This window comes from Actinomadura sp. K4S16 (genome assembly GCF_008327685.1).
Classification (GTDB): domain Bacteria; phylum Actinomycetota; class Actinomycetes; order Streptosporangiales; family Streptosporangiaceae; genus Spirillospora.
Window position 1 is genome coordinate 1 of the sequence record NZ_BDDE01000019.1, and the last position, 110857, is coordinate 110857.

Annotated in this window: 113 protein-coding genes (1 of these 113 cut by a window edge); 60 read left to right on the forward strand and 53 right to left on the reverse strand. The window is 72.1% G+C overall.

Annotated elements, in window-relative coordinates:
* The 3 genes from K4S16_RS30080 to K4S16_RS30090 form a co-directional block, all read right to left on the reverse strand.
* A partial coding sequence (locus K4S16_RS30080; protein ID WP_149262445.1) for a CHAT domain-containing protein occupies positions 1-3089 on the reverse strand: 3089 nt, incomplete at its 3' end.
* A 189-nt stretch (positions 3090-3278) separates the two neighbouring features.
* The gene (ddaH, locus tag K4S16_RS30085; protein WP_149262446.1) at positions 3279-4118 is read right to left on the reverse strand and encodes a dimethylargininase; all 840 of its coding nucleotides are present in this window, start codon (positions 4116-4118) and stop codon (positions 3279-3281) included.
* Positions 4119-4261: 143 nt separating this feature from the next.
* Positions 4262-4747, reverse strand: a complete 486-nt coding sequence (locus K4S16_RS30090) for an ATP-binding protein (protein WP_149262447.1) — start codon at positions 4745-4747, stop codon at positions 4262-4264.
* A 154-nt stretch (positions 4748-4901) separates the two neighbouring features.
* Between K4S16_RS30090 and K4S16_RS30095 the strand changes: the two genes are divergently transcribed.
* Positions 4902-6200 carry an XRE family transcriptional regulator gene (locus K4S16_RS30095; RefSeq protein WP_149262448.1) on the forward strand — a complete coding sequence of 433 codons (1299 nt, stop codon included), beginning with the start codon at positions 4902-4904 and terminating at the stop codon, positions 6198-6200.
* Positions 6201-6906: 706 nt separating this feature from the next.
* Entirely contained in the window at positions 6907-8127 is a 1221-nt protein-coding gene (locus tag K4S16_RS46840; RefSeq protein WP_149262449.1) for a DUF5753 domain-containing protein, read from the forward strand.
* 239 nt (positions 8128-8366) lie between these two features.
* Here K4S16_RS46840 and K4S16_RS30105 read toward each other — a convergent pair whose 3' ends face one another.
* On the reverse strand, positions 8367-8915 hold the full coding sequence (locus tag K4S16_RS30105) for a hypothetical protein (RefSeq protein ID WP_149262450.1): 549 nt from the start codon (positions 8913-8915) through the stop codon (positions 8367-8369).
* Positions 8916-9449: 534 nt separating this feature from the next.
* Here K4S16_RS30105 and K4S16_RS30110 point away from each other — a divergent pair.
* Positions 9450-9788, forward strand: a complete 339-nt coding sequence (locus tag K4S16_RS30110; RefSeq protein ID WP_149262451.1) for a PadR family transcriptional regulator — start codon at positions 9450-9452, stop codon at positions 9786-9788.
* Positions 9785-10339, forward strand: a complete 555-nt coding sequence (locus K4S16_RS30115) for a hypothetical protein (protein WP_149262452.1) — start codon at positions 9785-9787, stop codon at positions 10337-10339. Before K4S16_RS30110 ends, K4S16_RS30115 begins: the two co-directional genes overlap by 4 nt.
* 21 nt (positions 10340-10360) lie before the next feature.
* Here the strand turns inward: K4S16_RS30115 and K4S16_RS30120 are convergent, their stop codons facing one another.
* Entirely contained in the window at positions 10361-11884 is a 1524-nt protein-coding gene (locus K4S16_RS30120) for a CdaR family transcriptional regulator (protein WP_149262453.1), read from the reverse strand.
* Positions 11885-12018: 134 nt separating this feature from the next.
* Here K4S16_RS30120 and K4S16_RS30125 point away from each other — a divergent pair, with 134 nt between their 5' ends.
* Both K4S16_RS30125 and K4S16_RS30130 read left to right on the forward strand, forming a co-directional pair.
* A complete protein-coding gene (locus K4S16_RS30125; protein WP_149262454.1) occupies positions 12019-13257 on the forward strand; it encodes an FAD-binding oxidoreductase in 1239 nt (412 codons plus the stop codon).
* Positions 13258-13324: 67 nt separating this feature from the next.
* Positions 13325-13927 (forward strand): hemerythrin domain-containing protein, encoded by a 603-nt coding sequence (locus K4S16_RS30130; RefSeq protein WP_149262455.1) that lies wholly within the window; start codon positions 13325-13327, stop codon positions 13925-13927.
* Between the two features lie 88 nt (positions 13928-14015).
* On the opposite strand, the gene lpdA is transcribed toward K4S16_RS30130, so the two are convergent.
* Positions 14016-15419 carry a dihydrolipoyl dehydrogenase gene (gene lpdA, locus K4S16_RS30135; RefSeq protein ID WP_149262456.1) on the reverse strand — a complete coding sequence of 468 codons (1404 nt, stop codon included), beginning with the start codon at positions 15417-15419 and terminating at the stop codon, positions 14016-14018.
* Positions 15420-15775: 356 nt separating this feature from the next.
* On the opposite strand from lpdA, the gene K4S16_RS30140 reads away from it, so the two are divergent.
* Positions 15776-16459 carry a hypothetical protein gene (locus tag K4S16_RS30140; RefSeq protein ID WP_149262457.1) on the forward strand — a complete coding sequence of 228 codons (684 nt, stop codon included), beginning with the start codon at positions 15776-15778 and terminating at the stop codon, positions 16457-16459.
* Positions 16460-16550: 91 nt separating this feature from the next.
* Complete coding sequence (locus K4S16_RS30145) at positions 16551-17960, forward strand: MFS transporter (RefSeq protein WP_235037169.1); 1410 nt, start codon at positions 16551-16553, stop codon at positions 17958-17960.
* Between the two features lie 15 nt (positions 17961-17975).
* Here the strand turns inward: K4S16_RS30145 and K4S16_RS30150 are convergent, their stop codons facing one another.
* Both K4S16_RS30150 and K4S16_RS30155 read right to left on the reverse strand, forming a co-directional pair.
* A complete protein-coding gene (locus K4S16_RS30150; RefSeq protein WP_149262458.1) occupies positions 17976-18362 on the reverse strand; it encodes a hypothetical protein in 387 nt (128 codons plus the stop codon).
* A 1-nt stretch (position 18363) separates the two neighbouring features.
* A complete protein-coding gene (locus K4S16_RS30155; RefSeq protein WP_149262459.1) occupies positions 18364-18669 on the reverse strand; it encodes a helix-turn-helix transcriptional regulator in 306 nt (101 codons plus the stop codon).
* Positions 18670-18871: 202 nt separating this feature from the next.
* Between K4S16_RS30155 and K4S16_RS30160 the strand changes: the two genes are divergently transcribed.
* Genes K4S16_RS30160 through K4S16_RS30175 form a run of 4 tightly spaced genes read left to right on the forward strand, consistent with a single transcriptional unit; the run spans position 18872 to position 23062 of the window.
* Positions 18872-20305, forward strand: a complete 1434-nt coding sequence (locus K4S16_RS30160; RefSeq protein ID WP_235037170.1) for a family 2B encapsulin nanocompartment shell protein — start codon at positions 18872-18874, stop codon at positions 20303-20305.
* Entirely contained in the window at positions 20302-21672 is a 1371-nt protein-coding gene (locus tag K4S16_RS30165) for a family 2B encapsulin nanocompartment shell protein (protein WP_149262461.1), read from the forward strand. The genes K4S16_RS30160 and K4S16_RS30165 overlap by 4 nt, the downstream gene beginning before the upstream one ends.
* Before the next feature lie 16 nt (positions 21673-21688).
* The gene (locus tag K4S16_RS30170; RefSeq protein ID WP_149262462.1) at positions 21689-22768 is read left to right on the forward strand and encodes a family 2 encapsulin nanocompartment cargo protein polyprenyl transferase; all 1080 of its coding nucleotides are present in this window, start codon (positions 21689-21691) and stop codon (positions 22766-22768) included.
* Positions 22769-22828: 60 nt separating this feature from the next.
* Entirely contained in the window at positions 22829-23062 is a 234-nt protein-coding gene (locus tag K4S16_RS30175) for a hypothetical protein (protein ID WP_149262463.1), read from the forward strand.
* A 43-nt stretch (positions 23063-23105) separates the two neighbouring features.
* On the opposite strand, the gene K4S16_RS30180 is transcribed toward K4S16_RS30175, so the two are convergent.
* Positions 23106-24323 carry an ABC transporter substrate-binding protein gene (locus K4S16_RS30180; protein ID WP_149262675.1) on the reverse strand — a complete coding sequence of 406 codons (1218 nt, stop codon included), beginning with the start codon at positions 24321-24323 and terminating at the stop codon, positions 23106-23108.
* Positions 24324-24612: 289 nt separating this feature from the next.
* On the opposite strand from K4S16_RS30180, the gene K4S16_RS30185 reads away from it, so the two are divergent.
* The 5 genes from K4S16_RS30185 to K4S16_RS46570 all read left to right on the forward strand — a co-directional run bounded on the left by K4S16_RS30185 (position 24613) and on the right by K4S16_RS46570 (position 30261).
* Positions 24613-27165 (forward strand): nitrate- and nitrite sensing domain-containing protein, encoded by a 2553-nt coding sequence (locus K4S16_RS30185; protein ID WP_149262464.1) that lies wholly within the window; start codon positions 24613-24615, stop codon positions 27163-27165.
* Between the two features lie 6 nt (positions 27166-27171).
* A complete protein-coding gene (locus K4S16_RS30190) occupies positions 27172-27549 on the forward strand; it encodes a DUF742 domain-containing protein (protein WP_149262465.1) in 378 nt (125 codons plus the stop codon).
* Positions 27530-28186 (forward strand): ATP/GTP-binding protein, encoded by a 657-nt coding sequence (locus tag K4S16_RS30195; RefSeq protein WP_149262466.1) that lies wholly within the window; start codon positions 27530-27532, stop codon positions 28184-28186. The genes K4S16_RS30190 and K4S16_RS30195 overlap by 20 nt, the downstream gene beginning before the upstream one ends.
* Positions 28187-28199: 13 nt before the next feature.
* Complete coding sequence (gene galT, locus K4S16_RS30200; protein ID WP_149262467.1) at positions 28200-29249, forward strand: galactose-1-phosphate uridylyltransferase; 1050 nt, start codon at positions 28200-28202, stop codon at positions 29247-29249.
* Positions 29250-29907: 658 nt separating this feature from the next.
* The gene (locus tag K4S16_RS46570) at positions 29908-30261 is read left to right on the forward strand and encodes a hypothetical protein (RefSeq protein WP_149262468.1); all 354 of its coding nucleotides are present in this window, start codon (positions 29908-29910) and stop codon (positions 30259-30261) included.
* Between the two features lie 84 nt (positions 30262-30345).
* Here the strand turns inward: K4S16_RS46570 and K4S16_RS30210 are convergent, their stop codons facing one another.
* From K4S16_RS30210 to K4S16_RS30250, 9 genes are all read right to left on the reverse strand, one after another.
* Positions 30346-31278, reverse strand: a complete 933-nt coding sequence (locus K4S16_RS30210) for a LamG domain-containing protein (RefSeq protein WP_235037171.1) — start codon at positions 31276-31278, stop codon at positions 30346-30348.
* A 61-nt stretch (positions 31279-31339) separates the two neighbouring features.
* On the reverse strand, positions 31340-33433 hold the full coding sequence (locus tag K4S16_RS30215) for a sorbosone dehydrogenase family protein (protein ID WP_149262469.1): 2094 nt from the start codon (positions 33431-33433) through the stop codon (positions 31340-31342).
* Between the two features lie 86 nt (positions 33434-33519).
* Positions 33520-34809, reverse strand: a complete 1290-nt coding sequence (locus K4S16_RS30220; RefSeq protein ID WP_149262470.1) for a hypothetical protein — start codon at positions 34807-34809, stop codon at positions 33520-33522.
* Entirely contained in the window at positions 34806-35636 is an 831-nt protein-coding gene (locus tag K4S16_RS30225; RefSeq protein ID WP_149262471.1) for a sugar phosphate isomerase/epimerase, read from the reverse strand. The genes K4S16_RS30220 and K4S16_RS30225 overlap by 4 nt, the downstream gene beginning before the upstream one ends.
* Before the next feature lie 16 nt (positions 35637-35652).
* Complete coding sequence (locus tag K4S16_RS30230; RefSeq protein WP_149262472.1) at positions 35653-36768, reverse strand: dihydrodipicolinate synthase family protein; 1116 nt, start codon at positions 36766-36768, stop codon at positions 35653-35655.
* Positions 36765-37916 (reverse strand): Gfo/Idh/MocA family protein, encoded by a 1152-nt coding sequence (locus tag K4S16_RS30235; protein ID WP_149262473.1) that lies wholly within the window; start codon positions 37914-37916, stop codon positions 36765-36767. The genes K4S16_RS30230 and K4S16_RS30235 overlap by 4 nt, the downstream gene beginning before the upstream one ends.
* A gap of 112 nt (positions 37917-38028) precedes the next feature.
* The gene (locus tag K4S16_RS30240) at positions 38029-38850 is read right to left on the reverse strand and encodes an ABC transporter ATP-binding protein (RefSeq protein ID WP_235037172.1); all 822 of its coding nucleotides are present in this window, start codon (positions 38848-38850) and stop codon (positions 38029-38031) included.
* Between the two features lie 20 nt (positions 38851-38870).
* On the reverse strand, positions 38871-39893 hold the full coding sequence (locus tag K4S16_RS30245; protein WP_149262475.1) for an ABC transporter substrate-binding protein: 1023 nt from the start codon (positions 39891-39893) through the stop codon (positions 38871-38873).
* Between the two features lie 128 nt (positions 39894-40021).
* Positions 40022-40891 (reverse strand): ABC transporter permease, encoded by an 870-nt coding sequence (locus tag K4S16_RS30250; RefSeq protein WP_149262476.1) that lies wholly within the window; start codon positions 40889-40891, stop codon positions 40022-40024.
* Positions 40892-41034: 143 nt separating this feature from the next.
* Here K4S16_RS30250 and K4S16_RS30255 point away from each other — a divergent pair, with 143 nt between their 5' ends.
* Positions 41035-42093, forward strand: a complete 1059-nt coding sequence (locus K4S16_RS30255; RefSeq protein ID WP_149262477.1) for a LacI family DNA-binding transcriptional regulator — start codon at positions 41035-41037, stop codon at positions 42091-42093.
* Between the two features lie 105 nt (positions 42094-42198).
* Positions 42199-43323, forward strand: a complete 1125-nt coding sequence (locus tag K4S16_RS30260) for a mandelate racemase/muconate lactonizing enzyme family protein (RefSeq protein ID WP_149262478.1) — start codon at positions 42199-42201, stop codon at positions 43321-43323.
* Positions 43324-43345: 22 nt separating this feature from the next.
* Here K4S16_RS30260 and K4S16_RS30265 read toward each other — a convergent pair whose 3' ends face one another.
* A complete protein-coding gene (locus K4S16_RS30265; RefSeq protein ID WP_149262479.1) occupies positions 43346-43840 on the reverse strand; it encodes a DUF3237 domain-containing protein in 495 nt (164 codons plus the stop codon).
* A 29-nt stretch (positions 43841-43869) separates the two neighbouring features.
* Positions 43870-44337 (reverse strand): ester cyclase, encoded by a 468-nt coding sequence (locus K4S16_RS30270; protein ID WP_200842209.1) that lies wholly within the window; start codon positions 44335-44337, stop codon positions 43870-43872.
* 128 nt (positions 44338-44465) lie between these two features.
* Between K4S16_RS30270 and K4S16_RS30275 the strand changes: the two genes are divergently transcribed.
* A complete protein-coding gene (locus K4S16_RS30275; protein WP_200842210.1) occupies positions 44466-45092 on the forward strand; it encodes a TetR/AcrR family transcriptional regulator in 627 nt (208 codons plus the stop codon).
* 94 nt (positions 45093-45186) lie between these two features.
* On the opposite strand, the gene K4S16_RS46575 is transcribed toward K4S16_RS30275, so the two are convergent.
* A complete protein-coding gene (locus tag K4S16_RS46575) occupies positions 45187-45315 on the reverse strand; it encodes a hypothetical protein (protein ID WP_268843285.1) in 129 nt (42 codons plus the stop codon).
* Positions 45316-45511: 196 nt separating this feature from the next.
* On the opposite strand from K4S16_RS46575, the gene K4S16_RS30280 reads away from it, so the two are divergent.
* Complete coding sequence (locus tag K4S16_RS30280; protein ID WP_149262481.1) at positions 45512-46039, forward strand: NADAR family protein; 528 nt, start codon at positions 45512-45514, stop codon at positions 46037-46039.
* Positions 46040-46076: 37 nt separating this feature from the next.
* Here K4S16_RS30280 and K4S16_RS30285 read toward each other — a convergent pair whose 3' ends face one another.
* The 4 genes from K4S16_RS30285 to K4S16_RS30300 form a co-directional block, all read right to left on the reverse strand.
* Complete coding sequence (locus K4S16_RS30285) at positions 46077-47156, reverse strand: DUF6461 domain-containing protein (RefSeq protein WP_149262482.1); 1080 nt, start codon at positions 47154-47156, stop codon at positions 46077-46079.
* 296 nt (positions 47157-47452) lie between these two features.
* On the reverse strand, positions 47453-48391 hold the full coding sequence (locus K4S16_RS30290; protein ID WP_149262483.1) for a hypothetical protein: 939 nt from the start codon (positions 48389-48391) through the stop codon (positions 47453-47455).
* The gene (locus K4S16_RS30295; protein WP_235037173.1) at positions 48388-48987 is read right to left on the reverse strand and encodes an RNA polymerase sigma factor; all 600 of its coding nucleotides are present in this window, start codon (positions 48985-48987) and stop codon (positions 48388-48390) included. Before K4S16_RS30295 ends, K4S16_RS30290 begins: the two co-directional genes overlap by 4 nt.
* A gap of 167 nt (positions 48988-49154) precedes the next feature.
* Complete coding sequence (locus K4S16_RS30300) at positions 49155-51302, reverse strand: germacradienol/geosmin synthase (RefSeq protein ID WP_149262485.1); 2148 nt, start codon at positions 51300-51302, stop codon at positions 49155-49157.
* Between the two features lie 112 nt (positions 51303-51414).
* On the opposite strand from K4S16_RS30300, the gene K4S16_RS30305 reads away from it, so the two are divergent.
* The 5 genes from K4S16_RS30305 to K4S16_RS30325 all read left to right on the forward strand — a co-directional run bounded on the left by K4S16_RS30305 (position 51415) and on the right by K4S16_RS30325 (position 57180).
* Complete coding sequence (locus K4S16_RS30305; protein ID WP_149262486.1) at positions 51415-51786, forward strand: phage holin family protein; 372 nt, start codon at positions 51415-51417, stop codon at positions 51784-51786.
* An 84-nt stretch (positions 51787-51870) separates the two neighbouring features.
* On the forward strand, positions 51871-52395 hold the full coding sequence (locus K4S16_RS30310; protein ID WP_149262678.1) for a 2Fe-2S iron-sulfur cluster-binding protein: 525 nt from the start codon (positions 51871-51873) through the stop codon (positions 52393-52395).
* The gene (locus K4S16_RS30315; RefSeq protein ID WP_149262487.1) at positions 52392-53366 is read left to right on the forward strand and encodes a xanthine dehydrogenase family protein subunit M; all 975 of its coding nucleotides are present in this window, start codon (positions 52392-52394) and stop codon (positions 53364-53366) included. The genes K4S16_RS30310 and K4S16_RS30315 overlap by 4 nt, the downstream gene beginning before the upstream one ends.
* On the forward strand, positions 53363-55420 hold the full coding sequence (locus K4S16_RS30320) for a xanthine dehydrogenase family protein molybdopterin-binding subunit (RefSeq protein ID WP_149262488.1): 2058 nt from the start codon (positions 53363-53365) through the stop codon (positions 55418-55420). The genes K4S16_RS30315 and K4S16_RS30320 overlap by 4 nt, the downstream gene beginning before the upstream one ends.
* 95 nt (positions 55421-55515) lie before the next feature.
* Positions 55516-57180 (forward strand): L-lactate permease, encoded by a 1665-nt coding sequence (locus K4S16_RS30325; RefSeq protein ID WP_149262489.1) that lies wholly within the window; start codon positions 55516-55518, stop codon positions 57178-57180.
* A gap of 14 nt (positions 57181-57194) precedes the next feature.
* Here the strand turns inward: K4S16_RS30325 and K4S16_RS30330 are convergent, their stop codons facing one another.
* Positions 57195-57440 (reverse strand): DUF2630 family protein, encoded by a 246-nt coding sequence (locus tag K4S16_RS30330; RefSeq protein ID WP_149262490.1) that lies wholly within the window; start codon positions 57438-57440, stop codon positions 57195-57197.
* A gap of 122 nt (positions 57441-57562) precedes the next feature.
* On the opposite strand from K4S16_RS30330, the gene K4S16_RS30335 reads away from it, so the two are divergent.
* The 3 genes from K4S16_RS30335 to K4S16_RS30350 all read left to right on the forward strand — a co-directional run bounded on the left by K4S16_RS30335 (position 57563) and on the right by K4S16_RS30350 (position 59343).
* On the forward strand, positions 57563-57976 hold the full coding sequence (locus tag K4S16_RS30335; RefSeq protein ID WP_149262491.1) for an STAS domain-containing protein: 414 nt from the start codon (positions 57563-57565) through the stop codon (positions 57974-57976).
* 217 nt (positions 57977-58193) lie between these two features.
* Entirely contained in the window at positions 58194-59078 is an 885-nt protein-coding gene (locus tag K4S16_RS30345) for an acetate uptake transporter family protein (protein WP_149262493.1), read from the forward strand.
* Positions 59079-59157: 79 nt separating this feature from the next.
* Complete coding sequence (locus K4S16_RS30350; RefSeq protein ID WP_149262494.1) at positions 59158-59343, forward strand: hypothetical protein; 186 nt, start codon at positions 59158-59160, stop codon at positions 59341-59343.
* A 63-nt stretch (positions 59344-59406) separates the two neighbouring features.
* On the opposite strand, the gene K4S16_RS30355 is transcribed toward K4S16_RS30350, so the two are convergent.
* Positions 59407-60621, reverse strand: a complete 1215-nt coding sequence (locus K4S16_RS30355; RefSeq protein WP_235037175.1) for a CdaR family transcriptional regulator — start codon at positions 60619-60621, stop codon at positions 59407-59409.
* A gap of 98 nt (positions 60622-60719) precedes the next feature.
* Between K4S16_RS30355 and K4S16_RS30360 the strand changes: the two genes are divergently transcribed.
* Positions 60720-61661 carry an SGNH/GDSL hydrolase family protein gene (locus K4S16_RS30360; protein WP_149262495.1) on the forward strand — a complete coding sequence of 314 codons (942 nt, stop codon included), beginning with the start codon at positions 60720-60722 and terminating at the stop codon, positions 61659-61661.
* Between the two features lie 103 nt (positions 61662-61764).
* Here the strand turns inward: K4S16_RS30360 and K4S16_RS30365 are convergent, their stop codons facing one another.
* The 6 genes from K4S16_RS30365 to K4S16_RS30390 all read right to left on the reverse strand — a co-directional run bounded on the left by K4S16_RS30365 (position 61765) and on the right by K4S16_RS30390 (position 66285).
* Entirely contained in the window at positions 61765-62223 is a 459-nt protein-coding gene (locus K4S16_RS30365; protein WP_149262496.1) for a S26 family signal peptidase, read from the reverse strand.
* Complete coding sequence (locus K4S16_RS30370) at positions 62220-64178, reverse strand: ABC transporter ATP-binding protein (protein ID WP_235037176.1); 1959 nt, start codon at positions 64176-64178, stop codon at positions 62220-62222. The genes K4S16_RS30365 and K4S16_RS30370 overlap by 4 nt, the downstream gene beginning before the upstream one ends.
* Entirely contained in the window at positions 64175-64744 is a 570-nt protein-coding gene (locus K4S16_RS30375) for a redoxin family protein (protein ID WP_149262497.1), read from the reverse strand. The genes K4S16_RS30370 and K4S16_RS30375 overlap by 4 nt, the downstream gene beginning before the upstream one ends.
* A gap of 25 nt (positions 64745-64769) precedes the next feature.
* The gene (locus K4S16_RS30380) at positions 64770-65312 is read right to left on the reverse strand and encodes a MauE/DoxX family redox-associated membrane protein (protein ID WP_149262498.1); all 543 of its coding nucleotides are present in this window, start codon (positions 65310-65312) and stop codon (positions 64770-64772) included.
* Positions 65313-65434: 122 nt separating this feature from the next.
* Complete coding sequence (locus K4S16_RS30385; protein ID WP_149262499.1) at positions 65435-65638, reverse strand: hypothetical protein; 204 nt, start codon at positions 65636-65638, stop codon at positions 65435-65437.
* A 116-nt stretch (positions 65639-65754) separates the two neighbouring features.
* Positions 65755-66285 carry a redoxin domain-containing protein gene (locus K4S16_RS30390; RefSeq protein ID WP_149262500.1) on the reverse strand — a complete coding sequence of 177 codons (531 nt, stop codon included), beginning with the start codon at positions 66283-66285 and terminating at the stop codon, positions 65755-65757.
* Positions 66286-66505: 220 nt separating this feature from the next.
* Here K4S16_RS30390 and K4S16_RS30395 point away from each other — a divergent pair, with 220 nt between their 5' ends.
* The gene (locus tag K4S16_RS30395; protein ID WP_149262501.1) at positions 66506-67306 is read left to right on the forward strand and encodes a maleylpyruvate isomerase family mycothiol-dependent enzyme; all 801 of its coding nucleotides are present in this window, start codon (positions 66506-66508) and stop codon (positions 67304-67306) included.
* Positions 67307-67318: 12 nt separating this feature from the next.
* Here the strand turns inward: K4S16_RS30395 and K4S16_RS44555 are convergent, their stop codons facing one another.
* The 4 genes from K4S16_RS44555 to K4S16_RS30410 all read right to left on the reverse strand — a co-directional run bounded on the left by K4S16_RS44555 (position 67319) and on the right by K4S16_RS30410 (position 69876).
* Complete coding sequence (locus K4S16_RS44555; RefSeq protein WP_160161077.1) at positions 67319-67693, reverse strand: type II toxin-antitoxin system PemK/MazF family toxin; 375 nt, start codon at positions 67691-67693, stop codon at positions 67319-67321.
* Positions 67693-68337, reverse strand: a complete 645-nt coding sequence (locus K4S16_RS44560; RefSeq protein ID WP_160161078.1) for a type II toxin-antitoxin system antitoxin SocA domain-containing protein — start codon at positions 68335-68337, stop codon at positions 67693-67695. Before K4S16_RS44560 ends, K4S16_RS44555 begins: the two co-directional genes overlap by 1 nt.
* Before the next feature lie 175 nt (positions 68338-68512).
* The gene (locus K4S16_RS30405) at positions 68513-69007 is read right to left on the reverse strand and encodes a nuclear transport factor 2 family protein (protein WP_149262502.1); all 495 of its coding nucleotides are present in this window, start codon (positions 69005-69007) and stop codon (positions 68513-68515) included.
* Positions 69004-69876, reverse strand: coding sequence for a TIGR03619 family F420-dependent LLM class oxidoreductase (locus K4S16_RS30410; protein WP_149262503.1), 873 nt, complete (start codon positions 69874-69876; stop codon positions 69004-69006). Before K4S16_RS30410 ends, K4S16_RS30405 begins: the two co-directional genes overlap by 4 nt.
* Positions 69877-70055: 179 nt before the next feature.
* On the opposite strand from K4S16_RS30410, the gene K4S16_RS30415 reads away from it, so the two are divergent.
* Positions 70056-71024, forward strand: coding sequence for an IclR family transcriptional regulator (locus tag K4S16_RS30415; RefSeq protein ID WP_235037177.1), 969 nt, complete (start codon positions 70056-70058; stop codon positions 71022-71024).
* A 37-nt stretch (positions 71025-71061) separates the two neighbouring features.
* Here K4S16_RS30415 and K4S16_RS30420 read toward each other — a convergent pair whose 3' ends face one another.
* The gene (locus K4S16_RS30420) at positions 71062-71676 is read right to left on the reverse strand and encodes a flavin reductase family protein (protein ID WP_149262504.1); all 615 of its coding nucleotides are present in this window, start codon (positions 71674-71676) and stop codon (positions 71062-71064) included.
* 284 nt (positions 71677-71960) lie between these two features.
* Here K4S16_RS30420 and K4S16_RS30425 point away from each other — a divergent pair, with 284 nt between their 5' ends.
* From K4S16_RS30425 to K4S16_RS30465, 9 genes are all read left to right on the forward strand, one after another.
* Positions 71961-72830 (forward strand): alpha/beta fold hydrolase, encoded by an 870-nt coding sequence (locus tag K4S16_RS30425; protein ID WP_149262505.1) that lies wholly within the window; start codon positions 71961-71963, stop codon positions 72828-72830.
* Entirely contained in the window at positions 72827-74521 is a 1695-nt protein-coding gene (locus tag K4S16_RS30430) for an FAD-binding protein (RefSeq protein ID WP_149262506.1), read from the forward strand. Before K4S16_RS30425 ends, K4S16_RS30430 begins: the two co-directional genes overlap by 4 nt.
* The gene (locus K4S16_RS30435) at positions 74518-75537 is read left to right on the forward strand and encodes a ferredoxin--NADP reductase (RefSeq protein ID WP_149262507.1); all 1020 of its coding nucleotides are present in this window, start codon (positions 74518-74520) and stop codon (positions 75535-75537) included. Before K4S16_RS30430 ends, K4S16_RS30435 begins: the two co-directional genes overlap by 4 nt.
* Positions 75538-75559: 22 nt before the next feature.
* A complete protein-coding gene (locus K4S16_RS30440) occupies positions 75560-76744 on the forward strand; it encodes an acyl-CoA dehydrogenase family protein (RefSeq protein ID WP_149262508.1) in 1185 nt (394 codons plus the stop codon).
* 106 nt (positions 76745-76850) lie between these two features.
* Positions 76851-77762, forward strand: coding sequence for a VOC family protein (locus tag K4S16_RS30445; protein WP_149262509.1), 912 nt, complete (start codon positions 76851-76853; stop codon positions 77760-77762).
* Between the two features lie 5 nt (positions 77763-77767).
* Positions 77768-79234 (forward strand): FAD-dependent oxidoreductase, encoded by a 1467-nt coding sequence (locus K4S16_RS30450; protein ID WP_149262510.1) that lies wholly within the window; start codon positions 77768-77770, stop codon positions 79232-79234.
* Between the two features lie 10 nt (positions 79235-79244).
* Complete coding sequence (locus K4S16_RS30455) at positions 79245-80141, forward strand: LLM class F420-dependent oxidoreductase (RefSeq protein WP_149262511.1); 897 nt, start codon at positions 79245-79247, stop codon at positions 80139-80141.
* Positions 80138-80602, forward strand: a complete 465-nt coding sequence (locus K4S16_RS30460) for a nuclear transport factor 2 family protein (protein WP_149262512.1) — start codon at positions 80138-80140, stop codon at positions 80600-80602. The genes K4S16_RS30455 and K4S16_RS30460 overlap by 4 nt, the downstream gene beginning before the upstream one ends.
* A gap of 23 nt (positions 80603-80625) precedes the next feature.
* On the forward strand, positions 80626-82215 hold the full coding sequence (locus tag K4S16_RS30465) for an AMP-binding protein (protein WP_149262513.1): 1590 nt from the start codon (positions 80626-80628) through the stop codon (positions 82213-82215).
* 573 nt (positions 82216-82788) lie between these two features.
* Here the strand turns inward: K4S16_RS30465 and K4S16_RS30470 are convergent.
* Genes K4S16_RS30470 through K4S16_RS30485 form a run of 4 tightly spaced genes read right to left on the reverse strand, consistent with a single transcriptional unit; the run spans position 82789 to position 85767 of the window.
* Positions 82789-83577: an SDR family oxidoreductase gene (locus K4S16_RS30470; protein WP_149262514.1), complete on the reverse strand. Its 789-nt coding sequence runs from the start codon at positions 83575-83577 to the stop codon at positions 82789-82791.
* Positions 83574-84380 (reverse strand): SDR family NAD(P)-dependent oxidoreductase, encoded by an 807-nt coding sequence (locus K4S16_RS30475; RefSeq protein WP_200842211.1) that lies wholly within the window; start codon positions 84378-84380, stop codon positions 83574-83576. The genes K4S16_RS30470 and K4S16_RS30475 overlap by 4 nt, the downstream gene beginning before the upstream one ends.
* The gene (locus K4S16_RS30480) at positions 84377-84613 is read right to left on the reverse strand and encodes a ferredoxin (RefSeq protein ID WP_149262515.1); all 237 of its coding nucleotides are present in this window, start codon (positions 84611-84613) and stop codon (positions 84377-84379) included. The genes K4S16_RS30475 and K4S16_RS30480 overlap by 4 nt, the downstream gene beginning before the upstream one ends.
* Complete coding sequence (locus K4S16_RS30485) at positions 84610-85767, reverse strand: Rieske 2Fe-2S domain-containing protein (RefSeq protein ID WP_149262516.1); 1158 nt, start codon at positions 85765-85767, stop codon at positions 84610-84612. The genes K4S16_RS30480 and K4S16_RS30485 overlap by 4 nt, the downstream gene beginning before the upstream one ends.
* Before the next feature lie 143 nt (positions 85768-85910).
* On the opposite strand from K4S16_RS30485, the gene hsaA reads away from it, so the two are divergent.
* Positions 85911-87077 (forward strand): 3-hydroxy-9,10-secoandrosta-1,3,5(10)-triene-9,17-dione monooxygenase oxygenase subunit, encoded by a 1167-nt coding sequence (gene hsaA / locus K4S16_RS30490; RefSeq protein WP_149262517.1) that lies wholly within the window; start codon positions 85911-85913, stop codon positions 87075-87077.
* Between the two features lie 41 nt (positions 87078-87118).
* Here the strand turns inward: hsaA and K4S16_RS30495 are convergent, their stop codons facing one another.
* The 3 genes from K4S16_RS30495 to K4S16_RS30505 form a co-directional block, all read right to left on the reverse strand.
* Entirely contained in the window at positions 87119-88228 is a 1110-nt protein-coding gene (locus tag K4S16_RS30495) for a ferritin family protein (protein ID WP_149262518.1), read from the reverse strand.
* Between the two features lie 173 nt (positions 88229-88401).
* Positions 88402-89568: a serine aminopeptidase domain-containing protein gene (locus K4S16_RS30500; protein ID WP_149262519.1), complete on the reverse strand. Its 1167-nt coding sequence runs from the start codon at positions 89566-89568 to the stop codon at positions 88402-88404.
* The gene (locus K4S16_RS30505) at positions 89565-91085 is read right to left on the reverse strand and encodes an FAD-binding protein (protein ID WP_149262520.1); all 1521 of its coding nucleotides are present in this window, start codon (positions 91083-91085) and stop codon (positions 89565-89567) included. The genes K4S16_RS30500 and K4S16_RS30505 overlap by 4 nt, the downstream gene beginning before the upstream one ends.
* 205 nt (positions 91086-91290) lie before the next feature.
* Here K4S16_RS30505 and K4S16_RS30510 point away from each other — a divergent pair, with 205 nt between their 5' ends.
* From K4S16_RS30510 to K4S16_RS30520, 3 genes are read left to right on the forward strand one after another with little or no spacing between them, the layout of a single operon-like run.
* Positions 91291-91953 carry a TetR family transcriptional regulator gene (locus K4S16_RS30510; protein ID WP_235037178.1) on the forward strand — a complete coding sequence of 221 codons (663 nt, stop codon included), beginning with the start codon at positions 91291-91293 and terminating at the stop codon, positions 91951-91953.
* A 48-nt stretch (positions 91954-92001) separates the two neighbouring features.
* A complete protein-coding gene (locus tag K4S16_RS30515; RefSeq protein ID WP_149262522.1) occupies positions 92002-92751 on the forward strand; it encodes an SDR family NAD(P)-dependent oxidoreductase in 750 nt (249 codons plus the stop codon).
* 16 nt (positions 92752-92767) lie between these two features.
* Positions 92768-93544: an SDR family oxidoreductase gene (locus K4S16_RS30520; RefSeq protein ID WP_149262523.1), complete on the forward strand. Its 777-nt coding sequence runs from the start codon at positions 92768-92770 to the stop codon at positions 93542-93544.
* Positions 93545-93614: 70 nt separating this feature from the next.
* Here the strand turns inward: K4S16_RS30520 and K4S16_RS30525 are convergent, their stop codons facing one another.
* The gene (locus K4S16_RS30525) at positions 93615-94535 is read right to left on the reverse strand and encodes a 3-oxoacyl-ACP reductase (RefSeq protein WP_149262524.1); all 921 of its coding nucleotides are present in this window, start codon (positions 94533-94535) and stop codon (positions 93615-93617) included.
* A gap of 174 nt (positions 94536-94709) precedes the next feature.
* Here K4S16_RS30525 and K4S16_RS30530 point away from each other — a divergent pair, with 174 nt between their 5' ends.
* The 4 genes from K4S16_RS30530 (at position 94710) to K4S16_RS30545 (ending at position 100354) form a co-directional block, all read left to right on the forward strand.
* A complete protein-coding gene (locus tag K4S16_RS30530; RefSeq protein ID WP_149262525.1) occupies positions 94710-96308 on the forward strand; it encodes an acyl-CoA synthetase in 1599 nt (532 codons plus the stop codon).
* 92 nt (positions 96309-96400) lie between these two features.
* A complete protein-coding gene (locus K4S16_RS30535; protein WP_149262526.1) occupies positions 96401-97561 on the forward strand; it encodes a steroid 3-ketoacyl-CoA thiolase in 1161 nt (386 codons plus the stop codon).
* 7 nt (positions 97562-97568) lie between these two features.
* Positions 97569-99746 carry an acyl-CoA dehydrogenase gene (locus K4S16_RS30540; protein ID WP_149262527.1) on the forward strand — a complete coding sequence of 726 codons (2178 nt, stop codon included), beginning with the start codon at positions 97569-97571 and terminating at the stop codon, positions 99744-99746.
* Positions 99743-100354 (forward strand): PaaI family thioesterase, encoded by a 612-nt coding sequence (locus K4S16_RS30545; RefSeq protein ID WP_149262528.1) that lies wholly within the window; start codon positions 99743-99745, stop codon positions 100352-100354. Before K4S16_RS30540 ends, K4S16_RS30545 begins: the two co-directional genes overlap by 4 nt.
* Before the next feature lie 37 nt (positions 100355-100391).
* Here the strand turns inward: K4S16_RS30545 and K4S16_RS30550 are convergent, their stop codons facing one another.
* Entirely contained in the window at positions 100392-100736 is a 345-nt protein-coding gene (locus tag K4S16_RS30550; protein WP_149262529.1) for a hypothetical protein, read from the reverse strand.
* Positions 100736-101185, reverse strand: coding sequence for an ATP-binding protein (locus K4S16_RS30555; RefSeq protein WP_375708353.1), 450 nt, complete (start codon positions 101183-101185; stop codon positions 100736-100738). The genes K4S16_RS30550 and K4S16_RS30555 overlap by 1 nt, the downstream gene beginning before the upstream one ends.
* A 99-nt stretch (positions 101186-101284) precedes the next feature.
* On the opposite strand from K4S16_RS30555, the gene K4S16_RS30560 reads away from it, so the two are divergent.
* The 4 genes from K4S16_RS30560 to K4S16_RS30575 all read left to right on the forward strand — a co-directional run bounded on the left by K4S16_RS30560 (position 101285) and on the right by K4S16_RS30575 (position 102892).
* Positions 101285-102094, forward strand: a complete 810-nt coding sequence (locus K4S16_RS30560) for a helix-turn-helix transcriptional regulator (RefSeq protein WP_149262531.1) — start codon at positions 101285-101287, stop codon at positions 102092-102094.
* The gene (locus K4S16_RS30565; protein ID WP_149262532.1) at positions 102091-102279 is read left to right on the forward strand and encodes a DUF397 domain-containing protein; all 189 of its coding nucleotides are present in this window, start codon (positions 102091-102093) and stop codon (positions 102277-102279) included. Before K4S16_RS30560 ends, K4S16_RS30565 begins: the two co-directional genes overlap by 4 nt.
* A 72-nt stretch (positions 102280-102351) precedes the next feature.
* On the forward strand, positions 102352-102540 hold the full coding sequence (locus K4S16_RS30570; RefSeq protein WP_149262533.1) for a DUF397 domain-containing protein: 189 nt from the start codon (positions 102352-102354) through the stop codon (positions 102538-102540).
* A gap of 70 nt (positions 102541-102610) precedes the next feature.
* The gene (locus tag K4S16_RS30575) at positions 102611-102892 is read left to right on the forward strand and encodes a hypothetical protein (protein WP_149262534.1); all 282 of its coding nucleotides are present in this window, start codon (positions 102611-102613) and stop codon (positions 102890-102892) included.
* 29 nt (positions 102893-102921) lie between these two features.
* Here the strand turns inward: K4S16_RS30575 and K4S16_RS30580 are convergent, their stop codons facing one another.
* The gene (locus K4S16_RS30580; RefSeq protein ID WP_149262535.1) at positions 102922-103206 is read right to left on the reverse strand and encodes a hypothetical protein; all 285 of its coding nucleotides are present in this window, start codon (positions 103204-103206) and stop codon (positions 102922-102924) included.
* 327 nt (positions 103207-103533) lie between these two features.
* Here K4S16_RS30580 and K4S16_RS30585 point away from each other — a divergent pair, with 327 nt between their 5' ends.
* Complete coding sequence (locus K4S16_RS30585; protein WP_235037187.1) at positions 103534-104010, forward strand: Imm26 family immunity protein; 477 nt, start codon at positions 103534-103536, stop codon at positions 104008-104010.
* 33 nt (positions 104011-104043) lie between these two features.
* On the opposite strand, the gene K4S16_RS30590 is transcribed toward K4S16_RS30585, so the two are convergent.
* On the reverse strand, positions 104044-104505 hold the full coding sequence (locus K4S16_RS30590; protein ID WP_149262537.1) for a hypothetical protein: 462 nt from the start codon (positions 104503-104505) through the stop codon (positions 104044-104046).
* A 64-nt stretch (positions 104506-104569) separates the two neighbouring features.
* Between K4S16_RS30590 and K4S16_RS46580 the strand changes: the two genes are divergently transcribed.
* The 3 genes from K4S16_RS46580 (at position 104570) to K4S16_RS30600 (ending at position 105705) form a co-directional block, all read left to right on the forward strand.
* Positions 104570-104692 (forward strand): hypothetical protein, encoded by a 123-nt coding sequence (locus K4S16_RS46580; protein ID WP_268843286.1) that lies wholly within the window; start codon positions 104570-104572, stop codon positions 104690-104692.
* Between the two features lie 160 nt (positions 104693-104852).
* Complete coding sequence (locus K4S16_RS30595) at positions 104853-105041, forward strand: DUF397 domain-containing protein (RefSeq protein ID WP_149262538.1); 189 nt, start codon at positions 104853-104855, stop codon at positions 105039-105041.
* A gap of 88 nt (positions 105042-105129) precedes the next feature.
* Positions 105130-105705, forward strand: a complete 576-nt coding sequence (locus K4S16_RS30600; protein WP_160161079.1) for a Type 1 glutamine amidotransferase-like domain-containing protein — start codon at positions 105130-105132, stop codon at positions 105703-105705.
* Between the two features lie 13 nt (positions 105706-105718).
* On the opposite strand, the gene K4S16_RS30605 is transcribed toward K4S16_RS30600, so the two are convergent.
* The gene (locus K4S16_RS30605; protein ID WP_149262540.1) at positions 105719-106462 is read right to left on the reverse strand and encodes a translation initiation factor IF-2; all 744 of its coding nucleotides are present in this window, start codon (positions 106460-106462) and stop codon (positions 105719-105721) included.
* Between the two features lie 92 nt (positions 106463-106554).
* Positions 106555-106962, reverse strand: coding sequence for a MerR family transcriptional regulator (locus K4S16_RS30610; RefSeq protein ID WP_149262541.1), 408 nt, complete (start codon positions 106960-106962; stop codon positions 106555-106557).
* Positions 106963-107052: 90 nt separating this feature from the next.
* Here K4S16_RS30610 and K4S16_RS30615 point away from each other — a divergent pair, with 90 nt between their 5' ends.
* Entirely contained in the window at positions 107053-108060 is a 1008-nt protein-coding gene (locus K4S16_RS30615) for an SDR family NAD(P)-dependent oxidoreductase (RefSeq protein ID WP_160161080.1), read from the forward strand.
* 130 nt (positions 108061-108190) lie between these two features.
* On the opposite strand, the gene K4S16_RS30620 is transcribed toward K4S16_RS30615, so the two are convergent.
* Complete coding sequence (locus K4S16_RS30620; RefSeq protein ID WP_149262543.1) at positions 108191-108697, reverse strand: DUF4240 domain-containing protein; 507 nt, start codon at positions 108695-108697, stop codon at positions 108191-108193.
* A gap of 106 nt (positions 108698-108803) precedes the next feature.
* Between K4S16_RS30620 and K4S16_RS30625 the strand changes: the two genes are divergently transcribed.
* Entirely contained in the window at positions 108804-110225 is a 1422-nt protein-coding gene (locus tag K4S16_RS30625) for an ATP-binding protein (RefSeq protein ID WP_149262544.1), read from the forward strand.
* Between the two features lie 121 nt (positions 110226-110346).
* Positions 110347-110857, forward strand: the 5' portion of a protein-coding gene (locus K4S16_RS30630; protein WP_149262545.1) for an SDR family oxidoreductase. 281 nt of this gene lie beyond the right edge of the window; 511 of the gene's 792 nt are visible here — the first part of the coding sequence; its start codon is at positions 110347-110349; its stop codon lies off the right edge, out of view.

Sequence of the window (110857 nt, forward strand, 5' to 3'; positions counted from 1 at the left end):
AGAGCAGCGTGGACTCGGGTGGCGGCGGTCTGGAGGTTGCCAGTGCGGATGAGTGCTGTGGCTTCCCGGTCGAGCAGTCTGAGTCGGCTGCGGTGATCGTGTGGGGTCAGCGGGATGATTTCGCCGAGGAAGGCGGTGACCGATAGTTCCCCGAGTTGGGCAGCGATGGCCACGGCGGCTTGGTAGGCGTAGCCAGCGAGGTCGTCGTACTCCCGGAGCGCGGCGTGATGTCGCGCGATGTCGAGTAGATCCTCGTAGCTGCCTCTTCCGTCTTGGAAACGCGCGTTGCGCATGGCCAGCGCGCGGCGGTGGCGTTGGTCGGACTGATCAGACTGATCGACTTGGTGCAGGTTGGCTGCCGCGGCGATCCAGGGGTGCATGACGATCTCGCTGTCGGGGGCGGGGGACAGCAGGGTGAGGTCGGTCAGCCGATGGATCGCGATGGTGACCCGGCGTTGCCGGTCAAGGGTGGGAGCGTCGTGGAGCGCGCGGGTGAGGTCGAGGGGGGACATCGGTGCGGTGCTGACGGCAGCCTGCAGCAGGACCTCGATCTGCTCTTCGGTGAGCAGAGTGAGGAGGTGGCCCAGCAGGATGTCCCGGGTTCCCAGCAGCATGGCCTCGTCGACGGCCTGGGCGAGGGGGCGGGTGCCGGTGAGGACGATGCCCTGGGACGTGGCCAGGTCGCGGAGTTTACGAGTGACGTCGAACAGGTTCCCGCGGCCATGGCTGAGCAGGGCGTTGACGAACTCGATCAGCCGAGGGTGCCCGCCGATCGCCCCCACCAGGACACGACGATCCTCGGGCGGCAGGGTGGCGAGTTTGGGCATGCGGAGCAGCATCCGTCGCAGCTCGGCCGTCGAGAGCGGCGGTAGCGCCACCTGATGTAGCAGGCTCATGTCCGGCAGCGGATAGCGGCATGTGACCAGAATCTTCCCGCGCTGTGCCTGTTCGCACATGGCGGTGAAGATGTCGGCGAACCCCGGGTCGGTGAAAGCAGTGCCGTCGTCGGTGAGGTTCTGCTCGAAGTCGTCGAACACCACCAGCAGCGGCACCTGGCGCAACACCTGCCCGATGATCGCGACCTTGCCAGTGTCCTCCACCCCCGGGTCGGTCAGCACCTGCACGGCCTGCTCGAACCCGGTCTCCCCCCGCATGGCCTGGGCGACCGTGTTGATCAGCTCGGAGGGGTTCCACACACCGGTGTGAACAGCGGTCAGCCAGCCCTCATCGCCCAACCGGGTCTTGGCCCGCCCTGCCAGCGCGGTCTTACCAATGCCGCCGACTCCGGTCAGCACCACTCCGGCCACCGCCCCGTACTCACGGGCGCGGGGCCCGCCCCTCAGAACCGTCATCGTGGTCCGTAACTGCGGCCGCCGCCCGACCAGTGCCCCCAGCGGCAACTCCGCCACACTGCTACCCGCCGGAGGCCGCGTAGGTTGCGACAACGGCTGCGCCGCCCCGCCCGCGAGGCGGAGCGGCAGGTCATCGCCCGCCGACAGCAGAACGGCGGTCCCATATTCCGGTAGTGGCCGACTGGCAAGGTCGATCCGCTGCCTTGCAGCCTCCACGGCGGCGCGGGCTCGGCCCAGGGCCTGGGCGGGCGTAACGGACGGATCGCCGGCCAGCGCACTGTAGAAACGTGCGGCCAGGGAGGTGGCGTAGGAGTCGGTGACCGATGCCTGCATGGCCAGTACCCGGTCCGCCCCCCGCTCCACCAACAGCTCAGCGAGGCCCGGTCCTCCGTCACCGGTGGCCGCCGCGGCGGCACAGGCGGAGATCACCACCAGCGGCAGCGGGTTCTCACCCGCCCGCAGCACCTCCACCGTCCCGGCGGCGTCCACCTGTTCGGGGCGACCGTCCTCATCACACAGCTCCACCATGGTCGGTGAACCGTGCGCTGACAGGTGCAGGACGTGATACTGATCCTTTTGCAGGGCCGTAGCGATCTGCTGGGAGCTGGCCACCTCGAGCACCCGCACCTGCGCCCCATGCTGCTCGTGGGCATCGGCGACCGCGTCCAGCACCGCCTGCATCTCCGCCTCGACGTCCAACGGGGCACTGCGCGTCGAGCCCTCGTCGGGTGCCGAAACCGCCACCAGGATCTTCAACGGCCCCGGCAACGGACCCACCACCGCACCACCGGCACCGGGCACACGCCGCCGCACCCGCACCGCCGACATCGTCACCAGTGGGGCACCCGCCAGCCGCACCAGCTCCACCGGCAGGTCCGCCACCGACCGATCCAGCTCGAATACCACATCGACGGCTGAACCCAGCGGCGACGACATCACCAACCGCTCCAGATGCGCCGCAGTCTCCTCGGACCACAGCACCCCGGCCAGCGCCTCGCCCGCCTCAGCCAACCGCCGCTCCGCCATCGCGGCCGGGCCGCCCAGCGCTCTCCACACCCCGCCCAACCCCAACGGGAGCGCTCCCTCCCGCACCCCCAGAACACCGCCGGCCACCTGCGTCTCGGACCGGACTCGGCCGCTCTCAACGCCGACCCGCACCAGTACCTGATGCACCAACCCCGCGCCGACACGGGCAGGACCCGTCACCGAAGACGGCGGCTGAGAACGCGGCGGCAACGTGGGCACCGACCCGAGCGGCGGCGCGGTCTCGTACGGCTGGCCGGTCAGCAACCGCACCAACCGTTCCACCCCGGCCGCCGTGAATTCAGACACCTCGAAAGATGAGGATGTCTCAGCATCAAGGAAGTCGGGGATTTCTTCCTTCGAACGGCCGGGAAGCACGACGGGCAGGATCCGTTTCACATACGTCGGATAATCCCGGTAAAGCAGCTTGATCAAATGCCGCTTCTCCCAGCGCACCCCACGCCGCTCATCTGGCGGCGCGTCGTCGTCGGCCGCCCGCCGGTACTCCGGCGACGCGATCACCATGACGAAGTCGGCCGCCTGAACCTCGGTGCGCATCCATGTAGGCCAGTCCTGGCGCTCCTCCGCCGCCGGAAGATCCAACCGCGCATCGATCCCCTGAGCGCGCAACAATGTCCAGAACTCCCGCACCGACTCCTGATGCTCGTCAGAATCGTGCGCGTACGAAATGAACACCCGGACGCGATCCGACATGGCCACCCCCCGCCACAACGTCGTGACGCAACAGGCTAACTAGCCAACACCGCCAGCACAGCCAAATACAACGCACACAACCGAAACCGGCCACCCGTAAACAAGATCGAAATTATGGGGGAGGTGGACAGTTCCGACTCGCGACTGTTCGGCGGAGGTATCGGCGGGGGGTAGCCGACTGGGCAGCGCTCAGGAGCGGAGCTCCAGCGTGCAGCACTTCGGGCCGCCGCCCGCCTTGCGCAGCTCGGACAGGTCGACCGGGAGCGGCTCGTACCCGTGGACCCGCAGGGTGTCGATCAGCTCGACCGCCTCGGCGTTGATGACGACGTTGCGCCCGTCGCACACGGCGTTGAGCCCGAGCACGGCCGCGTCCGCCTCGCTCGCGAGGACCGCGTTCGGGAACAGCCGCTCCAGCACCGCCCGGCTGCCGGGGGAGAACGCGCCGGGGTAGTAGGCCACGTTGTCGCCGCCGAGGGGGAACAGCGCCGTGTCCAGGTGGTAGAAGCGCGGGTCGACGAGCCGGAGCGTCACCACCGGGCGGCCGAGGAACTCCTGCGCCTCCTGGTGCGCGGCGATGTCCGTCCGGAACCCCGTCCCGGCCAGGATGACGTGGTCGAGCGTGAGGAAGTCGCCCTCGCCCTCGTTGGTGTGCTGCGGCTCCAGCAGCTCGGAGAACCCGTTCTCCAGCAGCCACTTCGCGTACGCGGGCCCTTCGGCGTGCCGCTCCGGGTGCGTGAACTTCGCCCCGTACACACGTCCGCCGACCACCAGCGCCCCGTTGGCCGCGAACACCATGTCGGGCAGCCCCTCGATGGGGTCGATGAGGCTCACCTCGTGCCCGAGCGCGAGGTACGCCGCCCGCAGCTCCTCCCACTGCGCCACGGCCTTCGCCGCCTCGGCGCCGGCCACCGGGTCCATCCACGGGTTGATCGCGTAGGTGACGGCGAAGTGCTCCGGACGGCACATCAGGTAGTGCCTCCGCAGCGCGGTCCGGACGGCGGTCGGCTCCATTGCCGGCATGACGGTCATACGTGTCTCCAGGAACGTCCGAAGGGGGGATCGACTCAGCGAAAGCCTAAGAACGAAGGCCGCGCAATCCAATGCGCCAATCTTGCTCTGACCTGGTACTTCGTTGCGTCTTCCGGCTCTTCGTGCACGATTCGTTGCGCAGCTCAGCGGCCTCGGCCCCGGCCCGCCGCCCCAGACCCGCGCACCTCCAGCACCTGCGCCCACCACACGGTTTTGCCGCCGTCCGCCCCGGGGTGCCACCCCCACCGGTCGGCGGACGCGGCGACGATGGCCATGCCCCGATGCCCCTCGTCGGTGTCGGACGCCGCCATGAGCCGGGGCAGCCCCGGCTCGGGGTCGGTCACGTCCACGCGCAGCACCCCGTCCATCACCCGGAGCCGGACCTTGACCACCCCGCCGGCCCGCAACTCGTCCCGCACATGCCGGACGGCGTTCGTGACGAGTTCGGACGTCAGCAGCACCGCCACATCGATGTCGGCCTCGGCGACGCCCCACCCGTCCAGCGCGTCCCGCACCGCCCGCCGCGCCGCCCCCGGCGCCCGATCGGACAACCCCCATACATACGTCCGCGCCCGCCTCGCCCGCGTGATGCCGCCCCGCCGCAGCAGTGTGCTGATACGGCCGTCCATGCGCCTCGACCTCCGTTGTCCCGCTTCCGAGCGCGGGACGCGAATGTCCCGCGTAACTCAGTGAAACCGCGCGCACACGGACCGAGAAAGGCGACAATGGGGCCGTAGGAGGGACACAAGTCCGCTCGCGCCTCTCCGGTCGAAGGGTGCCCCCGTGACTGAACAGCCGCGCCCGCCATGGGCCGTACGCCTGGAAGCCGAACGCCGCGCACGCGGCTGGGGCCCGTTCAAAGCCGCCCGCCGCCTCTACGCCGCCGCCGGGATCGACCACCCGGACGCGAGCCAGGTCAAGAACCTCTCCCGGCAGATCAACCGGCACGAGAAAGGCGAGGTCTTCCCGTCCGACTGGGGCTCCGCCTACGCCACTGCGTTCGGTCTTGAGGAGAAGGACCTCTTCGGCCAGGAATCGCCCGTTTGCCCGACGGGTACCAAAGAACCGAGCGCCACTCCCGACGATCGGACCGACGACGTGAAACGCCGCGCAGCACTCCAATTACTCGCCGCCCTGGGCGCCGGAACGGCGATCCCTCCCGGAGCCCTGGAGCAGATCCTCTCCAGCATCGACCGCGCCCTCGATCGGCCCGTCGACCTGGAGGAATGGGAGAGCGCGATCCGCGAGTACGGCTTTCTCATCAACCGCCAGCCGGTCGGCTCGCTGATCAACGACCTGACCGCCGACATCATCGGCATCGGCGAACTCCTCAATCGCGGCGACGCGCCGCGTTCAGACCTGCTGCGCATCAGCGCGGGGCTGTCGTCGCTGCTGGCGATCGAGTTCGGTGACATAGGCAACCGGAGGGGTGCCCGCCTGACGTGGGGGACGGCGCGCCGGGCCGCCGACGCCTCCGGCGACCGCGACCTCCAGGTCTGGATTCGGGCGCGCGAAGCCGAGGAGGCTTTCTGGTTCGGGCTCTCACCGCAGGAGATAAGAGCCCGCACGGCCGAGGCCATCGCGATCGCTGATGGAAGGCCCAGCGGTGGCCTGCCAAGGGCCTACGCCGTGCGTGCCAGCGTCGCCGCGGAGCACGGAGACAGGGAAGCCGCCCGCAAGACGATGAACGACCTTTCGGAGTTGTTCGAGAACCTGCCGGACTCGGTGACGGAGGACCCGGCCACCTTCGGGTGGAGCGAAGCGCGCTTCCGCTGGAACGAGGCGTACATCTACACGTTGATGGGGGACGCCAAGGCCCGCCAAGCCGTGGACGACGCCCGCAGCCTCTACCCATCCGGAACCCTCGGCCCGATCGCCAACCTCGACGTCATCGAGGCAATGGGCGCCGTCCACAGCGGAGAGGTCGACGCAGGGCTCGCCCAGACCCTCACCACCCTGCAGGACCTGCCAGTGAGCCCCGCCCGCCGACGCATGACCGCCCAGATCCTCCACACACTCCCCGAGCGGGCGCGTGCCCTGCCTGCGGCACGAGAGCTGCGCGCACTGACCACCGTCACCTGACAGACCGCAGCCCGAAGCCGAGTCGTGGGATGTCTCTCCTCCCTGAGCTGTGTGAGGGCAGCACGACAGTGACGCCGCTCTGGATCGTCTAACAGGAGTTTGGAGTCGTGCCGGGCGGCAACGGTCCAATAGGCCTTCATGCCACAACCTCCATCCTCGTGTGCGAGGCGGTGATTGTCGGACTCCATGCGCTCAGTCCGCCGGCCCTGCTGGAGTCCAGGGCAGGCCAGTACTCATTCCCTTCCTTACGCTATGCCCGGCCTCATCTGGCCCGAATAAAGGAGATCAGCCCGGCGGCCGCTCCTGTAACGGCGACAGAGACCGAGGCTCCCATGATGAGAGCGCCCGCCGCAGACGATCCGCCCCATCGCCACACCACGAAGGCAGCGACCATGCCCGTGATGCCACCACTCAGCATCACATTAACCATCAGCAGTACCCGCACGATGAGCCGACAAGTCGTTGGGCTTCCGTACCACCAGTCGAAGAGCCTGTGCCGGTCGGGAGGGAGTTCTGGATGTTGCATGCCACCTCGCTGTGTCCAGGTCCCGGCGCCGCTGTGGCGCCGACTAGATCCAGATAGCCAGCCCGGGTGGTTGTTGCACCATGTCGCAACGACCACTTCGAGGGGGTGTTGCGGAAGATGGCAACGTTGGCTTAGTGAATCGAGTGGAACACTGAAGGTGCGGCCGCCGATGATGGACGCATGGCCGACATCGTCTCCCGGTACGCATCTGACCCGTCAACCTCGGGCAGGTTGAAGCCCCTGGACCCTAGGCTCAGCCCGGAGATACGGGTATGGGCCGAAGCGCTGCGCATGCTGTGGTTTCAGGTGGGGATGTCACAGAATCGCTTTGCCCACACCTATCACTTCGATAAGGGGACTATTTCACGCTACCTCAGTGGTACTCGCGTTCCCGGAGACCAAGCGTTTCTAGATCGTCTGTTGGCTATCAAAGCTGAGAAGGATCAAAAGGTATCCCCTGAAGTTCGCGCCCACCTGGCCGCGCTGCAAATGGAGGCACTGCAAGTTGCTCATCCGCAGGGGTACCGAGTGCGGATGGTCCGCGACGAGCTACACATCGCAGTCGTAAGCCAGCGTGCGGCTGAACGCTATGCTACGCAGCTGGAAGAGCAGCTTGCCGAACGCATTCGCCGCCACGATGGGCTGGAGGTCGCGTGGGACGCAGACCGTGCTGCCATGCAAGCCGAGCGTGACCGTCTCGAGGCTGAGATTATCGACATCACCAGCCAGCTGGACCACGCCCGTCGCCGCGCCACCGAGGCCGAACGTCGTTGCCAGCATCTTGAACAGCTTCTAGATCACTTCGAAACCTCCCGTAGCAACGCAGATGGCGTCCTATCCATTGAACCTCAGACGCTCATGGGTCTGGAGGAGTCTGCAGGGTTGATCCGCACATATGAACTGCAGTTGGTCCCAGGGCTACTGCAGTGGGAGGCGTATGCGCGTGCGGTGATACGCCTGAGCGGCAACGGAGCTGCCGAACACGAGATCGACCAGCGAGTGGAACTGCAGTTGCAACGTCAGGAACGCCTCACGGGCCCGGACGCGCCGCGCCTGTGGGCCGTGGTGGACGAGGGGGCGCTACGGCGCCCCATCGGCGGACCTGAAGTGATGCGGGGCCAGTTCGAGCACCTCATCGAGATGTCGAAACTGCCCAACGTCACCATCCAGATCATGCCGTTCAGGGTCGGAGGCCACAAGGCCAAGGGGGGCGGCTTCACGATTTTTCGACCCGAGCAGAAACTGCCGGACGTGGTTTACGTTGAGACCCTCACCGGCGAAATGTACCTGGATAAACCCAATGATGTCGACAGCTACCTGCAGGCCATGGAACGCCTGTGCGTCGACAGTGCGACCCCGGAGCGCACCGTCGAGCTTCTCAAGCATCTTCTTGATATGTGACCTGCGGCGGCGACGGGGCTTTCTGGTGCATACAAATGATTCGGTTCGCCTATTTTCAATGAGCTGACTCCAACCTCCATTGGCGTGGGGGGCGAGGGTGAGGATGGCCTGGTTGATGGTGGTCAGGTGGCTGGGCGAGCAGCGGCCTTCTGCGCGATGTGCCAGTGCGCAACGCGCCATGCGGCAGGGCCGGGGGCGGGGCTCGGCTCGCAGGTGCCGGCCCCGCCGTCGGCGTCCGGTTACTTGATCGGCTTGAGTTGCGTGTAGCGGATCAGCGGCGCGTCGCAGTGGCCGCCGGTGCCCTTGTCGAAGTCGAACCAGAACTCGATGGCGTTCTCGCCCATGCGGCCCCGGCCGATGGAGGTCCACTGGACCAGCTTGCCCTTGTGCCACTTGCTGTCCTCGACGGCGTTGCTCCCGGTGTAGCCGGGGCCGCCGGACAGGCGCCACTTGCCGGTGCTCTCATGGACGGCCAGCAGCGACCTGACCATCGAGTTCTTGTGGTTGCCCTTGGTCTTCTGGATGGCGTACCCCCACTCGACGACCGTGACGAGCGGGCGGCTCTTGGTCGGCTTGCCGTCGGTCTTGATGTAGCCCTTCCCCCAGCGCCCCTTCGCCTTGCAGGTGGCATAGGCGATGTACTTGGGCTTGCCGACCTTGGCCACGGTGACCTTCCCGGTCCCCGCGCCGGCGCCGGACGGGGAGGCGGAGGCCACCGGAGCGGCCGCCACCAGGCCCGCCGTGGTGAGCGCGGCAGCGGCGAGCGGCACGAACTTCTTCATCGACACGCTTGTTCTCCTCGAACGTATCTATGATCGCCACGCGTTTCCCGGAGGGCGCGGGCGATCGACGGCACGTCGATTATCGAGAGCGAAATCCACCCACCCCAGGGCCTCGGGTACCATTAATCAATGGGATCTCCGGCACTATCGACTCCACTGCCGGACGAAGGTTTCGTCCCAGGTGAACGATAGTGCGTGACGGCGCGTCCACAGCCCGCCACTGCCGCGTGACGCTCGCGTGAGACGCTTTCCTGTCATTGGTCGCGAATTAACTCACGGTTCACCGAAAATGTGCCCAGAGAGCGGAAGTAGGAATATAGGGGAGAGGTGAGAAAGCCGGTTCGTGAACACGTGCCGGTCTGATGCGAAATGGCCCCGAGGGGCCTTGACATCCGAAAGAGCGGCCAAGCGGCCCACGGCTGCGCCTGTTTCGACGCGTCCCTGTGCGGGCTCGCAGGCGCAGCGGTCCGGCCTGCTGAACTTGTCCATCGTTCAGGTCCTAGCTGGACGAGACATGTAGTTAGACGATATATATGCCGTATGAGTCGACCGATGCGGGAGCAGAGCTACCTGATCCTGCTCGCTCTCGCCCCTGAACCTCTGTACGGCTACGGCATCATCAGCGCGGTCGGGGAGTTGTCGGAGGGGCGGATCAAACTCGCCTCGGGCACCCTGTACACCGCCCTGGACCGGCTCGGCACCGAGGGTCTGGTCGACGTCCACCGCGAGGAGGTCGTGGACGGGCGGTTCCGCCGCTACTACACCCTCACCGGAGCCGGCCGCCAAGCCGTCGAAGCCGAGACCGAGCGCCGCGCCGCGTTGGCCGCCCGCGCCCGATCTCGCCTCTCCCTGCCCCGCATCTCCCCGGAGCTGGCATGAGCACTCGGTACGAGAACCGCTGCCGCCTTCTGCTGCGCGCCTACCCGCGCCACTACCGCGAGATCCGCGGTGCCGAACTGCTGGGCACGCTTCTGGACGCCGCCGAACCCGGACGCTCCACACCCACGCTGCGGGAATCATGGGCCGTCATCCGCGGCGGGCTGGCCACCCGACACCGCGTGCGCCCTCCCCTGCGCCACCTTCTTGCCTACCGTCTCCGGGGCAAGCGCGTTCCGTACAAGTATCGCTGGTGGGTCCGGGATGACATCTTGAGCCAGTGGGCCTCCGTACGCCTGCCGCTGTTGTGGGGGGTGTTCGTGTTGTCGCTGATGCTGTGGGATGGCTACTCCATCCGCAGGATCGCCATCGCGGCCATGGTCCAGACGCTAGGGATCGCTCTAATACTTTGGCGTGCGCGGCGCTATGGACCCGATCGATCCGATCGGGAACTGCTGTGGAAACACGAGTTCCTGCCTGACGGAACCCCCTTCGAGGCCTCTCGGCCGCAGCCGCCCGCACCCGCATCGGGAACGTCGCCCACTCCCGAATGACCGTTCCAGCCGACTTGCGGGCTATTCGAGGGTGGTCAGTTGGAGGCGGAGGGCCAGGCGTTTCTGGGGGGTCGACAGGTCTACGGGGGTGACCTCTGCCATGCGGCGTAGGCGGTGGCGGAGGGTGTTGGGGTGGACGTCCAGGGCCTGGGCCGTTCCCTTGGGGTCGCCGTAGTGGTCCAGCCACGCGGCGAGGGTCGGGAGGTAGGACGTTCCGTGCTTCTCGTCGTGGGCGCGCAAGGCCGGTAGGGGGCCGCCCAGGAGGTCGGTGCCGACGGCCTTTCTTGCGCGTTCCACGACTACGGCCTCCCAGGCGTCCTCCAGGAGGGCCGTTCCAGGGGTGAGGCGACCGGATGCGACTAGCGCGGCGAGTTCGGTGGCCTCGGTGCGGGAGCGGGGGAGGTCGGCGGGGGAGCGGGCCAGGCCGCCCGCCGCCGCGTAGAGGGTGCGGTCGTGCGCGCGGGCGCGGGAAAGGACGTCGCGCAGCCAGGGCATCGTGCCTGACTCGGCGGTGTCGCGGCCGGGCTCCGTCACCACCGCGAAGACCGTGCCGGCCAGGTCGGTGAGGAGGGGGCGGTGCCAGCCGTAGCGGCGGGTCAGGGCGTCCCACAGGTCGAGGCGCTGGCGGATGTCCTCGGGTTCGGCCTGGTTGCCGAGGACGGCCACGCGCCAGGGCGGCGGCGCCGGGACGGGCTGGGAGCCGTCCTGGAGCGCGGCGCGCAACTGGTCCGCCGAGACGCGGCGGGCGACGCCGGCCTCGGCGCGGAGGCGGAGCAGGTGCAGGGCCAGGACGGAGGCCAGGTCGGCCAGCCGCAGGACGCGGTCCGGGGGGATCGGCGTGCGCGCCACCACCCAGATCGAGCCGAGCCATTCGCCGCCGGCGCGGACCGGGATGACGAGGCGGGGCAGCATCCCGTCCGGTCCCGCGGGGACGAGGACGGGGGCGCTCGACCGGGCCAGCTTGCGGAACACGCCGGAGGCCCGCAGATGAGCGATGACCTGCGGCGGGACGCGGCGGCCGACGATCGTGGAGACGCGGGCCGGGTCGGTGCTGTCCTGGCGGCCCGAGTAGGCGAGGACGCGGGAGCGCGCGTCCTCCAGCGTCACCGGGGCGTCGGCGATCTCCGCCGCCGTGTCGGCCAGGGCGAACAGGTCGTCCCGCGGTCCGGACGGTCCCGGGAACGGTGCGGCGGCGCGGTCGATGGCGCCGCGCGCCAGCCAGATGACGTGCGTCCAGGACGCGTCCCGCTGGAGTTCCATGAGCGCCGGCTCCAGGCGGCGCGCCGCGGCCGCCACCTCGGCGGCCCCGGCGAGGGGCGACTTGAGCACGACGCCGCTCGCTCCCGCCGCGTCTGCGCGTTCCAGGAGCGCGACGGCGCCCGCCGGGTCCGTGACGCCCGCGCCGAGGACGATCTCGCCCGGCCGTCCGGCCGCCTCGCCCGGTTCGGCCAGCACGACGTCGTGCACCTGCGCGTCCCGGCCGGGCGCGACCAGGCGCAGCAGCCCCGGGCCCAGCGCGTCGACCAGGCCGGTCACGCTGATCATGCGTTCTCCTCCCTTTCCTCCATTGTGCGCTTCGCATCATGGTCGTCGTCCAGATTGGCCGAATGCGACAGGGGCATCGGCGGGCGGACGCATCACCATCGAAGTGACGTGATTCACGAAGGAGAGGAGAGGTCATGGCGCGCCGAGTCGCCGTCGTGGGGGCGGGCATGGTCGGTCTGTCCACCGCATGGTTCCTGCAGGAGCACGGCGACGACGTCACCGTGTTCGACCGGCGGGACGTCGCGGCCGGAGCGTCCTGGGGCAACGCCGGGTGGCTGACCCCCGGCCTGGCGACCCCGCTTCCCGAACCGGCCGTCCTCTCCTACGGCGTGCGCGCGGTGCTCAGCCCGTCGTCGCCGGTCTACGTCCCGCCGAGCGCGAACCCGCGCCTGCTGCGGTTCCTCGCCGGGTTCGCCCGCAACAGCACGGCGGCCCGGTGGCGGCGCGCGATGGAGGCGCTGGTGCCGATCAACGGCCGGGCGCTGCCGAGCTTCGACGCCCTGCTGGACGGCGGCGTCCGCGCGGAGACGAACGATGCCGGCTCCTTCCTCGCCGCGTACCGGACGGCGGACGAGCGCCGCGTCCTGCTGGAGGAGATCGAGCACATCCGCGCGGCGGGCCAGGAACTGGAGTACGAGGTCCTGACCGGCGACGAGGCGCGCCGGGTGGAGCCCGCGCTCTCGGACGAGATCGGCGCCGCGATCCTGCTGCGCGGCCAGCGCTTCATCAACCCCGGCGTGTTCGTGCACGCCCTCGCCGACTCCGTCCGCGACCGCGGCGGCAAGATCCGCGCGGGGGTGGAGGTCACCGACATCCGCGACGAGCCGGGCGGCGTGGCCGTCCGCACGGGCGGCAGCGACTTCGAGGCGTTCGACGCGGTGGTCCTCGCGAGCGGCGTGTGGCTCGGCGATCTCGCCCGGCGGTTCGGCGTCGGCGCGCTCGTCCAGGCGGGCCGCGGCTACAGCTTCAGCGTGCCGATGGAGCGCGTCCCGGACGGCCCGGTGTACTTCCCCGCGCAGCGGGTCGCGTGCACGCCGCTCGGCGACCGGCTCCGCGTCGCCGGGATGATGGAGTTCCGCCGCCCGGAGGCGCCGCTCGACCCGCGCCGGATCAGGGCGATCACCGAGGCCGCGCGCCCGCTGCTGCACGGCGCCGACCTGGACGCCCGGCAGGACGAGTGGGTCGGGTCGCGCCCCTGCACCCGCGACGGCCTCCCGCTGATCGGCGCCACCCGGTCGCCGCGGGTCTTCGCCGCGGGCGGCCACGGCATGTGGGGCATCACGCTCGGCCCGGCCACCGGGAGCCTCCTCGCGGAGATGATCGCGACCGGCCGCCGCCCCCGCGAGCTGGACCCGTTCGACCCGCTCCGCTGACCCCCCGGTTCTCTCCGGTTCGTCACCTTTCCTCCGGCCGCTCCGTCAATGCGGTGAAGGAGGAACGATGAGCGAATACGACTGGACCCTGATGTACGCCATGCACGACGCGTTGAGGAGGGAACTGGAGCACCTCGCCAAGGTCACCGCGCGCGAGGACGACGACCCCCGCCGCCTCCTCGCCGCGGCGGCGGGCTGGGAGCTGTTCAAGACGGCCCTGCACGCCCACCACACCGCCGAGGACGAGGCCCTCTGGCCCGTCGTCCGGAAGGCCCTCGACGGCCGCGGCGACGACCTGGCCCTCCTGGACGCGATGGAGGCGGAGCACGCCGCCGTCGACCCCCTGATCGAGGCCATCGACACGGGCGCCGAACCCGTGGGCGAACTCGTCGACGCCCTCGCCACCGCCCTCACCGCGCACCTCGCGCACGAGGAGAAGGAGGCCCTGCCGCTGCTCGACGCCACCCTGACCCTGGAGCAGTTCCAGAACTTCGGCCAGGCCCACGGCCGCCACGTCGGCCCGAACGGCCCGCGCGTGCTCCCCTGGATCCTCGACGGAGCGGACGAGGCGACGGTGGCGACCTCGCTGGCCGTCCTGCCCGAACCGGCCCGCGCCGCGTTCGAGACGCAGTGGCAGCCCGCCTACCGGGCCCTGAAGCGCTGGCCCTGACCCCGGAAGAACCCTAGAGAAACGGCGAGGCCGCCGCCACGGACGAACCGTGGCGGCGGCCTCGCGCCGTAGCGCCGGAGCGCCGGAATCAGAGGTTGATCATGTGCCCGGCCAGGCCGTGCACGGCCTCCTTCATGGCCTCGCCCAGGGACGGGTGGGCGTGCACGTTGCGGGCGACCTCGTTGACGGTGAGGTCCCACTGCTGCGCCAGGGTCAGCTCCGGCAGCAGCTCGGTCACCTCGGGGCCGATCATGTGCGCGCCGAGGATCTCGCCGTACTTCGCGTCGCTGATCACCTTCACGAAGCCCTCGCCCTCGCCGAGGCCGAGGGCCTTGCCGTTGGCGCTGAAGGGGAACTTCGCGGTCTTGACGTCGAAGCCCTGCTCCTTCGCCTGCGCCTCCGTCCAGCCGAACGAGGCGACCTGCGGCTGGCAGTAGGTGGCGCGCGGGATCATCACGTAGTCGAGCTCCATGGTCTCGGCGTCGGCGATGGTCTCGGCGGCGACGATGCCCATGGCCTCGGCGGCGTGCGCGAGCATCAGCTTCGCGGTGACGTCGCCGATGGCGTAGATGTGCGGGACGGACGTGCGGCAGCGGCCGTCCACGTCGATCGCGCCGCGCTCGGTCAGCGCGACGCCGGTCTTCTCCAGCCCGTAGCCCTCCACGTTCGGCTGGAACCCGATCGCCTGGAGCACCTTGTCGGCCTCCAGCACCTGCTGCGCGCCGTCCTTGCCGGTGACGGTGACCTTGACCTTCTCGCCCGAGTCGTCGATCGCGTCGACCCGGGTCGAGGTGAGGACGTCCACGCCGAGCTTGCGGTACCGCTTCGCCAGCTCCTTGGACACCTCGGCGTCCTCGTTCGGCACCATCCGGTCGAGGAACTCGACGATCGTGACCTTCACCCCGTAGTTGTGCAGCACGTAGGCGAACTCGACGCCGATGGCGCCCGCGCCCGCGATGACGATGCTGCCCGGCAGCTCGGAGCTGAGGATCTGCTCCTCGTAGGTGACGACCCGCTCCGACAGCGACGTGCCCGGCAGCAGCTTGGTGTGCGCGCCGGCCGCGATGATGCAGTTGTCGAACGTCACCGTCTCGCTCGACCCGTCCTGCCGGGCCACCTGCAGGGTGTTCGGGTCGGTGAACGTGCCGCGCCCGTCATAGGACGTGATCTTGTTCTTCTTCATCAGGAACTGGACGCCCTTGACGAGCTTGTCCGACACCTGGCGGCTGCGCTGGTAGGCGACGCCGTAGTCGAAGGACACGCTGCCCTCGACGTTGATCCCGAAGGTCTTCTGCTCCTGGGTGAAGATGTGCGCCAGCTCGGCGTTGCGCAGCAGCGCCTTCGAGGGGATGCAGCCGACGTTGAGGCACACCCCGCCCCAGTACCTCTCCTCGATGATCGCCGTCTTCAGCCCCAGCTGTGCCGACCGGATCGCGGCGACATAACCACCCGGGCCCGCGCCCAGGACCACGACGTCAAAGTGTTCGCTCATATCAATGGACGATATTCGCCGCGACCACGTGCTCGCATCCCGGCGGGCGCACCAGAGAGGGGCATCACGCGGCGCGGTCGCACCGGACGGCGGCGCGGCGGTCCGGGGGCGGCGCGCGGGGGCGCCGGGTCGGATGCGGCCGTCACATCCTGTTAGGGTTTCGGCAAGGTCTCCCTCCGATCACGATCCGCGGGAGCCCGTCGAACGACAGGGCGGCGCGCAAGGGGCGCGAGCCCGGAGCCGTCCCGGCCGCGGAGCCCGGCGGCGTCCCCTGGAACGGCGGAGCCACGGCGCCGGAACACCGCGCCCCGGCCCGGTCGTCGCCCCGGTTCCCAACCGAGTGGAGGAGAAGGCGAGTGAGGATCCCCAAGCGCGTCAACACCGTCCTGGACTGGGTGGAAGAGCACCTGCTCGCGCTTGCGGTCGTCGTCGCGCTGGTCGTCGTCGCGCTGGTCGCCACGCTCGCGCCCCCGGCCGTCGGCCTCCCGGTCGCCGGGTTCGTCCTCGGCGCCGCCGCCGGCGGCCTCCTCGTGCACGTCCGGCTGAGCCGCCGCATCGCCCGCGCCCGCTCCGACAACGACAACCTGCTCCGCGAGAACGGCGCGCTGCGGCACCGCAACACCGTGCTCGCCAGCGGGGTGATCACGCGGGAGGCGCAGGAGACGCAGGCGCTCGTCGCCATCCCCGAGGACGACCTGCTCGACGAGCCGGCCGACCCGCAGGCCACCACCACCCTCGACGAACTGCTGGACGGCGATCCGCAGCGCACCGACGAGCTGTCGGGCGGCGACCCGCAGCGCACCGACGAGCTGCCGGGCGACCCGGGGAGCACCGGCGAGCCGTCCGCCCGGAGCGAGGCCCCGCCCCGCAGCGGCGGCGCGCGAAACGATGATCCGCTGGGCGGCGACCCGCAGCGCACGACCGTCCTGCCGTCGCTGCCGGACGACCTCCTCGGCGGCGCCGGCGACGCGGGAAACGGGACCGCCGCGGACGACGACGAGGACACCGCGCGCACACCGCGCAAGTCCCGGAAGGCGTGACCGCGAAGGCGTGACCAGGGCCTTCTGCCGCACCGTCAGCGGAGCCTCACTCCGGTGTTACTTCCGCTGATCTTCGGGCAGAAGGTCGGCCGTGGACGACTCGACCAACGCGCGGCAGGGAGCGGATCCGGGACGCGGACGCGAGGGCGCCGGCCCGCCGGAGGGCGCGGAGCCCCACGAGGGCGCCGTCCGCAAGGCGGTGATCGCCTCGGCGATGGGCAACTGCATCGAGTGGTTCGACTTCGGCGTGTTCAGCGCCGGGGTGATGACCGCGATCATCGGCACGGTGTTCTTCCCGGAGGACGCGGGCGGCAGCGCCACGCTGCGCTCGTTCGCGCTGGTCGCGGCGGCGTTCCTCGCCCGTCCGTTCGGCGGGCTGTTCTTCGGGCCCATGGGCGACAGGCTCGGCCGCAAGCGGGTGCTGGCGGCCACCATCATCCTGATGTCGGGCTCCACGTTCGTGATCGGCGTGCTGCCCGGGTACTCCACGATCGGGATGGCCGCGCCGCTGCTGCTGCTCGCCGTGCGGCTCGTCCAGGGCTTCTCGACGGGCGGCGAGTACGGCGGCGCCGCCACGATGATCGCCGAGTACGCGCCGACGAACCGGCGCGGGTTCTACGGCGCGTTCCTGGAGTTCGGCACCCTCGGCGGCTACATCCTGGGCGCCGGGCTCGTGCTGGGGATCGACCTCGCGCTCAGCGAGGGCGCGATGCACGAGTGGGGCTGGCGCATCCCGTTCCTGATCGCGCTGCCGCTCGGCGCCGTCGGGCTCTACGTCCGGACGCGGATCGAGGACACCCCGACCTTCCAGCACATGGAGGCGGAGGGCAGGAAGGCCCGGTCGCCGCTCAAGGAGACCGTGGAGCACCACTGGCGCACCATCCTGAGGCTGATCGGGATCGTGGTCCTGCTGAACGTCGCCGTCTACACGCTGCTGACGTTCATGCCGTCCTACCTCGTCGACTTCCTGGACATGGACGACACCACATCGCAGCTCACCACGATCGGCGTGGAGGCGGCGATGATGGCGGTGATCCTGCCGCTGGGCGCGCTGTCGGACCGGGTCGGCCGCAAGCCGCTGCTGGTCGCCGCGGCGACCGGCTTCCTGGTGCTGTCCTGGCCGGCGTTCGCGCTGATGCAGACGCACGACCCGGCGGGGGTCGCGGTCGGCTACGCGATCATCGGCGGGCTGCTGGTCCTCATGCTGGCGGTGATCGGCGCGACGTTCCCGGCGATGTTCCCGACGAAGGTGCGGTACGGGGCCTTCGCGATCGGCTACAACATCTCGACGTCGCTGTTCGGCGGCACGGCGGCCGTGCTCGTGGGCTCGCTGATCGACGCCACGGGCTCCAACTACGTCCCGGCCTACTACCTGATGATCGTCGCGCTGGTCGCGCTGCTGCCGATCCTCAGGATCCCCGAGACGGCCCGGGTGCCGATCGACCAGGCCGGGGAGGAGAACGCCCCGGAACCGGTGGGCGCCGGGACGCGGCGAGGGTGAGGTGGGGACCGGTGGTCAGCGCTGCGCCGCCCGCAGGCGCGCGTAGACGGCGTCGATGACGGTCCAGCCGTCGAGCTCGACGCGGGAGCCGAAGTCCTCGCCGCGCTCCACCACGACGTCGACCAGCGCGCGGACGACGCTCGGCTTGTGCAGGTTGAGCATGGACTCGTCCTCCGCGCGGCACACGCTTCCGCTGTGCGTGTAGGGGCCGCCGTCCGGGACGATCCTGCCGGGCCCTTCCCGGAAGACGACGTTGATGTTCCCCGGACGCCCGTCCTTGCTGAGAAGCAGGACCTCACGGCAGCCGTGGATGCCCTCCTCGTCCCTCTCATGCTGGTGCCCCACCACCCATCGGTAGGTGTCGGCGCCTACCAGGAGCCTGCGGTAACGGCGGCGTCCCATGTCATTCCGCCGCGTCGAGGTGCTCTTCGAGGGCGTCCAGGCGCGACGCCCAGGCGCGCCTGTAGGGGGCCAGCCACGCGTCCACCTCGGCGAGGGGTTCCAGGCGGACCTCGTAGACGCGGCGCTGCGCGTCCTGGCGCGCCTGGACGAGACCCGCGTCGCGAAGCACGCGCAGGTGCTTGGACGTCCCCGGCTGCGTGAGCCCCAGCCGCTCGACGAGCTCGCCCACCGGGCGCGGACGTTCCAGCAGCAGGTCCAGGATGCGGCGGCGGGCCGGCTCGGCGAGCACGGCGAACGCGGATGTCATGGCGTCATCATAACCGCCTGCGTATATGCCTAAGAATGCATATTGCGGGGGAAGTCGCGTACCGGTGCGACTTGTGTGGCCCGAGGGCGAATCAGAGGTGGAGTCCATGGCTGCTTGCAACCGTCTCATTACCGTCTGTAGCGTCACCGGTGGCCAAAGGCCGCCATCCCCTCGGACCCACGACGAATCGGTGGTGTGTGACGTGACGGAACAGCAGCTCCAGGACCAGCAGCAACAGGACCACCGGCTGAGCCTCGGCACCGACGCCGCGCGGAACCTCGCGACCACGACCAAGTCCGTCCCGCAGATGCAGGGCATCACGTCGCGGTGGCTGCTGAAGCTGCTGCCCTGGGTGCAGGCCTCCGGCGGCACCTACCGCGTCAACCGGCGGCTCACCTACACGCTGGGCGACGGCCGGGTCACGTTCGTCACCACCGGCGCCGACATCCGCGTGATCCCGCGCGAGCTCGGCGAACTGGCCCCGCTGCGCGGCTACGACGACGAGGTGACCCTGGGCGCCATCGCGGGGCGCTTCACCCAGCAGGAGTACGCGCCCGGCGACGTCGTCGTCGAGCGCGGGCATCCCGTCGACCGCGTCGTCCTCGTCGCGCACGGCAAGCTCAGCAAGATCGGCGCCGGCGAGTACGGCTCCGACGCGGTCCTCGGCACGCTCGCCGACGGCGACTTCTTCGGCGAGCAGGCCCTCGTCGCGACGCAGGCGGGCGAGGAGCCCCCGACCTGGGAGCACACCGTCAAGGCCGTGACCACCTGCACGATCCTCAGCATGAGCCGGGCCGACTTCCAGGAGACGCTCGGCCAGTCCGCCTCCCTCCAGGCGCACCTGGAGGAGTACCGGACGAGCCCCCCGCGCGCCCACAACGCGCACGGCGAGGCGGAGATCGAGGTGGCCTCCGGGCACGACGGCGAGCCCGTCCTGCCGAGCACGTTCGTCGACTACGAGGCCTCGCCCCGCGAGTACGAGCTGAGCGTCGCGCAGACCGTGCTGCGCGTCCACACCCGCGTCGCCGACCTCTACAACCAGCCGATGGACCAGATCGAGCAGCAGCTCAGGCTGACCATAGAGGCGCTGCGCGAGCGGCAGGAGCACGAGATCGTCAACAACCGCGACTTCGGCCTGCTGTACAACACCGACCTCTCCCAGCGCGTCCACACCCGCTCCGGCCCGCCCACGCCCGACGACATGGACGAGCTGCTCACCCTCGTCTGGAAGGACCCGGCGTTCTTCCTCGCCCACCCGAAGGCGATCGCCGCGTTCGGCCGCGAGTGCAGCGCCCGCGGCGTCTACCCCGACAGCGTCGACGTCGGCGGCCACAAGGTGCCCGGCTGGCGCGGCGTGCCCATCTTCCCGTGCAACAAGATCCCCATCAGCCGCACGCTCACCAGCTCGATCCTGCTGATGCGGACCGGCGAGGCGGCGCAGGGCGTCGTCGGGCTGCACCAGGTCGGCCTGCCCGACGAGTACCAGCCGGGCCTGTCGGTCCGCTACATGGGCGTCGACGAGAGGGCGCTCATCAACTACCTGGTCAGCACGTACTACTCGGCGGCCGTCCTGGTGCCCGACGCGCTCGGCATGCTGGAGTCGGTCGAGGTCGCGCACGGCGGTGCCGGCGCGTGACGCGGGAACGGCCGGCCCTCTCCACCCGGGCCGCGCGCAACCTCGCCACGACGACCAAGTCCGTCCCGCAGACGCAGGGCACCACCCCGCGGTGGCTGCTGTCGCAGCTGCCGTGGGTGCGGGCGGACGCCGGGTCCTACCGGGTGAACCGCCGGCTCACCTACCGGCTCGGCGACGGCCTCGTGACGTTCGTCAACGACGGCGCGGCGGTCCGCGTCGTCCCGCCCGAACTGGCCGAGCTGCCGCCGCTGCGCGGCCTGCCCGACCCCGCGGTCCTGGACGGTCTCGCCGCGCGCTTCGAGCAGCGCGAGTACCGGCCCGGCGAGGTGATCGCGGAGTCGGGCGGGCCCCTCGACGCGGTCCACCTCGTCGCGCACGGCAAGGTCGAGCAGACCGCGCCCGGCGCCTACGACGCCGAGAGCCGGGTCGGGGTCCTCGCCGACGGCCGGTTCTTCGGCGCCGACGCGCTGCTCGGCGAGCCGGGGGAGTGGGCGCACACGTTCCGCGCGCTCACCCCCGTGATCGTCCTGACGCTGCCGCGCGGGGCGATCGCCGAGCTGACCGAGCGGTCCGCGCCGCTGCGCGCGCACCTGGAGGAGTACCGGGCCGCGCCCGTCCCGCCGCAGACCAGGCACGGCGAGGCGGCGATCGAGGTGGCGTCCGGGCACGGCGGCGAACCCGTCCTGCCCGGCACGTTCGTCGACTACGAGGCCTCGCCCCGCGAGTACGAACTGGCCGTCGCCCAGACGGTCCTGCGCGTCCACTCCCGGGTCGCCGACCTCTACGGCGAGCCGATGGACCAGGTCGAGCAGCAGCTCAGGCTGACCATCGAGGAGATCAGGGAGCGCCAGGAGCACGAACTGATCAACAACCCCGACTTCGGCCTGCTGCACAACGCCGACCTGCGCCAGCGCATCCAGACCCTCGGCGGCCCCCCGACCCCCGCCGACATGGACGAGCTGCTCGCGCGGCGCCGCAAGACCCGGTTCTTCCTCGCCCACCCGAAGACGATCGCCGCGATCGGCCGGGAGTGCACCCGCCGCGGCGTGTACCCCGAACCCGTCGAGGTCGAGGGACGCCGCGCGCACGCCTGGCGCGGCGTCCCGATCCTCCCGTCCGACAAGATCCCCATCTCCCCGACCGGGACCAGCTCGATCCTCGCGCTGCGCACCGGCGAGGACGACGAGGGCGTCATCGGCCTGCACCGCACCGGGCTGGAGGGCGAGGTCCGGCCGGGCCTGTCGGTCCGGTTCACCGGCATCGACGACCGGGGGCTGCTGACCTACCTGGTCAGCGCCTACCACTCGGCCGCCGTGCTGGTCCCCGACGCCCTCGGCGTCCTGGAGAACGTCGAGATCGCCCGCTGAGGAGAGGGGACACGCCATGCCCGCCTGGAGAGACGACCCGGCCGTGGTCGGCTGCGACCACCGCACGGAGCCGCGGCACCGCCCCCGGACCGCGGCGGAGGTGCTCACCTGGAGCCGCCGCCTGCTCGACCCCGCGCTGCGGCACGTGGTCGAGGCCATGCCGGACGCGTCGCGCTCCACCGCGGGCTTCCACTTCGGCTGGCGCGACGAGCGCGGCCGCCCGGCCGCCGGGGCGGGCGGCAAGGCGATCCGGCCCGCGCTCGCGCTGCTGGCCGCGGAGGCGGTCGGCGGGACGGTCCAGGCCGCCCTGCCGGCCGCCGTGGCGGTCGAGCTCGCGCACAACTTCTCCCTCATGCACGACGACGTGATGGACGGCGACCTCACCCGCCGGCACCGCCCCACCGCCTGGGCCGTCTTCGGCGCCAACGCCGCGATCCTCACCGGGGACGCGCTCCTCGCCGCCGCCTACGAGCTCCTCGCCGAGGAGCCGTCCGCGGTGGTCGCGCGCGGCGTCCGCATCCTCGCCCGCGCCGTCCTCGACCTGGTCGAGGGCCAGCGCGCCGACCTGGCGTTCGAGGAGCGCGCGGACGTCACGCTCGACGAGTGCCTGGCCATGGCCGCGGGCAAGACCGGCGCGCTGCTCGGCGCCTCCTGCGCGCTCGGCGCCGTGTACGGGGGCGGCACCGCCGGGCAGGTGGCGCGCCTGCGCGCCTTCGGTGAGCGCCTCGGGCTCGCCTTCCAGCTCGCCGACGACCTGCTCGGCATCTGGGGCGACCCGGCGGTCACCGGCAAGCCCGTCCACGCCGACCTGCGCCGCCGCAAGAAGTCGCTGCCCCTCGTCGCGGCCCTCACCTCGGGCGGCGCCGCCGGCGACGAGCTCGCCGCGCTCTACCTGCGCGACACGCCGCTCACCGACGAGGAGGTGGTCCGCGCCGCCGGCCTCGCCGACGCGGCGGGCGGCCGCTCCTGGGCCGCCGCCCGCGCCGACGAGCTCCTGGCCGAGGCCCTCGCCGAGCTGGACGCCGCCGACGCCGCCCCCTGCGCCGCCGCCGAACTGCGCGCCCTCGCCCACCACACCGCCACCCGCGACCACTGACTCCCGCCACGTGCGGAAGGCCGCTTCTCGATCGATCGTTTGTTCGAGTAGGGTCGAGGCGTGCAGGCTCTCGAACACGTCCCGTTTCTGTGTCCGGCGGGGCACAGGCTCCACCCGGGCCGGGTCATCGTCGGCTGGTCGCCGTGCGTCTGCCCGCCCTGCGACAGGCGGGGCCGCGGGCTGCGCGGCCACCGCACCTACCTGTGCCTCGACTGCAAGGACGAGCACGTCACGACGAAGTGCTACCTGCCCCACCACGTCCCGTCGGAGGGCGCGGAGTACCGCTGGCCCTGACGACCCGACCCGACCCGCGGGCCCGGGGCCGGGGCGGAGCGGCTCAGCCCTTGATCTGGGTCCAGGCCTGGGCCCAGCGGGAGTAGTCCACGCACTTGCTTCCACGGTCGTCGCCGCAGTCCTTCACCGGGGTCTTCCAGAACGCCAGGCGCTTGTAGAACTCCGGGTCGCCGACGTGGTAGGTCGAGCAGAAGCCCTTGGCGGTGTACCCGCACGCCTTGGGGTTGGCGGGCGCCTCGCCGAACCACTGGGCCACCTCCGCCTGCACCTTCGGCGTGGTGATCCAGCTCATCCACTTGTACATGCAGGTCGGGTGCTGGGCCTTCGAGGAGATCATCCAGGTGTCGGACCAGCCGGTCGCGCCCTCGGTCGGGATCGTCGTGGCGACCGGTGCCTTGTCCGTCATGGCCAGGTTCGCGGTCACCTGCCAGGCGGTGCCGGCGTAGTTGTAGCCGCTCTTGAACGACTGGAGTTCGTCCAGGTAGTTCGCCCAGTACTGGTTGACGTTCGGACGCTGCTGCTTCAGCAGGTCGACCGCCGCGTCGAACTGCTTCTCGTCCAGCTCGTACACGTCGGTGATCTTCAGGTCGGGGCGGTGCGTCTTGAGGTAGAGCGCCGCGTCCGCGATGTAGATGGGGGAGTCGTAGGCGACGACGTGCCCGGCCGCGGGGGAGTTCTTGTCCCACACCACGTTCCACGACGTCGGACGCTGCGTGATCTTGTCCGTCCGGTACATCAGCATGTTGGCGCCGTAGCCGTGCGGAATGCCGTACATCTGCCCGCGGACGGAGTTGTACGGCTGGTTCTTCAGGTACTTGGCGACGTCCTCCCAGTTCGCGACCAGGCCGGTGTTGACGGGCGCGACCGTCCCGCCGTAGATGAGCCGGAGGCTCGCGTCGCCGGACGCCGACACGCCGTCGTACTGCCCGGTCTTCATCAGCGCGACCATCGAGTCGGAGGTGTCAGCGACCTTCGTGTAGACCTTGCAGCCGGTCGCCTTCGTGAACGGCTTGACCCAGTCGACCTTCGGGTCGTTCGTGCCGTTCTCGGCGTACCCCGCCCAGGCGACCAGGTCGAGCCGGCCCTCCGGGGTGCCGAGTTCCTGCAGCATCGGGACGTCGGGCGGCGCGGCGGTCCCGCCGGAGTCGCCGCTGCAGGCGCCGGTCAGCGCCGCCGCGACCAGTGCCCCCGCGGCGAGGAGGGCCCGGCGGGGACGGGCCGGAGAGCGCACGGTCGTCGTCGCTTCTGGGGTACGAGCCATCACGCTGAGGCATCGTAGGGGTATTTTGGGCCATCCGTCGCCACAAAACGTGATGATCTGGAAACTGTCGACACATAGCGGCCGACCGTCCTAGGCTCTCCTGCGTTCCGCGCGAGCCGCTCCGCGCAGTCGACGCCCGCCCGCCACCCGCCACCTGCCCGTCCCGTCCGCCCCGAGTGAAGGTTCAGCCGCAGTGCCAAATCGAGGCCGCACCACGGACTCGTCCGCCGGTCACCGGCGGGCTCCCAAGGCCGCGCGTTTCCGGTCCATCCGCTTCAAGGTCGTCCTGATGGTCACCGTGTCGGTGGTCTCCCTCGGCGTGCTGTGGGCGTTCGCCGCGAGCATCGCCCTCGGCGAGGGGCTCAACCTCCGCCACGTCAAGACCGTCCAGGACCACTACGGCTACCCGTCGGGCGCGCTCGGCAGCGCCCTGCAGGCCGAGCGGCGCCTGTCGATGGTGTACCTCGGCGGCCGCGCGGAGGGCGACCGCGCCGCCATGGAGTCCGGCCGCCTGGTCACCGACCGGCAGGCCGAGCTGTTCCGCCGGCTCGCCAGATCCGAGGCCGTCCAGGGCGCCGCCTCGCAGGACGCCCGGCGCATCGCGAACAAGATCCTCACCGAGCTGGACGGGCTGGACGACCGGCGCCGCGCCATCGACGCCGGGCGCCTGAACCGGGCGCGCGCCTTCGCCGACTACACGACCCTGCTCGGCGACGTCGGCGCCCTGCAGGGCTCACTCGCCACTCTGAACAACTCCGAGGTCGCCAAGGACGCCCGCAACGAGGCGTCGCTGACCCGGGCCCGCGAGGCCCTCGCGCAGGAGGACGCGCTGCTGGCGGGCGCGATCGCCGCCGGCAGGATCACCCCCGACGAGCACGCCCAGTACACCAAGCTCGTCGGGACGCAGCGCACCCTCTACACCTACACCGCGGCCGAGCTGCGCTCGCCCGACCAGTCCTACTACCAGCGCATCGTCGGGATGCCCGAGTACGGCCGGCTGCGGACGCTGGAGGACCACTTCGTCGCCTCGCCCCGGCTGGTCAACTCCGCCGGCACGGCCGGCGTGCTGTGGAAGACCACCGCCGACTCCAACCTCACCCGGCTGCGCGGCCTCGAACTGGCGGTCTCCGCGGGCGCCGAGGAGCGCGCCCAGCCGATCTCCGAGGGCATCATCACCCGCGTCGTCCTCGCGGGCGCGCTCGGCGTGGTCGCGGTCATCGCGACCCTCGTCCTCGCGATCTGGGTCGCCCGGTCGGTCATCCGCGAGCTGGCCCGGCTGCGCCGCGAGGCGATCGACCTGGCCGACGTCCGGCTGCCCGGCGTGATCCGCCGGCTGCGCCGCGGCGAGGAGGTCGACGTGGCCGCCGAGGCGCCGCCGCTGTCGTTCGGCACCCGCGAGATCGACCAGGTGGGCGACGCGTTCAACGCCGCGCGCCGCACCGCGATCCAGAGCGCGGTCGAGGAGGCGACGCTCCGCCGCAACGTCAGCGACGTGTTCGTCAACCTCGCCCGCCGCAGCCAGACGCTGCTGCACCGCCAGCTCAAGCTGCTGGACTCGATGGAGCGGCGCATCGAGACCCCCGACGACCTGGAGGACCTGTTCCGGGTCGACCACCTCGCCACTCGCATGCGCCGGCACGCCGAAGGCCTGATCATCCTGTCCGGGCAGGCGCCCGGCCGCGGCTGGCGCAGCCCCGTCGCGATCGTGGACGTCGCCCGCGCCGCCGCCTCCGAGGTCGAGGACTACACCCGGGTCAACGTCGCCCCGATGACCCGCGCCGCGATCGTCGGCCCGGCCGTCGCCGACGTCATCCACCTGCTCGCCGAGCTGATCGAGAACGCCGCCACGTTCTCGCCGCCGCACACGACCGTCCAGGTGCACGGGCAGGCCGTCTCGCACGGCTTCACGCTGGAGGTCGAGGACCGCGGCCTCAGCATGGACGAGCCCAGCCTCGCCGCCGCCAACGAGCGGCTCGCCACCGCCGCCGAGTTCGACCTGTCCGACAGCGCGCAGCTCGGCCTGTTCGTCGTCGGGCGGCTGGCCCGCCGGCACGGCATCAAGGTCACCCTGCGGACGTCCCCCTACGGCGGCATGACCGCGATCGTGCTGCTGCCCGAGGAACTCGTCGTCCCCGACGAGGGCGACACGGTGAGCGGCGCGCCCGCGCTCACCACCCGCCGCGCGGAGGACGCGCTCGTCCCCGTCGGCACAGTCGTGGGCGGCGGCCGCGGCGGCCCGCAGGCGGCGCTGGACGGCGGCGAGGGCGGGTCCGTGCTGCACCTGCCGTCCGGGCGGCACGCCGCGCCGTCCCCGCAGCCTCCGCAGTCTCCGCCGCAGGAGCCGCTCGCCCAGCCCGCGCGCCCCTTCATCCCCCCGGCCGCCCCCGCGCCCCCGCACTCGGCGCCGTCGCCGATCCAGTCCTCCATGCAGTCCTCCGCGTCGAACGGGGAACCGGACGCGCTGACCGGGCCCATCCCGGTGTTCGAGGAGCCGATGCAGGGCCCGGCGCCGTCGCCCCGGTCGGCGCCCTCGCCGTGGGGCGACCCGCCGTCCGAACCCGCGTCGCCGCCGCCTCCGCCCCCGCCGAGCGTGCCGCGCTCGCCCCGCGAGGTCCGGCGCCGTCCCCCCGGCGCGTCGCCCGGCGAGAAGCCCTCGCTGCCGAAGCGCGTCCGGCAGGAGAACATGGCCTCCCAGCTGCGCGAGGACCGCTCCGCGCCCGCCGAGCCGGCGCCGGCCGCCCGCGCCGACCGGACGCCCGAGCAGCTGCGGTCGATGATGTCGTCCATCCAGCAGGGCACCCGGCGCGGCCGCGCCGAGTCCCTCGACACCGAGGAATCGTGACGGACCATGACCGGTCCTGGCAACGAATGGCTCGATGACGAGGCCGGCCCGATCGTCCGGTCGTACGCGCTCACCCGCGGGCGGGCCAGGCCCGCGACCGGTGAGGCCTTCGACATGATCACGATAGTCTCGACCGCGGCGCGGCCCCGCTCCGGCTCGCCCGGCATCGGCCCCGAGCATCTCGACATCCTGGAGATGTGCCTGCAACCGCAGCCGGTGGCGGAGATCGCGGCGCGGATGCGGCTGCCGCTGGTCGTCGTGCGGGTGCTGCTCGGCGACCTGCTCCACCACCGGCTCATCACCGCCACCCGTCCCCAACAGGAGAGCACGCTCTCCAAGGAACGTCTGCTGAGGGAAGTGCTCCATGGTCTCCAAGCCCTCTGAGAACGCCGGCGCGGCCGCCGGAGGGAGCGCGGGGCCGTCCCCCCACGAGGGGTCCGCCCCGGCGACCCCCGTCGCGGTGAAGATCCTCGTCGCCGGGGGCTTCGGCGTCGGCAAGACCACGCTCGTCGGCTCCGTCAGCGAGATCCGCCCCCTCCAGACCGAGGAGCTGCTCACCGACCGGGGCGTCGGCGTCGACGACACCGAGGGCGTCGAGCAGAAGACGACCACCACGGTCGCCATGGACTTCGGCCGCATCACGATCCGCGACGGCCTCGTGCTGTACCTGTTCGGCACGCCCGGCCAGGACCGGTTCTGGTTCATGTGGGACGAGCTGTCCTTCGGGGCGCTCGGCGCCGTCGTGCTCGCCGACACCCGCCGCCTCGCCGACTGCTTCCCCGCCGTCGACTACTTCGAGAACCGGGGCCTGCCGTTCGTCATCGCGGTGAACTGCTTCGACGACGGCTACGACTACACGCCCGCGGAGATCCGCGAGGCGCTCGACCTCAATGAGAACACTCCGGTCGTGCTGTGCGACGTCCGGGAGCGCACGTCCGGCAAGGAGGTGCTGACGACGCTGGTCAGGTACCTGCTGTCGGTGCACGAGGAGGAGACGCGCGCAGGCGCCCCGGCGCTGTAGGCTGCCGGTCGAGATGAACCGGACAAAGGCGCGGCTCTCGGACGGCCGCGAGATCGTCTACTACGACGAGTCGCCCGGCCGGGCGCCCGTCGCCGACCCGCGCGGCCTCCCGCCGGTCGAGCCGGTGTGCGAGGTCCGCCGCGACCCGCTGACCGGCGACCACGTCACGATCACCGCGCACCGCAACACGCGGACGTTCCTGCCGCCCGCAGACCAGTGCCCCCTGTGCCCCGGCGGCCCGGCCTCGGAGATCCCCGACCCGTCCTACGACGTCGCCGTGTTCGAGAACCGCTTCCCGTCCTTCGACGTCCGCACCCCGCCGGTGCCGCCCTCGATCGACGGGGTGGAGCGGTCCCGCGGCGCCGGGCGCTGCGAGGTCGTGTGCTTCACCGACGACCACTCCGCGTCGATGTCGCTGCTGCCCGTCTCCCGCGTCCGGACGGTGATCGACGCGTGGGCCGACCGCACCGCCGAGCTGTCGGCGATCCCCGGCGTCGCGCAGGTCTTCGCGTTCGAGAACCGCGGCGTCGAGATCGGCGTGACCCTGCACCACCCGCACGGCCAGATCTACGCCTACCCGTTCGTGACCCCGCGCACCGAGCGGATGCTGGCGTCGGCCGCCGCGAACCCGGACCTGTTCGGCGACCTGCTGAAGGCCGAGCGCGCCGGCAGCCGCGTCGTGCTGTCCGGCGAGCACTGGACGGCCTACGTCCCCGCCGCCGCCCGCTGGCCGGTCGAGGTGCACCTGACGCCGCACCGCCACGTCCCCGACCTGGCCGCCCTCGACCCGGGGGAGCGCGACGAGCTGGCCGTCCTCTACCGGGACCTGCTGCGCCGCTGCGACGCCCTCTACGACACGCCGCTGCCGTACGTCGCGGGCTGGCACCAGGCGCCGGTCGGCGAGGGCCGCGACCTGCTCCGCCTGCACCTGGAGCTGTTCTCGATCCGCCGTGCCGCCGACAAGGTCAAGTACCTGGCGGGCTCGGAGTCGGGCATGGCCGCCTGGATCAACGACGTCCCCCCGGAGGACGTCGCCGCCCGCCTGCGCGCCGCCGGCGGATGACGGGCGTCACCATCGGGTGACACGCGCGGCCGACGGGTAACACGGGCCTCACCCGCCCGTTTTCGCGACTGCGTGGAACGATCTGCGCCGGGTGGCCTACGCTCCCACGCATGCCGGAAAGCGTGCTGGCGGGCCCGTTGGCGCGCGGGTCCTTCGACGGCGTCGCCGCCACCGCGGAGCGACCGCCGCTGGCCTTCACGTCCCGCGTCGGGCAGGGCGTGAACACCGGCCAGGCGTGGGACCTCGCGGCCGGCGCGCCGCTCGGGCCGCCCATCCCCGACTTCCCCGCAGACCGGGCCGACTGGGCGTTCGGCGTCCCCGCCGGGTCGCCGACCGTCGCCTGGACGCACCGTGACCGCCTCCACGTCCACGACCTCGGCACGGGCCGCGACGTCACCCTGGACGCCCACCCCGACCTGCTCGGCCTCGCCGTCCACCACGGCCGCGCCGCCGTCGTCGCGGTCTTCGGCCCGGCCAGCGACGCCGAGGTGGCGGTGTGGGACGCCCTCACCGGCGACCGGCTCGCCGGCTTCCACCTCTGGCTCGGCCACGGCAGCGCCGTCGACCGCCGCCTCCTGCACGCGACGCCCGCGACGGGCCCCCTCGTAGCCCTGACCGGCGACTCCGCGACCTGGAACGCGGCGAGGAGATCGCCGCCGTGCCGACCGCCGCCGGGACCCTCGTCCCGTCTCCGGACGGCCTCGTCCTCGTCTGCCCGACCCCGGATGACCTGGGCGTGCACGGCCTGGACGGTGCCCGCATCGCGTCCCTGTCCGTCCCCGCCCCCGTCGACCAGACGGCCGCGGCCCTGGTCGACGGTCACCTCCTGGTGGCCGCCGTCCTCCGGGACGCCCCCGACACCCTCTTCGCCTGGAACACCGCCGCGCCGGCCCCGTCCCACCGCGTCAAGCTTCCGGCCCCCGCGAACGACCTGGCCCTGGCCCCGGACGGCACTCTCCTCGCGGCCACCGACACCGCCCTCTACACCGCCCGCCCCCACGGGAATCGCTGAGCACACGAAACAGGGCCGGGGGGGTGGGCCCGGCCCTGTCGGCGAGTGGTAGCCGCCGGCGCGCAGGGCGCCGGCGGCGGCTTGTCACTGCTTCGCGAACCTGTACTGGATGGCCGCCTCCTTCGCGGTGATGGCGCGGTCGAGGAACATCAGGCCGTCCATGCGGCAGTTGCAGGGGTTCTTCTCCGCGGTGTTCTGCGGGAAGCTGCCGCCGATCTTGATGCCGCGCGGGTCCGTGGCGGACGTGACGTCGGGCTCGGGCTCGCCTTCGAGGCCCCACGGGTCGCCGGCCGTGGTGTAGAAGCCTTCCAGCGGCCTGCCGTCCTTGTAGAGCGCCATTTCGCCGGTGTCGTAGTCGAACGTCGCGGCGAGGTGCACCCAGGTGTTCTGCGGGAGGATGCTCCGCCAGTCCTCGCTCGCGGCGAACGTCTGCGACTTCGAACCGTCCACGCGGCGGCCGAGCGCGACGACGTGCAGGGTGCCGGAGACCTCGATGATCTCCAGCAGCGCGCGCACGGCGTGCCCGTCGGAGTCGCCTGTGAGCAGGCCGGACAGGCCGACCGCGTTGTAGACGTCGCTCGGGTTCGACGTCTCGGTGTTGGGGCTCGGGTTCGTGCCGGTCATCTTGAACCAGCCCGCGAGGGTCGCGCCCTTGGCGGAGCTGAACGCGTGCAGGGACGGGACGCCGGTCGCCGAGTAGATCCCGGCCTTCCAGTCGTCGTTGCCCTTCGCGGCCGGGTTCACCTGCCCGAGCTGGATGGCGTGCCGCCGCGCGCCGTCCCGGACCCGCATGTCCGCGCCGCCGTTGATGAGGTTGATCGTGGTGCCGGACCGTCCGCTGTCGGCCTCGCGGGACGGGTCGCCCGGGACGGGGTGCTCGAAGTCGTAGTAGGAGACGAGGTTCTTCTTCAGGGGCGGGAAGACGCCGCCGGTCGAGGCGCTGGCCGGTGCTGCGACGCAGAGCGAGGCGCCCAGCAGCGCGGTGGTGAGTGCGGCGGTGCCGCGGCGGATCATCATGTCGACTCCTTGGAGTCCTCCGGGCGGGCGCCGCGAGCCGGCGCCCGCCCGGAGGAGGCCGTTACTTCGCCTGGGTTCCGCGGACCGTCAGGTCGCGGAGCCGGCCGATGTTGTCGAACGAGCCGAAGCCCACCCGGCCGGAGCCGAGGGTCCTGTCGAGGGCGGTGAAGACCGGCTTGGACGACCCGTCCACGTAGACGGCGATCTCACCGGTGTCCGCCCGGCGGTCCACCCGGACGCGGTGCCACGCCTCGTCGGTGATGGCCGGCGGGGCGCCGTGCGACCGGTTGGCGTTCCACTGCTGGTCGATGCGCAGCCGGTCGGCGCCGTTCACCAGGAAGATCCCGTTGTGCGGGTAGATGGTGTTGTCGCTGGACAGGTGCGCGTAGTAGAAGTGCGTGTCGTCCTGGTAGCCGAAGACGACGATCACGTCCCGGTTGCTGACCGACACCGGGGTGTCGAGCCGCACCTTCGCGTCGATCCGCGCCGAGGTCAGCACCGGCCCCTTGTCGAGCACCGCGTACTCGAACGGGCGGCGCGGCCCGGGGCGCTGCTGGCCCTCCTCGGCGAGGATGACCTGGTCGCCGGGGAACTCCCACTTGGACGGCGTGACGGGCGCCCAGTTCTCGGCGTCCATCGCGTTCCCGATGCGGACCGGGCCCGCCGCGCCGGCCGCGACCCGCTTCGTCCCGACCACCTTCCAGATCTTGCCGTTGGCCTTGGCGAGCAGGTAGGGCTCGCCCTGCGCGTCCGACCCGTACCGCAGGTCGACGCGCTGGTCACCGGCCAGCTCCCGCATCGTGACGGGCTTGCCGGAGGTGTCGTAGGCCGCCAGCTCGTAGATCTGCGCGCGGTTCCTGCCGGTCGCGTCGTGCTTCATCTCCGACTCTTCGGTGTACATGAGCCGGCCGTCCACGATGTCGGTGAACAGGTACTTGCCGCGCAGCGCGGGCAGTCGCGCGCCCCGGTACACGTAGCCGCCGGAGATGGCGTGGCCCACGTCGCTGCTGCAGTTCCAGTCGGCGGGCGGGTCGTGGTCGTAGGCCGCGAGCGGGTACTCGTAGTCGTACTTGTCGTCGTCGGCCGGCAGCGGGTACAGGTGGCAGCGGTCGTCCTTGCGGAACGTGAACGCGCCCTCCCGCTCGCTCCACCCGATGTTCGCGCCGGGGTAGAGCTCGTGGATCGACTCGATCTCGTGCTCGCCGATGTGCGCGAGGAACATCCGGTGCGTGCCGCCGGTGTCCCAGCTGAACCGGTGCGGGTCGCGCATGCCGTAGGCGTAGATCTCGCCGACCTTGCCGGGCTGCCCGGCGTAGGGGTTGTCGGCGGGGATGCCGTACTTGCCGTTCGCGCTGTCGTTCCCGGCCGGGTCGATCCGCAGGACCTTGCCCTGGGGGACGGCGAGGTTCTGCGGGTCGCCGCCGTTGTCGCCGACGTTGCCGTTGCCGCCGTCGCCGACCGACAGGTAGAGCTTGCCGTAGTCGGCGTCGCCCGGACGGGCGTTGGGGTTGAAGTCGATCTGCTGGAGGTTGTGGATGCGGCCGGCGAACCCGATGCGCAGGAGTTCGCGGTGCGTCCCGGAGAACGTGTCCGCCTTCGGGTCGTCCGCCGTCCACTCGTCGATGACGCCGTGGTAGCCGGTCTTCGGCTGCGGGGTGAGGTCGGGCGTCTTGGTCTTGAGCGCGTTGCCCGCCTCGACGTGCGCGGTGTAGAACTTCCCGTTCTTCCGGAAGTCGGGGTGGAACGCGACGAATCCGAAGCCCTGTCCGAGTCCGGCCTGGGAGAAGAAGTCGGGCGCGAACGTGGCGGCGACGTCCAGGTAGACGTGCGGGGTGCGGGTCTTCTTGTCGAGCAGGTACAGGTTGCCGTTCAGGTCGGGCACGTACAGGCGGCCCGAGTGGTCGGGGACCTCACCGACGTAGTTGATGCGGTTCCACCGCAGCAGCCGCGGGTCGGTGGGGGTGCCCGTCGGCGTCGACTTCGGCAGCTGCGCGACCTCCTGGAGGACGAGGCCGAGGCCGGACGGGGCGGGGTCTTCGGGGATCGGGTCGAGGATCGGCGCGTCGTCGCGCGCCTGCGCCGCCGGGGGGACGGTGAGCAGCGGCAGCAGCAGCGCCGCGATCGTGAGGAGACACCAGCTGAGTTTTCTTCGCATTCCGGCCGTCCTAGGGTGGGGATCGGTGGCAGGAAAGCGCTTTCTGGAAGCGCTTTCCAGAACGTACGACCGGTCTCGCCCGCACGTCAAGGACGAATTTCGGGCCAGCCGGATGTGGACATCGCGTCATGACCGCGTCCGCGGGAAGCCCGGTGGAACCACGCGTGGACCGCCGTCGCGGCCGCGGAGACGACGAGACCGACCGGGGCGGCGGCCGCATGGCCCGCCAGGGTCAGCGCCACGGCCGCCGCGGCTCCGGGGGCCCAGATCCACGTCGCCACGGGCCGTCCCGCGCGCCCGCGCCGCCGCGCGAACTCCGCCGCCATCGGCGGGACGAGCGCCGGCAGCGCCGCCGCCAGCACCGTCAGCCATTCGAGCAGCATCCGGTCGACCCGGAGCGCCGCGAGCACCGCCCCGGGCACCGCGATCGCCAGCACCGCCACGACCCGCCGCCCCTCCACCCGCCGCGCCGGGGCGGGATCGGGTGGGTGGGGGAGGAAGCGGGTGACGGCGAGGGCGCCGGAGTGGACGGCGGCGAGCGTCGGGGCGATGACCGACGCGGCGACGAACAGGTTCGCCGCGGGCAGGCCGTCCGGTCCGGCGAGCACGGCGACCACGTCGGTGGATCCGCTGGCCGCCGCGACCCCGGCGCCGACGACGGAGGCCCCGAGCGCGGGGACGACGAGGAGCGCGACGCAGGCCGCGAGGTCGCCGCGGCCGCGCAGGCCCACGGTGAAGTCGGGGGCCCGCACGGCGAACACCGACACGTACCCGATGTATCCGGCGAGGTCCGCGGCGAGGAGGCCGGGCGGTCCGTCCCGGGCGAGCGACACCGGCGACGCGGGCGGCGCGAGCTTCACCGCGACGATGCCGATCAGCGCGACGGCGGTCAGGGTGGTGACGACCGCGACCGCGTTCCACCGGCCGCCGCCGGCGACCAGCACCGCGACCGTGGGGACGGTCAGCGCGGCGACGCCCACCGCGTCCGGGACGCCGCCGAGCGCCGCGGCGGCCGCCCCGCCGAGGCCGACGTTGAAGCCGAACCAGCCGGCCATCGCGACCGCGAGCAGCGCGGTGAAGGCGCGCTCGGCGACCGGGGGCAGGTAGCGGGGCGCGAGCTCCGCCATCCCGGCGTTCTCCCCGGCGGGCTCCCGCAGGCCGAGCCGTCCCTGCGCGGCGAGCAGCGCCGCCATCACGGCGCCGCCCACCACCAGGACCGGGACGGGCAGCGCACCGCCGTGCCGCCCGCCGATCTGCGCCCCGAGGACGAGCGCGCCGGGCGCCGTCCCGATGCCGAGCCACGCCCCGGCCGCCGCCCGCCACGTCCGGCCGCCGCCGGCCCCGGACGTGCGCGGGCGCGCCGGAGCGGACGTCACGCCCCGTGTTCCTTCAAGGCGGGTTCCTTCAGGACGTGCTCCCCGAAGCGGGCCAGCGTGAGGGCGAGGGCCTCGGGGCCCGGCATCGCCCACAGCGCGTCGTTGAAGATCTCCACCTCGATCGGGCCGGTGTAGCCGGTGGCGTCCACGGCCTCGCGGAACCGGCGCAGCTCGACGCATCCGTCACCGAGCATGCCGCGTCCGGTGAGGGCGCCCTCGGGCAGCGGCGTGACCCAGTCGGCGACCTGGAACAGCGAGATCCGGCCCTCGGCGCCCGCGCGGGCGATGCCGTCCCACGCAGCCGGGTCCCACCACAGGTGGTAGGTGTCGACCATGACGCCGACCTGGGCGGACGGGAAGGGCGCCGCCAGGTCGAGCGCCTGGCCGAGGGTGGAGACGACGCACCGGTCCGAGCAGAACATCGGGTGCAGCGGCTCGATCGCGAGCTGGACGCCGTGCTCGCCCGCGAAGGGCGCGAGCTCGGCCAGGACGTCGGCGACGCGCGAGCGCGCCCCGTCCAGATCGCGGGAGCCCTCCGGCAGGCCGCCGCTGACCAGGCACAGGGCGGGCGCGCCCAGCTCGGCGGCCTCCTCGACGGCGCGGCGGTTGCTCTCCAGCGCGTCCGGCTCCTGGAAGAACCCGCCCCGGCACAGGGACGTGACCGCCAGCCCGTGGTCGCGCATGAGCTTGCCGGTGCGGGCCAGGCCGTACTCGGCGACGGGCTCCCGCCAGAGCCCGACGCCCGTCACCCCGGCGGACGCGCAGCCGGCGGCCAGCTCCGGCAGGGCCCAGTACCGGGTCGTCCACTGGTTGAGGCTGAACCTCATCAGGCGCCTCCCCTCATCACGCGGCTCCCTGGACGGTCAGCCACGCGCGCATCCGGTGCGCCGCGAGGCCGGGGTCGGGGAAGAGGCCGGCGGCGTCGGCGAGCTGGAAGAGGCGGACCATGTGCGGCACGGAACGCGCGGTCTCCAGCCCGCCGACCATCCGGAAGTGCCGCTGGTGGCCGGTCAGCCAGGCCAGGAACACCACCCCCGTCTTGTAGTAGTAGGTGGGGGTCTCGAAGAGGTGCCGGGCCAGCGGCACCGTCGGCTCGAAGATCTCCTCGTAGGACGCGGTGTCGCCGTCGTCGAGCGCGTGCAGTGCCGCAGCGGCGGCGGGCGCGATCGGGTCGAAGATTCCGAGCAGCGCGTCGCTGTGCCCCTCGGCATCGCCCCGGATCAGCTCCGGATAGTTGAAGTCGTCCCCGGTGTAGAGCCGGACGCCGGACGGCAGCCGGCGGCGGAGGTCGACCTCGCGCCCCGCGTCCAGCAGCGAGATCTTGACGCCGTCGATCCGGGACGCGTGCTCGCCGATCAGGGCGAGCAGCGCCCCGGCCGCGACGTCGAGGTCGTCCGAGCCCCAGTAGCCCTCCAGCGCCGGGTCGAACATCGGGCCCAGCCAGTGCAGCACGACCGGCCGCTCGACCTGCGCGAGCAGCCGCCCGTACACCGAGGCGTAGTCCTCCGGGCCGTTCGCCGCGGCGGCCAGGTGGCGGCTCGCCATCAGCACCGGCACCGCGGCCACGGACTCGATGACGGCCAGTTGCTCCTCGTAGGCGGCGGCGATCTCCGCCAGGGACGCGGGCCCCGGCGGCAGCTGGTCGGTGCCCGCGCCGCAGACGATCCGGCCCCCTTCTGAAAGCGCTTCCTCACCGCTCCGCACGATGAGCTCGCGGGTCGTCGTCCAGTCCAGGCCCATGCCGCGCTGGGCGGTGTCCATCGCCTCGGCGACGCCCAGCCCGTAGGACCACAGGTGCCGCCGGAACGCGAGCGTCGCGTCCCAGTCCAGCGACTCGCCGCCCGCGACCACGTGCGCGGCCGCGTACGCGACGCGCGACGTGCTGGGCCCGGCGGGCGGCTTGTAGGTGCGCGGCTCGCTCATCGCGTGGCCGGGCGCCCCGGGCAGATCGATCTTCATGGCGTCAGCTCCGGGACGTCCAGCCGGCGGCCTTCCCGCCACGCCCGGAGGCCGAGTTCGGCGAGCTGGACGCCGCGCGCCCCGGCGTAGAAGTCCCAGGGGAAGGGGCCGTCGTCGGCGACGTGCCGCAGGAACATCTCCCACTGGGCCTTGAAGCCGTTGTCGAACTCGGTGTTGTCGGGGATCTCCTGCCACTGGGAGCGGAAGTCCTCGGTGGCGGGCAGGTCGGGGTTCCACACCGGCTTGGGCGTCATCGAGCGGTGCTGGACGCGGCAGCGCCGCAGCCCCGCGACCGCCGAGCCCTCGGTGCCGTCGACCTGGAACTCCACCAGCTCGTCGCGGAACACCCGCGTCGCCCAGGAGGAGTTGATCTGCGCGACGATCCCGCCGTCCAGCTCGAAGATCCCGTAGGCGGCGTCGTCGGCGGTGGCCTCGTAGGGCTTGCCGTGCTCGTCCACCCGCTCGGGGATGTGGGTGGCCCCGAGCGCCTGCACCGAGCGCACCGGCGCGATCACCCCGTCCAGCACGTACCGCCAGTGGCAGAACATGTCCAGGATGATCCCGCCGCCGTCCTCGACGCGGTAGTTCCAGCTCGGCCGCTGCGCCTCCTGCCAGTCGCCCTCGAAGACCCAGTAGCCGAACTCGCCGCGGACCGACAGAATCCGCCCGAAGAACCCGCCGTCCACCAGCCGCTTGAGCTTGAGCAGCCCCGGCAGGAACAGCTTGTCCTGGACGACGCCGTGCTTGACCCCAGCCTCGTCGGCGAGCCGGGCCAGCGCGACCGCGGTCTCCAGGTCCTCGGCGAGGGGCTTCTCGGTGTAGATGTGCTTGCCCGCCGCCACCGCCGCGCGGATCGCGTCGACCCGCGCGCTGGTGACCTGGGCGTCGAAGTAGACGTCGGTGTCCGGACGCGCCAGCGCCTCGGCCAGGTCGGTCGTCCACGCCGTCAACCCGTGCCGCTCCGCCAGCTCGCGCAGCTTCGCTTCGCTGCGTCCCACCAGCACGGGCTCGGGCCACAGCACGGTGCCCTCGGCCGTGCGCACCCCGCCCTGCTCCCTGATCGCGAGGATCGAGCGGAGGAGATGCTGGCGGTACCCCATCCGGCCGGTGACGCCGTTCATGACGATCCCGATGGACCTGCGTGCCATCCCGTTCCTTCCTAGCCTGTCGTGTGTCGTGTGCTGTGCGCCTTGCTCGGCGCGCGCCCGGTCGGCCGGCCGCGGCTCCGCCCCGGTCGGCCGTCCGCCGCGCCCGGCCTGGTCAGTCGGCCGCGGCGCCCGCGCCGAGGAGGCCCCGGACGCGGTTGGTGACGCGGGCGAACTCCGGGCGGGCCATGGTGGCGGCGTAGTCGCGCTCCGGGGGCAGGTCGACATCGATGATCTCGGCGATCGAGCCGGGCCGGTCGGTCATCACCACGACGCGGTTGGCCAGGTAGGCCGCCTCCGCGATCGAGTGCGTGACCAGCAGGACGGTCGTGCCCGTCTCCCGCCAGATCCGGTTCATCTCGATGTTGAGCTGCTCGCGGGTGAGGGCGTCGAGGGCGCCGAACGGCTCGTCCATCAGCAGGACGCGCGGCTCGTGCAGCAGGGCGCGGCACAGCGCGACCCGCTGCTGCATTCCGCCGGACAGCTCGTGCGGCAGCGCGTCCTCGAAGCCCTTCAGGCCGGTCATCTCGATCAGCTCGGCGGTCCGCCTGCGCGCCTGCTCGGCCGGCATCTTGCGCATCTCCGCCTGGAGCAGGATGTTCTTGCGGGCGCTGCGCCACTCCAGCAGCGCGGCCCGCTGGAACACGTAGCCGATGTCGTGGCGCGGGCCCGCGACCTTCTCGCCGCGCAGCCGCACGTCCCCGGTCGAGGGCTTCAGCAGCCCCGCGACCAGCTTCAGCATCGTGGACTTGCCGCAGCCGGACGGGCCGACGATCGCGACGAACTCCCCCATGGGGACGTCCAGCGAGACCTCGCGCAGGGCGGTGACGTCGCGCTTGCGGCTGCGGAACCGGACGGCGACCTCGTCGAGGCTGACGGCCGTCTCCCGGTCCGCGCTCCGCTCCGCGCCCGGAGTGCCGGTGGATTGCTTGCTCATGATCCTCATCGCTCGTCCCGTCAGGTCTGCGGCGCGGCCGACGACTGCCAGTACTCCGAGGGCGCCTGCGCCTTCCCGATGACCCCGGCCTGCTGGAAGGTGCTGATCGTCTGCTTCCAGTCGTCCTCGGTGTTCACGCCGGGCGCCTTGCCCTGCGTCGCGGGGGTGTGCAGCAGCGTCAGCGTGGTCTTGAACTGCTCGGTGAGGACCTTCTCCGGCGGGAGCTGCTCGGACGCGCCCGCCATGCTCGCGATGGCGCCCGCCTGGTCGGCCTCCGCGGCCGTCCACGACTCGCTCGTGGCCGCGACCATCTCCTTGACGAGTTCGGCGTCGCTCTTCAGCTTCCGCTCGCCGGCCAGCAGGCCGTTGGAGTAGAAGTTCAGCCCGAAGTCGGAGTACCGCAGGATCGAGACCTCCTTGCCGGACTTGGCGGCCATCGTCGGGCCCTGGTCGTTGGCGAAGCCCATCAGCCCGGCGGTCTTCCCGGACAGCACCGCGGCCATCTTCCCGGCCGGGTCGGTGTTCTGGACGGGGACGTCGCTCGCGCTCATCCCGTTCTTCTGCAGGAACACCGGGAAGGTGCGCGCCAGCGCGTCCCCGGCCGTCCCGGCGATCTTCTTGCCCTTCAGGTCGGCGGGCTTCTTGATCCCGGCCGAGGTGAACGACTGCACGGACGCGGGCGTCGTCTGCAGGAAGACGCCGATGCTCTTGACCGGCATCCCCTTGTCGACGGCGGCGAGCAGCGCGGGCGTGTCGGCCCAGCCGAAGTCGGTCTGCCCGGCGCCGGTGGCCTGGACGGTCTTCTGCGAGCCCTGGCCCGCCTTGATCTCCAGGTCGATGCCGTGCTTTTCGAAGATGCCCTTCTTCTTGCCGTAGTAGAACGGCGCGTGCTCGCCGTAGGGGTACCAGTTCAGGGTCAGCGTGACCTTGGTCAGCTTCTTGCCCGAGGCGCTGGTGGTCTCTCCGGAGTCACCGCCGCAGGCGGTGGCGGCGAGCGCCACGGCCGGAGCCAGGACGGCGATGGCGAGGTTGCGGAGTTTCATAGGACGGCCCTCCGTAGGGGGGTGGGTTGTCTCGGCCGTTGGTGTCGGGACGTCCCGTCCGGTGGTTCCGGGCGGGCGGTTTCGGGTGGCGGGGGGCCCGTGGGGCGCCGTCAGGGACGGCGGCGCCGTCAGTACGTGGTGGTGACGGCCTCGCCGCGGCGGCTGGCGTGCCACGGCAGCAGCAGCTTCTCCGCGACCTCGACGACGACGAACAGCACGACGCCGATGGCCGACATGACCAGCAGCCCGGCGAACAGCATCGGGGTGTCGAGGTTGCCGTTGGCCTGCAGGATCACGTAGCCGAGGCCCTCGTTCGCGCCGACGAACTCGCCGACGACGGCGCCGGTGACGGCGAGGGTGACCGCGACCTTCAGGCCGGAGAACAGGTGCGGGAGCGAGGCCGGCAGCCGGATCTTGGTGAAGGTGGCCATCGGGCTCGCGCCCATCGTGGCCGACAGTTGCAGCATCTCCGGGTCCACCGCCTTGAGCCCGGCGACCATCGAGATCACCACCGGGAAGAAGGCGATCAGCACCGCCACGACGATCTTGGGACCGATGCCGAAGCCGAGCCAGACCACGAACAGCGGGGCGATCGCGATCTTCGGGATGACCTGCGCGAACAGCAGGATCGGGTAGAGGGTGCGCTCGACCGTCGCCGAGTACACCATGACCACCGCGGACGCGACGCCGATCAGCACCGCGAGCGCGAAGCCGATCAGGGTCTCGTACGTGGTGACCCACGTGTGCTGCCAGATATAGCCCCACTTGTCGCTCATTAGCCGCAGCGTCGCGCCGGGCGACGGGACGAGGTAGGCCTCGACCAGCTTGAAGGCGCTGACCGCCCACCATGCGGCGAAGCAGGCCACCAGCAGGGCGACCGGCCGCCACGACCGTTCCAGGCCGTCGCGGATCCGTTCGCCGGCGCCGGGCCTGGCGCGTTCCACGACGCCCGCCGCGTCCGCCGAGGGCGGCGCGGCCGTCGTACCCTGACTCACCATGGGGTTCCTCCGGACGGGGTGGTTCGGAAAGCGCGTTCAGAAAGCGCTTTCTGATGTACCGTAAGAAGCGGCGCGCGCCGCGGTCAAGAGGGTCTTCGCCAGGAACCCGCCGCGAGGGCCCCGCGCCGGCCGAGGGAGCGGTGATGACGGAGGCGGCCGAGGAGGAGCGCACCGGCGACCGGGCGTACGTGACCCTGCAGGACGTCGCGCGGGAGGCCGGCGTCTCGCTCGCCACCGCGTCCCGCGTCCTGAACGGGACCGCGCAGGTGCGTGCCGACCTGCGGGAACGCGTGCTCGCCGCGGCGGCCGAGCTGAGCTACACCCCGAACGCGCACGCGCAGGCCCTGGCCAGTTCCTCCAGCAAGTCCGTCGGGGTGATCTGCCACGACGTCAGCGACCCGTACTTCGCCGCCGTGGCCCGGGGCGTCATGCGCACGGCGGCCGAGCACGGAATGCTGGTGATGCTCGCCAGCACGTTCCGCGACCCGGCCCGCGAGATCGAGTACGTGGCGATGCTGCGCGCCCAGCGGGCCCGCGCGATCCTGCTCATCGGCTCCGGCTTCGAGGACCGCGACTGGGAGCGCGCGATGGCCGCCGAGCTCGACCCCTACCAGCGCACCGGCGGCCGCGTCGCCGTCCTCAGCCGGCACCGCAGCCTCAAGGTCGACGCCGTCCTGCCGCAGAACCGGGAGGGCGCCGCCGCCCTGGCCCGCGCCCTGCTCGACCTCGGCCACCGCCGCTTCGGCGTGCTGACCGGCCCGCGCGCCCTGACGACCGTCCACGACCGGCTCGGCGGGTTCACCGACGCGCTCGCCGACGCGGGCGTGCGCCTCGCGCCCGAGCACATCGTCGAGGCTCCCTTCACCCGCGACGGCGGCTACCGGGCGGCGACCGAGCTGCTGCGCCGCGAGAACCGTCCGACCTGCGTCTTCGCCGTCACGGACGTCATGGCGATCGGCGCGCTCGCCGCGCTGCGCGACAACGGCGTGTTAGTGCCGGGGGAGATGTCGCTCGCCGGTTTCGACGACATCTCGATGGTCCGCGACGTGACCCCGGCGCTCACCACCGTCGCGCTGCCGCTGGACGCGATGGGGGAGCGCGTCATGGGCCTGGCCCTGCGCGAGCCCGCCGCGCGCCGCAGCCGCATCGAACGGGTCGCGGGCGAGGTGGTGCTGCGCGCCAGCACGGCCCCGCCCGCCTGACCCGCGGCGCCTGCCTGCCTGGCGGTGCCCGCCTGACCCGCGGCGCGCCCGCCGTCCCACCGTCCGGGGCGCCGCGGGCGCGCCGCCCCGCATCCGGAGGCGTGAATGAAGATCGAACGGATCGAGACGTTCTGCGTGGCCCTGCCCACCCGGCGCTCGTTCGGCGTGTCGGGCGGCGCGGTCGCCGTCGCCGGACGGCCCAGCCTGCGCGTCCTGGTGAAGGTCAGCGCGGAGGGCGCGCACGGCTGGGGCGAGGCGACCCCCATCCCGGCCTGGACGTACGAGACCGCCGAGTCCATCGTCACCACCGTCGACCGGTACCTCGCGCCGGCGATCACCGGCCGTCCCGCCTGGGACCTCGACGGCGTGACGACCGCCTTCGACCGCGCGGTCAACCGGGGCTTCAGCATCGGCGCGCCGCTGGCCAAGTCGGCCGTGGACGTCGCCCTCCACGACCTCCTCGGCCGCGCCGCCGGCGTCCCGCTGGGGGTCATGTGGGGGCAGCGCCGCCGCGAGACGATCGACCTCGGCTGGATCGTGTCGGGCCGGTCTCCCGAGGAGGTGGCCGACAGCGTCGCCGAGGGCCGCGACCTGGGCTACCGCGCCTTCAAGGTCAAGGTGGGCCTGGGGCCCGAGGACGCGGAGGTGGTGGAGGCCGTCCGCCTCCACGCGGGCGACGACGCGGCCCTCTGGGTGGACGCGAACCAGGGCTATACCGTCCGCTCGGCCCTCGCGATGGCCCGCCGCCTGGAGGACCTCGGCGTGACCGCGTTCGAGCAGCCCCTCCCGGCCAACGACATCGCGGGCCTGCGCCGCCTCCGCGACGCCTGCCCGATCCCCGTCGCCCTCGACGAGAGCCTCCGGCACCCGTCCGACCTGGCGACGTTCGTCCGCCTCGACGCGGTCGACGTCGCCATCGCGAAGGTCCAGCGCACCGGCGGCCTGACCCTTTCGCGCCGCCTGTGCTCCCTCGCCGAGGACTGCGGCGTCGCGCTGATGGGCTCCGGACTCACCGACTCCGACCTCGGCCTCGCCGCGTCCCTGCACCTCTTCTCGGCCTACGGCGTCGACACCCCGGTCGACCTCAACGGCCGCCAGTTCATCGAGTCGCCGTACGCGGGCCCGACGGTCGAGGTCTCCGACGGCACGGCCCGCGTCCCGGACGCCCCCGGCCTCGGCGTCGAGGTGGACGAACGCGTCGTCCGCGAGCTGGCGGTGAACGTCCTCTAGCCGCCCCGCCTGCGACGCTCTTTCACACCACTTGGAAGACCTTGTAGGCGATCCCGTCCTGGACGAGGTAGCCCGAGCCCACGCAGACGATGTCGTTCAGCCACGCGTACTGCTCGGCTCCCGTCTCGAAGAGCGGATTGGTGCGGAAGTAGTACTGCGACGGGTCGACCCGGTGCCTGGTGTCGGGGTCGGCCATCTCGGCGCGCAGGTCCGGCGGGGTGGCGTAGCGGCCGCCGTAGGTCATGTGGACCAGGGCGCCGTCGTCGGTGCGGAGGGTCAGCCGGACGTCCAGGAGCATGGTCCCGTCGGACCGGAACAGCGCCCAGTCACCGCCGCCCGGCAGGACCTCGCCGCGCAGCATCGGTCCCTCGAACGCCCCGCCCGCCGCTCCGAACAGGACGCGCCGCCCGGCCGGCCCCCGGCCGAAGTCCAGGAGGGGGTCCAGATCGACCACGATGTCGAAGAGGAATTCGGCGCGGATCTCGCCCACGTCCTTCACGCGCGGGTCCGTCAGCATGGCTCATCGCCTTTCGTCGTCGGAGGGCTTCAGGCGGAGCCCCGAACGGCATCGCGTGATCCGAACAGCACCGCGCGGACGGCGTCGGTCGAGACGCCCGACTGGGCGCACAGCTCCGACAGGTCGAAGAAGAAGTGCTCGGCGGCGATCAGGTCGTCCCGGAACCCGAACCGGATGTACACCGGGAGTTCCGCGCGCCTGCCGTTGGGCACGACGCCGAACCGGTCGCCGGTCATGGTCATGCGGACGGTGCCCCAGCAGACCAGCGCGTCGCGGCTCGCGGCGTGGCCCTCCAGGACGACGTCGTAGTCGGGGAACGAGGCGAAGAACCAGTGCAGCGCCTTCTCGTTCGCCGCCGTGCCGCGGACCGCCGTCCCGAAGGCCGGGCTCTCCAGCAGCATCTCCGGGTGCAGCAGCTTCATCGCCGCGGGGACGTCCTGGCGGCTCTTGGCGGCGGCGAGTGCCTGCGCCAGCTCGAACATGCGGTCGCTGTCCACGATCGGCCCTCCGTCGATGGCGATACCGGGGTGCCGGGGGCGGGCCGGTGCCGGACGCCGCCCCCAGGAGCGGAACAAACAATACGGTCGATCGTACGTATAGGCAATGCTGTGGGAGGATGGCCGGGATGAGCGAGAACGTCCCGTCCCCGGAGCCGGGCGTGACCGATGGGCGGCTCCTGCGCGGCGCCCGGGCGCGGCGGACCGTCACCCGGCACGCCGTGGACGTCGCGTCAATGGAGGGACTCGACGGGCTGAGCTTCGGGCGGCTGGCCACCGACCTCCAGGTGAGCAAGAGCGGCATCCAGACGCTGTTCGGCACCAAGCAGAACCTGCATCTGGCCACCGTCGAGGCGGCGCGCGAACTGTTCGTCGACGCGGTCGTGCGCCCCGCGCAGACCGCGCCCGCCGGCGTCGCCCGGGTGCGGGCCCTGACCGGGCACTGGATCGAATACGCGGAGAAGCCCCTGTTCACCGGCGGCTGCTTCTGGGCGGCCAACCTCCCCGACTTCGACAGCCGCCCCGGCCCCGTCCGGGACGCGCTGGCACACCAGCGCCGGCAGTGGCTGGCGCTGCTCGAACGGGAGATGCGCGACGCGATGGAGGCGGGCGAGATCGGCCCCCTCGATCCCGATCTGGCCGCCTTCCAGGTGGACGCGGTCCTCAACGCGGCCAACACCGCCCTGCGCCTGGGCGATCAAGGCGCGACCGGCAAGGCCCGCCGGACGATCGAAGGCCTCCTCACCCCGGCCTGACCACGCCGCCCGAAACTCCGCAGGCCACTTGGCCCGGACGCGAAAGACCCGCCCGGGGAACCGGGCGGGTCCTCATCTATCGGCCGGAGGGCCGTCAGTGCGCGGCGAGCTCGTCCTCGGACGCGTCGGCCTCCGCGGGACGCTCGGAGTCCGGTTCCGCGGGCCGCCATTCGGGCCACGCGTCGATCTTGGTGCGCCGGGGGTTCGCCAGGGCGTTGTCCATTGTTACCGCAGTCCTCCTGTTCAAGGCCGGGCCGGATCAATAGATGGTCCCGGCGGGGTGCCGGGACCGCAAAATGGTCTAGACCGCGATCCCCACCCCGGACCGCGGCGAACATCCCAACAACGCCAATCGATCATCCATTCCCGGCGGGAAAACGGGATGGACCGCGGCGGCCGTCCCTGGCACGCTCTCATCCATGGACGTTGCCGAGCTGGCCCGCCTCCAGGAGCAGGGCGCGCGCTTGAAGTTCCTGTTCTTCTGGGGCCACCAAACCCCTGGCCGCGGCTATCTCAGCCAGTGGTGGCCGTCCCCGTTCACCCTCGGCGGGGTCGCCTACGCGACCGCCGAGCACTACATGATGGCGGAAAAGGCCCGCCTCTTCGGCGACGAGGAAACGGCCGCCGCGATCGTCGCGGCGTCCCATCCCCGCGACGCGAAAGAGCTCGGCCGCCGCGTCCGCGACTTCGACGAGCAGACATGGCGCGACAATCGTGTGACCATTGTCACAAAGGGCAGCGAGGCCAAGTTCGCCCAGAACGAAGAACTCCGCGACTACCTTCTCGGCACCGGCGACCGCATCCTCGTGGAGGCGAGCCCCCTGGACCGCGTCTGGGGCATAGGCCTGGCCGCCGACGACCCCCGCGCCGAGACCCCCGCCGCCTGGCGCGGCGAGAACCTCCTGGGCTTCGCCCTGATGACCGCCCGCGAGGCGCTCTCCTCCTGACCGCGCCTTCTCGACCGTCCGGCGGTGCGCGTCGCGGCTACGCGGTGCGGCCCTGGAGGGTCTCCAGGATGGCGGCCTCCTGAGCCGGGTCGCGGAGGGCAGGAGGGCCCTGGGTGAGCGGACGGAGCGCGGCACGCGCGGCGGCGTGAGGCTCGTGCCACAGCGCGGCTTTCAGCGCACTCGCGAACCATCCCAGCAGGTGGGCGGCGTCCCGCTCGGCGTCGCTCATGTGGTGGCGGGCGACAGGATCGTTGAGCGATCGTCCTGCCTGGCGTGAGCGCGTCACCCAGGAGCGGACGTGCGTGCCGAGTTCGGAGCCGGGGGACACCGTGACCCGCTCGCCGCGCTCGGCGGCGGCGACCGCCTCGGCGAGGCCCGGAGTGCCGTCGAGATCCAGGACGGCGGCCAGCCGCATCGTCTCGCGGGCGGCGACCGCGCGGAGCAGGTGCGGCGGCGCGGCGTCGAGGGCTTCGAGCATGGCGGGAGCGGCGGGCCCGTGGGTGAGCGGGGGCGGCGCCGCGCAGAACCAGGGCTCGATCGCGGCGGTCAGGAGCCCCCCGTCCAGCGAGTCGGGATGGGGGAGGACGCGAGTGACCAGGCCCGCCAGCAGAAGGGCCGAGAGGTAGGCGCCCGGGACGAGGTCGTCGTCGTCCTCGGCGTCGGGGTCCAGGCCCGCCGCCCGCATCTTCCCCAGCAGCAGGTCGGGCTCGCTGCCCCAGCGGTGCTCGGGCCAGGTGGGCTCGAACCCGGTGACCAGCGTGCCGTCGACGGCGTAGCGGAAGCCGTGGTCGGCGTAGTCGTGCCGCAGTACCGAGACGGCCTCGGTGCCGCGCGACAGCGCCGCCAGCGACTCGGTCTGCGAGCCCAGGAAGCCGTTGGGCTCGATCAGCACGGTCCAGGAGCCGAGGCTGATCGCGGCCGCGAAGTCGGCGTAGCCCGCCTCGTAGGAGTCGTAGGCTTCGCGCGCCTCTTCCAGGGTGCGGCGGCCCAGCGTGTCGGGAAGAGCGCCCAGCCGTGACAGCGCCTCGGTCTCGTCGACTCCTCTGACGAAGGTGACACAGAAGATCGCACCGAGCGTCTCGGCCCACTCGAGGTCGTCGTCCGTCACCTTGAGCATGGCTCCTCCGGGGGGCTGGCGGCATGGCTTCTAGATCATGGCAGCGCCGACCGACAAACGGGCCCCGCAGACGCATGCCGGCACGGGGTCGCTGTGGCCGGATGCGGCGCCCACGTATGCCGGACGCTCTCCCGGCGCGGACCGCGGACGGGGGCGGCGCCCCCGCGGCATGGACGGGCTCTGACCCCGGAGCACGGTCCGCCGCCCCCGTCAGCGGGCGAGACCGCAGGGAAGAGGCAATAAGAGCCTGGGAAGGGAGCGCGGACCGCCCCGGCGAGGGGGCGGTCCGGCCTTCCTTACGGGGTCGCCGTGGGGGTGGGGGAGGCGGGCGCCGGCGCGGGCGGCTGGCTCGACATCTCCTCGGTGGGCTTGGGACCCACGAAGAGGAGGACCTGGTTCTTGGCCCAAGGGCTCGCGCCGTGGACGTACCAGTTGGGCGGGATCTGGCCGGGCTTCCGGACCATGCTGATGTTCCCCTCCATGACGCGGTACTCGGGGACGGTGACGTGGCGCTTGCGCAGGGCGGCGAGCACCTCGCCCACGTGGTGCCGGCGGTAGGTCATGCCATGCATGACCTCGCCCGGGGCGGTCACGGGCCCGCTGCTGTTGTACTTCTCGCCCGGGCGGGCCTCCCGTCCGAAGACGACGGTGGCGGCGCCCTTGTAGCCGATACGGATCCGGACGCCGACCGGGCACATGTCGCCCCCGCCGCCGGTCTCGCACTCGCCCTTGGAGATGATCGTTCTGAAGTCCCGCTCGTCGGTGTTGTCGCTGGCCTCCTCCATGACGACCGTGCCGACGATGGACGGGGAGGCCGGCACCATCGACAGCGTCACGTTGAGGCCGCGGGCGGCGAACTCCTCCTTGTAGCGCTTCGGGTCGGCCAGCGGGTCGCGGACCCGCACGTCGATGTAGTCGCCCTTCCGGGTGAAGGCCAGGGCCGCGGCCAGTTGGACGCGCGGGCTCGACGGCGTGACGGCCGGGGCTCCGCCGGAGCCGCCGTCGTGGGTCACCACGACCGCCGTCACGGCCGCGCAGGCGAGACCGGCCGCCGCGAGCGGGACGCCGACGAACGTGATCGGCGAGCGCCGCTTGCGCGGGGCGGCCGAGGGGACCGCGGTGGCGGTGATGCGGTCGGCGAGGGCGGCGGCCGCGTCCTCCGGCAGGAGGTCTGCGGCCTGGCGGTCGGTGACGGAGGCGAGTCCGCCGATCAGGGGGTCGATGTCGCGGTTCATGGGGTGTCTCCGTTCGGGATCCGCACCTTGGGAGGAAGCGTCGTGGCGGGCAGGGAGGCGGGAGCGTCCGCGTCCATGCGGGCCAGGGCGCGGGCGAACCGGCGGCGGGCGCGGTGCAGGCGGATCCGCAGCGCGTTGCGGGAGCAGCCGAGGACGGTCGCGGCCTCGGCGTGGCCGAGCCCCTCCCAGCCGATCAGGGAGAGCAGCTCGCGGTCGGCCTCGGAGAGGCTCCGGAACGCGGCGCCCACGCGGGTCAGGTCGTCGCCGGACGCGTCCTGCACGCCCAGGCCGTCGCGCAGCCGGGCGCCGAGGTCGGCGGCCAGCGCGGACCGGCGGCGCTCGCCGCGGTGGTGGTTGGCCAGGACGCGCCGCGCCACTCCGTACAGCCACAGCCGGGCCTGGTCACCCGGCGGGACGTCGTCGAGCCGCCGCCAGGCCGTCAGGAACGTCTCCGCCAGGACGTCGGCGGCGTCCTGCGGGTCGCTGGTGCGGCGCAGCGCGTACCCGAGGATCCGGGCGCGGTTGGCCGCGTAGATGTCTTCGAAACGGCGCCGCCTGTCGTCGGGCGGGTGCGATGCCTGCAATGGGGATGGCAAGCCCTCTCCTCTCGTCGCGGCGTTCTGGCCGGACGCAGGGCACATGTCCGCACATGGCACAGCATTTCGCTTCACCCCGCAGACCACCGCCCCGGTGCGGGGACCCGGGGCGGTGATGTGCGGGATGACCTGGGGAAGGGCCTAACAAAGCGGCCTGAAAGTCCGCCTCAGTGTGAGGCGCGAGTGAACAGGTGGAGGGCCGACGTCCCGAGGCCGGAGGGCCGGGGAAGGTGGAAGACGGGCTCGCGCTCGTCGTAGCGGTCGGTCTCGCGGTGCCACTCGAGGATGCCGGCCATCCAGTCGCGCAGCTCCTCGACGTACGCGGAAAGGGCGGCGCGGGCGGTGTCGTCCAGGTCGAGCTCGTCGCACAGCGCGGGAAGCTCGCTCCCGGCCAGATGCTCGAACTGGCGGCGGCGCGAGGTGATGAGGTCGTTGACGACGGGCAGCGCCTCGTCGCGGCCGATGCCGAAGAAGTTCTCGACGGCGAGGACGCCGTTGTTCAGCTCACCCTCGTACTCGATCTCCTTCTGGTAGGAGAAGCAGTCGTTCAGCAGGCACGCGACGTCCATGGCGGAGGCGTCGATCTCGCGCAGGGTGCGGGTCTCGAAGACGTGCGCGGGGATCTCCTTGCCGCGCCCGATGCGCGCCAGGCTCATCGTCAGCTCGGAGCCGAACGTGTGCCGCCGCATCTCGACGTAGTCGACGGGGTCGGGGATGCGCGCCTGGAGGTGGTTGTTCAGCTCCCACAGCCAGCTCTCGACCATGTGCTCGACGGACGCGCGGAACTCGCGGCGGCCGGCGTCGTCCATGGGCCCGGCGGTGCGCGGCCACAGGTCGGCCAGCGCGGCCTCGAACGGGTTCTCCGGAGTCGGGACGGGCCCGCGGTCCAGCGGCAGGAACCGGGGGACGCGGGCGTTGAAGGCCTTCGCGCCCGCCATGTCGCGGTCGCGGTTGAAGACGGCGGGGAAGAAGTCGTCGCCGAAGGTGCCGCAGGCGAGCCACTGGACGGCGAGGTCGAGCGCCTCCGGATCGGCGTCCGGCGCGAGGGACGCGGCGCAGACCTCCAGCGCCATCCCCGAGAGCCGGTCGGGGTTCCACACCGGGACGGGCGTGCGGGGATGGGGAGAGAACATGCCCATGTCCCGCGCCCAGACGAGGAGGCCGCGCCCCGCGCGGTCGCGGTGCGGGTTCACACGGGCCCGGTACGGGATGTCGAACTCCGGCAGCGGCGTGGGCCCCACCCTCTGGAACGGGATGTGCGGAAGGCTGATCCGGGCAGACTTCAGCAGCGCGGGGACGCGGGCGGCGGACATGCCGAGCGACCTGTCGTTCATGTACCGGCTGGACCGCAGGTGCCATTCGTGGCCGCCGGACTGCCAGTCCTGGAGGGCCTTCACGTAGGCGGCCACGCCCGCCCGCTCGGCGGGGTCGAGGGCGTGGTCCTCGAAGATGTGCGGCAGCTCGGTGACCGCGGTGTTCTCGAACTGGCGCAGCCGCGAGGTCAGCAGGTCGTTGACGGTGTCCGCGGCGACCTGCGGCGCCACCGACAGGAAGCGCTCCATCACCAGGACCGAGTTGTTGACCTCGCCCTCGGACTCGGTCTCGCGCTGGTAGGAGAAGATGTCGTTCCGCAGGTGGACGCCGTCGGCGAACGCGTCCTTCAGCACGCGCAGCGGCCGCGTTCCCACCACGCGTTCGGGGATCTCGACGCCCGCGGCGTGCTCGGCGAGGTCGGCCGACCAGGGCGCGCCGCCGACCTTGCGCCGCATCTCGATGTACTCGACCGGGTTCGGGACGCGCCCCGCGCGGATGTTGGACAGCTCCCACAGCGACTCGCGCAGCAGGTTCAGGGTGCTCAGGGAGAAGCGGCGGCGCCAGGCGTCCGACCGCGCCGGGACGGTGCGCGCCCACAGGTCGGCGAGGCCGCGCTCGACGGCGTTCACCGGTTCGGGCGGGTCGAGCGACATGAACGCCGGCAGCCGGTCGAGGTAGGCGCGGGCGCCCTCCTGGTCCTGCGGCTTCTTGAAGACCTCCAGGAAGTGGTCGTCGAAGTAGAAGACCCAGACGTACCAGTCGGTGACGAGGTCGAGCTCGGGGGCGGCGCAGTCGGGGTGCGTGTAGGCGCAGAGCAGGGCGTAGTCCATCGCTTCGAGTGCGCGCTCGTCCCAGATGTCGGGGGTGCCGGGGTCGCGGTGGCCGTCCAGCATCCTCATCTCCCGCGCCCACGCCGTGGTGTGCCGGCGCGCGCCCTCCAGATGCGGGTTGAGCCGGGCGGGGTACGGGACGTAGAAGTCGGGCAGCTCGAAGGGTTGCATGAACCGGCCTCTCTGTCGGGTCCGTTCCGGCAACTTACAGCACCGTCAAAGTCACGGAAAGTGACATCATGCTTGCCGGAATCTCCTCCCCTCAGACGGGTAAGCCGAGGTCATGTCGGAGTCGCGCAAACCCGCCGCGGCCGCCGAACCGCTGGAGCAGAACCTCGTGCTCGCCCGGCGTGTGGTCGAGGCGGCGCAGCAGGAAATGATCGATAAGGCCAGGCAGCGCATCCCGGCGCTGCGGCTGGGGGCCGTGGCCGGGGCGTTCGGCGTCATGGCCACCGCCGCCACCTACCGGATGAACGTGCTGCTTCTGGAGAAGAAGCTGCCGCCCGAGCTGGCGTCGTTCATCACCGCCGCCGTGTACGGGGGCGGCGCGGGCGCCGCGGCGGTGGCGGCGTCCCGCAAGTGGAAGGGGCTGCCGGCGCCGCTGCCGACCGATACGGCGCGGCAGGTCGTGGAGATCCTCACCGAATCCGACTGAGGGCGCCGGGACGCCGCCCCGATCTTCTGTGACCGAGGGGGAGATCCGGGGTAGGCACCCCGCATGGAAAGCGAAGCCTCCCCGGTGCACGCCGGCATCACCCTGGTCGTTAACGGGACGGAGCACCGTCTCGACGTCGACACACGAGCGTCCCTCCTGGACGTCCTGCGCGAGGATCTCGGCTTGACGGGGTCGAAGAAGGGCTGCGACCACGGCCAGTGCGGAGCCTGCACCATCCTGCTCGACGGGCGCCGGGCGAACGGGTGCCTGGCGCTGGCCGTCGCTCATGACGGAGCGGACGTCGTCACGGTCGAGGGTCTGGCGCTGGACGGAGAACTCAGTCCCGTCCAGAAGGCGTTCATCGAGAACGACGCCTTCCAGTGCGGGTACTGCACCCCCGGCCAGCTCTGCTCCGCCACGGGAATGCTGGACGAGGCCGAACGCGGCTGGCCCAGCGCCGTGACCCCGGACCTCGGGACCGACCCCGTCCTGGACGACGACGAGATACGCGAGCGCATGAGCGGCAACCTGTGCCGGTGCGGCGCCTACGTCGGCATAGTCGCGGCACTCAAGCAGGCCTCCCAGCGCACGGAGGCGGCCGAGGCATGAGGCCCTTCACTTACGAGCGTGCCACCAGCGCCGCGGACGCCCTCCGGCGCCACCATGACGGAGCCGTCTACCTTGGGGGCGGAACCAACCTCGTGGACCTGATGCGTCTCGGTGTGGAGGAGCCCACCAGGCTCGTCGACGTCGCGCATCTCCCCTACGACCGGATCGAACTGCGGCCGGACGGCGGCCTCGTCGTGGGCGCGGCGGTCACGAACAGCGCCCTCTCCGCCGACCGGACCGTGCGCGAAGGGCATCCCGTCCTGGCGCAGGCCGTGCTCGCGGGGGCGTCCGGCCAGATCCGCAACCTCGCCACCGTCGGCGGCAACCTGCTCCAGCGGACCCGCTGCTCCTACTTCCAGGACGCCTCCAAGCCCTGCAACAAGCGCGATCCCGGCAGCGGGTGCCCGGCGCGTGAGGGCGAGCACCACAACCTGGCGATCCTCGGCCACTCGGACGCCTGCGTGGCGACGCACCCCTCCGACATGGCCGTGGCCCTGGCGGCCCTGGACGCGTCCGTGCGCGTCCAGGGGCGCGGCGGGGAGAGGACCATCCCCTTCGAAGACCTGCACAGGCTGCCCGGCGACGAGCCGCAGCGCGACACCACGCTCGAACCGGGCGACCTCATCACGGCCGTTGAGGTTCCCGCGCTGGGCATGCCGTCCCGCTACCGCAAGGTCCGCGAGCGCGCGTCGTTCGCGTTCGCGCTGGTCTCCGTCGCGGCGGCCCTGGACGTCGCCGACGGCCGGATCCGGGACGTCCGGCTGGCCCTCGGCGGCGTCGCCCACAAGCCGTGGCGGGCGCGCCGCGCCGAGGAGGCCCTGCGCGGCGCCGAGCCCACGGAGGAGTCGCTCCTGCGCGCCGCCGAGGCCGAACTGGAGGCCGCCGAGCCGCTGCGCGACAACGCCTACAAGGTGCCGCTGGCCCGCAACCTGATCGTCCGGACGCTGACCGAGCTGGGGGAGGACTCATGACCGACCGGCTGGAGAGCCGCGAGAAGGTCACCGGGACGGCGCGGTACGCGTTCGAGTACCCCGTGGAGAACGCCGCGTACGCCGCCGCCGTCCAGGCGAGCGTGGCCAAGGGCCGGATCGAGTCGGTCGACGCGGAGGCCGCGCTGAAGCTGCCCGGCGTGCTCGCCGTCCTGTCCTGCGAGAACGCCCCCGAGCTCAGCGACACCTCGGACGGCGAACTGGCCCTGTTCCAGTCGCGGACGGTCTCCTACCGCGGCCAGTTCGTCGCCGCCGTGGTCGCGGAGACCCTGGAGACCGCCCGGGAGGCGGCGCGCCTCCTGCGCGTCGAGTACACCGAGGAGGCGCCGGACGTGCGGCTCGTCGCCGACCACAAGGGCCTCTACAAGCCGGACAAGGTGAACCCGGTGTTCCCGGCGGACACCGAGCAGGGCGAGCCCGACGAGGCGTTCGCGAACTCGGCCGTGCGGGTGGACGCCGTCTACACGACGCCGGCCGAGCACAACAACCCGATGGAGCCGCACGCGACGATCGCCCAGTGGAACGCGGACGGGTCCCTCACGCTCCACGACTCGAACCAGGGCGCGTCGACCGTCCAGTCCATGATCGCGAAGGTCCTCGGGCTCGACCCCTCCCAGGTGCGGGTCGTGTCGCCCCACGTCGGCGGCGGGTTCGGCTCCAAGGGGACGCCGAGGCCCAACGTCGTCCTGGCCGCGATGGCCGCCCGCGCCGCCGGACGCCCGGTCAAGTTCGCCGTCCCGCGCCAGCAGATGTTCGCCACCACCGGCTACCGGACCCCGACCGTCCAGCGCGTCCGGCTCGGCGCCGGCGAGGACGGGCGGCTCAACGCGATCATCCACGAGGCGGCCGAGCAGACCTCGACCGTCAAGGAGTTCGCCGAGCAGACCGCGACGCCCACCCGCATGATGTACCAGGCCCCGCACCGCCGTACGGCGCACCGTGTGGTGGCCCTGGACGTCCCCACCCCGTCCTGGATGCGCGCCCCGGGTGAGACGCCGGGCATGTACGCGCTCGAGACGGCGATGGACGAACTGGCCGTCGCCGCGGGCATCGACCCGGTCGAACTCCGCGTGCGCAACGACACCGACCGCGACCCGGAGAGCGGGCTGGCGTTCAGCTCGCGCAACCTCGTCGCCTGCCTCCGGGAGGGCGCCGAGCGCTTCGGATGGGCCGCGCGCGACCCCCGGCCGGGCGCCCGCCGGGAGGGCCGCAAGCTCGTCGGCATGGGCGTCGCCTCGTCCACCTATCCCGCCTACCAGCGCCCCAACCGGGCCCTGGCTCGCGCCGAGCCCGACGGGACGTTCACCGTCCGGATCGCCGCGGCCGACATCGGCACCGGCGCCCGCACCGCACTGGCCCTGATCGCCGCCGAGACGCTCAAGGAGGACCTCGGCAACGTCAGGGTCGAGATCGGCGACAGCTCGTTCCCCAGGGCGTCGGTGGCGGGCGGCTCCGGCGGGACGGCCGGCTGGGGCACGGCCGTCGTCCGCGCCTGCGAGGCCCTGCTCGGCGACCTGGACGGCGAGGTCCCGCCCGAGGGGATCGAGGCGTCCGCCGACACGGGCGAGGAGTTGAAGGGGCGGGAGGAGTACGCCCGGCACGCGTTCGGCGCGCAGTTCGCCGAGGTGGAGGTGGACGCCGACACCGGCGAGGTCCGCGTCCGCCGGATGCTCGGCGTGTTCGCCGCCGGACGGATCATCAACCCCACGACGGCCCGGTCCCAGTTCATCGGCGGGATGACCATGGGCATCGGCATGGCGCTGATGGAGCAGAGCGTCATGGACCGGGAGTTCGGCGACTACCTGAACCGCGACCTGGCCCAGTACCACGTCCCGGCCTGCGCCGACGTCCGCGACATCGACGCGGTGTGGGTGGAGGAGTCCGACCCCCACCTGAACCCGATGGGCGCCAAGGGCATCGGCGAGATCGGCATCGTCGGCGCGGCGGCGGCCGTGGGCAACGCCGTCCACCACGCGACCGGCGTCCGCTTCCGCGACCTGCCCCTCACCCCCGCCCGGATCCTTCAGGAGCTCTGACCGGTTGAAAAGTTCACTATCAAGGTGATCTCCGTCACCGGGGCGGGTAGAGAAGACGTACTCGGGGGCCACCGCCAACCCGCGAGGTGATCGCCGTGTACCAGCAGGTCCTCGATCCCGTCGCCGACTCGCTCGGCTGGAGCTCCCTGGTCGCCGCGCTGCCGCTGGCCGTGCTGTTCGTGCTGCTCGGCGGCGTCCGCATGCGCGCGTGGCTCGCGTCCCTGATCGCGCTGGCCGTCTCGCTCGCCGTCGCCGTCTGGACGTACGGCATGCCCGCCGACCAGGCGCTCCTCGCCGGCTCCGAAGGCGCCGCGTTCGGCTTCTACCCGATCCTGTGGATCGTCATCAACGCGCTCTGGGTCTACAACATCACCGTCACCACCGGCCACTTCGACGTGCTGCGCCGGTCGTTCGCGCAGGTCAGTGATGACAGCCGGCTCCAGGCGGTGCTGATCGCGTTCTCGTTCGGCGCGCTGCTGGAGGCGCTGGCCGGGTTCGGCACGCCGGTCGCGGTCACCTCCGTGATGCTGATCGCGCTCGGCTTCCAGCCGCTCAAGGCCGCCGTCCTCGCCCTCACCGCCAACACCGCGCCCGTCGCGTTCGGCGCGATGGCGACGCCGATCCTCACGCTCGGCAAGGTCACCGGCGAGTCCAGCGACACGCTCGGCGCCATGGTCGGGCGGCAGACCCCGATCCTCGCGCTGTTCGTCCCGCTCGTCCTCGTCGCCATCGTGGACGGGCGGCGCGGCCTGCGCGAGACCTGGCCCGTCGCCCTGCTGTGCGGCGCCGCGTTCGGCGCCGCCCAGTACGTCACCGCGAACTTCATCTCGGTGCCGCTCGCCGACGTCGTGGCGTCGCTGGTGTCGGCCGCCGCCGTCGTCCTCGCCGTCCGGCTGCGCCCGTCCGCGGCGCCGGCGAAGCCCGCCCCGGTCGCCGGCGGCGCGGCGGACGAGCCGACCCCCGAGTTCGCCGCCCGCGTCGAGGGGCAGGGCGGGGGACGGGGCGGGCACGGCGGGGACTCGCGCGCCGAGGTCGCCCGCGCCTACGCCCCCTACGCGATTATCATCGCGGTGTTCGTCGTCTGCCAGATCGGGCCGGTCAAGGACCTCCTGGACCGGGCGACGCGGACATTCTCCTGGCCGGGCCTGCACCTGACCAGCCCGTCCGGCAAGCCGCTGGCCCTGCCGACCTTCAACTTCAACTACCTGACCACGCCCGGCACGCAGATGCTCGTCGCCGGTCTGATCACCATGGCCGCGCTCGGCGTCGGCTTCGGCACGGCCCTGCGCGCCTACTGGACGACCCTCGTCCAGCTCCGGTGGGCGATCATCACCGTCATGGCGGTCCTGGCCCTGGCGTTCGTGATGAACGCCTCCGGGCAGACCGTGACGCTCGGCACGTGGATGGCCGGGGCGGGCGGCGCCTTCGCGCTGCTGTCGCCGATCCTCGGCTGGCTCGGTACCGCCGTCACCGGATCGGACACCTCGTCCAACTCGCTGTTCGGCGCACTCCAGGTCACCGCGGCGAACAAGGCCGACCTGTCGACGGTCCTCATGGCGGCGACCAACAGTTCGGGGGGCGTCCTCGGCAAGATGGTGTCGCCGCAGAACCTCGCCATCGCCGCCGCGGCCGTCGGCCTGGACGGGCGCGAGGGCGACATCTTCCGCCGCGTCGTGCTGTGGAGCCTGCTGTTCCTCGCCGGGATGTGCCTGCTGTCCGGCCTGCAGTCCACCGCCGTGCTCGGCTGGATGGTCCCGTAAGGGGCCGTGGGGGGCTATTGCTGATAGCCCTCCACCTCGGCGGCGGGACGGACCGCGGCGTCCTCCGGGTTCTGTCCCGCCGCGAGTCGGGCGCGCCGCTGCCGCAGCAGGTCCCAGCACTGGTCGAGGGCCACCTCCAGATCCCGCAGCCGTCCCTGGGCCTCGGCGTTGGAGGTCTCGGCCCGCTCGTGCGACTGGCGAAGCGCGTGCTCCTCCTCGATGAAGTCGTTGATACGTTCCAGGATCGCCTTCTCGTCCATGAAATGGCTTCCGATCGTGGTTTTCCGCTCTGGTGGGGGCCAGATGGTCCCGACAGGTGAGAGCCTTGCATATACGGGGCCGCGCACGGTAGCGGCGGCGCCCCGTTGAGGGTGAGGAGCGGATGACGGTCTGGCGGATCACCGGCGGCGAGGGCGGCCCGGATCCCGGCGCGCGGGAGGGCCCCCACTACGACATCGTCGAGCACGACTCCGCGCTGCTGCGCATCACGGCCGCGTCGGGCCTGCCCCGGGTGCTGATCACGGGTGAGGTCGACGTGTCCAACACCGCCGCCGTCACGCGCGCTCTGCGCGCCGTCCAGGAGCGCGTGCCCGGCGACGTCCACGCCGACCTGACGGGCGTGGAGTTCATGGACGTGGCCGGCCTGCGCGCCTTCACCGAGGCCGCCGGCGCCCTGCACGACCGCGGCGGCCTGCTCGTCCTGCACAGGGTCCCCCCGCACATCGAGCGGCTCTTCAGCCTGATCGGGTGGAACGCCTCCCCGGGCCTGGAGATCCACTGCCCGCCGCGCCGCTGAGCCGCCGGACCGCCGGACCGCCGGACCGCCGGACCGCCGGACCGCCCGCCCGCGCCACCGGGGCCTCTGAACCACCGGACGACCATGCCCGCGTCACCGCGCGGCAAAGGACAACCCGGGTAAATGCGAACCTCTTCAGGAAACGGTTATATGCCGTTTGACCTGCTAGAACACGGTTAGGAGGGGTTTACAGCTCTCCGATTCAGAGGGGGATCTCATGGCAAGGCGTAGAGAGCAACAATCCGCGCCGACGCCCGGCGAGCACACCGGATCGGCGATGCCCGCGGAGGGCGCGGCCACGCCCGGGTACGGCGGGGCCGCACCGGGCTACGGCGCGGCAGCACAGCCGCAGGGCGCGGCGATGGCGCCCGGCAGGGGCGCCGACCAGCCCGGCGAGCACGCGCTCTGGGAGGACCGCACCCGCGTCTTCCTGCAGCCCATCGCGGCCCCGTCGATCCTCGGCCTGTTCGGGCTCGCCGCCGCGACCATGATGGTGGGCGCCTGGCAGGCCGGCTGGTACGGCGGAGTCGGAACCCCGCTCATCCTGTGGCCGCTGGTGCTGACCTTCGGCGGCATCGCGCAGCTGCTGGCCGGCCTGTGGGGCTACCGTGCCCGCGACGGCATCGCCACGGCGATGCACGGGATGTGGGGCGCGTTCTTCATCGGCTGGAGCCTGCTGTTCCTGCTGGTCGCCATCGGCGCGGCGCCTGTGGCCCTGGCGCCCGTCCTGGGCGCGACCTATGCGGGCTTCGCGTTCTGGTTCGTCCCGCTCGCCGTGATCAGCGGCCTGGGCGCGCTCGCCGCGCTCGGCGAGAATCTGGTGATCGCCCTGGTGTGGGCCTGCATGGGAGTCGCCGCGGGCTTCACCGCCGCCGGATTCTGGGCGGGCTCGACATGGCCGCTGGACGTCGGCGGCTGGCTGTTCGTCGCGGCCGCGGTGATCGCCCTGTACGGAGCCGCCTCGCTGATGTTCGAGAACAGCTTCGGACGGACGATCCTGCCCACCGGCAAGATCCGCAAGGGCGCCAACCTGCCCGGCGGCCGGGCGGTCCGGCCCCTGGAGTACCGGCAGGGCGAACCGGGCGTGAAGATCGGGCAGTGATGTCCGGCGTTTCGCCTTGACATTCCCGTTACCCTATGCTGAGCCAAAGAGCACGAACCGGCTCGGAGGGGGAGCGGGAATGTCAACGGCGGTCCGGCGGACGTGGCGGCGCCTCGTCCAGTCATACAACCTGCTGTGCGCGCGCGAGGACGCGCGTGCGCGCGGCATCACCGTGCCCAGCGGCATCTGGGCGTGCGACCGCTGCCACGAGCCGCACCTCGAGCTTTCGACGCTCAAGCACCACCTCCGCACCGAGCACGCCTGACGCACCCCCGGCTCACGGGCGTGCCCGGCACGCATTTCGTGATCATGGGATCACGGTTCAGGATCATCGCCGCCGAGGCGGCTCGCCCAGCGAGCGGCGGGCCACCAGGGCGGCGTTCAGCAGTTGCAGGTCGCCGGGGCGGGCGGGGTCCAGGCCGGTGAGGACGCTGATGCGGCGGACGCGGTAGGCGACCGTGTTCGGATGGACGTGCAGGGCCGCCCCGGTCGCCCTGCGGTCCAGGTCGAACGCCAGATAGCGCTCCAGCGTGCTCAGCAGGTCGGGCCTGCGCTCCAGGGGCGCCAGCAGGGCGGCGAGCGCGGCGAGCGCGCCGCTCGGCCGGCTCAGCTGGTAGTCCAGCAGCACGTCGGCGAGCCGGTACAGGCCGGGTGGGCGGCCCGCGCGGCGGACCAGGTCCATGATCTCCGCGGTCTGGGCGACGGCGGCCGGGACGCCGACCGGACCGGTGATCTCCGCCGCGGCCGTGACGTCGATGTCGGCCGCCTTCGCCGCGCCCGAGACCAGGTCGTCGAGCGCCTCCCAGCCCGCGGAGAAGGGGAGCAGGGCCGTCCCGCCGGACGCGTCCAGGGCGGTGAGGGCGGGCTCGTCGGCGACGGCGTCCAGCGCGGTCCGGACGCGGCGGATCTTGCGGCGGGCGGCGATGCGGGCGCGCTGGCCGGAGCCGGACTCGTCCGGATGCGGGGCGAAGGCCAGCGTCAGGACCGCGTACCGGGGCGCCGGTCGGTGCCCCTGGGTCTCCCCTGCCAGCAGCGCGGTCATCAGGGCGTGCCGGCCGCCGTGCTCCTGGCTGTCGAGGATCTGCCGCACCTCCAGGTAGGCGGCGCTGACGGCCGAGGTCAGCAGCCGCTGGAAGTCCAGGAAGTAGCCGAGCGCCTCCTGGAAGGCGGGCAGGTCGGCGGGCTCCGCCCCGGCGGTCAGCTCCTCCCACGCCATGGCCGCGCCGATCTGGTACGCGGCGAGGATCGCGTCCAGCGGCACGCCCTCCTCGGCCCGCAGCGCCGCCGAGTCGCGCTGCCGGGCGAAGTCGGCGGCGCGGGCGGGCCGGCGCCGCTCCAGGACGTCCGCGAACTGCCGCAGGCTGTGCTGGACGATCCCGGCGATGTCCCCGGCGACCTCCTCCTGCGGAAGCTCGGCGTAGACCGGTAGCTCGGCGAGCAGCCGCGCCACGACGCGGCGGGTCAGCAGCGGCGCGCGGACCCGCAGATGGGCCGCCATCGGCCGGCCGGCCACCCGCAGCGCCGGCGTCTTGTCCCGCGTCACAACGGCTCCCGAAAGAGTCTGTTTTCACGCCAATTGAACGGCGTGTCCAGATTCTGGACGATCACGGCGACATCGTCCATGGCGCCGGGAGTCAGCTCATGAAGCGTCTGTTCAACGGCCGTCCGTTCACTGGCGTGGTCCCCAGAGGCAGGGCCGGCAAGGGCCTGGTCGTCGAAGGCAGGGCCCGCAAGGGCCGGGTCGTCAGGAGCGCGGCGGGCGCGCTCGTTCTGGCGGGGGCGGCTCTCGGCGGGACGGCCGTGCCCGCGTCGGCGGCCGCGGTGGAGTACGTCGCGCTCGGCGACTCGATGGCCTCCGGCCCGCTCATCCCCGACATCACCGGTCCGATCGGCTGCGGGCGCTCCACCCACAACTACGCGCACGAACTGGCGTCCAAGATCGGCGCGAGCCTCCGGGACGTCACGTGCAGCGGCGCCAAGACCACCCACATGACGCAGTCGCAGAGCACGAGCGTCGGCGGCGTCGACACCGGGACCGTCCCGCCGCAGTTCGACGCGCTCACCGCGTCCACCGCACTGGTGACCCTCACCATCGGCGGCAACGACGTCGGCCTCGTCGGCATCGCCCAGGACTGCGCCACCCTCGACCCCACCGCCACCCCGTGCAAGGGCAAGTTCGAGGACGAGGTGGCCCAGCGCACCAGCGACCTCGGCCCGAAGCTCTCCGCCGTCCTGGACGGCATCCGCGCCCGCTCCCCGCAGGCCCGGATCGTCGTCACCGGCTACGGCCTGTACATCAAGCGGAACGGCTGCTGGCCCGTCCAGCCGGTGCTGCCCACGGACGCCAACTTCCTCCAGGGCTCCGTGAACGCCATGAACGATGTGATCCGCCAGCAGACGACCGCCCACGGCGGCACCTACATCGACCTGGTCACGCCCAGCGCCGGCCATGACGCCTGCCAGTCGGCGTCCGCCCGCTGGGTCGAGGGCTACGTCCCCGTCCACTCCGCCGCGCCCCTCCACCCGAACGCGCAGGGAGAGGCCGCCTACGCCGCCGTCATCGGCGCCGCCCTCAACGCCTGACGCGGGCAACTCGAGGATTCCTTCGAGGGCGCCCCGGCGGGCCGGTGCTCCAGGCCAGGTCGGCGGGGCGCCCCGGCCGGCACTCCGGCCGAGACCGCGTTCGCTAGCCGACCCTCCCGCCGGTGCGCAGCCGCATCAGCACCACCCCGTACATCCGGTCCGCCGGGCACAGGCCCCACTGCTTGGAGTCCTCCGAGCGGGGGTGGTCTCCGCGCAGCACGAGCATGCCCGGCGGCACGCGGCCGGGCAGGTCCCCCGCCACCCAGGCCGGTACCGGGTCCCCGGGCGCCGCGACGACCCGCTTGACGTACCACCCGGCGCCGCCGGAGGGGGCCGCGGGGCCGCACCACCCCGCGTGCCGGTCGGGCCGCTGGACGACCACGATCCGGCCGGGCCGGGCCCGGCGGCGGTGGCGCAGCACCAGCAGCACGTCACCGGGGTGGAGGGTCGGGGTCATGCTGCCGCCCCGCACGGTGACGGTGGACAGCAGGTGCCGGGCCGCCAGCGCCGCGGCCCCGGCCACCAGAGCCGGGAGCACGGCCCGGCCGAGAGCCCGGCTCATCCGGCGGTCACCGCGGGCGGCACGGCGTCTCCCGGCACCTCGGGCGGCACGGCGTCTCCCGGCACCTCGGGCGGGGCCGCGCCCTCCCGCACGGCGGGCACGTCCTCCTGGTAGCCCTCCGCCTGGCTGCGGAAGAGCCGGGCGTAGACCCCGCCGGGGGCCGCGATGAGGGACGCGTGGTCCCCGCTCTCCAGGATGCGGCCGTCCTGCACGACGACGATCCGGTCGGCCTGGCGGACGGCGCTGAGCCGGTGCGAGACCAGGATGCTCGTGGCGCCCGCGCGCATCTCCCGCAGCCGGTCGTGGACCTGCCGCTCGGCCACCGCGTCGAGACCGGAGCTGGGCTCGTCCAGGATCATGAGGTCGCGGCCCTGGCGCATCAGCCCGCGGGCCAGCGCCAGGCGCTGCCACTGCCCGCCGGAGAGGCGGACCCCGCTCGTCCGCGCGGCCTCCTCCTCGTCGCCGTCCTCGTCCCCCGCGTGGAACAGCCTGCTCAGCATCGTCCGGTAGCCGGCCGGCAGCCGCTCGACGGTCTCGTGGACGCCGGCGCGCTCGGCGGCGACCCGGATCCGGTCGGGATCGCCGATCGCCTCCAGGTCCCCGAGCCCGATGTTCTCGGCGGCGGTGAGGTCGTAGTCCATGTAGTCCTGGAACACCGCCCCGATCCGCTGCCGCAACTGCTCCACGGGGACGTCGCGGACGTCCACCCCGTCCCACAGCACGGCGCCGCGCTCCGGATCGTAGAGGCGGCACAGCAGCTTGACGAGGGTGCTCTTGCCGGCGCCGTTGAGGCCGACCACGGCCAGGCTGGTGCCGTGCGGGACGGTCAGGTTCAGCCCGCGCAGCACCCACGGGGAGTCCTCGCTGTAGCGGAACCACACATCGCGCAGCTCGATGGAACGCGTCAGCGGGGCGAGCTTGCGGGGCCGCGGGGGCTCGGCCAGGTCGTCGCCGATCCCGACCACCGTCATGTAGTGGTTGAAGACCAGGGCCGACTGGTGCCCCTGGGCGATGCCCTCCACCAGGGCCAGGAGACCGGACTGGACGCCGGCCAGGGACGCGATGAAGACCGACACGTCGCCGATGCTGATCGTCCTGACGGCCGCGGCGTGCACGGCCCAGAGCAGGCCCCCGGCCGCCAGCAGCGCACCGAGGGCGGCGAGGAGGACCTGGACGCGCACGACGCTGCGCTCCAGCCGGTCCTCGGCACCGTTGGCCGCGCGCAGTTCGGTGAGCATCCGGCCGTGCAGGAAGCCTCCCAGCCCGAACAGGCGGACCTCCTTGGCGGCCTGCAGGTCCGTCAGCAGCATCTGGTAGAAGAGCTTGCGCCGCAGACCGGGGCTCACGTGCCAGAGCAGCCCGGCCCGCCGCCGGCTCAGCCCCAGGTGGGCGAGCAGCGCGGGCGCGGCCGCCACCAGCGCGGCGCCCGCCATGATCGGGTTGATCGCCACGAGGGTGCCCAGGAACCCGGTGATGCCGAGGGTGCCCCGCAGGGTGGACAGGCCCATCTGCACCAGCTGGTCGGGGGCGTGCTCGGCGGACTGCTGGGCCAGCCGCAGCCGGTCGTGGAAGCGCGGTTCCTCGAGGCGCGACAACCCGTTCATCCGGTTGACCGCGTCGAACAGGCGGTCCTGGGAGAGCAGGCCGATGGCGCGCCGGGCGCGTCCCTGCGCGTAGGCGGTGACGGCCGAGGCGGCGGCCGTCGCGACACCGACGGCCCCGATGCCGGCCGCCGTCCACAGCAGCGCCCCCATGCGGGGATGCGCGGCGGTGAGCTCGTCCAGCGCGACCTTGGTCAGCCAGGCGGTCGCCACCGGCGCCGCGCCGCCGGTCACCGCCATGGCGAACTGGAGGAGCAGCATGCCGGGGCATGCCCGCCAAGCGAGCGCGTAGGCCGCCTTCATACCGCGGAGGACGGAGACACCGGGCCCCGTCACGTCGTCGTCGCCGCTCACGGTGTCGAGGGCCGCAGGGGCTCGTCCAGTCCGCGCAGGCCGACGCTGGCGGCGGTGGCGATCCCGTCCGGGCCGTAGTGCGCGAAGCCGGGGTAGTAGCGGACGCCGAAGGCGGCGCCGAGCGGCGCGTCGAGGAACTCGGGCACCACGTGGTCGGCGACGCCGGCGAGCCGGGCGGCCAGGTCGCTGCCGGCCGCGTCGGCGCCGACCACCGTGGCCAGCACCCGCCCGCCCGCGTCCCGGACCAGGCGCGCGTGCTCGGCGAACCCTGGCACGCTGTCGTCGCAGCCGGGGCAGTCCAGGGACAGGAAGGCGATCAGCGCCGGACGGCCCGCCAGCCCGTCCCTGGTGAGCATCGCGCCGTCGGCGGCGGTCGCGCGGAACTCCGGCATCCGGTCGCCGGGCGCGATGCCCAGTTCCGGCTCCCCGCCGGAGCGGCCGTGGTGGCCGGCGCCCGGCGGAGCGTCCGGCCCGGCCCGCCAGCGGCGCACCACGGCCGCGGTGAGCGCGAGGTTCAGCGCGGTGAGCACCGCGACCAGGACGAGCCCTGCGACGAGGAGTTCCACGGATGTCCTTTCCGGTTCCGGCGCCTCACCGGCCGCGGTTCCCCGCCGCGACCGGGGACCGGAAGAGGGCGGCGATGTCGTCGACGAAGACGGTGAGGGTGGTGAGCAGGCCCGCCGAGACCGCGGCCAGCGCGATCCCCGGCGCCTCGCCGGGGACGCCGCCGCCGCGGGTCATCGCCACGGACGAGCCCGCGCACGCCGCGGCCAGCAGCACCGCGTTGCGTGCGATGTGCCAGCCGTCCATGGGCGCCTTGGCCGCTCCGAAGCAGGCGCACTCCACCTTCTGCCCGCGGGCGACGACGAGGACCGGGACTGCCGTCAGGCCGCAGCAGAACAGCGCGGCGGCGAGGAAGCCGGTGGTGACGGTGGCGGGCAGGGCCAGCAGCAGCGCGATGAGCAGTTCGGCTGCCGGGACGAGCACGGCCAGCGGGCGGCGCAGCCGCGCGGGAACGAAGGCGAGGCCTTCCAGTGAGGCGGCGAAGACGCCCGGTGTGCGGAGCTTGGCCACCGCCGCCAGCGTCAACACCGCCATCAGGGTGAGGCGGCAGGCGAACGATACGAACAGCACGGGGGCTCCTGGACGAGGGCTGGGCCGAGGCGGGGCCGGGTAGCACCGGGGCCGGTGCGGCCGCTCTCGCCCGAGGGCGGCCGCACCGGCGTCAGACAGGTGTCATACCGGCCTGCGGGGCATCAGCAGTAGTTGCTGCTGTAGCTGTACCAGGTGCCGCAGTGGGTCTTGCAGTCGCCGCTGACCGAGCAGGTGCGGCCGAAGCAGATGCCGTTGATGTACTTGTACTCCATCCAGGAGTCCGGCGGGCAGCCGGCGTCGGCGTCGGCCGCGGGAAGCAGCACCTCGATGGCGCGGGTGACGCGCCGGGTCACGCTCTGGAGCATGGTTCCTCCTTGGGGTGGGGGGATCTGTTTCCGCGCACGGGCCGAGTACCGCCGAGAACGGGTGATACGCGGCGGGCCGGGCCCGCGGGGCATTAGGTAGCGGCTTTTCCGGCGCGCTATGAAGTGACCAGTTCGGTGCGCATGGCGGCGATGCCCGCGCCTGCCGACGTCACTATTCCGTTGGCGTTGTACCAAGCGTAGGTCGGGTAATTCTTGGCTCCGTACCGCCGTGACAGTTCGGCTTTCGCGTCCTCGGCGATCACGATGTCCATCACCTCGCTCAGCGCCGCGGCCAGGTCGCTTCCGGCCGAGCCGTCTCCGTGGACGATCGCCAGGGAGGACCCCCCGGTGGCCCGCAGCCGCTCGGCGTGCTCGGCGAAGAGGGGCACGGCGTCGGCGCAGGCCTTGCAGGTCAGGGAGAAGAAGCCGACCAGGGTCTCGGTCCCGAGCAGGGTCCGCTCCGTCACGGCGGTGCCGTCGAGGGCGCGGGCCGAGAAGGCGGGAATCCGATCGATCATCCGGACGGTGGAGGCGGCTCCGGCGGCGGGGACCCCGCCCGTCTCGGCCAGTTCCCGCCACCGCCGGAGCATGGTGAGGAGAATCGCCAGGTTGAGCACACCGACGACGCCGACCATTATCAGTCCCACTGAAGCGAAAATCACGACAGGCGTCCTTTCCCGGGAACTGGGTTACCGGTCGGCCGTGGCCACGCGACCATGATCACTTATAAATGATCTCCGCGCAATACCCGGTTCCGCCGCCCGGTGGCGCACCCGGACGCGGGGCGGGACGCCGCCTGTGCCACCATCGTCGGCAACGCGCCGAACGCCCGGCCGCGCGGCTCGGGCGGCCGATGGAGGGGCCGACATGAACGACGAGATGCGCGCCAACTGCGCCGCCTACGAGCAGACGATCCGTTCCTCTCTCGCGCTCGCCGCGACGCTCGCCGAGGACGACTGGGACCGCCCCACCGAATGTCCCGGCTGGACGGTCAAGGACCAGTTCGCCCACCTCGTCGGGGTGGAGCGCGACCTGCTCGGCGATCCCGCCCAGCCCGTCGAGGTGCCGGAGCTCGGCCACGTCCGCAACGACTTCGCCCGCTACCTGGAGGCCGCGGTGCACGCGCGGCGCCCCGTCCCCGGCCCGCAGGTGGCGGCGGAGCTGGCCGACGCGCTCGAACGGCGCCTCGTGCAGGTGGCCGGGGAGGACCCCGACCGCGTCCTGATGTGCCCGGACGGCAAGCAGGGCCCCTACACGCGGTTCATGATGTTCCGCGCCATGGACTGCTGGACGCACGAGCAGGACGTCCGCCGCGCGGTCGGCCGTCCCGGCAACCTCGACGCCCCGGCGGCGCGGTGCTTCTGGGAGCTGCTGAGCCGCGCCCTGCCCCGCATCGCCTCCCGCGCCGCGGAGGGCGTCCCCGGCCGGAGCGCCGTCTTCGCGATCTCCGGCCCGCCCGACTTCGAGGTCGCCGTCACGGTCGGCGACGACGGCCGCGGCACGTGGTCGGACGTTCCGGAGTCCCCGTCGGCGCGGCTCGCCATGGACTGGGAGACCTACGTCCGGCTGACCGCCGGCCGCTGCACCGCCGCCGACGTGACCGTCCGCACCGAGGGCGACCGGGAGCTGGCGGAAAGGATCGTCTCCACCATGGGCATCACGCCCTGACGTCCGCCCGCATCAGCCGAGCAGCCCGAGATACTGCGCGAGCCGTCCCTGGACCTGGGTCAGCAGGTCCTCGTCCAGGACGCCCGTGCGATCTTCCAGAACGTCCTTCATGAGCGGTTGGACGGCGGGCACGCGGATCCAGCACTTCTTGGTGGCACCGCCCTGGCCCTTGGAGAGCTGCACGTCGAAACGGGTGCGGCGCCGTGTCGAGCCGGAGACGGGGCAGATGAGGACGAAGGGCCAGTCGGCGTCACCGTTGGTCTCGCCGCCGGTGACCACCACCACGGGACGGCGCTCGTCGTGGACCTCCCTGCCCTCCTCGGGGATGAGACGCAGCGTCTTGTCGGGGACGAGGTAGATGCCGCCGGCCAGGTAAGGGCCGGGCATCACTCGTCCAGGTAGCGCCGCGTGGCGTCGGCGCGGTGCTCGGCGAGGTCGTCCAGTTCCTCGGCGAGGTCGTCGGTGCCGCCCGGCTCGTCCGCGGGGAGGGGGTTGCGCGCGGCCCATTCGCGCAGGTGGGCGAGCCCTGGGCCGAGGTCCGGGAAGGGCGCTCCGCCGGAGAGGTCGAGCCGCACCTCGCGCTTGCCGCGCTTCGCGGCCTCCTGCATAGGGGGCGTCTGGTACGTGAGGTCGCGGAGCTGGCTCGCGGACCAGTCTCCGAAATCGTCGAGGACGCTGTCCACGATCCTGGTGAACGCGGCGTCGACGACGGTCTGCGGGGCGTCCATCAGGTGGATGGTGTACTCGCAGTTCCCGGTGAAGGGATCGACGGTGCCTTCGACCTGCACGTGCCCGGCGTCTTGCAGGTCGCGCTCGATCTCCTTGAGGCGGAGGCTGTGCGGCCCGTAGTGCCGCCATCTCCACTCCACGCCGGAGCCCGGCGGCAGGCCGTGCTCGACGGCTCGCAGATCGGCCAGGTAGAGGAGCTTGGTGAGCTTGGTGCGGTTCACGCGCATGCCGTGGGCTCGGGCGGACGCCAGAAGGTAGGCGATGGCCGCCGCCGGACCGCGAAGGGGCGCAGGAGCCGTCACGTCGACCAGTGTATGTCCGCGGCTCAAGCCCGCCACCTCTCCGGGTCTGTCGAAAGTATGTTCGATCAAGCTCGAGTACGGCTCGAGCGGCGCTTCGGAACCCCTGCTCTAAGTAATCGGAATACTACTGCATGATGTCATCGCCGGGCGGGTAAAGCGGCTTCCCCCGGGGCGGTCAGCGGTGGCGGACGGCGCCCGGGAAGTGGGAGGCGAGCAGGTCGGGGGACTCCTCGCGGCCGTCGAGGACGCGGTTGGTGCGGGTGACGGCGCGCCAGCCGGACGGGGTGCGGCGCAGGCGCCAGTGGTTGGCGGTCGCGCGGCGCAGGACGAAGCCGTCCGGCCGCTTGACGATCATGAGGGTGTAGCCGACGGCGGTGGCCTCGTCGCCGGAGACGGTCACGTGCGGCGGCCCGACGACGTGCGCGCACCCGCCGGAGATCCAACGCTGGTGGCCGTCGGAGCGGACCATCGCCTCGATCTCCGGGCCGCCGGCCATCATCAGCTCGTCGACGTCGTAGACGCCGTCCGGCTCCCACAACGCGGCGACCTCGGACGCGCAGCCGCTGTCGACCAGCGGGCCGTATGACAGGATCAGCCGGGTGATCTCGCGCTCGTCCTCCAGGGCGCGCAGGCGCTCCTCGAGGGCGGCCAGGCGGGCTTCGACGCTCACGCTTCCTCCCCGAAGGCCAGGTCGTAGTCGGCGGCCAGCGCACGGAGGGCGGCGAGCTGCTCGCAGTAGTGCGCGGCCGACCGCGAGTCCATCCGGACGCCGGCGATCGTCGCGCCCGCCTCGCGCAGCCGGGCGAGCGCCGTCCCGGACGCTTCCGGCGCGCCGATCGGGTCCAGCGGGCGCGTCGGCGCGAGCACCACGTCGAAGCCGGGCGGCACGTCGGCGTCCGCGAGCATCCCGGCGAGCGTGCGCAGCGGCAGGCCGAACGGGACCCAGCCGTCGGTGGTCAGCGCGCGGCGCAGGGAGCGGCCGGAGCGGCCGCCGATCCACAGCGGCACGCGCTCCTGGACGGCGTGCGGCTCCACCACCAGCCCCGAGTAGGCGTAGTGCTCGCCGCGGTACTCCGGCGTCCGCCGCGACAGGGACGCCCGGAGCGCGGCCAGCGCGTCGTCGGCGCGCGCCCCGCGGCCGGCGAACGGCGCGCCCAGCAGGTCGAACTCCTCCTCCAGGCTGCCGACGCCGAGGCCGAGCGTGAGCCGCCCGCCGCTGATCCGGTCGAGCGTGCCGTAGCGCTTGGCGATGGCGAGCGGATGGTGGTAGCCGAGCACGAGCACCTGCGTGGCGAGCCGGATCCGGGACGTGCGGGCGGCGAGGTAGCCGAAGGTGGCGAGCGGGTCCCAGTAGACGCCGCCGCGCTGCTCGGCGGCCTCCGCCGGGACGGCTACGTGCTCGCTGCACGTCAGGTGGTGGTAGCCGAGCCGGTCGGCGGTCGCGGCGATCAGGCCGATCTCCTCGACGCCCGCGTCACGCTCCCAGGCGGCATGGCCGGGCGGCTGGGCCGCCACCGGCGTGACGATCCCGACACGCATCGCTGCTCCCCTCGTTGGCAGAAAAACGTTCTATCACGGCCTCCGGTCCGACCTGGGGCGCGGTCCCGGTCTCGTATGCTCCGGCTGACCTGGTCTTACGACCCCTCTTCCGCTGAGAGCAAGCGGTTGCTACATTCCAGGTAACAAGAATTCATTTCAGTCATGTTCTGGGAGGTGCGATGACCGAGGCCATGACGCCGGAGGCAGCGACGCCGGAGGCCATGACCGCGCCGGAGTCGATGACGCGGCGGGACGTCATGACGACGGCGAACGCGCGCCGGGAGTCGCCGCCGTCGATGATCGAGCGGATGACGCTGATCCTCGACGCGTTCAACGGACCGACCGCCCGGCTGACCCTGGAGGACGTGGCCCGCCGCACCCAGTTGCCGCGCTCGACGGCGCACCGGATCCTGGACCAGCTCGTCAAGCAGCGCTGGCTCGCGCACCACTCGTTCGGCTACGGCCTCGGCCAGCGCGCCCTCGGCCTCGGCGGGCAGGACGGCGGGCACGGCAAGATCCGCGAGGCGGCCGCGCCGCTGCTGCACGAACTGCAGGTCACCACCGGGCTCGTCGCGCACCTGGCCGTCCTGGACGGCGCCGAGGTCTTCTACCTGGACAAGCTCGGCGGGCGGCTCGCCACCTCCGTCCCGTCGCGGGTCGGCGGCCGCGCCCCGGCGCACTGCACCGCGCTCGGCAAGGCGATGCTGGCCTGGCTGGAGCCCGAGCAGGTGGACGCGCTGCTCGGCTCGGGCATCAGCCGGTTCACCAGCCGCACGATCGGCGAGCTGGGCACGCTCCACCAGGAGCTGCACCGCATCCGGCAGCGCCGCGGCCTGGCGTTCGAGCGCGGCGAGTCCTACCCGGGCATCGCCTGCGTCGCCGCGGCGATCCGCGGCGCCGAGGGGCCGGTCGCGGGCATCTCGCTGGCCGGCGACATCCGGGCGCCGCTGGAGAACGTCGCGCCGCTGGTCGTCACCGCCGCGCGCGAGGCGTCGCAGATCCTGTTCCCCGGCTCGGCCCCGGGCACCCGCGCGGGACGCCCCGGCGGGCGCACCCGGCGCGCCGTCCGGACCGGCGAGGAGACCAGCTGGTCACCGGAGACCATGAACCGGCTGCTCGCGGTCGACGGCCGCGGCGACTGGATGTGACGGGCGGACCCGATGTGACGGCGGGCCAGAAGTGACCTCAGCCCCAGCCCCACCGGTCGCCGATGCCCCACGGGTCGGGGGCGATCGGCGCGTCCGGCTCGCCGACGCCGAACCGGCTGCGGAAGAACACCATCGGACGCCGCCACGCGCCGTCGACCACCTCGTGCCGGTCCACCGCGAGGACCCGCCCGATCACCACCTCGTGGTCGCCGGCCTCGTGCACGTCGTGCACGACGCAGTGGACCGCGAGCAGGACGTCCGGCAGCAGGGGGGCGCCCCACCGCGACTCCTCCCAGTCCAGCTCCTCGAACTTGGTGCCACGGCTCGACCCGAACCGCTCGCACAGTTCGCGCTGCTCCTCGGCGAGCACGTTCACGCAGAACCGCCCGGCCGAGCGGATTCGCGGCCACGAGCGGCCGCGCTTGTCGGCGCAGAACAGGATGAGCGGAGGGTCCAGCGAGACCGACGCGAACGACTGGCAGGCGAAGCCGACCGGTTCGCCGCCGTCCAGGGCGGTGATGACGGTGACGCCCGTCGCGAACTCCGCCATGGCCTTGCGGAAGTCCGCCGGCTCCGGCGCCGCGGCGGCGTCCGCCTGCCAGTCGTTCGCATCGGCGTCGTGCAGGGGGGTGAGCGCTGGCTCGGCTGGCATCTGTTCACCTCGGGGCTGCGAGCGTGCGGTCGGTCGGGTCAACTATGCGGTATTTCCACTAAGGGGTACCCACCCGGCACCGGTCAAGCGGCGGCCGGTGGGCTCGAACGTAGGCACGCTCCGCCGCGGCCACCCCCCGCGATCCCGATGAGTGGAAGCGGGTGCTTCCGCGCCCCCGCGGAGCCGCCCTGGGACCCGCGTCCCGCTGATCGGGATCCACGGCGTGACCGCGCCGCCCCGCCGATTACGTTCCGGACAAGCCACCGTCGAAGGACTGGGAGATCATGCCTGCGGAGCTGACCTACGAGTCGACGTTGCGCGAGCTCGCCACCGACCAGGGCGTCCTGCGCTACCACGAGGCCGGTGAGGGCCCGCCGCTGCTGATGCTGCACGGCTCCGGTCCCGGCGTCACCGGCTGGCGCAACTACCGCGGCAACCTCGCCCGGTTCGCCGAGCACTTCCGCTGCCTGGTCCTGGAGTTCCCCGGCTTCGGGGTCAGCGACCCGACCGACGAGCACCCGATGATGGCCGCCGGCGGCGCCGTCGTCCGGTTCCTGGACGGCCTCGGCCTCGACCGGGTCGACGTGGTCGGCAACTCCATGGGCGGCATCGTCGCGGCGCAGGTGGCGATCCGGCATCCGGGCCGCGTCGGGCGGCTGGTCACCATCGGCGGGATCGGGACCAACGTCTTCAGCCCCGCGCCGGGCGAGGGGATCAGGCTGCTGGCCGAGTTCACCGACGACCCGACCCGCGAGGGCCTCGTCCGGTGGCTCAACTCGATGGTGTACGACCCGCGGATCGTCACCGAGGAGATGATCGAGGAGCGCTGGCGGCAGGCCACCGACCCCGACACCCTCGCCAGCGCCCGACGCATGTACGGGTCGAAGGCGATGGCGGCCCGTGCCAAGGCGATGGCCGCCTCGAACGAGCCGCCCTACTGGGCGATGCTCCACAAGCTCAAGGCCAAGACCCTCATCACCTGGGGCCGCGACGACCGGGTCAGCCCCGTCGACATGGTGCTGGTGCCGATGCGCACGATCCCCGACGTCCAGGTGAACATCTTCCCCAACTGCGGGCACTGGGTGATGATCGAGCAGAAGTCCGCCTGGGAGAGCGCCGTGCTGGCGTTCCTGACCCGGAAGGACGAGGAATGAGCGACGGCGGCAGGGAGCCCGGGAGCGGCTGGGACCACGAGTACGACCTCGTCGTCGTCGGCAGCGGCGGCGGCGGGATGACCGCCGCGCTGACCGCGCACGACGCCGGGCTCTCGGCGCTGATCGTGGAGAAGGGCAAGAAGTTCGGCGGCTCCACCGCGATCTCCGGCGGCGGGATCTGGATCCCCAACAACCCGACGCTGAAGGCCCGCGGCCACGACGACAGCCGCGAGTCGATCCGCGCCTACCTGGACCGGCTCACCGAGGGGCGCGTCCCGGCGGCGCGGCTGGACGCGTTCGTCGACCACGGACCCGCCGCCATGGAGCTGCTCTGCAAGAGCAAGTGGATGCGGTTCTTCTGGACGAAGGGCTACGCCGACTACCACCCCGAGTACGAGGGCGGGCGGCCGCTCGGCCGGTCCATCGAGGCCAAGCCGTTCGACACCCGCAAGCTCGGCGAGGACGAGCGGTACCAGCGGCCGAACAGCATGAAGGGCCCGCTCGGCCTGTGGATCACCGCGAAGGACTACCACGACCTCGCGATGGCCAAGCGCACCTGGACGGGCCGGCGCGCGTCGCTGGTCGCGGCGTGGCGCGTGTCGTCCAACATGGTCCGCCGCCGCCACATGGCGACGGGCGGCCGGGCGCTCGCCGCGCGGCTGCGGATGGCGCTGAAGGACGCCGGCGTCCCGCTCTGGCTGAAGACCCCCATGACCGAGCTGGTCGTCGAGGACGGCCGCGTCACCGGGGTCGTCGTCCGGCGGGACGGCGAGACGCTGCGCGTCCGGGGGCGCAAGGGCGTCCTGCTCGCGACGGGCGGCTTCGACCACGACCAGGAGATGCGCGACAAGTACCTCCCGAAGGGCGGCCAGGAGGACTTCGCGATGGGCGCCCGCGAGAACACCGGCGACGGCATCCGCGCCGGTGAGGGCGTCGGCGCGGCGCTGGACCTGATGGACGACGCCTGGTGGATGCCCGCCGTCCGGCACCCGGCGGGGGCGACGATCCCGCTGCTGTCCGAGCGGTGCATCCCGAGGTCGGTCATCGTCTCCCAGGACGGGAAGCGGTTCACCAACGAGTCGGCCCCGTACGTCAACTTCGTCCACGACCAGCTTGAGGGCGGGCACGTCCCCTGCTGGTTCGTGATGGACGCCAAGGCGCGGGCGCGCTACCCGTTCGCGCAGATCCTGCCCGGCGCGCCGATCCCGAAGGCGTTCTACGAGGCCGGCATCGCGTTCAAGGCGGACACCCTCGCCGAGCTCGCCGGCAAGATCGGCGTGCCGGCGGACGCGCTGACCGAGACCGTCGAGACGTTCAACGGGTACGCGCGCGAGGGCAAGGACCCCGAGTTCGGCCGCGGCGACTCCGCCTACGACCGCTACTACGGCGACCCGAACCTGAAGAACCCCAACCTCGACGTGATCGAGGGCGGGCCGTACCACGCGTTCCGGATGGAGGTCGGCGACCTCGGCACCAAGGGCGGCCTCGTCTCCGACGAGCACGCCCGCGTCCTGCGCGAGGACGGCTCGGTCATCGAGGGCCTGTACGTGACGGGGAACTCGTCGGCGTCGGTGATGGGCAACGAGTACGCGGGCCCGGGCGCCACGATCGGCCCGGCCATCGTGTTCGGCTACATCGCGGCCCTGCACGCCGCGGGCACGCCCGCCGGGAAGGCCGCGGAAAGCTCATGACGGCACTGAAGGCGCGGGTGGTGGAGGTCGTCCACGAGACGGCCGACGCCCACTCGCTCGTCCTCGAACCCGCCGAGGGCGACCGGGGCCGGTTCACCTACCGTCCCGGGCAGTTCCTCACCGTCCGGGTGCCGGCCGAGGGGGGCTGGGCCGCGCGCTGCTACTCGCTGTGCAGCTCACCGCTCACCGACGACCGGCTCAAGGTGACGGTGAAGCGGGTCGCGGGCGGTCTCGGGTCCAACTGGATCTGCGACAACGTCACGGCGGGCGACGTCCTGGAGGTGCTGCGCCCGGCCGGGACGTTCACGCCGCCCTCGCTGGACGAGGACCTGCTGCTCGTCGCGGGCGGCAGCGGCATCACCCCGGTCATGTCGATCCTCAAGTCGTGCCTGGCGGGCGGCTCGGCGAAGGTGGCGCTGCTCTACGCCAACCGCGACGAGCGGTCGGTCATCTTCGCCGACGAGCTGAGGGAGCTGACCGAGCGGTACCCGGACAGGCTCACCGTCCTCCACCTGCTGGAGTCGGTGCAGGGGCTGCCGACGGCCGCCGCCGTCCGGTCCTTGGCGGGCCCCTACTCCGGCCGCGCCGCGTACGTGTGCGGGCCCGAGATCTTCATGGACCTGGTCTCCGAGACGCTCGCCGCCCTCGGTGCGCGGGTGCACGTCGAGCGGTTCTTCTCCCTTGAGGGCGACCCGTTCGAGGAGCCCGACGCGCCGGAGGAGCAGGCGGAGGACGGCGATGCGGGGGAGATCGAGGTCGAGATGGACGGCGAGACCCGCACGGTGCCGTGGCCGAAGTCGGAGCGGCTCCTCGACGCGCTGCTGCGCGCCGGGGTGGACGCCCCGTTCTCCTGCCGGGAGGGCTCCTGCTCGGCGTGCGCCTGCGTGGCGCTGGAGGGCGAGGTCACCCTGGACGCCAACACGGTCCTCGACGAGCAGGATCTCGCCGACGGCCTCATCCTCGCCTGTCAGGCGAGGCCGGTCACCGACCGGCTGAAGATCACTTACGACGGCTGACGACACATACGGGAGACAGGCGATGGCCAACCGCGTGCTTGACACGATCATGGAGAGGGCGGAGCAGATCCGCGAGCTCGGCCCCGCCAACGAGGCGCTCGGCAGGCTCGACGACAAGGCGGCGCGGATCCTGCGCGACGCGGGCGTCATCCGGCTGCTGCAGCCGGAGGCGCACGGCGGGCTGGAGGTCCACCCGCGCGAGTTCGCCGAGACGGTGATGGGGATCGCCTCCCTGGACGGCTCCACCGGCTGGATCGCCGGCATCGTCGGCGTCCACCCGTGGGAGATGGCCTACGCCGACCCGAAGGTGCGCGAGGAGATCTGGGGCGAGGACCCCGACACCTGGATCGCGTCCCCGTACGCGCCGATGGGCATCGCCCGGCCGGTGGACGGCGGCTACGTCTTCAACGGCCGCTGGCAGTTCTCCTCCGGCACCGACCACTGCGACTGGATCTTCCTCGGCGCGATGCTGGGCGACGACGAGGGCAAGATGGCGCTGCCGCCGCGGTCGCTGCACATGATCCTGCCCCGCTCGGACTACCAGATCGTCGAGGACTCCTGGGACGTCGCCGGGCTGAAGGGCACCGGCAGCAAGGACATCATCGTCAAGGACGCGTTCGTCCCGACGTACCGGACGCTGGAGTACTCCAAGGTCGTGGACGGGTCGGCGCCGTGCGAGGCGGGGCTGACCAACCCGTCCTACCTGATGCCGTTCTCCTGCGTGTTCCCGCTCGGCATCACCTCCGCGGTGATCGGCATCGCCGAGGGCGCGCTGCACCACCACCTGGCCTACCAGCGCAACCGCGTCCAGATCACCGGCACGAAGATCAAGGACGACCCGTACGTGCTGTACGCGATCAGCGAGGCCGCCGAGGAGATCAAGGCGTCCCGCACCGCGCTGCTCGACAACTGCTCGCGCATGTACGACATGGTCGCCGCCGGGCACGAGCCGACGTTCGCCGAGCGCGCCGCCGGGCGCCGCACCCAGGTCCGCGCGGCGTGGCGGGCGGTGCAGGCGATGAACGAGATCGTCGTCCGGTCCGGGGGCAACGCGATGCGCAACGACAACCCGATCCAGCGGTTCTGGCGGGACGCGCACGTCGGCCTCGCCCACGCCATCCACGTCCCGGGCTCGGTCTACCACGTCTCCGCCCTGACGGAGCTGGACATCGAGCCGCCCCAGGGCCCGATGCGCTCGATGATCTGAGCGCCGCAGACCCGCGGCGTGCCGGGAGCGTGGGCGCCTCCACCGCCCGGCACGCCGCGCATCGACCACCCCGCCGCGGCGGGCTATCCAGAAGGGACCGAGGACAGTGACGCAGATCCGAGGGCTGGGGTATCTGAAGGTCCAGACCCGGCACATCGACCGCTGGCGCGAGTTCGCCCTGGACGGGCTCGGGTTCGCCGAGGGGAGCGGACCGGACCCGGACGGCCTGTACCTGCGCATGGACGAGCGCCGCTCGCGCCTGCGGGTGCTGCCCGGCGACAGCGACCGGGTGCTGGCCGTCGGCTGGGAGGTCCGCGACCAGTACGCGCTGGCCGCCGTCCGCGAGGCCGTCGAGAAGTCCGGGACGGCCGTGACGGAGCTGACGTCCAAGGAGGCGGCGGAGCGCGACGCCGAGGAGGCCATCGCGTTCACCGACCCGGGCGGCACGCCGGTCGAGGTGTTCTGGGGCCCGGTGCTCGACCACAGCCCGGTGCGCACCGGCTTCGCGCAGAAGTTCGTCACCGGCGGCATGGGCATGGGCCACGTCGTGCTGCCCACGCCGAGGTTCGCCGAGACCACCGCGTTCTACGCCGAGGTCCTCGGGTTCCTGCCGCGCGGCGCGATGAAGGTCGGCGGCGGCGGCGCGAAGGTCAGGTTCATGGGCGTCAACCAGCGCCACCACAGCCTCGCGATCTGCCCCGCGCCGTTCGACGGCGACCCTGGCCTGGTCCACCTCATGGTGGAGGTCGACACCCTCGACGCCGTCGGCATCGCGCTCGACACCGTCACCGGGAGGGGCTTCTCGATCTCCTCCACGCTGGGCCGCCACACCAACGACAAGATGGTGTCGTTCTACGTCCGCGCCCCCGGCGGCTGGGACGTCGAGTACGGCTGCGAGGGCATGGTCGTGGACGAGGCGTACTACACCGCCGAGGAGATCACCAGGGACAGCTACTGGGGCCACGACTGGTCGGGCTCCGAACCGCTGGCCGCCTTCACCCCGCCGAAGAAGGGCTGACGCCGGTGGCGAAGCCCTCGGTGGAACCGGTCGGCGCCGCGGAGGTGGAGTTCGACCACGAGTGCGACGTGCTGGTGGTCGGCTTCGGAGCGGCCGGCGCCGCAGCGGCGTACGAGGCCGCGGCGGCGGGCGCGGACGTGCTCGTCCTGGAGCGGTCGAGCGGTCCCGGCGGGACGTCCGCCCAGTCGGGCGGGGAGCTGTACCTCGGCGGCGGCACGCGGGTGCAGAAGGCGTGCGGCTTCGACGACACGCCCGACGACATGTTCGCGTTCCTCAGGGCGGCGCTCGGCCCGCACGCGAACGAGGAGAAGCTGCGGCTGTACTGCGACGGCAGCGTGGAGCACTTCGAGTGGTTCCGCGCGCGGGGCGTCCCGTTCAAGGAGAGCCTGTTCGACGCGCCGGGCTGGATGCCGTACACCGAGGACGGCCTGATGTGGCTCGGTGAGAACGCCTGGCCGTACAACACGATCGCCCGGCCCGTGCCGCGCGGCCACCGCCCCGAGGCGCCGATGTTCGCCGGCGGGATCCTGATGGAGAAGCTGATCGCGGCCGCCGTCGAGGCGGGCGCCGCCGCCCATCAGGACACCTACGCCACGAACCTCGTCGTGGACGACACCGGACGCGTCGCCGGCGTTGTCGCGCGCAAGTTCTCCGACCGGGTGGCCTACCGGGCGCGGCGGGGTGTCGTCCTGACCTCCGGCGGGTTCGTCGACAACGAGGAGATGCTCGCCGACCACGCCCCGGTGCTGCTCGGGCACGACAAGGTCAGCGACGGCACCAGCGACGGGTCCGGCATCCGGATGGCGACCGCGCTCGGCGCCGCGACGCGCCGCATGGCGGCGGTGGAGATCGCGCTCACCGCCAACCCCGCCGTCGTCTGCCGGGGCATGCTCGTGGACGGCCTCGGCCGCCGGTTCATCAACGAGGACGTCTACCCGGGGCTGTTCAGCCACCAGGCCGTCCAGCACCAGCCCGGACCCTACTGGGCGATCATCGACGAGGCGGGGCACGACGAGATCGCCGAGGCCGACATGTGGGGCGTCCGTCCCAAGCACGCGGCGGAGACGATCGCGGAGCTTGAGGAGTCCCTCGGCCTGCCGCCCGGTTCGCTGGAGGCGACCGTCGAGACCTACAACCGGTTCGCGGAGAGGGGCGAGGACCCCTACTTCCACAAGGACCCCAAGTGGCTGCGTCCCCTGAAGGGCCCTTTCGCGGCGATCGACCCCGCCGACGGGTTCTTCGGCGCGGGCAAGCACGGCGCCGGGACGGGCGCCGGCGGATTCACCCTGGGCGGCCTGGACACCAGCGTGGACGGCGAGGTCCGCAACAACTCCGGTGAGCCGATCCCCGGCCTGTACGCCGCGGGGCGCGCGGCCTCCGGGATCCACGGCGAGGGCTACATCAGCGGGACGTCCCTCGGCGACGGCACGTTCTTCGGCCGCCGCGCCGGGCGCGCCGCCGCCCGGAACTGAGGGGGCTCGCATGAGGTATTCCGTCCTGCTGCCAGTGGCGGCGGGCGTCACCGCCGACCCCGCGTGGGTCGGCGAGTACGCCCGGCACGCGGAGGCCTGCGGTTTCGAGTCGGTCGGCGCGGTCGAGCACGCGGTGGTGGCGAGCGGCTACAGCAGCGTCTACCCCTACGCCAGGTCGGGGCGGATGGAGCTGGCCGACGACGTCGACATCCCCGACCCGCTGGACCTGCTGGCGTTCCTCGCCGGCCGGACGAGCCGGATCGGCCTCGCCACCGGCGTGCTCGTCCTGCCGAACCACCACCCGGTGGTGCTGGCCAAGCGGCTCGCCACCGTCGACGCGCTGTCGGGCGGGCGGCTGCGGCTCGTCGTCGGCATGGGCTGGATGCGCGAGGAGATCGAGGCGTGCGGCGCCGACTTCGAGACGCGCGGCCGGCGCGGCGACGAGCAGCTCCGGGTGCTGCGCGCGCTGTGGGCCGGCACCGCGCCCGGGGGCGCCTCCCACGACGGGGAGTTCTTCCGGTTCGAGGGGGCGATGAGCTACCCGAAACCCGTCCAGAACGGCGGGATCCCCATCCACATCGGCGGCCACACCAGGGCCGCCGCGCGGCGCGCGGGCCGCTACGGCGACGGCCTCCAGCCGCTCGGCGTGAAGGGGGAGGAGCTGCGCGGGCTCGTGGCGCTGATGCGGGAGGAGGCCGAGAAGAACGGCCGCGACCCGGACGCGCTCGGACTCACCCTCGGCCATTCGCTGGCCGCGGTCACGCCGGAGAAGGCGGAGAAGCTGGCCGCGTTGGGCGCGGACCGGCTCGTCCTGAGCGGGGCGGTGACGGCGGATCTCGGCGAGGCCAAGGACGAGCTGTCCGCCTGCGCCGACCGCCTGGGCCTGTCGGGCGAAGGCCCGGCATGACGCTCGGGGCCGCCGACCGGACGGCGCTCGGCGACCTGGTCGCCCGGTACGCGCTGTACGCCGACCGCCGCGAGCTCGACGCCATGGCGGGCCTGTTCGCCGAGGACGCGGTCCTCGTCCTGCCCGACGCCCCCGGCGAGCTGGATCCGGTGCGGACCTTCACCGGACGCGCCGAGATCGCCGCGACGCTGTCGGCGCTGCGCGGCATCCCGGTGACCTTCCACGCGCTCGCCGGGGAGGTGTTCGACGCGGGGCCCGAGCCCGGCACCGCCACCGGCGAGATCGCCTGCGTCGCCCACCACCTGACCGAGGGCGCGGACGGCGCGACCCGGGACCTGGTCTGGCACTGCCGGTACACCGACGCCTACCGGCTGGACGGCGGGACCTGGCGGTTCGCCCGGCGCGAGCAGCGGATCGACTCGATCGAGACCCGTCCCGTCCGGAGGCGGCGCGACGGCTGAACGGGCCTGAGACAGGGAGAGGCATGCAGGAGCAGAAGACCGCCGTACTCGGCGACGACCGCCCGGCCCGCGAGCCCGCGTTCGCGGAGCTGGTGGCGGCGCGCGGCGACGACGACCGGACCGGCCTGTGCTTCGAGGACCGCTCCTGGACCTGGCGCGAGGTCGTCGCGGAGTCCCTGCGGCGGGCCTCGCTCGTCCGGGACCTGCCCGGCCACGTCGGCCTGTTCCTGGAGAACGGGCCCGAGCACCTGTTCTGGCTGCTGGGCGCGGCGCTCGCGGGCGTCCCGGTCGTGGAGCTGAACCCGACGCGGCGGGGCGCCGAGCTGGCCCGCGACATCGCCCACACCGACTGCGCGCTGCTGGTCACCGAGACGTCCCGCGCGCCGCTGCTCGACGGGCTCGCGGACGTCCCGTCCCTGGCGGTCGACACGCCCGCCCACGCCGAGCGCCTCGCCTCCGCCCGCCTGACCGCCCCCGCCCCGGTGGACCCCGACGCGATCTTCTCGCTGGTGTTCACGTCCGGGACGACGTCCGCGCCCAAGGCGGTGGTCTGCACGCAGCGCAGGCTGGGCCGGATCGCCGTCCAGCAGCGCGACCGGCGCGGCCTCACCCGCGACGACGTGTTCTACGTCGTCATGCCGATGTTCCACTCCAACGCCCTGATGGCGGGGATCGCGCCCGCCGTCGCCGCGGGCGGCCGCATCGTCCTGCGCCGCAGGTTCTCGGCCTCCGGCTTCCTGCCGGACGTGCGGCGCTACGGCGTCACGTTCTTCAACTACGTCGGCAAGCCGCTCAGCTACATCCTGGCCGTCCCCGAGCGGCCGGACGACGCCGACAACCCGCTGCGCATCGCGTTCGGCAACGAGGCGGCGCAGCGCGACATCGACGCGTTCGCCCGCCGCTTCGGCTGCACCGTCATCGACTCCTACGGGTCGAGCGAGGGGGAGATCCGCCTCAACCGCGTCCCGGGCACGCCGCCCGGATCGCTGGGCGTCGCCGAGGCGGGCACCGTCGTGATGGACCCCGGGACCCTGCGGGAGTGCCCGCGCGCCGAGTTCGACGCGAACGGGGTGCTGCTCAACGCGGACGAGGCCATCGGCGAGATCGTCGACACGATGGGCGCCGCCAAGTTCGAGGGCTACTACAACAACCCCGAGGCGACGGCGAGGCGCGTCCGCAACGGCTGGACCTGGTCGGGCGACCTCGCCTACCGCGACGCCGACGGCTACTGGTACTTCGCCGGCCGCGACGACGACTGGCTGCGCGTGGACGGCGAGAACTTCGCCGCCGCCCCCGTCGAGCGCCTCCTGGCCCGCTTCGAGCCCTTCACCGACGTGGCGGTCTACGCCGTCCCGGACGACCGCGTGGGCGACCAGGCGATGGCCGCCGTGACCCTGGCCCCGGGCCAGGCGTTCGACCCGTCCGCCTTCACGGCCTTCCTGGACGCGCAGCCCGACCTCGGCACGAAGTGGACGCCCCGCTACATCCGCATCGTCACCGAACTGCCCCGCACCCCCACCAACAAGGTCGTCAAGCGCACGCTCCGCGCCGAGGGCCGCGACACGCAGGACCCCGTCTACGAGCACCGCGACGGCACCTACGAACCCAGATGAGCGGACGAACCCCGCCGAGACGGGCTGGTCAAGGCAGCGGCGGGCGGCGTCGTCGCGTCGAGCAGTTCCTCGTGGCAATCGGAGGGCGACGCGTCGGGGGCGCCATTCCGGATGCCGGGCCTATCCGCGGATCATCTCAGTGGCGCCAATGACGAGAACGGCAACGCCCAATGCGGCAAAGACGGCCGCCGAACCACGCTGATACCACACGGCCTGGCGAGTGGTCTTGTGCTGCGCCCTGTTCCAGCGTATGCCTGCGAGCCAATCAGCGGCGCCACGGTAATTGAACACGACCGGTATGCACAAGGCGAGTGTGCCCAGGCCCCAGAGGACCGCGGCCAGGCCGCTGCCCGACTGTCCGGCGTGCGTCGCCCACGCTGTGCCCGAAATCACGGTCGCCCCCTGTTCGCAGGATCGAGGTGCGCCTCACGGAAGCTTGCAGCTGATTCTGAAGGGGTGTGAGAGGGGAAGACAAGTGAAATCCGATCGATGCCGGGCAGATCGACGGCGATGAGGCGGGCCTCGGGCGGCGCGGCGTCCATCACCCCCACTGGACGCGGGCCGCGGCGGGTGTCAGGACGGTTTCGGAAGCATTCGCTTCATCGCGGCGTGCGCCCCCGCGACGAGCTTCTCGCGAGGGAAGCCGGCGCGCTTGCGTGCCAGGTCGTAGTTGCCGCCCGCGACCCAGACCGGGCCGTCCGCCAGGTGTTCGAGGCCCTCGCGGGCGACGTCGTCGGGCTCGGCGACGTTCAGGCCCGGCATGTCCATGTTGAGGCCGGCGCGCTCCATCGCCGGGGTGCGGGTCACGCCGAGGACCAGTTCCAGGACGTCCACCCCGTGCTCGCGCATCTCCAGCCACAGCCCCTCGGCGAAGACGCGGCCGAACGCCTTCACCGCCGAGTAGATGCTGATCTGCGGCTGGCCCATGTAGCCGGCGAGGGAGCCGACCAGCAGGATGCCGCCGCGGCCCCGCTCCTTCATCAGCGCGCCGAAGTGGTGCGTCAGCGCGAGCTGCGCGGTGATGTTGAGGTCGATGACGCCCTGGAAGCGGTCCAGGCCGCCGGTGACGAACTCGTGGCCGTAGCTGTTCGCGCCCGCGTTGAAGACCAGCAGCCCGACCTCCAGGCCGTCGGTCACCTCGCGGACCGCCTTGACGGGGTCCGGGGCGACCAGGTCCAGTTCGAGGGTGCGCACCTCGACGCCCTTCGCGCGGACGGCCGCGGCCGTCTCCGCCAGCGGCCCCGGCTTGCGGGCGATCAGCACGAGGTTCAGGCCGGCGTCGGCGAGGCGGTGCGCGAAGGCCGCGCCGACGCCCTCCGAGCCGCCCGCGATGACGGCCCACGGGCCGTATCGGTCGATCATTGCTCTCCGTCCAGGTCCGGGGTCCAGGCGACGCCGTTGATGTGCGAGCCGCCGTCCGCGAACAGCGTGTTTCCGGTCAGGTAGCGGGCGTCCTCGGACGCCAGGAACACCGCCACGGGGGCGATGTCGGCCTCCGGGTCGCCGAGGCGGCCCATCGGGTTGGCCCGGTCGGCGGCCGCCTCGATCTCCGGGTGCGCGGCCGCCATCCGGCGGAACGCGGCGCTCTTGGCGCCCGGGCAGATCGCGTTGACGACGACGCCGGTCGGCGCCCACTCGCGGGCGGCCGTGCGGGTCAGCGTGCGGAGCGCCTCCTTGGCCGAGTTGTACTCGAGGGTCCCCATGTGGGCGTTCACGCCGTTCAGCGAGCACATGTTGATGACGCGGCCCCACCCGCGGGCCTTCATGTGCGGGAACGCGGCCTGCATCGCCCACAGCGGGCCGTAGTAGCCCGTCGCGAACCCGCGGGCGAGCTGCTCGTCGGTCTTGGCCTCCACCCGGCCCACCGTCCCGGCGCCCCAGGCGTTGTTGACCAGGACGTCCACCGAGCCCCACGTGTCGACGGCCGCGGCCACCATCGCGTGGACCTGCGCCTTGTCGGTGACGTCCGTCCGGACGAACCGGGCGTCCGCCCCGATCTCCGCGGCGACCCGCTCCCCGGACTCCGGGTCGAGCTCCGCGACGAGCACGCGGGCCCCCTCGGCGGCGAAGCGGCGGGCGATGCCGCGCCCGATGCCCTCGCCCGCGCCGGTCACGACCGCGACCCGCCCGGCCAGCCGGCCGCCCGCCACCGGACCGCCCGTCACTCGACCACCGTGATGGCGCCGTTCAGCGCGGCCTCCTGGATCGCCGAGCGGAGCGCCGGGCAGGTCGCGTGCGGGTCGTCCAGACCCGTGCACGCCTCCCTGGCCTCGGCGTTCCACTGGATGCTCGTCTGCTCCCAGCTCGACTTGCGCACCAGCACCTCGGCGGCGCAGCGGCGGCAGCTCACCGGCAGCAGCGGCCCGTCCAGGAGGCGCTCGTCCTGGCGGGTCGTCACGCCGACGCCCCCTCGGCCTCCCGGCGGGCCATGTTCGCGTCGACCTCCTTCTGCCAGGACTCCACCGGACGGGTCGTGTCGATCTCGTACTCGAACCGGTCGGTCATCTCCGGCGTGACGTCGGCGACGTCCACGTAGAACTGCTCGTACCAGCGGCGCAGCTGGTAGACGGGGCCGTCCTCCTCGCACAGCAGCGGGTTGTCGATGCGGGCCTTGTTCCGCCAGATCTCGATGTCCTGCTCGAAGCCGAGGAGGATGAACTCCGACAGCTTCTGCGCGGTCGCCTCGGCCGCCTCGGGCGGCAGCGCGTCGCTGTGCTGGACGATGATCCCCGAGTGCAGCGAGAACGAGTTCTCGTCGATCGGGTAGTGGCAGTTGATCAGGACCGAGTGCAGGTCGTACCCCTCGTAGTGGTACGTCAGCTCGTCGATCATGAAGGAGGGGCCGTGGTAGGACGCGACGGAGGTGTTGCCGAGCATCCGCGGCCCGCCGCCCCCGCCCTCCCGGCGCGCGTCCTCGCGCGTCCGGCCCTTCATGATCTGCGTGGCCGTGTGGCCCTCGAAGATGTTCTTGAAGTACGTCGGGAACGACTTGTGGATGTAGAAGAAGTGCGCCATGTCCACGACGTTGTCGATGACCTCGCGGGCGTTGGTGTGGACGACCGTCTCCGTCCAGCGCCAGTCGGTCCAGTCGTCGCGGGTGGCGCCCTCGATCACCGGGATCGTCACGTCCTCCGGCGGCTTGTTGCCCTCCGGGTCGTTCCAGACGAACAGCAGCTTGTCCTGCTCCATCGTCGGCCACGCGGCGGTGCGGGCCCGCAGCGGGACGCGGCGCGCGTAAGGGATCTTCTTGCAGCGGCCGTCGCCGCCCCAGCGCCAGTCGTGGAACGGGCACGCGATCTCGTTGCCCTTCACGGTGCCCTGGGACAGGTCCCCGCCCATGTGCCGGCAGTAGGCGTCCAGGACGTTCGTCTTGCCGTCCTCACCGGTGAAGACCACGAGCTTCTGCCCGAACGCGTCGACCGTGTGGGGCTTGCCGTCCCGGAACTTCTCGGCCAGCCCGAGGCAGTGCCATCCCCGGGCGAAACGGCGGTTGATCGCCTCCGCCTCGATGGCGCGGACGGCGTCCGACTCGGTTGCGGTCACGTGGATCATCCCTTCGGCGATGGACGGGTGATTCGAACGTTAGGTCGCAGGTCACCGTCCCGACCGCCGAGTCCCGGTGGCCGGGACGCGCGTCCCCGCGCCGACGCGCGACCATGGTCTCCTGCAATGGCCGTACTAGGAAAGGAGCGGGGATGAGCAACGAGGTCCTGGAGGCCGTGCGCGGACTGCTGCCCGGCATCGCCGAGCGGGCCCGGTCCGTGGACGAGAAGGGACGCATCCCCGCCGAGTCGATCCGGGAGCTGACCGCCGCCGGGGTGTTCCGGATGCTCCAGCCCACCCGGTACGGCGGCGCCGAGGACGACCCGGTCGCCTTCTACGAGGTGATCCGCGCGATCTCGGGGGCGTGCGGCTCGACCGGGTGGGTCGCCGCGGTGCTCGGCGTCCACTCCTGGCACCTCGGCCTGTTCGCCGACGAGGCGCAGCGCGAGGTGTGGGGCGCCGGCCCGGACACCCTCATCGCCTCCTCCTACGCCCCGATCGGCCGCCTCACCCCGGTGGACGGCGGTTACGAGGTGACGGGGCGCTGGTCGTTCTCGTCCGGCTGCGAGTTCGCCTCATGGGCGCTGCTCGGCGCGCTCGTCGTGGGCGCCGAGGGCCGCCCGGTCGACTTCATGACCGTCCTCGTCCCGCGCCGCGACTACGAGATCGCCGAGGTCTGGGACTCGATGGGCCTGCGCGGCACCGCCAGCGACGACATCGTGGTGGAGAAGGCGTTCGTACCGTCGCACCGCGCGATGCGCAACTTCGAGCAGGCCCAGCTCCGCAACCCCGGCCGCAAGGTCAACACGGGCCCGCTCTACCGCATGCCCTTCGGGACGATCTTCACCAGCACCGTCGCGGCCAGCGTCATCGGGATGGCGTCCGGCTGCCACGACCTGTACGTGGCCCGGATGCGCGACCGGATCCGCCTCAGCCTCGGCGGCGGCCGCTTCGTCGAGGACCAGTTCGCCCAGGTCGCCGTCGCCCGCGCCGCCTCGGAGATCGACGCGGCGATCCTGCAGACCGACCGCAACGTCCGCGAGATCCACGAGTACGCCGTCCGCAACGAGAAGATCCCGATGGAGCTGCGGCTGCGCGCCCGCCGCGACCAGGTCCGCGGCACCGAGCGCGCCATCGAGGCCATCGACATCCTCTTCAAGACCGCGGGCGGCAACTCCCTGCACCGCGGCAACGTCATCGAGCGCGCCTGGCGCGACGCCCACGCCGGCAGCGTCCACGTCGCCAATGACGTCGAACACGCCCTGTCCATGTACGGACGGGGCGAGTTCGGGCTCAAGGTGGAGGACAACCTGGTCTGACACCCGGCGCACGCCCTCGGGGGGCGTGCGCCGGGGCCGTGTCAGAAGTCGGCGCCCATCATGTGGTGCTGGCTCTGCTGGCTCTGCTGGCCGTGCTGGCCGTGCTGGCCGTGGTGCTGGCCGTGCTGGCCGTGCTGGCCGTGCTCCTCGTGCTTGCCGTGGTGACCGTGGTGGTGGAGGTGCTTGAGCGCGTACGCGAACGCGCGGGCGTGGGCGGCCTCGTCACCGGCGATCTCGGTGAAGAGGGCCGCGGCCCGGTAGGCGCGCTCCTCGCGGGCGGTGCGGGCGAAGCCCGGGTACATCTTCGTGGCCTCGTAGGTCTCGCCGGCGATGCTCTTGCGCAGGTTCTCCCTGGTGCGGTGGACGTACCCGGCGAGGTTCGCCAGCTCGGCGAAGTGCTCGGTGAGTTCGACCGCGGCGGTCCGCTCGAAGAGCTGGGCGAGCTTCGGGCTGCGGGCCCTGGCGTGCTCGGCGTAGAGCGTGTAGCTCGCGTTCGCGAACGACTCGCCGCGCAGGGCCGTCTCCAGGTTGCGGAGCGTCCTCGCCGAGTGCACCTTCGGCTTGCCCGCGACGACCTTGACGGGGTCGACGGTCGGGCCCTCCGGGATCTCCCCGCGGTGATGCGTGATCGCGTAGAGCGCCTTCGCGAAGTTGCGGGCGTGCGACCTCTCGTCACCCGCGAGCTCGGTGAACAGGCGGGCGGCGTTGTAGTCCTTGTCCTCCCGCGCCTCCTTGGCGAACCGCGGGTAGGTGCGGGTGGCCTCCTCCATCTCGCCCGCGATGCTCCTGCGCAGGTTGGCGGCGTCGTCGCGGACGTAGTGGATGAGCTGCGCCTCCTTGGTGAAGTGGTCGTGGAGCTCGGTGTGCGCGGTCTTCGCGAACAGTGCGCGCACCTTGGGCAGATGCTCGTACCCGGCCTGCTCGCCGTAGAAGTGGTAGCTCGCATGCGCCAGGGCCTCGCCGCGCATCGCGGTGAGGGTGTTCTCGATGGTCCTGCGCCAGGCGATCGCCGTGGAGGTGGACGGCGACTCCGCGGCCGAGGCGGACGGCGGCTCCTTGGCCGAGGCGGTCGTCGCGGGGACGAGGGTCCCGATCAGCATCGCCGCTCCCGCGAGGCCGGCGCAGGTCCGGGTGAGCCCTGAGGTGGTCATCTTCTTCCTCTCAGACGGTCGTTCACTCCATGCAGTCGGACAATTACTACATGTAGTGAGCGGCGGTCATAAGCACCACCCGAATCGGGCCCATAGAGGGTCAAGTTGCTGGCTCGGGCGCGGTACCGCCCGCGGTCCAGTGGACGGAACCGCGGACGGGACCGCGCGTGCGCTCAGCAGGTCGTGGACGGTGTCTCGCCCCTGCGGACGGCCTGGGCGAACGCCAGCGACGCCTCGAAGGACGCGGTGACGCCGCCCCGGTGGTCGGCGCCCTCGAACGTCCGGTAGGCGACGGTCCCGTAGCGCTTGCACAGGTCGGTGACGATGTTCCGCGTCGCGGCGGGGGAGACCTCGCGGTCGGCGGTGCCCTGGACGACCAGCGTCGGGACCTTCAGGGTCAGGCCCAGCGCCTCCTGCGAGTCGTAGTAGCTCTCGAACCGCGTCAGGTCGGCGTCCGGGCGGAAGACTTTGTCGAGCGGCAGGCTCGCGCCGAGCTGCCGCAGCTGCGCGAGGCAGGCGTTCGTCCGGCCCGCCTTGGCGACCGACGCGGCCTCGGGGGTCAGGAGGTCCTCGGGCGGCATCGACGGGTCGGCCGCATAGGCGCCGTTCAGCAGGACGAACAGGAACGGCAGCGCGGTCTCCGCCCCCGGGTACTGCGCCCTGACGTACTGCGCGGTCTGGCTCATGTTCGAGCCGGGCGCGATCGACACCGCGCCCCTGAGCCGGATGTCGCGGGGCTTCTGACCGGCCGCCGCCGTGTAGAGCGCGGCCTGCCCGCCCTGGCTGTGTCCGGCGACGAACCAGTCGCGTCCGATGCGGCGGTCGGCGCTGCGGGCCGCGCGGACGATGTCGGTCACGGTGTTCGCCTCGCCGGCCCCGTTCATGTACGGGTGCCCGCCGGGCGTGCCGAGGCCCTCGTAGTCGGTCTGGACGACGGCGAAGCCGTTCGCGACCCACCTGTCCAGGTACGACTCGGTGATCGACAGGTAGTCGTGGGCCGGACCGCCGGCCGTGTCCGCGGACGGGGCGCAGGCGTCGGCCGTCCCGGTGGTGCCGTGCGCCCAGCTCAGCACCGGCCAGCCGCCGCGCGGCGGGGTGCCCTTCGGGACGGCGACCGTTCCCGACACCGTGATCCGCTTCCCGCCCACGCCCTCGGAGACGTAGGTGACGAACCGGTTGGCGGACGCGCTGGGCAGCGCCGCCGCGTTCGCCAGCGGCCGGACGCCGACCAGCGTCCCGCGCTTCGCCGGAGCGGCCTGCGCGGGCGCGGCGGCGACCCCCGCCAGCGCGACCCCGGCCAGCGCGGCGGCCGCGACGGCGGCCCTTCCGGTGGATCTCACGTGTGGTTCCTCCTGATGTCCTGGACGGCGCGGTAGGCGAAGGCCATGGCCGACCCGATCGGCACGCCGGGCCCCGGGTAGACGGGGCCCGTGAACGAGGCGCTGGTGTTGCCGGCGGCGTAGAGGCCGGCGATGGGGCGGTCCGAGCCGTCCAGGACCCGGGCGTCGGCGTCGGTGCGCAGCCCGCCCTTCGTCCCGAGGTCGCTGAGGACGACCCGCGCCGCGAGGTAAGGCTGCCGGTCGAGGGGCACGACGCACGGCCCGCCGCCGGAGAAGTACAGGTCGTAGGCGTCCTCGCCGCGGTGGAAGTCCTCGTCGGCGCCCTTGGCGGCGAAGCCGTTGAACCGCTCGACCGTGCCGGTGAGCGCGTCCGCCGGGACCCCGATCATCCCGGCCAGCTCGTCGAGCCGGTCCGCCCGGACCCAGGCGCCCGAGGCGAGCTGCTCGTCCGCCCGCAGCGGCGGGACGGAGACCGCCGGCAGGCCGTCCGACCGCGAGTCCCAGACCAGGTGGAACGGTCCCTCGGCGGCGGCCATCCGGCGGCCCATCCGGTCGTAGGGGAGGGACTCGTTGGCGAACCGGCGGCCCGCGGCGTCCACGATCAGCCCGCCGCGGAACCCGAGCGTGAACGCGGGCCCGCCGTCGGGGGTGACGAGGCCGGGGCAGAACCACGCCTGGTCGAGCAGGCCGGTGGAGGCGCCGATCCGGACGGCGGCCTCGATCGCGTCGCCGGTGTTCGCGCCGTCGGGGGCCATCGTCCAGCCCGCGCCGCCCGGCACGCCGTGCTCGGCCCGCAGCGCGGCGGACGCCTCGAACCCGCCCGCCGCCAGCAGGACGCCGCGCCGGGCCCGCAGCCGCACCGGGCCGTCCGCCGTCATCGCCGCGACCCCGGCCACCCGGCCGTCCTCGACGACCAGGTCCGTCAGGGCGGTGCCGGTGCGGACCTCCCCGGCGCCGGTCGCGGTGAACGCCAGCAGCAGCCGCCCGATCAGCGCCCGGCCCTGCGCCAGCGGCCTGGACGCGGAGTGCCCCCGGCCCGCCCTGTCCCGGTCGACCGGCGGCCGGACGAGCCCCGCCAGCTCCCCGAGCCGCTCGGACGGCAGCTCCACCGGGACGAACGACCGCCCCATGTCGAGGCGTCCCGGCGCGTCGAAGTAGTCGGGGAACGCCTGGAACCGGAACTCGATCGCCGGGTCGCCCTCCAGGAAATCCACCAGCTCGGGAGCCGTCTCCAGGAACGCCTCGCGGCGCTCCTCCTCGGCGTCGCCCAGCAGCGCGCGCAGGTAGGCCCGCGCGCCCTCGGTCGAGTCGGCGAGCCCGGCGCGCTCCTGCACCCGCGTCCCCGGCAGCCAGATCGCCGCGCCCGAGTACGCGGACGTCCCGCCGAGCAGGCCCGTCTTCTCCAGGACGGCGGTGCGCAGCCCTCCCGACGCGGCGGCGAGCGCGCCCGCCATCGCCCCGGCCCCGGAGCCGGCCACCACCACGTCGTACTCGTCGTCCCACCCGGCTCGTCCCATGTGGCAGCCCCTCCGACCTCGGGATCTCGGCGCGGCACACCGTAGAGCGCGGCCCGCGCCGGGAGGGGCGGACGGTCCCACTGACCGGTACGGACGTTCGCGGGGACGGCCGGGAGCCCGGATATTGTTCCCTGTCAGGACGGGAACAGCAGGACGGGACCGGCGGGACGAGACCGGCCGGACACGAGGGGACCGGGGGAGGACCGTGGCGAGGATCGCAGCGGGCAGGCTGTCCGCCGAGCCGAGCTCGCCGGAGCAGCACGACCGGCGCGAGCGCATCCTGCGCGCCGCGTCCCGCATCGGCGCCGAGAAGTCCCTCGAACGCGTCCAGATGCACGAGGTCGCGAAGGCCGCCGGGGTCGCGATCGGCACCCTGTACCGGTACTTCCCGTCCAAGGTCCACCTGTTCACCGCGGTGATGGCCAAGCAGGTCGACCGGCTCCGCGACCAGGTCACCGAGCCCGCGCCCGGCACGAGCCCCGAGGACGCGGTCGCCGACCTGCTGGTGCAGGCCAGCCGCCACCTCATGGCGCAGCCCGTGCTGTCGACGTCGATGCTGCACGCGTCCAACACCGCGCACGTCGCGACCGTCGCCGACACCGTCTACATCGACAACACGTTCCGGGAGATCCTGCTGCGGGCGGTGGGGATCGAGGTGCCGACCGCGCAGGACGTCACGCTCGTCCGGCTGCTGATGCAGTGCTGGTACGGCGTGCTCCAGTCGAGCCTGAACGGCCGCGCGTCCATGGCCGACGTCGAGAGCGACATCCGCCTGGCCTGCAAGCTGCTGCTCGCGCCCCGCTCGAACGCCCCGGGAGGCGGCGGCACGGGCGGCGCGCCGGACGGCGGGACCGACGCCTCCCGGTGATCGGGATGGTCCCGGCGGACGGCCCGCGACGGCGGCTAGCGTGCCGCCATGAATCGCTTTGACGGCGTGAAAGTGCTGCTCACCGGGGCCGCGTCGGGCATCGGGCGGGCCACCGCGATCCGCCTGGCCGCCGAGGGCGCCGCGGTTTACGCCGTGGACGTCTCCGAGCCCGGCCTCGCCGAGACGGCCGCCGCGGCGGGCGGCCCCGGCACCGTCGCCACCCGCGTGGCGGACGTGACCGACGAGGCCGCCGTGGTCGCGGCCGTGGCGGGCGCGGCGGAGACGCTCGGCGGCATCGACGTCCTCGTCAATGTGGCGGGCGTCCACAAGACCACCCCGATCGAGACCCTCACGGTCGACGACCTGCACCGGATGTTCTCCGTCAACCTGGTCGGCACCGCCCTGTTCTGCCGCGAGGCGCTCAAGCACCTCCCCGACCGCACCGGCGTGATCGTCAACACCGCCTCGCTGGCGGCGACCCAGGGCAACCCGTTCATGACGGCGTACGCGGCGTCCAAGGGCGCCGTGCTGGCGTTCTCGCTGAGCCTCGCCGCCGAGCTGGCCGCCCGCCGCATCCGCGTCGTGCCGATCTCCCCGGGCGCCGTCGACACCCCGCTCACCAGGGCGCCGGGCATGTTCCCCGACGGGCTGGACCTCACCTACTTCAGCAAGATCCGTTCCTACTACGGCGCGGCCGAGCCCGAGCACATCGCGGCGGCGATAGCGTTCGCGGCCTCGTCCGACGCCGCCTACTTCACCGGGGCCGACCTCCGCGTCGACGGCGGCGCCCACACCTGAGAGGGGAAACCCCACCATGGCACGCACCATCGCCGTCAGCGGCTCGGCGTCCGGCATCGGCGAGTCCCTCGCCGGGATGCTCCGCGACGCGGGGGAGACCGTCATCGGGATCGACCGCCACGACGCGGACGTCTGCGCCGACCTCAGCGTCCCCGACGGCCGCGCGAGCGCGGTCGCGGAGACCCTGGAGAAGGCGGGCGGGCGGCTCGACGCCGTCGTGGCCTGCGCCGGCGTCTCCGACTTCACGGTCATGCCGGTCAAGGTGAACTTCTTCGGCGTCGTCGGGCTGCTGGACGGGCTGCGTCCCGCGCTGGCGAAGGCCGAGGCGCCGCGCGCCGCCGTGGTCGGCTCGATCTCCGGCACCCACCCGGTGGACGACGACACCGTCCGCGCCTGCCTGGAGCTGGACGAGCCGGCGGCGATCGCGGCGGCGACGAAGGTCGAGGAGAGCGGCGCCGGCGGCCGGCTCTACCCGTCGTCGAAGTCGGCGCTGGCGCAGTGGATGCGCCGGGTCTGCGCCACCCCCGAGTGGGCGGGCGCGGGCATCCCGCTGAACGCGATCGCGCCGGGCGTCGTCAAGACGCCGATGACCGTCCCGCTGTTCGAGGACGAGGGCATGTTCGAGATCATGAAGGAGGCCGTCCCGATGCCGCTGAACGGCTTCGCCGGCCCCGAAGTGATCGCGGAGGCGCTGCGCTGGCTGATCTCCCCGGTCAACACCCACATGACCGGCCAGGTCATCTACGTGGACGGCGGCGCCGAGGCCACCCTCCGCGGCCCGGACGTTTTCTGAGCGCGACCGCCCGCGTGGAATACCGGTGGCCGCCCCTCGCGCCGAGGGCGGCCACCGGCGTTCGGGGGCATCAGTACTTGCTGGTGCCGGTGTTGTCGAGCGAGGCGACGCTGTAGGCGGCGTAGGTCCGGTGCGCGTCCCGCCCCTCGAAGTACGGGGTGATCTGCTCGCCGAGCTCCTCGACGGAGAAGACGCCCTCCGCGGCGGTGAACTTGTGCTCCACGGTCGGCGCGGCCATCAGCGCGACCATGTCGCCGTACACGACGAACACCTGCCCGCTGATCTTCTCCGCCGCCGGGGACGCGAGGTAGCCGACGAACGTCCCGACCCGCTCGGGCGCCATGGAGTCGAGCCCGCCGGGGGAGGTGCCCTCGGCGAACGTCGCCTCGGTCATCGCCGTCCGGGCGCGGGGGCAGATCGCGTTGGCGCGCACCCCGTACCGGCCGAGGCCCGCCGCCGTCGACAGGGTGAGGGCGACGATGCCGGCCTTCGCCGCCGAGTAGTTCGGCTGGCCCGCCGACCCGAACAGGAACGCCTCCGACGCGGTGTTGATCACCCGTCCGTAGACCGGACCGCCCGCGGCCTTGCTCGCGGCGCGCCAGTGCACGGCGGCGGCCCGCGACACCGACGCGTGGCCCTTCAGGTGGACGTGGATGACGTCGTCCCAGTCCGACTCCGACAGGTTGAACAGCATCTTGTCGCGCAGCACGCCCGCGTTGTTGACCACCACGTCCAGCGAGCCGAACGTGTCGACGGCGGCCGACACCAGCGTGTCGCCCATCGACCAGTCGCCGACGTCCCCGGTCACCGCGACGGCCTGGCCGCCCGCCTGCTTGATCTCGGCGACGACCTCCTCGGCGGCCGGGCCCATGTCGTTGACGACGACGTTGGCGCCCCGCGCGGCCAGGGCGAGGGCCTCGCAGCGGCCCAGCCCCGCGCCCGCGCCGGTGACGACGGCGGTGCGGCCCGCCAGGGAGAGGTCAGCGTTCATCCGGAGCCTCCGGGGTCGGTGTTCGGGATCGTCCGCCGGGGAGGCTAGTACGTATTCTAGTTTCGCCGCCGGAGGCGTCCCGCTGAGCGGATGTCCGCAGGTAGTGCGAGTGGCGGCGACCGCTGAGCGGGACATCGGTTGCCCGCTGATGAGAATGAATTCTAGTCTCGCGCCATGACGCTGAACCTGGCGACCCTCTTCGAGGCGGTGGCCGCGGCCGTGCCCGGCCGTCCCGCCCTGGTCTGCGGCGACCGCAGGCTGACCTTCGCCGAGCTCGACCGGCGCGCGGACACGGTGGCGCACCGGCTGCGCGCGGCGGGCATCGCTCCCGGGGAGCACGTCGGCGTCCACATGCTGAACGGCGCCGAGTACGTCGAGACGCTCCTCGGCTGCCTGAAGGCCCGCGCCGTCCCGGTCAACGTCAACTACCGGTACACCGACCGCGAGCTGCGCCACATCTACACCGACGCCGAGCTGGCGGGCCTGGTCGTGGACGCGGAGTTCGCCCCCGCCGCCGCCCGGGTGGCCGGCGACTGCCCCGCGCTCCGCCACGTGGCGGTCGTCGGGACGGACGGCGGCTCCGCGGCATGGCCGCCCCGGATCGACGTCACCGCGTACGAGGCGGACGAGTGCGAGCCCGACCCGTCCCTCCGGGAAGGCCGCAGCGCCGACGACCGCTACGTCCTCTACACGGGCGGCACCACCGGGCTGCCCAAGGGGGTCGTCTGGCGCCACGAGGACTTCTACATGGCCGCCGTGAGGGGCGGGAACCCCTACGGCGACCCGCACCTCACCGCCGAGTCCCTCGCCGAGGCCGCACGGGAAGGGTTCGCGCTCAGCTATCTGCTCACCATGCCGCTGATGCACGGCGCCGCCGCCTACACGCTCCTGATGGCTCTGTTCACCGGCTCCACGACGATCCTGATGCGCCGCTTCGACCCGGTCGAGGCGCTCGGCCTGATCGACCGCGAGAAGCCGGTGATCGTCGCGGTGGTCGGGGACGCGATCGCCCGCCCGCTCGCGGACGCGATCCGCGCGCACGGCTCCCGCCACGACCTGTCGTCCTTCAAGGTGCTCGGGTCCGGCGGCGCGATCCTGTCGCGGAGCGTCCAGGAGGAGTTCGCCGAGCTGGTCCCCGGTCTCCACATCGCCAACGGCTTCGGCGCCTCCGAGTCCGGTGTCGACGGGAGCATCAGCGTGGGCGAGGACGGCCTCATGCGGCTCGCCGCCGGCCCGCGCGTCACCGTCATCGACACGGACATGAAGCCGATTCCGCCCGGCTCGGACGAGGTCGGCTATGTCGCCCGCTCCGGTCACGTCCCGCTCGGCTACCACAACGACCCGGTGAAGACCGCCCGGACGTTCCCCGTCATCGACGGCAGGCGCTGGTCGATTCTCGGCGACATGGCCCGCGTCGAGGCCGACGGCACGGTGGTCGTCCTCGGGCGAGGCTCCGGCTGTATCAACTCCGGCGGCGAGAAGGTCTTCCCGGAAGAGGTCGAGCAGGCGCTCAAGTCGCACCCGGCGGTCATGGACGCCCTGGTCGCGGGCGTCCCCGACGACCGCTTCGGCGAACGCGTCGCCGCCGTGGTCGAACTGCGCCCCGGGACGTCCGCCACCGCCGACGACCTGCGCGCCCACTGCCGGGCCCACCTGGCGGGCTACAAGCTCCCGGCCCTGGTCGCCTTCACCCCGGTGGTCCGCTCCCCGAGCGGCAAGGCCGACTACCGCTGGGCCGAACGCGTCCTCACCGGCGAGACCCCCACGGCCTGACTTCCGGCCCCGAGAACGCCGCCGCCGGACCACCGGCGGCGGACCGATCAGCTTGCCCCAGTTCAGCGTGTTCGCAGTGAAGGAGCGTCTTCATGCCCGAAGCCGTCATCGTCGACGCCGTCCGGACCCCGGTCGGCAAGCGGTACGGGGCCCTGTCGGGGCTCCACCCGGTGCAGCTGCTCGGGGCGACGCAGCGCGGGCTGCTCGAACGCGCCGGCGTGGACGCCGCGACGGTCGGGCAGGTCGTCGGCGGGTGCGTGACGCAGGCGGGCGAGCAGTCCAACAACGTGACCCGCAACGCCTGGCTGTACGCCGGCCTGCCGTACCGGACGGCGTGCACGACGATCGACTGCGCGTGCGGGTCGTCCCAGCAGGCCGTGCACATCGTCGCCGGGCTGATCGCGTCCGGGGCGGTCCACACCGGGATCGGCTGCGGCGTCGAGGCGATGAGCCGGGTCTTCCTCGGCCAGGCGCTCACGCCGGAGACCGGCAGCCCGGCGCCGGACGGCTGGGAACTGGACATGCCCGACCAGTTCACCGCCGCCGAGCGCATCGCGAAGCTGCGCGGCATCACCCGGGAGGACGCGGACGCGCTCGGGCTGGCGTCGCAGGCCAAGGCCGGGACGGCATGGGCGGAGGACCGGTTCGCCGGGCAGATCCTGGAGATCGAGGCGCCGGTCATGACCAGGGAGGGCCCCACCGGGGAGACCGCCGTCGTGACCCGCGACCAGGGCCTGCGCGACACCACCGCCGAGGCGCTCGCGGGGTTGAAGCCGGTCATTCCGGACGGCATCCACACCGCGGGCAACTCCTCGCAGATCAGCGACGGCGCCGCGGCGGTGCTGCTGATGTCGGCGGACCGGGCCGCCGAGCTGGGGCTGCGCCCCCGTGCCCGGATCGTCGCGTCCGGGATGGTGGGCTCCGACCCGTACTACCACCTGGACGGCCCGATCGACTCGACCCGGCACGTCCTGGAACGGGCCGGCATGAAGCTGTCCGACATCGACCTCGTGGAGATCAACGAGGCGTTCGCGTCGGTCGTCCTGTCGTGGGCGTCCGTGCTCGGCGCGGACATGGACAGGGTCAACGTCAACGGCGGCGCCATCGCGCTCGGCCACGCGGTCGGCTCCACCGGCGCCCGCCTCATCACGCAGGCCGTGAATGAGCTGGAGCGGTCGGACAGGTCGACGGCGCTCGTCACGATGTGCGCGGGCGGCGCGCATTCCACGGCCACCATCATCGAACGGATTTGAGGAGCACATGACCATCGGACTGACCGAGGAGCACCGCGACCTGCGCGACGCCGTGCGCGCGTTCACCTCCCGGCAGGTGACCTCGGCGGCCGTCCGCGCGGCGGTGGACGCCGAGCGGGAGAAGGCGCCCGCGTTCTGGGACGACCTCGCCGCGCAGGGCCTGCTCGGCCTGCACCTTCCCGAGGAGGCGGGCGGCGCGGGCTACGGTCTGGTCGAACTGGCCGTCGTCCTGGAGGAGCTGGGACGCGCCGTCACTCCGGGGCCGTTCCTCCCGACCGTGCTGGCGAGCGCCGTCCTGCACCGGGCGGGCCACACCGAGCACCTGCCCGCCCTCGCCGACGGGAGCACGGTCGGCGCGGTGGCGCTGGAGGCGGGAAGCCTCGCGCTGTCGCGCGCGGGCGGCGAGGTCACGGTGACCGGCACCTCTGGTCCCGTGTTGGGCGCCCCGCCGGCGGACGTCCTCGTCCTCCCGGCGAAGGACGGCGACGCGACGGCCTGGATCGTGCTGCCCCGGGACGCCGCGAGAGTGGACGAACTGCCCAGCCACGACCTGACCCGGCGGCTGGCCCGGATCAGCCTGGACAACCTGACCGTCCCCGAAGCTTCGGTCCTGGACCTGGACACGCAGGCAGTACGCGACCTCGCGGCGGCGCTGTTCGCCGCCGAGGCGTCCGGTCTGGCCGACCGGGCGACGACGACCGCCGCCGAGTACGCCAAGGTCCGCGAGCAGTTCGGACGTCCCATCGGGCAGTTCCAGGGCGTCAAGCACCGCTGCGCCCGCATGCTCGCGCACGCCGAGCAGGCCCGTGCCTGCGCCTGGGACGCCGCCCGCGGCCACGACGAGGGCCGGACGCCGGAGGCGTCGCTGGCGGCGGCGGTCGCCGGAGCGACCAGCGTCCAGGCCGCGTTCCAGACCGCGAAGGACTGCGTGCAGACCCTCGGCGGCATCGGCTTCACCTGGGAGCACGACGCGAGCCTCTACCTGCGCCGTGCCCAGACCCTCCGCGTCCTGCTCGGCTCCACCGCGTCCTGGCGCCGCCGCGTCGCCCGCCTCACGCTCGACGGCGTCCGCCGCGAACTTCGCGTCGAACTCCCCCCGGAGGCCGAGCAGGTCCGCGCCGACGTCCGCGCGGAACTCGAACCGGCGAAGGCGCTCACCGGCAAGGAGCGCACGGCCTACCTCGCCGACCGCGGCTACACGTCCCCGCACCTGCCCGAGCCCTGGGGGAAGGCCGCCGGCGCCGTGACCCAGCTCGTCATCGCCGAGGAGATGCGCGCCGCCGGCCTGCGCGCCCACGACATGGTCATCGGCAACTGGGTGGTCCCGACGCTGATCGCGCACGGCTCGTCCGCCCAGCACGAGCGGTTCCTGCCCGCCTCGCTGCGCGGCGACATCCGCTGGTGCCAGCTGTTCTCCGAGCCCGGCGCGGGCTCCGACCTCGCCGCCCTCAGCACCCGCGCCGAGAAGGTGGAGGGCGGCTGGAGGATCACCGGCCAGAAGGTGTGGACGTCCATGGCCCGCGAGGCCGACTGGGCCATCCTGCTCGCGCGCACCGACCCGTCCGTCCCGAAGCACAGGGGACTCTCCTACTTCCTGCTGGACATGAAGTCGCCCGGCATCGACATCCGCCCGCTGCGCGAACTCACCGGCGACACCCTCTTCAACGAGGTGTTCCTCGACGGCGTCTTCATCCCCGACGACCTCCTCGTGGCCGCGCCTGGCGACGGTTGGAAGCTCGCCCGCACCACCCTCGCCAACGAACGCGTCTCGCTCTCGAACGACTCGTCCCTGGGCAGCGGCGGCGAGGCCCTCCTCAAGCTGGCGACGGACGCCGACGACGAGCGCCTGACCACGCTCGGCGGCATCCTCTGCGACGCGCAGTCGAGCAGCCTGTTCGGCCTGCGCACCACCCTGCGCTCCCTCGCCGGAGGCCAGCCGGGCGCCGAGTCCAGCATCGGCAAGCTGATCGGCGTCGAGCACATCCAGCAGGTGTGGGAGACGGCCGTCGACTGGATCGGCCCCGAAGCTCTCTCCGGCGAGGGCGAGGGCGGGATGGACGACCCGACCTGGATGTTCCTGAACTCCCGCAACATGTCGATCGCGGGCGGCACCACGGACGTCCAGCTGAACATCATCGGCGAGCGCCTCCTCGGCCTCCCGCGCGACCCGCAGGCGGCGTCATGACCCTTGATCTGCAGGCCGAGCTCCAGGCGACCGGCGTGGACGCGGCCGCCGCGGCGGCCCGCCGCGTCCTCGACGCGCTGGTCCGCTCCGGCGACCTCTCGGGTGCCGACATGTCCGACGTGGCCGACCGCCTGAACGCCGTGGCCGACGATCTGGAGGCGGCGGCCCCGCCGCTGCGCGACCGCCTGGTGCACATGTGGCGCGGCGACGGCAACACCCGCCACGACCCGGTCACCGGCCCGGAGAACCCGATCGCCCCGCCCCTCGAATACACCGCCGCCGACTCCCGCACCATCGAGGCCACCGCGACGCTGGGCCTGCCCTACCAGGGGCCGCCGTCCAGCGTCCACGGCGGAATCTCGGCCCTCCTCCTCGACCACACCCTCGGCGTGGCGAACGGCTGGGCGGGCAAGTCGGGCATGACGGCGGAACTGACCCTGCGCTACCACCGCCTGACGCCCCTGTTCGAGCCCCTCACGATCAGCGCCCGCCAGGTCTCCGTCGACGGCCGCAAGATCCGCACGGTTGGAGCGATCCAGGCCGGCGGCCACGACTGCGTGACCGCCGAGGGCCTCTTCATAGCCAAACACCCACCCCGCCCCCGCTGACCCGCACAGATGCTCGATACGCGTGTTGCCTGCCGGGTCACCAGGTGGAGGGGAACATGCGGTGCTTGAGGAGCGAGTCGACCTGCTCGGCCGTCGCCTCGGCGTCCCCGCATGGGGCCAGGTAGCCGAACCGTCCGCGCTGGGCCCGGTGGTATGCCCAGCCGCCCGGGACGGCCCGCACGCTCACCACGACCCCGACGTCCTCGGCGACCCCGCTCGCATAGATCCAGAGCAGCGGCACCGGCATCGGAAACTCCTCGGGCTCGTAGAGCCTGACGCACCGCCACCCCCGCGCACCGACCGCCCCGGCGAGCATCTCCAGGAACCGCACCGCCGTCCGGCGTCCCCGGCGGGTACGCCACCTCAGAAGGAGCCGCTCCATCAGAAGGCCACCCTCGCCCATACCCACTTCCCGTTGGGCTCGGTCTTGGTGACCCCGCACTCTGCGGACAGTGCCCGCACGATCGGCAGCCCCCGCCCCCGCGTCCCGGCGTCGTGCCCCGGTTCGAGTGCCAGCGCGTCCGGGACGATGTCGTCCCGGGACAGTTCGACGATCGGACGCAGTACGGGCATGGCATCGGACGAGTCCCACACCGCGAGCAGGACGGTTCGCACCTCTCGCGTAAGCCTGACCCGGATCTCCCGGTAAAGGGTGGCCTCCGCCGCATTGGCGACCAATTCCCCGGCCACTTGGTAAACGTCCCCGCTGATCCTCATGAGCCCCCATTCGCGAAGCCGAGCCCCCGCCAGCGTCCGCACCAACCCCGCCGTCGACCGCGCCGCAAGACACCGAATGTCCAGCTCGCCGGAATTGATAGTGCTATTTCCCATATCCGCCTCCTTTCTTTCCGCCTGTTTCAAGGGCAGAGTTGCGCGGTCGTGTTTAGGGTGTGGGGTATTCGTTGACGCCGTGTACTGAGGAGGTCGGCGATGGCGCCCGTGCCGGGTATCGATCCTGACGACTCACTCTGGTCTTGGCTGGCCTTCGACCTGCGCTTCTATCGCGAAGGCAGGGGATTGACACAGGTCGAGGTAGGCAAGATCCTTGGTGTCACAAAGCAGCAGGTACACAACCTTGAAAGTGGCATCCGAAAGCCCAACAAGATGCAGACCCAAACTCTGGACGCGGCGTGGGGTACCGGAGGGCACTTTGCTCGGCTCCGCAAGTTCGCCGAAGAGGGGCATGATCGAAACTGGTTCAGGACCTTCGTCCTCTACGAGGCCAGAGCGCGCATGATCAAGGCTTATACCTCATCGATCGTCCATGGGTTGCTGCAAACCCCCGACTATGCCCGAGCGCTGCTCGCTGCCGGCCACATAGGCGATGTTGAGGCCGCGCTCGCGGCGCGCATGTCTCGGCAGGAGGTGTTGAGGGGAGAGCGCCCGACGGAGATGTGGGTCCTCATTAACGAGAGTGCCCTGGAGCAGCCGGTCGGAGGTCCAGTGGTGATGCGAGGCCAGCTGGCTCATCTCTTGGAGGTTAGCTGCTGGCCTAATGTCGTTTTGCGGGCCGTCCCGCGCCAGGTTGGCGCCCACATGGGACTGGACGGATCGTTCACGGTCATCTCGACCAGGAGCGAGAGGGTCGCCTACCTGGAAGCGTTCGGCGGTGGCAGGCTCGCGCAGGAGTCCGCAGAGGTGGCCGACTTCGCCTTACGGTTCGACCGCATCGGGGCAGATGCGTTGTCTCGGAGTGACACCAGAATGCTGATCGAGAGAAAGATGGAGGACGTGGTATGAGTCAGTTGTGGCGAAAGGCGAGCCGGAGCAACACCCAAGGAAATGAATGCGTGGAGGTCGCAGACCTCGGTGGCCAGGTCGGAATGCGGGACAGCAAGGCGCCCGAGGCCGGTCACCTCGTTCTCACGCCTGAAGCGTTCGGGCAGCTGGTGAACTGTTTGAAGCAAGACGACCGAGACTTCTGACCGCCCTCCACTTGAGCGAGACTCGGTGGGCCGAGAGTCCTTCGTGCCCTGTCTCAGGACGAGGATGTGCTCATGACGATCTGGCGAAAGAGCAGCTACAGCGGTGCAGGTGGCACAGAGGAATGTGTGGAACTGGCCTCCTTGAGCAACGCGGTCGGTATTCGGGACAGCAGAGCGCCGGAGATCGGTCATCTCATCCTCGCTCCTGAGGCATTCGGGCTGCTGATGGACCGCTTGAAGCGCGACGTTCAGGACTCCTGACACCGCGAGCTGGGATCGGTCGCAGCCGACCTGCCCGAACGGCTGCTGGGCGGTGGTGTTGTTCTCGGCCATGACCCACCGCGGTGAACACACCGACGCGGTGGTCCTGGGACGGATCCGCGTCCCCGACAGCACGACCGAGACCACCCAGGTGCACCTCGAACACCGGCCGCGCGACACCGTCTGGCGCGAGGACGACCAGCAGGCATACCTGGGCAGCGGTCCCCGCGCCATGGCGGGCCTCCGCAACCTGGCTCTAGGCCTGTTCAGCATCCACGGTGTCACGAAGATCAAGGAAACCGTGCAGGCCATCGGCCGCCGTCCCACACGAGCAATCCCACTGATCACATAGCGTCACGGTCACCCATCAGCCAACGGCCGCTAGATCAGAACGTGGCGGTCCCCGACGACTCCGGCGCCGGCCACGGCCTCGCCCTGCACGGCGGCGCCGAGATCAAGACTGATGAGGAGACCTGCGTCCAGCTGACCGGCCAGTGCCTGCAAATGGACGGCGCTCGCACCGACGGCGGCGACGGACACCGGGCAGGTCGTGCGCACCGACGGCAGCTTCACCGTCGCAGGCCACATCATCCTCGACCCGTCCTCACCGCCGAATGCGACAACCAGAGAGGCCACGATAAAGAAGGTCTCGAGTACGCGGTCCACGCGGGAATCTGCACGACGAATCCGGACTGTTGCGGCAAGGTGCCCGGCATGCCGCCGATCAAGGAGAGGGGACCGGCTCCGCGCTCGCCAGGATCCTGGCCAAGGGGCTTCCCACCGGGCTCCGCAGCGGTTGGAACGCGCGGAAGAGTTATCAGGTGTACCTGGGCTATGACCAAAGCGGAACGGACGTATACCTCGCTATCGCGAACAACCTTGGGAAAGTGGCAATCGAAACAGCGGCGTGGCGAGTACTACAAGCGTGCCGTAACATGGGGTTGAGGCGTGGCTTAAGTCTAATGGCTACCAGGTGGGTTCGAAGTGCCGAACATGGAGATATTGAAACCGTCCCGACAGAAGTTGCGGGGAGGCGACGTCTTCGCCTTCCGCGTCCCCCAGGCCGGCGAGCAATTCATGTTCGGCCGGGTGATCAGGGTCGACATGCCGATGGGAGATTCCCCCATGCCGGGGGACAACCTCATCTACCTCTACGGCCACCGTTCGGAGGAGAAGGCCCCCGAGTTGGGAGCGCTGACGGTGGACGACCTGCTGGTCCCGCCGAAGTTCATCAACCGGCAGCCCTGGCTCAAGGGCTTCTTTGAGAACGTCGTGCACGCGCCGCTGGAAGACAGTGACGTGCTCGCCTGGCATTGCTTCTACAATCCGGTGAGAAAAGTTTATGTCAACGATCGGGGCGATGTGCTCGCCGAGCGCATCGAGCCCTGCGGTTTCTTCGCTTTGGACAGCTATCTGACGCTCGACGACGCCATCAGTGAGGCCTTGGGTGTGGCTCCCGCGAGCGACTGAACACCGGTATTTCTAGTTAGCGGGGTCCGGTGGTCAGCGGATCGGCTGGTCCCACAGGATCTCCACCTTCTTGAGGTGGTCGCGATCCGCCAGGCAGGCGTAACCGGACCGGTTCGCACCGATGTCACCGGCGAGTAGCGGCGACACTGCGGCGATACTGTCGGTCTCGAAAGGGGCTTTTCCGGGAACCTGCACCCGCACACGGACGCGGTAAAAGTGGGTGTCGTTGATCTGGGCGCGCTCACCGCGCACGCCGAGGATCTCGGCGGTGCAGTCGACCGCGTGGGCGCGGGCCACCTGGCTGCCGGTTATCTCATGATTCACCGAGACGACCAAGGAGATCCCCCACCCGCATCCCGCAGCGGCGAGCAAGAAGATCAAACCACCGATCGCCACCTTGGGCTCGCGCTCGCGCAGCCCTCCGACCAGGCCGAACAGCCCGAGAGGGACCAGCGCCAGCACGGGGATGCTCAAAGCGACGATGATGAAGGCCACGAGGTCAAAGTACCTGGATCTTCAACTCGCGCTTGGCCCGGATCGCGCTTGATCTGGCCTGCACATGGCCCGCGAATGGTGGCACACGCCTGCCTTCGCCATCGAGCGCCCGGACGAGCTCCGCGCCCTCGTCCTCGGCCTCGTCGGCCGGCTGGCCGATGGGGCCCGCCGTTCGCCCACCGGCTGATCCGGCGGCGGGACGGCTCAGCCGCTGCGCAGGACCGAGACGACGATGACCGTGTCTGCTCAAGGCCTTGGAGGGCTTGAGCGATCCGCATAAGCGGCGTGGGATCCGGCGGGCGAGGGATGACTGGAAGTGTGTACCTGCGCGACCGTGGAGGCACGACATGAGCGTGGTGTGCCGAAAGTCGAGTCGGAGCAACACCCAAGGAGACGAATGTGTGGAGGTCGCCGCCCTTGGTGGTCGTGTCGGCATGCGGGACAGCAAAGCGCCAGAGGCCGGTCATCTCCTCCTCAGCCCGCAGGCGTTCGGAGCGCTGATGGACCGCTTGGAGCGCGACGATCAGGTTTCCTGACCGCTGCCCTACGGGGAGCCCCGGCTGTGGTTGGGGCTCGGCCGTGACGGAGGCGCGGTTGTTTCTGGGGTCGGCTGGGTTGGGGGCGTTGCCCGCCTGGTTGGGCTCGCTGCCAGACGTGCCGCGCCGGGCGGTGCTCGTCCCCACGGCGGCGAATCCGCTGCCGTCCGCTCCGTTCGTCCGCGCCGCCGCCGACCTGCTCAAGGCCGAGGGGCTGGCGGTGGACGTCCTTGATCTGGAACGCGCCGCTGGTGGCGACGTCCGGCGCATGCTGGACGGGGCTCGGGTCGTCTTCGTCACCGGTGGGTATCCCGTGTTCCTGCTGGAGCATGTCCGTCGCAGCGGGTTCGATCGCGTTGCCGTGCCTGCCGTCGCCGACGGGTCTCTCGCCTACGTGGGGATCTCGGCCGGGGCGGCTCTCGCCGGGCCGGACCTGCGGCCGCTGCAAGCCGCGGACGACCCCGGAACCGTCGACTCCACCGCCGGGCTCGGCCTGGTCCCGTTCGTCGTGCTGCCCCACCGAAACCGGGGCAGGGCCGCGCGCCACGACCGCCTGGCCCGCGAGCCCGGCCGCACGGGGCGCGTGCTGTCGATCAACGACGACCAGGCCGTCAGCGTCACCGGCGACGGCTTCGAAATCCTGGAGTCCGGCTGCTCAGCTTGAAAGGCGGACCGTCCTAACGGCCGATCCCCAGGGCGGTGTGGGCGTTGCAGCCCTGCCCGGCCTCGGCCGGGGACGGAAGCCATGCCTTCGTCTTGCCCGGGACGACCCTGGCGAGGACGCAGCGCGATTCGCCCGGAGGCGCCAAGCCGGTGACCAGGGCCACGCCGACGGCGAAGTCCGATTCGGCCTCGGTCTCGATCCTGATCGCGGGGTGCAGGCCGAGCTTCGCAAGCGCGGCGCGGACGTCCTTCTCCTCAACACCCCGGCCTGAGGGAAGCGTATTCACCTTGGGCAGGGCTTGCTCGATCCGCGCGACGGAGATCGGCGGTGCCTCGGGCCATGGGGCGAAGGTCAGGGGAGTTCCGGTAGGGCAGGGGGTTCGCGGCGGGAAGGTGTTCCACTCGCCTGGCCCGCCGTCGAAGACCAGCTCGAAGCAGCGGTCGGCGGTGACCCGCCCGGGTCCATGGAACAGCCCCTCGCTTCGTTGTGCGATACCGGAGAGCCGCACGGTCACCCGGACGCCGCGCGGATCGCCGGTTCCGGCACCCGACACCTTCAGGACCTCGACGTCCTTGAGGTCCGCGATGTGGTGGCCGATGTCGTCCGCCTTGACCAGACGGGTGCCGTACATGGCGTTGCCCACCTGCTTGGCCTTGTCGCGCGCGTCGTCCGCGGCGTTCTCCTCGGCCGTGGTGTCCGCGCAGCCGGCGGCGGCCAGGGCCGTGACGGCGAGGACCGCGATCATGGTGAGTCGCACCGGTCGACTCAATCACACCGCGAGCCGCGCGCCTCGGTCCGGTCGGCCGTCGCGGTTCGCGCGGCTCTCGCGGGAGATGCCCGAGCCGTAGGTCATGCCTCTTGCGGTCGCGGTGGTGGGGGGTCCGTGGGGACGGGGCCGAGTCGCTCCAGGGCGGTGGAGAGGATCGCGTCGAGCGCCTGCTGGGCGGTCCTGAGCCGGGTGATCGTCCCGGCGATGCGGGAATGCTCCTGCCGCAACCTGGTGATCGTGGTCGGACAGGACGACGGCACCATCCGCCCCTCCTCGTCGTGGACGCAGGGCAGGAGTTGGGCGATGGTCGTCGTGGGGAGCCCGGCGGCGAGCAGGGCGCGGATGTGGCGCACCGCCGCGACGTCGGCGCCGGTGTACTCCCGGTAGCCGTTGGCCAGCCGCACCGGGTGCAGCAGGCCCTGCTCCTCGTAGTACCGCAGCAGCCGCCGGCTCACCCCCGTTGTGGCGGCGAGCTCACCGATCCGCATGCTTCTCCCCCTCCGGAGTTGACCCTCACACGAATGTGACGCCTTAGCGTGCCGAATATTCCCGACCGAACGATTTCGAGGAGGCGCAGAGTGTCCGGAGCGGTGGTCATCGCAGCAGGTCCGGGGATCGGTCAGGCGGTCGCGCGCAGGTTCGCCCGGGAGGGGTATCCGATCGCCCTCATCGCCCGCGGCGACGAGACGCTGCGAGCCGCGGCTCGCGCGGTCGGGCCGAGCGGGGTGCCGGTCGTCACCGTCGCGGCCGACTGCGCCGACGAGGACGCCCTGCGGGGAGCCCTGGACCGGGTCGTCGCCGAACACGGCCTGCCCGACGTCGTGGTCTACAACGCCGCCGTCGTCCAAGGCGACGCGCCTGGGGAACTGCCGGCGCGCGCGCATCTGGAGGCTTGGGCGGTCAACGTGGTGGGCGCGCTCACCGCCGCCGACCATCTGGCTCCTGCGATGGCGCGCCGCGGAAGCGGATCGATCCTCGTCACAGGAGGCATGCCCGAGCCGAAATGGCAGTACACGAGCCTCTCCCTGGGCAAGGCAGGGGTCCGGACACTGGTCCGAATCCTCGACCAGCGGTACGGGGCCGCCGGAGTGCACGCCGCCAGCGTCACCGTCGACGGGCCCGTGGCGCCGGGTACCGACTTCGACCCCGACGACATCGCCGAGCACTACTGGCGCCTGCACGTCCAGCCGCGGCACCGGTGGGAGCACGAGGTCCTGCACACCGCACGGCAGGCGCCGACCGGCGTCCTCGCGGAGCTGCTGGACGCCTGGCGGCGCGCCTTCGACCGGCACCGGCCCGCCGAGCTGGCCTCGCTCTTCAGCCCGGACGCGCTCTTCCAGGGCACCACCCCCTCCCTGCGCCGGGGCACGGCGGAGATCGCCGGCTACTACGGCGACGTCCCCGAGGGCACCACGGCCAGGGTCGACGTGCTCGGCGAGACCCGTCTGAGCGAACGCCTGGTGAGCGGGTTCGCCGAAGTGACCTTCACCGCCGCCACCGGTGAGGACCGCCGCGTGCGGTTGTCACTCGTCGCCGAACACCGCGACGACGCCTGGCTCATCCGGCAATACCATGCCGCCGACTGACAAGCGGGCCGAGGGACACCGACGGGGGGCCGGCGTCCGGTTCCGACGCCTCCAGCGGGTCGACGCCTTGAGGTCCGCCTCATTCCGACCGGTGTCGATCAGCCGGGTGCTGTTCGCGGGGTCGGCGGCCTCAGTCCGGCCAGCCCTCCCGGTTCGAGCAGCTCTCGCGGGAGATGCCCGAGCCGGTGTCGGGGAACGTTCCGAAGCGTTCGTGGTGGACGTGGGCGAAGAAGTAGCACATCGACTCGCAGTCGGCGTCCAGGATGGCGACGCGGGGGTCCGCGACGACCGCCGTGTAGTAGTCGCGGCCCATGGCGACGATGAAGCCGCGCGCGTAGAGGAAGCCGTCGTCGGAGCCGTCCGTCACCTCGTGGATGTCGGCCCGGTCGATGTCGTGGAGGAGGCGCTCGCACGCCCGGTCGAGGTCGGTCAGCTCGTCGGCGGACAGGTCGCGGGCGGCGGCTTCGAGGTTGCCGAGGAACGCGTCCAGGGCCTTCTCGACCACGGAGTTCTCGGGCATCTCCCAGGCGTCCGTTGACGGATCCCGGGTGGTGAGGGCCCGCCGCGCCGCACCGACCTCAGCGCCCAGTGGCGTCCACGCGGCTTCGATCAGGTCCCAGAAACGCTCGTCGGTCATGGCGGTCACCCAACCAGGGGCCTCCGACAGTTCTCCGCCTTCTTGGTAGCCTCAATCTATGTAGATTGAATCTACATAGATTCGTGCTACCTGGTTCGGAGGCGCGGTGTTCATCGGTAGGAGGGCCGAGCTGGCGCTGCTGGGCAAGCGGCTGGAGCGGGTCGCGGCCACGGGGGCCGGGGCGGCGGTGGCCTTGCGCGGGCGTCGGCAGGTCGGCAAGTCGCGGCTCGTCCAGGAGTTCTGCGACCGCGCCGGGGTGCCGTACCTCTTCTCCGCCGCCACCAAGGGAGCGTCGCCGGTCGAGGCGGTGGCCGCGTTCGCGCGCGACCTCAGGGAGTCGGCGCTGCCGAGCGAGCCCGACCTCGTGCCCAGGCTGGACGGCGGCAACTGGCCCGACGCGTTCAGGGTCCTGGCGTCGACGCTCCCGGACGCACCGTCCATCGTCGTCCTGGACGAACTGCCGTGGCTCGCCGAGCAGGACCCCGTGTTCGACGGCGCACTCCAGACCGCGTGGGATCGGCTGCTGTCGTCCAAGCCCGTCCTGCTCCTGCTCCTGGGCAGCGACCTGCACATGATGGAGCGCCTCACCGCGTACGACCGCCCGTTCTACGGACGGGCCGACAACCTGGTGCTCGGTCCGCTGAACCCGGCCGACGTGGGCGGCGCGCTCGGACTCGGCGCCGCCGACGCGATCGACGCGCACCTGGTCTCGGGAGGGCTGCCGGGCATCGTCCGGACCTGGCCCCATGGCACGCCCGCACTGGACTTCATGCGGGACGAGTGCGCCGACCCGGCGGCGGCCCTGTTCGGCGTCCCGGAGGCGTCCCTCCTGGCGGAGTTCCCCAACCCCGACACCGCGCGGCGCGTACTGGAGGCGGTCGGCTCCGGCGACCGGACGCACGCCAACATCGCCGCGGCGGCCGGCGGCCGCGGCGAGGCCCTCCCGTCCGGGACCCTTTCGCCCCTCCTGCGCCGGCTGACCCGGGAGAAGCACGTCCTCGCCGAGGAGCACCCCCTCTCCACGAAGCCCGGCAAGCCCGCCCTGTACCGGGTCGCCGACAGCAACCTGCGCCTCTACCTGGCGGTCCTCCGGGCGGCCCACGAGCAGGCGCGCAGAGGGCGGCCGGATGCGGGCTTCCGCCTGATCGAACGCCGCTGGACGTCCTGGCGGGGCCGGGCCGTGGAACCGCTCGTCCGGCAGGCCCTGGAGCTGTCGGACCTGCCCTGGCCGGACGTCGGCGCGGTCGGCGGCTGGTGGAACCGCCGGTTCGACCCGGAGGTCGACCTCGTCGGCGCCGACCGCGCCCCCGTGGCGAGCCGGATCCACTTCGCCGGCTCGATCAAGTGGCTCAACGGACCGTTCGACGACCGCGATCTGGCGGACCTCCGCCGCGCCGCCACCGAGGTCCCCGGCCTGGACCCGGCGACCGCGGGCCTCGTCGTGGTGTCCCTTTCCGGCACGGATCTCACCGGCGAGGTCGCCCTGAGCTGGGGTCCGGACGATGTGCTGGACGCCTGGCGCCGGTAGGCGGGAGATCGGCGGTCCTGTCCGGCCGGCGGCAGACGAAAAGTTCCGCGCGGATGTCACGTTTCCGGGCGCCGCGGCAGTCATGACGGGTAACTGCAAAGCGGGTTCGCTTGGAGGGGTCATGGCATCAACCATCCTGGTCACCGGTGGCACGGGCACGATCGGGCGGCGGGTCGTCCCGCTGCTGCGGGACGCAGGGCGCGACGTGCGGGTCCTCAGCAGGCGCGCGCACGAGTCCGCCGACGGCGTCGAGTACGTGACCGGCGACCTGCTCAAGGACGAGGGGATCGACGCCGCGCTGGACGGCATCGAGATCGTCATGCACCTCGCGGGCGCGACCAAGGGCGACGACGTGGCCGCACGGCACCTGGTGCGGGCCGCGTCGCGGGCGGGCGTGCGGCACCTGGTGCTCATCTCGGTCATCGGGGCCGACAGCGTGCCGCTGGCCTGGCTGAAGACCCAGTTGGAAACGGAGCGGGCCGTGGCCGAGTCGGGGGTGCCCTACACGATCCTGCGGGCCGCGCAGTTCCACGACCTTGTGCTCAAGGTGGTGCAGGGGATGGCGAAGTCCCCGGTGGTCCCGCTCCCGGGCGGGCTGCGCTTCCAGCCGGTGGACGCGCGCGACGTCGCGG

Coding starts and splice junctions, on each gene's coding strand:
- K4S16_RS46580 (WP_268843286.1), top strand. CDS start 104,570: ATGGCCCGCGAATGGTGGCACACGCCTGCCTTCGCCATCGAGCGCCCG.
- K4S16_RS30280 (WP_149262481.1), top strand. CDS start 45,512: ATGGACGTTGCCGAGCTGGCCCGCCTCCAGGAGCAGGGCGCGCGCTTG.
- ddaH (WP_149262446.1), bottom strand. CDS start 4,118: ATGACCGTCATGCCGGCAATGGAGCCGACCGCCGTCCGGACCGCGCTG.
- K4S16_RS30260 (WP_149262478.1), top strand. CDS start 42,199: ATGAAGATCGAACGGATCGAGACGTTCTGCGTGGCCCTGCCCACCCGG.
- K4S16_RS30335 (WP_149262491.1), top strand. CDS start 57,563: ATGACGGTCTGGCGGATCACCGGCGGCGAGGGCGGCCCGGATCCCGGC.
- K4S16_RS30170 (WP_149262462.1), top strand. CDS start 21,689: ATGCCCGCCTGGAGAGACGACCCGGCCGTGGTCGGCTGCGACCACCGC.
- K4S16_RS30365 (WP_149262496.1), bottom strand. CDS start 62,223: ATGAGCCGGGCTCTCGGCCGGGCCGTGCTCCCGGCTCTGGTGGCCGGG.
- K4S16_RS30470 (WP_149262514.1), bottom strand. CDS start 83,577: ATGATCGACCGATACGGCCCGTGGGCCGTCATCGCGGGCGGCTCGGAG.
- K4S16_RS30130 (WP_149262455.1), top strand. CDS start 13,325: ATGAGCGAATACGACTGGACCCTGATGTACGCCATGCACGACGCGTTG.
- K4S16_RS30210 (WP_235037171.1), bottom strand. CDS start 31,278: ATGATGATCCGCCGCGGCACCGCCGCACTCACCACCGCGCTGCTGGGC.
- galT (WP_149262467.1), top strand. CDS start 28,200: ATGAACCGGACAAAGGCGCGGCTCTCGGACGGCCGCGAGATCGTCTAC.
- K4S16_RS30485 (WP_149262516.1), bottom strand. CDS start 85,767: ATGATCCACGTGACCGCAACCGAGTCGGACGCCGTCCGCGCCATCGAG.
- K4S16_RS30435 (WP_149262507.1), top strand. CDS start 74,518: ATGACGGCACTGAAGGCGCGGGTGGTGGAGGTCGTCCACGAGACGGCC.
- K4S16_RS30250 (WP_149262476.1), bottom strand. CDS start 40,891: ATGGTGAGTCAGGGTACGACGGCCGCGCCGCCCTCGGCGGACGCGGCG.
- K4S16_RS46840 (WP_149262449.1), top strand. CDS start 6,907: ATGGCCGACATCGTCTCCCGGTACGCATCTGACCCGTCAACCTCGGGC.
- K4S16_RS30535 (WP_149262526.1), top strand. CDS start 96,401: ATGCCCGAAGCCGTCATCGTCGACGCCGTCCGGACCCCGGTCGGCAAG.
- K4S16_RS30115 (WP_149262452.1), top strand. CDS start 9,785: ATGAGCACTCGGTACGAGAACCGCTGCCGCCTTCTGCTGCGCGCCTAC.
- K4S16_RS30150 (WP_149262458.1), bottom strand. CDS start 18,362: ATGGGACGCCGCCGTTACCGCAGGCTCCTGGTAGGCGCCGACACCTAC.
- K4S16_RS30275 (WP_200842210.1), top strand. CDS start 44,466: ATGAGCGAGAACGTCCCGTCCCCGGAGCCGGGCGTGACCGATGGGCGG.
- K4S16_RS30410 (WP_149262503.1), bottom strand. CDS start 69,876: ATGCGTGTCGGGATCGTCACGCCGGTGGCGGCCCAGCCGCCCGGCCAT.
- K4S16_RS30440 (WP_149262508.1), top strand. CDS start 75,560: ATGGCCAACCGCGTGCTTGACACGATCATGGAGAGGGCGGAGCAGATC.
- K4S16_RS30265 (WP_149262479.1), bottom strand. CDS start 43,840: ATGCTGACGGACCCGCGCGTGAAGGACGTGGGCGAGATCCGCGCCGAA.
- K4S16_RS30350 (WP_149262494.1), top strand. CDS start 59,158: ATGTCAACGGCGGTCCGGCGGACGTGGCGGCGCCTCGTCCAGTCATAC.
- K4S16_RS30230 (WP_149262472.1), bottom strand. CDS start 36,768: ATGAAGATCGATCTGCCCGGGGCGCCCGGCCACGCGATGAGCGAGCCG.
- K4S16_RS30555 (WP_375708353.1), bottom strand. CDS start 101,185: ATGGGAAATAGCACTATCAATTCCGGCGAGCTGGACATTCGGTGTCTT.
- K4S16_RS30190 (WP_149262465.1), top strand. CDS start 27,172: ATGACCGGTCCTGGCAACGAATGGCTCGATGACGAGGCCGGCCCGATC.
- K4S16_RS30620 (WP_149262543.1), bottom strand. CDS start 108,697: ATGACCGACGAGCGTTTCTGGGACCTGATCGAAGCCGCGTGGACGCCA.
- K4S16_RS30565 (WP_149262532.1), top strand. CDS start 102,091: ATGAGTCAGTTGTGGCGAAAGGCGAGCCGGAGCAACACCCAAGGAAAT.
- K4S16_RS30155 (WP_149262459.1), bottom strand. CDS start 18,669: ATGACATCCGCGTTCGCCGTGCTCGCCGAGCCGGCCCGCCGCCGCATC.
- K4S16_RS30385 (WP_149262499.1), bottom strand. CDS start 65,638: ATGCTCCAGAGCGTGACCCGGCGCGTCACCCGCGCCATCGAGGTGCTG.
- K4S16_RS30560 (WP_149262531.1), top strand. CDS start 101,285: ATGGCGCCCGTGCCGGGTATCGATCCTGACGACTCACTCTGGTCTTGG.
- K4S16_RS30505 (WP_149262520.1), bottom strand. CDS start 91,085: ATGGGACGAGCCGGGTGGGACGACGAGTACGACGTGGTGGTGGCCGGC.
- K4S16_RS30515 (WP_149262522.1), top strand. CDS start 92,002: ATGAATCGCTTTGACGGCGTGAAAGTGCTGCTCACCGGGGCCGCGTCG.
- K4S16_RS30300 (WP_149262485.1), bottom strand. CDS start 51,302: ATGCAACCCTTCGAGCTGCCCGACTTCTACGTCCCGTACCCCGCCCGG.
- K4S16_RS30575 (WP_149262534.1), top strand. CDS start 102,611: ATGACCCACCGCGGTGAACACACCGACGCGGTGGTCCTGGGACGGATC.
- K4S16_RS30585 (WP_235037187.1), top strand. CDS start 103,534: ATGGAGATATTGAAACCGTCCCGACAGAAGTTGCGGGGAGGCGACGTC.
- K4S16_RS30415 (WP_235037177.1), top strand. CDS start 70,056: ATGACCGAGGCCATGACGCCGGAGGCAGCGACGCCGGAGGCCATGACC.
- K4S16_RS30180 (WP_149262675.1), bottom strand. CDS start 24,323: ATGGCTCGTACCCCAGAAGCGACGACGACCGTGCGCTCTCCGGCCCGT.
- K4S16_RS30185 (WP_149262464.1), top strand. CDS start 24,613: ATGGTCACCGTGTCGGTGGTCTCCCTCGGCGTGCTGTGGGCGTTCGCC.
- K4S16_RS30305 (WP_149262486.1), top strand. CDS start 51,415: ATGTCGGAGTCGCGCAAACCCGCCGCGGCCGCCGAACCGCTGGAGCAG.
- K4S16_RS30595 (WP_149262538.1), top strand. CDS start 104,853: ATGAGCGTGGTGTGCCGAAAGTCGAGTCGGAGCAACACCCAAGGAGAC.
- K4S16_RS30315 (WP_149262487.1), top strand. CDS start 52,392: ATGAGGCCCTTCACTTACGAGCGTGCCACCAGCGCCGCGGACGCCCTC.
- K4S16_RS30465 (WP_149262513.1), top strand. CDS start 80,626: ATGCAGGAGCAGAAGACCGCCGTACTCGGCGACGACCGCCCGGCCCGC.
- K4S16_RS30215 (WP_149262469.1), bottom strand. CDS start 33,433: ATGCGAAGAAAACTCAGCTGGTGTCTCCTCACGATCGCGGCGCTGCTG.
- K4S16_RS30495 (WP_149262518.1), bottom strand. CDS start 88,228: ATGACCACCTCAGGGCTCACCCGGACCTGCGCCGGCCTCGCGGGAGCG.
- K4S16_RS30570 (WP_149262533.1), top strand. CDS start 102,352: ATGACGATCTGGCGAAAGAGCAGCTACAGCGGTGCAGGTGGCACAGAG.
- K4S16_RS30195 (WP_149262466.1), top strand. CDS start 27,530: ATGGTCTCCAAGCCCTCTGAGAACGCCGGCGCGGCCGCCGGAGGGAGC.
- K4S16_RS30285 (WP_149262482.1), bottom strand. CDS start 47,156: ATGCTCAAGGTGACGGACGACGACCTCGAGTGGGCCGAGACGCTCGGT.
- K4S16_RS30430 (WP_149262506.1), top strand. CDS start 72,827: ATGAGCGACGGCGGCAGGGAGCCCGGGAGCGGCTGGGACCACGAGTAC.
- K4S16_RS30360 (WP_149262495.1), top strand. CDS start 60,720: ATGAAGCGTCTGTTCAACGGCCGTCCGTTCACTGGCGTGGTCCCCAGA.
- K4S16_RS30330 (WP_149262490.1), bottom strand. CDS start 57,440: ATGGACGAGAAGGCGATCCTGGAACGTATCAACGACTTCATCGAGGAG.
- K4S16_RS30245 (WP_149262475.1), bottom strand. CDS start 39,893: ATGAAACTCCGCAACCTCGCCATCGCCGTCCTGGCTCCGGCCGTGGCG.
- lpdA (WP_149262456.1), bottom strand. CDS start 15,419: ATGAGCGAACACTTTGACGTCGTGGTCCTGGGCGCGGGCCCGGGTGGT.
- K4S16_RS30240 (WP_235037172.1), bottom strand. CDS start 38,850: ATGAGCAAGCAATCCACCGGCACTCCGGGCGCGGAGCGGAGCGCGGAC.
- K4S16_RS30455 (WP_149262511.1), top strand. CDS start 79,245: ATGAGGTATTCCGTCCTGCTGCCAGTGGCGGCGGGCGTCACCGCCGAC.
- K4S16_RS30290 (WP_149262483.1), bottom strand. CDS start 48,391: ATGAACCGCGACATCGACCCCCTGATCGGCGGACTCGCCTCCGTCACC.
- K4S16_RS30530 (WP_149262525.1), top strand. CDS start 94,710: ATGACGCTGAACCTGGCGACCCTCTTCGAGGCGGTGGCCGCGGCCGTG.
- K4S16_RS30320 (WP_149262488.1), top strand. CDS start 53,363: ATGACCGACCGGCTGGAGAGCCGCGAGAAGGTCACCGGGACGGCGCGG.
- hsaA (WP_149262517.1), top strand. CDS start 85,911: ATGAGCAACGAGGTCCTGGAGGCCGTGCGCGGACTGCTGCCCGGCATC.
- K4S16_RS46575 (WP_268843285.1), bottom strand. CDS start 45,315: ATGGACAACGCCCTGGCGAACCCCCGGCGCACCAAGATCGACGCGTGG.
- K4S16_RS30395 (WP_149262501.1), top strand. CDS start 66,506: ATGAACGACGAGATGCGCGCCAACTGCGCCGCCTACGAGCAGACGATC.
- K4S16_RS30540 (WP_149262527.1), top strand. CDS start 97,569: ATGACCATCGGACTGACCGAGGAGCACCGCGACCTGCGCGACGCCGTG.
- K4S16_RS30550 (WP_149262529.1), bottom strand. CDS start 100,736: ATGGAGCGGCTCCTTCTGAGGTGGCGTACCCGCCGGGGACGCCGGACG.
- K4S16_RS30420 (WP_149262504.1), bottom strand. CDS start 71,676: ATGCCAGCCGAGCCAGCGCTCACCCCCCTGCACGACGCCGATGCGAAC.
- K4S16_RS30125 (WP_149262454.1), top strand. CDS start 12,019: ATGGCGCGCCGAGTCGCCGTCGTGGGGGCGGGCATGGTCGGTCTGTCC.
- K4S16_RS30610 (WP_149262541.1), bottom strand. CDS start 106,962: ATGCGGATCGGTGAGCTCGCCGCCACAACGGGGGTGAGCCGGCGGCTG.
- K4S16_RS30255 (WP_149262477.1), top strand. CDS start 41,035: ATGACGGAGGCGGCCGAGGAGGAGCGCACCGGCGACCGGGCGTACGTG.
- K4S16_RS30235 (WP_149262473.1), bottom strand. CDS start 37,916: ATGGCACGCAGGTCCATCGGGATCGTCATGAACGGCGTCACCGGCCGG.
- K4S16_RS30460 (WP_149262512.1), top strand. CDS start 80,138: ATGACGCTCGGGGCCGCCGACCGGACGGCGCTCGGCGACCTGGTCGCC.
- K4S16_RS30120 (WP_149262453.1), bottom strand. CDS start 11,884: ATGATCAGCGTGACCGGCCTGGTCGACGCGCTGGGCCCGGGGCTGCTG.
- K4S16_RS44555 (WP_160161077.1), bottom strand. CDS start 67,693: ATGCCCGGCCCTTACCTGGCCGGCGGCATCTACCTCGTCCCCGACAAG.
- K4S16_RS30090 (WP_149262447.1), bottom strand. CDS start 4,747: ATGGACGGCCGTATCAGCACACTGCTGCGGCGGGGCGGCATCACGCGG.
- K4S16_RS30425 (WP_149262505.1), top strand. CDS start 71,961: ATGCCTGCGGAGCTGACCTACGAGTCGACGTTGCGCGAGCTCGCCACC.
- K4S16_RS30345 (WP_149262493.1), top strand. CDS start 58,194: ATGGCAAGGCGTAGAGAGCAACAATCCGCGCCGACGCCCGGCGAGCAC.
- K4S16_RS30110 (WP_149262451.1), top strand. CDS start 9,450: ATGAGTCGACCGATGCGGGAGCAGAGCTACCTGATCCTGCTCGCTCTC.
- K4S16_RS30520 (WP_149262523.1), top strand. CDS start 92,768: ATGGCACGCACCATCGCCGTCAGCGGCTCGGCGTCCGGCATCGGCGAG.
- K4S16_RS30545 (WP_149262528.1), top strand. CDS start 99,743: ATGACCCTTGATCTGCAGGCCGAGCTCCAGGCGACCGGCGTGGACGCG.
- K4S16_RS30525 (WP_149262524.1), bottom strand. CDS start 94,535: ATGAACGCTGACCTCTCCCTGGCGGGCCGCACCGCCGTCGTCACCGGC.
- K4S16_RS30225 (WP_149262471.1), bottom strand. CDS start 35,636: ATGAGGTTCAGCCTCAACCAGTGGACGACCCGGTACTGGGCCCTGCCG.